The organism is Streptomyces sp. CB02261 (assembly GCF_001905665.1).
GTDB lineage: Bacteria > Actinomycetota > Actinomycetes > Streptomycetales > Streptomycetaceae > Streptomyces.
On record NZ_LIVX01000003.1, the window covers coordinates 225,536 to 337,919 of the forward strand.

Sequence of the window (112,384 nt, forward strand, 5' to 3'; positions counted from 1 at the left end):
CCCGCGGCACCGGCCGACTTCTGGCTGCTTGCGTCCCCGGCCGGGGCCGTCGGGACCTCCTCGTCGGAGGTCTCGACGGCCTCGGCGGCGTCGTCAGGGGTGGCGCCGGAGGGGACGTCGGGCTTCTCCTCGAAGCCCGGGGTCTCCTCGGTCACGCCTGACCACCCTTCTTGGGCTCGTCGTCGATGATCTCGGCGTCGACGACGTCGTCGTCGGCCTGCGCCTGCTGGCCGGCGCCGTCGCCGCCCGCGGCCTGCGCGCCCTGGGCGTCGGCGTACAGCGCCTGGCCGAGCTTCTGGGAGACGGCCGCGACCTTCTCGGTGGCCGTACGGATCTCCGCGGTGTCCTCGCCCTTGAGCTTCTCCTTCAGCTCGGCGAGCGCCGCCTCGACCTCGGTCTTGACGTCACCGGGGACCTTGTCCTCGTTGTCCTTGAGGAACTTCTCCGTCTGGTAGACGAGCTGCTCGCCCTGGTTGCGGGACTCGGCGGCCTCGCGGCGACGGTGGTCCTCGTCCGCGTACTGCTCGGCCTCCTGGCGCATGCGGTCGACCTCGTCCTTCGGCAGCGAGGAGCCGCCGGTGACGGTCATCTTCTGCTCCTTGCCCGTGCCCAGGTCCTTCGCGGTCACGTGCATGATGCCGTTGGCGTCGATGTCGAAGGCGACCTCGATCTGCGGGACGCCACGCGGGGCGGGCGGCAGACCGGTCAGCTCGAACATGCCGAGCTTCTTGTTGTACGCCGCGATCTCGCGCTCGCCCTGGTAGACCTGGATCTGCACGGACGGCTGGTTGTCCTCGGCCGTCGTGAAGATCTCGGACCGCTTGGTCGGGATCGTGGTGTTGCGCTCGATGAGCTTGGTCATGATGCCGCCCTTGGTCTCGATGCCGAGGGACAGCGGGGTCACGTCGAGGAGCAGGACGTCCTTGACCTCACCCTTGAGGACACCGGCCTGGAGCGCGGCGCCGATGGCGACGACCTCGTCCGGGTTGACGCCCTTGTTGGCGTCCTGACCGCCGGTCAGCTCCTTGACGAGCTCGGCGACGGCCGGCATACGGGTCGAGCCACCGACGAGGACGACGTGGTCGATCTCGGAGAGCTGGATGCCCGCGTCCTTGATGACGTTGTGGAACGGCACCTTGCAGCGGTCGAGCAGGTCCGAGGTCAGCTGCTGGAACTGGGCGCGCGTGAGCTTCTCGTCCAGGTGCAGCGGGCCCTCGGCCGACGCCGTGATGTAGGGCAGGTTGATCGAGGTCTCGGTCGAGGACGACAGCTCGATCTTCGCCTTCTCCGCGGCCTCGCGGAGACGCTGGAGAGCCATCTTGTCCTTGGCCAGGTCCACGCCGTGACCGTTCTGGAACTGCGTCACCAGGTAGTCGACGACGCGCTGGTCCCAGTCGTCACCACCGAGGTGGTTGTCACCGTTGGTGGCCTTCACCTCGACGACGCCGTCGCCGATCTCCAGGAGGGACACGTCGAAGGTGCCGCCACCGAGGTCGAAGACGAGGATCGTCTGGTCGTCCTTGTCCAGGCCGTACGCGAGGGCCGCGGCGGTCGGCTCGTTGACGATGCGCAGGACGTTGAGGCCCGCGATCTCACCGGCCTCCTTGGTCGCCTGACGCTCGGAGTCGTTGAAGTACGCCGGGACGGTGATGACCGCGTCGACGACCTTCTCGCCCAGGTACGCCTCGGCGTCGCGCTTCAGCTTCTGCAGGATGAAGGCGCTCATCTGCTGCGGGTTGAAGTTCTTGCCGTCGATCTCGATCTTCCAGTCGGTGCCCATGTGGCGCTTGACCGACCGGATGGTCCTGTCGACGTTGGTGACGGCCTGACGCTTGGCCACCTCGCCGACGAGCACCTCGCCGTTCTTCGCGAAGGCGACGACGGACGGCGTGGTCCTGGCGCCCTCGGCGTTGGTGATGACGGTGGGCTCGCCGCCTTCCAGAACGCTGACGACGGAGTTAGTCGTGCCCAGGTCGATGCCGACCGCACGTGCCATTTCGATTCCTCCAGCTGACGTACTTGAGTGGATCTGACTCAAGGATGCATGACGACCCCGACCGCGTCAACAGACCTGAGTGGAGTCGACTCAACTTGTCGCCCGCTGACGCGCTCATGCCGAGGCGTTCAGGCCGATCAGGCCGATCGGGCCGTTCAGGTCGCCGGAACCACTCCGGGCGTCACCGACCGGGCGCGCGCGTCGATCCGGGACCGGGCGGGGTGCGGCATGAGAGAGTCCGGATGCTCCTTGCCGGGCAAAGCAGGCATATCCCACGAATATCCCATGATTCTCGGTTACCCATGGTTCTCGGTCGACGCTCGGAAGGGTGTGGGGAATGACGGCCAAGCGCACGTTCGACGTCCTGGGCGGGCTCGCCCTCCTCGTGCTGCTGTCCCCGCTGCTCGCCGCCGTCGCCGCCTCGGTCGCCCTCGCCGCGACACCCCCGGGCCACGGCGTGCTCCGCCGCCGCACGGTGGCGGGCCTCGACGGGCGCCCCTTCACGATGCTGACCTTCCGCACCCGGAGCCCGCTGGCGGCGCTGCCCCTGCTGCTGCACGTCGTCGCCGGCCGGATGTCACTGGTGGGGCCGTGCCCGCTGACCCCCTCCCACCGCGAGTGCGCGGGCGAGGGACGCCGCCGACTCTCCGTACGCCCCGGCCTCACCGGCCCGTGGCAGATCAGCGGACGTTCGGACCTGCCGTGGGAGGAGCGCGAGCTGCTCGACCTCCACTATGTGGACCACCACTGGCTGGGGATGGATCTGAGCATCCTGGCGCGTACGCTTCCAGCTGTACGCAGGCGTCGCGCGGCAAGGTTTGCCTGAGCGACACATATCACCGCGAGCGCCGCTACAGCGCGGGGCCGCGACGGGGTAATCTCAGCAGGAACTCAATAAGTTACCGCTTAGTAGGCCCGCCCGAGGAGCCCTTCATGCAACTCGCAGCGATCATCGTGTCGATCGCCATCACGGTGGTGGCCGTCGCGCTGTTCGGCCGCGCCACCGCGCAGATCTACCGCTTCGTGCGGCTCGGTCAGCCGGTGCCCGCCGGCACGCGTACCGGTGACCCCACACAGCGCACCATCACGCTGGTCAAGGAGTTCCTCGGCCACACACGGATGAACCGCTGGGGCATCGTCGGCTTCGCGCACTGGTTCGTCGCGGTGGGCTTCTTCTCGCTGCTCCTGACGATCGTCAACGCCTTCGGCCAGCTCTTCCAGGCCGACTGGCTGATCCCGGTCATCGGCGACTGGCTGCCGTACGAGATCTTCACCGAGTTCCTCGGCCTGATGACGGTCCTCGGCATCGTGACCCTCATCGTGATCCGCCAGCTCAGCAGCCCGAACCGGGCGGGGCGCAAGTCCCGCTTCACCGGCTCCAAGACGGGCCAGGCCTACTTCGTCGAGGCCGTCATCCTGATCGTCGGCGTCTGCATCATGACGCTGCGCGCCCTCGAAGGCGTGCAGCACCACGTGACGAGCTGGGAGCCCGGCTTCTTCGCCTCGTACCCGCTGATCGCGCTCCTCGACGGCCTCAGCCTGAGCACGATCCAGTACCTCACGTACTTCTTCGCGGCGCTCAAGATCGTCACGTCCTTCACCTGGATGATCACGGTCTCGCTCAACACCAACATGGGCGTCGCCTGGCACCGCTTCCTCGGCTTCCCGAACATCTGGTTCAAGCGCAACGCCGACGGCTCCACCGCCCTCGGCGCGCTCCAGCCGATGACCACGGCCGGCAAGGAGATCGACTGGGAGGACCCGGCCGAGGACGCCGTCTTCGGCGTCTCCCAGGTCGAGCAGTTCTCCTGGAAGGGCATCCTCGACTTCTCCACCTGCACCGAGTGCGGCCGCTGCCAGTCGCAGTGCCCCGCCTGGAACACCGGCAAGCCCCTCTCCCCCAAGCTCCTCATCATGTCGCTGCGCGACCACGCGCACGCCAAGGCGCCGTACCTGCTCGCGGGCGGCGGCAAGGACATGGAGGGCAACGAGAAGGCCACCGAGGAGCAGCTCAAGGACGTCCCCGCCTCCGCGATCGCCGAGGCCGAGCGCCCCCTCATCGGCACCGCCGAGGAGAACGGCGTCATCGACCCCGACGTCCTGTGGTCCTGCACCACCTGCGGCGCCTGCGTCGAGCAGTGCCCGGTCGACATCGAGCACATCGACCACATCGTCGACATGCGCCGCTACCAGGTGATGATCGAGAGCGCGTTCCCGTCCGAGGCGGGCACGATGCTCAAGAACCTGGAGAAGAAGGGCAACCCCTGGGGCCTGGCGAAGAAGCAGCGCGTCGAGTGGACCAAGGAGGTCGACTTCGAGGTCCCGATCATCGGCAAGGACGCCGAGGACCTCTCCGAGTTCGACTACCTGTACTGGGTCGGCTGCGCGGGCGCCCTGGAGGACCGGGCCAAGAAGACCACCAAGGCCTTCGCCGAGCTGCTGAACATCGCGGGCGTCAAGTTCGCGATCATGGGCGGCGACGAGAAGTGCACCGGTGACTCCCCCCGCCGCCTCGGCAACGAGCCGCTGTTCCAGCAGCTCGCCCAGGAGAACGTCGCGATGCTGAACATGGCGTTCGGCGAGGACGACGAGGACGAGTCGACGAAGAAGCCGAAGTCGGCGAAGAAGATCGTCTCGACCTGCCCGCACTGCTTCAACACCATCGCCAACGAGTACCCGCAGCTCGGCGGCGAGTACGAGGTCATCCACCACACCCAGCTGCTCCAGCACCTCATCGACGAGGGCAAGCTGGTCCCGGTGACCCCGGTCGAGGGCCTGATCACCTACCACGACCCGTGCTACCTGGGCCGTCACAACAAGGTCTACACGCCGCCGCGCGAGATCATGTCCGCCGTCCCCGGCCTGCGCCAGCAGGAGATGCACCGCCACAAGGAGCGCGGCTTCTGCTGCGGCGCCGGTGGTGCCCGGATGTGGATGGAGGAGCGCATCGGCAAGCGCATCAACAACGAGCGCGTCGACGAGGCCCTGTCCCTCAACCCGGACATCGTCTCCACCGCCTGCCCGTTCTGCCTGGTCATGCTGACCGACTCGGTCAACGGCAAGAAGAACGACGGCAAGGCCAAGGAGTCCGTCCAGGTCGTGGACGTGGCCCAGCTGCTCCTCGACTCGGTGAAGACCCCGGTCGAGCCCGAGCCGGCGGAGGAGTCGGAGCCGGAGCCGGAACCGGCTTCCTGACCTCCCGTACGTGAGAGAGGGCCGCCCCGCGACGACCGCGGGGCGGCCCTCTCCGTCGTGGGGGCCCTCCGTCGTGCGGGGCCCAGGGCCGACGCCACAAACCACCCCATCCCCCCCAAGTCCCCCCGGGTCACCCCTTAGGGGATGTCACAGCTCAGTGGCAAGCGGCCGCCCGAGGAGCGCCCACACAGCCGGAGCGGGTACGTTCGACGACGTGGCTGGATTCAGGAACGGACGCGGCCGGGACAACCGCCCCCCGCAACAACAACCGCAGCAGGCGCCGAACGGGTACAACGCGGCCCCGCCGCCGTACCCGCAGCAGCAGTGGCCCCCGCAGGGCCAGGGCCCCGCTCCGTACGGACAGCAGGGGCAACAGCAGCAGCCGTACGGGGAGCCGGAGTACTTCGGAGATCCGTACGGCCGGCCGCAGCACCCCCACGCGGCCGCGGCGAACAACCCGGGCCACACGCAGATGTTCAGCGTCGACGACCCGTACGGCGACGCGGGGGCCCACCACGCCGCCGCGCCCGTGCCGACGGGCCCCCGCCTCCCCTGGAAGGCCCTCCTGAGCGGCATCGTGCTGCGCCCGGCGGACACCTTCCTGCGGATGCGGGACCACGCCGTCTGGGGCCCGGCCCTGGTCGTGACCTTCCTCTACGGGCTCCTCGCGATCTTCGGCTTCGACAAGGCGCGCGAAGAGGCGATCAACGCGACCCTGTCGACGGCGATCCCGTACGTCCTGATGACCGCCCTCGGGTTCGTCGTCGGCGGACTCATCCTGGGCGCGGTCACGCACACCCTGGCCCGCCAGCTGGGCGGCGACGGGGCGTGGCAGCCCACCGTGGGCCTCTCCATGCTGATCATGTCGATCACGGACGCGCCCCGGCTGGTCTTCGCGCTGTTCCTCGGCGGCGAGAACGGCCTCGTGCAGGTCATCGGCTGGCTGACCTGGCTGGCGGCGGGCGCGCTCTTCACGCTGATGGTGAGCCGCTCGCACGACCTGCCGTGGCCGAAGGCCCTGGGCGCGTCGGCGATCCAGCTGGTGGCGCTGCTGAGCCTGATCAAGCTCGGCACGCTGTAGGCCGCGACACGGACACGAGGAAGGCCCCCACCGCATCCGGTGGGGGCCTTCGTCGTCCGCGTACGGCTCAGGCGTCGAGGACCTGGCCCTCACGCTTGACGACGGGCGGTTCGACCGACCAGGGGAAGTTGATCCACTCGTCGGTCTTCTTCCACACGTACTCGCACTTCACGAGGGAGTGCGACTTCTCGTAGATGACGGCCGAGCGGACCTCGGCGACGTGGTCGACGCAGAAGTCGTGGACGAGCTTGAGGGTCTTGCCGGTGTCGGCGACGTCGTCGGCGATGAGCACCTTCTTGTCGCTGAAGTCGATCGCGTTCGGCACCGGCGCGAGCATGACCGGCATCTCCAGCGTGGTCCCGACCCCCGTGTAGAACTCCACGTTGACCAGGTGGATGTTCTTGCAGTCGAGGGCGTAGGCCAGACCGCCGGCGACGAAGACACCGCCACGGGCGATGGACAGGACGACGTCCGGCTCGTACCCGTCGTCGGCGATGGTCTGCGCCAGCTCGCGCACCGCGCGCCCGAAACCCTCGTACGTCAGGTTCTCGCGTACCTCACTCATGACCGCTACCGCCTCACACCTGGGTCCGATGGAAGTTCAGGAAGGAACGGGAGGCCGTCGGCCCCCGCTGCCCCTGGTACCGGGAGCCGTACCGCTCGCTCCCGTACGGGAACTCGGCGGGCGAGCTGAGCCGGAACATGCAGAGCTGCCCGATCTTCATGCCCGGCCAGAGCTTGATCGGCAGGGTGGCGAGGTTCGACAGCTCCAGGGTGACGTGCCCGGAGAACCCGGGGTCGATGAAGCCGGCGGTCGAATGCGTGACCAGCCCGAGCCGCCCGAGAGAACTCTTCCCCTCCAGGCGTGACGCGATGTCGTCCGGGAGGGTGATGACCTCGTAGGTCGAGGCGAGCACGAACTCGCCGGGGTGGAGGATGAACGCCTCGTCGCCCTCGGGCTCGACCTCGCGGGTCAGGTCGAGCTGCTCGACCGCGGGGTCGATGTGGGGGTAGCGGTGGTTCTCGAACACCCGGAAGAAGCGGTCAAGCCTCACGTCGATGCTCGAGGGCTGCACCATGGATTCGTCGTACGGGTCGATGCGCACCCGTCCGGCATCGATCTCGGCCCGGATGTCCTTGTCTGAGAGAAGCACGCCCCCACGATACGCAGAGGGCGCGGACCTGCCCCAATCGGCAGGCACCCGCGCCCCGACACCAGGTCAGCGCCGCCCGGCCTCCACCGGTACCGCGTGCCGCAGCCGCGCACACCGCGGACACCGGACGAGCCGCCCGGGCCCGATCCGCCCGGCCCCGAGCTGCTGCAGCGGGAACGAGGCGGTACTGAACACATGCCCTTCGGCACAACGGACGACGGTGCGCTCCATCGGACCCATCAAGTCCCTTCCCCTACACATGTGCTGGACGAGCAGTCACAATAGGGGATCAACGGGACGCCCTCGCGGCGGCACTCCGCACCCCGAAAAGGGAGCAGCTTCGCCTCAAGTGGCGCATGGGGTACAGTGTGCAACGATGCGGCACGGATCACCCGGCCGCTGTGCGGATGTAGTTTAATGGTAGAACATGAGCTTCCCAAGCTTATAGCGCGGGTTCGATTCCCGTCATCCGCTCTTCTACGAAGCCCCAGGTCAGTGGCCTGGGGCTTCGTCGTTGTCCAGGGCTCTGAGGGTGCCTGCCGTGCGCTGTGCGTCGACGAGGCGCGCGAGTTCCACCCGTGACGAGATGCCGAGGCGGGCGTAGATGCCGCGGAGGTGGTGGTCGATCGTGCGGGGACTGAGGACCATCCGGATCGCGATCTCGCGATTCGTCGCTCCCTCCGCCACCATGCTTGCGATCAGGGTCTGCTGCGCGGTGAGCGCGCCGAGGGCCGCCGCCGCCGGGAGGCGGGCGCACCGGGCCGTGTCGCCGAGTGCGCGCAGTTCCGCCTCCGCGTGCCGCGCGCTGGGCAGGGCCCCGAACTGCTCGAACGCCTGGAGCGCCGCACGCAGCCGGTCCCGCGCCTCCGTGGTCCGCCGCATCCGTCGGAGGGCGATGCCGTACAGCAACTCGGTCCGCGCGCGTTCGAGGTGACGGCCGTCCGCGTCGTGCAGGTCCAGGGCGTCCCGGTAGTGGGCGAGGGCTTCCCCGCCGGAGGTGAGCAGCGCCCGGCAGCGGGCCGCGAGGGCCAGATGACCCGGGCTGGCGACGGTGCCCGCCCAGCGTGTGTAGCCGACGGCCGCCGCGGCCGCGGCGGCGGGTTCGCCGGCGCGGACGGCGGCCTCCACGTAGTGCGGGGTGGAGAGCAGCCGAATAGCCGGATGCCCGTGCCCGGGGCCGAGGCGGGCCAGGGTGCGCAGCTGGGAGGCGGCCTCGGCGGGCCGGCCCTGCGTGAGGTCGAGGTAGGCGAGCGCCCAGAGGCTGAGCGCCGTGGCGAGCCCGATGCCGTGCTCCGCCGCGTACGTCCGTGCCTGCCGGGCGCGGTCCCGGCACGCGGTGGTGTCGCCCTGGACCGCGGCAAGCAGGGCGAGGCCGGCCAGGATGTGGCAGGCGACGTTGTCCTGGCCGGTTTCGCGGGCGAGGCGGTGCGCGTCGACCGCGGTGGCCGTCGCGGTGCCGAGGCGCCCGTTCCACGCCTCGGCGTACGCGCGGAACTCCAGCGGCCGGGGTAGGACGGCGTGTTCGCCCTGGGCTCGGGCGGCGGACTCGGCCTGGTGCGCCATGGCCAGGGCGAGGTCGTCGTCGCCGAGGTAGAGCGCGGCCAGCGCCGCGTGCACCAGCACGGTGGGGTCGTCGCCGTGCCGGGCGAGGGACACGGCTTCACGGAGCCGGACGGCGGCCTCGGCGTAGCGGCCGCACACGGCGGAGGCGATCCCGGTGAGTCCGGCGAGCAGGGCGCGGGCTGCGGGAGCGGACGGTGGCGGGCTCTTCCGGGCGAGGACCGCGGCCTGGTGGCAGCGGTGCAGGTCGCCGGTGTAGTGGCCGACTTCGGCGGCGTACGCGAGGGCGTACGCGGCGGTCGCGGGGGCGTCGAAGGCGTACCCGGCAGGCGTACCGCCGGTCGCCGAACGCCCCGCGCCGGCCACGGCGCACGCCCCCCGCGCGCCGGCGAAAGCGGAGGTCGCCGCCCCGGCCAGGTCGTCGTAGGCATCGGGGGCGTGCCCGGAGCGCAAGGTGACCAGGCCGCGGAGCAGCCGCACGCGGGGATCTGTGCCGGGAGGCGTGCGTTCCGCGGCGGCGAGGAGACAGCGTGCGCGGTCGGACCGGCCGCCGTGCCAGGCGTGGAGGGCGGCACGGGCGAGGGCGGCGTGACGGACGGCGGTGTCGGAGCTGAGGAGCGCGGAGCGTTCCGCGTGGTGGGCGGCGGTCGCCGGGTCGGGGGCGGGTGCGCCGGCCAGGGCGCGGGCGAGACGGCTGCTCGGGCCGAGGGAGGCGCAGGCGCGATGCCAGTTCCACGGGCCGGGCTCGGTCCTCGGGTCGAGGACGAGCGCCAGCGACCGGTGGGCGAGGCGCCGCTCCTCGGGTCCGGCGCTGTCGTACACCACGTCCCGTACCAGCGGGTCGGCGAAGACGAGACCGGCGGCGGTGGAGCGGATGAGGCCGGCCTCCTCGGCGGGTTCGAGGTCCGTGGGCTCGTGTCCGGCGGCGACCACCGCGCGGTCGAACGCCCGGCTCTCCACCGGGTGCTGGTCGGCGGCGGCGAGCAGCAGCAGTCGGCGCGTGGCGGCCGGCAGCCGGGCGAGGCGGGTGCGGTGCTGTTCCGTGGCCAGCAGTCGGCGGGTCAGCGGATCGGGCAGCGGGTCGAGGCCGGCGCGTTCACGCGCGGTGAGTGCGGCGGTGAACTCGGCCGCCGCGCGCGCGTCGCCGTGCACCGCGAGCCAGACGCGCACGCTGACGCCGTCCTGCGAGAGGCCGGGGGCGCAGGCACCCGGCTGTTGTCCCGGCGCGCCCGCGCTGCGTGGCCCAACTGGCATGTCTCGTAACGCTAGAGCTAAGTTACCGGGGTGTAAAGACTGGTGAAACAGCCGATGGCTGTGGCGTCGCGCCGCCCTCACTCTGGGGCTCCCCCAACGAGTGCGAGGATCCCCGATGCGACGATTCACCCGTGCGCTCTCCGCCGTCGCGGCCTGTGCCGCGGCGGCGGCCGTCCTGCTGCCGGCGGCCCCGGCCCAGGCGGCGGTGCCCGATCCGGTTCTGTTCGTCCACGGATACAAGGGCGGCGCGTGGAACTTCAACGAGATGGTCTCCGACTTCAAGGCGTCAGGCTGGCCGGCCGACCGGCTGTACGCGATGTCGTACAACCCGTTCCAGTCGAACGAGACGACCGCCGCGCAGATCCGCGATCAGGTCGACGCGCTGCGCGCCCGCACCGGCGCGGCGAAGGTGGACGTCGTCACCCACTCGATGGGCGGGCTGGGCTCGCGCTGGTACCTGAAGTTCCTCGGCGGCACCTCGTACGTCGACGACTGGGTGTCCCTGGGCGGCCCGAACCACGGCACGAACGCGGCGCAGGTCTGCGACTGGGCGCTCGCGTCGTGCAAGGAGATGGCGACGGGCAGCACCTTCCTGACCGCCCTCAACAGCGGCGACGAGACGCCCGGGGCCGTCAACTACGGGACCTTCTGGTCCACGTGCGACGAGTTGATCAACCCGGACTCGAGCACGGTCCTGTCCGGCGCGACCAACACCAGCGTGGGGTGTGTGGAGCACGCGTGGCTGCTGGTCAGCGAGAACGTCTCGCAGCTGACGCGGAACTTCGTCAGATGACGCGAGCCGTCACCGACTGAACCCCGGAGGCGGAGGGCGGTCACCCCGAGGCCGTCCTCCACCGCACACTGCGGACGGGAGAGGTCGTAGCGGATACGGGTGGGCGCATACTGGCAGCAATGACAAAGCCAAGTGCACCGAAGCGCTTTTTGCCCACCAGCCCCTTCAAGCCCCCGGTCACGCCGCCTCCCAAGCATTTCGCCGTGGGCGACCAGGTCACACACGACGTGTACGGCCTCGGCCGGGTCATCGGCATAGAGGAGGGGATCGCGGCGGTCGTGGATTTCAGCTCCGCGCAAGCGCGGATCCTGAGTCCGTACGCCAAGATGAGCAAGCTGTAGGACCGCCGTGCCCGGTCACGGCACACCAGATCAGTTCATGGACCCGCACGGAAGAGGACCCCTCTCATCGACCTGACCTCGCCGTTCTCCGCTCCGGAAGGGGCGCCCCCCTGTGCCGCTGCGGCATCACCGCACCCCACCACGAATCCCTTCCAAGCGCCCGACTTCGGGGAGATCGAAGCCTTCCTCCTCGACGAGGATGCGCAGGCGCCCGCCTCCGGCACGGGTGCGGCTCGACGCGGGGCGGGCTAGCTCCCACTCGTGACGATGGTTTTTTCGGCATCGGGCCACGAGGCGTGTCCGTTGCCGTCTTCATCCACGGCGCCAGAGCCCCAGGTCAGCGGCCTGGGGCTCTGTCGTTGTCGCCCCTCGTGGAGGGGCTGCGCGGGGCGCTGGGCGAAGGCGGGAAGAGCCGGTCCGAGGGTGCCCCAGCCGAGGAGGGCCGTGAGGGCCGCCGAAACGGCTGACCGGAACAGCCGCTTGCAGACGTACGCGTCCGGGCTCCTGCACACGACCGCGCGGGCGGGGTAGCCCCAGCCCCGCGGGCCGCGCCACAGCGGCCTGAACCCTCCTCGGGAGTTCCCGTGCCGCAGGGGATGCTCGCGGTACTCGACCGGAAAGGATCGTCGTGCGCGGGGCCCTCGGAGCCGGTCGCTACCGTGTCGCGGGAGTGGAGGCCCACCAGGTCGAGGGGGCCGCGACGGTGTATCCCAGGGACTCGTACAGCGGCCTGCCCAGCTTCGAGGCGGTGAGCGTGGCCGGCAGGTCCGCCAGGTGGGCGAGGGCTCCGAGCATGACGGCCCGCCCCACGCCACGTGACCGGAACGCCGACGACGTACCGACCCAGTAGTGGCTGCCGACGCCGTCGTCGACGACGCTGACGCAGGCTCCCGCCACCACGCCGTCGTGCAGGGCGACGAACACGTCCACGCCCGGCTGCTCGATCAGCGTCGGGGGGAACAGTTCGCCGGGGCGGTAGGGCTCGAATCCGGTCAGCTCGAAGCTTTCGATCACGATCCGCTCGGCCGCCTGGAGGTCTTCGGGCCGCCGTACCCGGACCACGTCCAGCGCCGGTTCGCCGACGGGCCCCGGCGGGCGGAGCATGACCGGCATCTGCCAGTCGCGCATGCCCAGGTGGCTCAGGTCGGTCGAGCCGAACGGATCCTCGACGGTCGCCGGGCCCGCCGCCCGCCGAACCAGCCCGCTCAGCTCGGCGACCTCGTCCGGACCGAGGTCGGGCTCCTGGACCAGCACCCGCAGGCCGGCCCGCTCGTCGCCGTCGACCGCGACGAACCCGCGGCGTCGGACGACCTCGTGCCCCCGGGAGCGGCCGGTCGCGATCCAGTGGGCGGCGGAGTTGCGGGCCTGACGCGTCGGGGCCTCGGCAAGGGCCACGGAGGTGGGCCGGTCAGCCGACGTGGATCTTGTTGTCATGGCGCCTACGGTAGTGAGCGACCGGCCCTGCCCACAGGCGAATTCACCCGCCGCCCCTGCGGTGCGTCGGGTCGGGTGCGCACAGCCAGCCGTTGACCGCGAAGCGGCTGTCCTCGTGCTGCCTTCCGGGGCACACGACCGGTCGCACCTCGTGCCAGGCGGTGGGAAGGAAGAACACGATGTTGTCGTGCTCGGGCTCCCAGTCCCGCCAGGTACGTTCCTCCCACTCTCCGGTCGTCTCGGTGTGCAGCGGCAGGGCGGCGTCGAAGACGCGCAGCTCGCCGCCGCCGAACGGCCGGGGCGTGCGGTGCAGGTAGTACACGAACGTGAGCAGACGGCGGGGGGCGTACGCGGCGCTGGTGTCCTGGTGCGGCCCGTAGAAGTCGCCGTCGTTGTGCACGTTGAGACCGTAACTGGGCACGGTGTGGCGGCAGTCGACTCCCAGCGTGTGCTCGACCGCCTCCCGGACGTCCTCGATGGCCGCCAGTAGCTCAGGCGCCCGGAAGTCGGGGCACGACCGGGACCGGCGCAGCTCGGGGGCCAGCTCCCGGTCCCGGACCAGGGAGGGCCTGAGCCGGTCGCCCGTGGAGGCGACGGCACGCTCCAGCAGGAGGCCGGCTGTCCGCTCGCCCAGGAACCCGGTGATGCGGCAGACCGTGACCGGAAGCCGCCAGATCGCGTCCGTGGACACCGGCGACAGGCCGTGCGCCGTCATCGCCCCGCCTCGGACGGAGTCGTGGCCACGGCCTCGCGCAGCCTGGCGACCTCGGACCTGAGCTCCTCCACGTGGCGCTGGAGCGCCTGGATGCAGACCAGGGCCACGCCGAGACCGTCGACGACGGGGATCCTGGTGTCGTCCCGGGTGAAGCCGAAGGCGGCGTGCCAGTCCTGGGCCATCGGCCCGAGGTGACGGACGTCCTCGGGCTCCCAGACGTAGCGCCAGGTGCTGATCGGCAGCGTGGCCACGGTGTCCAGGACGGCGAAGCCGTTGACCGCGCCGACCGGGGCCACGGCGCCGCTGTCCCGTGGACCCGCCGCGGCAGGGTCCGGAGCGGCGGCGCCGGCCGCCCGGGCCCACCTGCTGAGGATCCGCATCGTCACCGGCTCCAGTCGACCGGGGCCACGTCCTGCTTGAGCCCGCGGTCACTGCAGAGCGAGCAGGGAGCGCCCGGCACCCCGGGCCCCTGGTCGGTGCCGACGGTGATCGCTCCGTGGGCCCCGACGGGGGCGTGCACGCCGTCGCCGACGAACGCCGCTTCGTAGCCGCCGAGCAGTTCCTGAAGGGTTCCGGGGCCCAGGTTCTCCGGGGCGGTGATCGAGGCCACGCCGTCGTAGTCGGTGAAGGCGGCCCCCAGCGTCCGGCCGCCGACGGTGGCGAACACGATCTTCGCTCCTCGGATGGGCTCCCCGGTGAGGGCGTCGGAGGCCATCGCGTGGATGTTCTCCAGTTGCATCTGGGTGACGTTCAAGGTGGCCTGGCTGGTCGTGAGCCTGATCGGCTTCAGGCTGGGGCATTCCGCGCCGCTGCACGGCGCGGGCGTCGAGGGGGTCGCGGTCGCGGCGACACCGCTTCCCACCCCCAGCGACGCCAGAGCGGTTGCCATCACCGCGACGGTCCTACGACCGACAGAACTCATGTCCACTCCCTGGGAGCCGCTCGGGCGCGCTCCGCGCCGGCGCGGAAGGCCGGGGCGGTCCTGGCGCATGCGGCACTCGACCGAACGCCGCCCTCGTGGGACGACGCGGACGACCGTAGCCACACCCGGCAGGGGTGCGGGTCCGATGAACACGAGTACGCACCATCTGATGAATCGCCGACGGCACTGTGACGAACGCCGACGATTCATACCGGCCAGCACGTGGCCGCGCCGAGCATCCGGTCCCGTGTCCGTGGCCGCCGGGCACGGCCCAGACCTCGCAGCGCGTACGGTCGGCGAGTCGACCGGGCGTACCGTCACCGCCCCTCTACGAGGCCCCAGGTCAGCGCCCTGCCTCGTCGGTGGCGAGGGAGGACAGGAACCGGCGCTGGTCGGACAGGAAGCCCTCGGCGAAGAGGGTTCGTGGTGCGCACAGGGCGGTCAGGGTCAGGCGGACGCGGGAGCGTTCCACGTCGTGTCTGACCAGGCCGTGGGTGGCGGTGGGGTAGTGGGCGACGCGCAGGGGCGGGGCGGGGAGCAGCCGGCGGTAGGCGGCCTCGGTGTCGGTGGTGTCCACGTTCACGTCGTGGCCCGCGAGGACCAGCAGGACGGGGACCCCGCGCAGGGCCGGCAGGTCGGCGGTGGCGTCGGCGGTGTGGTTCCTGGAGACGAACCGCCAGCGGGCGGCGGTCATGCCCTGGGGGTCGCCGACGGCCCGTACGTACTCCTCGTACGGGGCGCCCCGTCCGAGCAGCTCCAGTCCGGTCTCGCGACGGCGCAGGGCGGCGGCGACCTCCGCGTCGGAGGCGCCGTCGCGGCGCAGCTCGGCGAGGAGGTTGTAGCGGCCCTGCCGGTGCCAGTTGACGGCGGGTGAGACGGCGATGGCGAACCGGATCCGGCCGTCCTGGGCGGCGATCTTCGGGAGCACCCAGCCCGCCTGGCTGGCGCCCCACAGGCCGATCCGGCGGCCGTCGACGTCCGGTCGCCGCCGGGCCCAGGCGATCGCGGCGGCGGCCTCCCGCGCGCGGTCCTCCATGGTCTGGTCGAGCCAGTCGCCCGGCGCGCCGCCCACGCCCGGCTTGTTCCAGGACAGCGAGGCGTACCCGGCCCGGGCGAAGGACTCCCACATCGGGCGGTAGAAGCCGTCGTGCGTGGCGTCCACCGGGCCGTCCCCGTGGACGAAGACCACCAGGGGGAAGGGCCCCTCCCCCCGTTCGGGCAGGGCCAGCACGGCGTGCAGGGTCCGGCCGCCGTACCGCACGGTCACCGTCTCCTCCCGCAGGGCGTAGGTGTTCTGCCGGACCACGAGCCCCGCCAGGCCGGCCGCCACGACCACCAGAGCGGCCAGAGCCGCGAGCGCGGCTCGCACCACCCGGCGCCGGCGTGTCGGTCCTCCGCGTCGCCGTTCCATCGCGATCCCCCCTCAGAACTATCAGAACAGAAACGTTCGTTTCCTTTACGACCGTACTTGCTTCGTGCGTAGAATACGAGGGAGAACCCTACGGAGGAGTCATGGACACAGCACCAGCCATCCGGCGCGGCGTGCCCAGCGGTGCCGAGGAGCGGGTCGCCTCGCTGTACTGGGAGGCCTTCGGCCGCAAGCTCGGGGCCGCCCTGGGGCCGGCCGAGGACGGCCGCGCCTTCATCGCCCGCCACCTCCACCACGACCGCGCCGCCGTCGCGCTCGCCCCCGGCGGCGGGCGTGTCGTGGGCGTGGCCGGCTACCGGCTCGGCGGACGCGGCCTGGTCGGCGGCGGGGTGCGCGACGTGCTCTCCCGATACGGGCTCGTCCGCGGCCTGCCGCGGCTCGCCGTGCTGGCGCTCCTCGAACGCACCCCGGAGCCGGGGGAACTCGTCATGGACGGCATCGCCGTCGACCCCGCCCACCGCGGCGCCGGCATCGGCGGGCTGCTGCTGACGGAGATCGCCGCCATCGCCGCCGCACACGGCAGCTCCCGGATCCGCCTGGACGTCATCGACGTCAACCCGCGCGCCCGCGCCCTGTACGAGCGGCACGGCTTCGCCGCCGTACGCACCGAACGCACCCCGTACCTCCGGGGCCTGATGGGCTTCGGCGCCGTGACTACGATGCATCGCGCCGTCCCGGACCACCCGGGCGGCGGCTCACCCGGCGACACCTTGGAGCGGCAGCGATGACCAGCAGGCCCGCGGGGGAGCCCGTCACGCCCGAGATCGGCACCCGGACCCTGGTGTTCGCCCTCGTGCGCGAGGACGGCACCGTCGACGCGGGCGAGCTGTACGCCGTCGCCGGTGCCCTCGGCATGAGCGACCAGCAGGTCCGGCTCTGCCTCAAACGGCTCGTCGCCGAGGGCCGGTTCCGTCAGGAGGGGCGCGGGCGCAAGGCCGTCCTGCGCCTCACCGCCGACGCGACCGGCGCCGTCGCGCCGGACGTGGAGTACGTCCGCCACGCCTACCGGCAGGACCAGGGGCTCGCCCCCTGGGACGGCACCTGGCACCTGTTCGCCTTCGCCATCCCCGAGACCTCGCGGCAGGCCCGCGACACCCTGCGCGACGCCCTCCTCCACCTCGGCGCGGCCCCCCTCCAGGGCGGGCTCTACGTCAGCGCCAACGACATCGGCGAGATCGTCGAGGCCCACGCCCGCCACCTCGGCGTCCTGCCCTCCCTGACCCGTCTCACCAGCCGCGATCTACGGGTCGGGGACGAGACCGACCCGGCCCGGCTGGCCGCACTCCTCTGGCCGCTCCAGCGGATCGCGGAACGCCACGAGGCGCTCGCCGCCCTCGCCACCGCCCGCCTGGCCCGGCTGTCGTCCGCGGACCGGCCCACGGACACCGAACGCCTGACGTACGCGATCGAGCTGGCGGCGTCCTTCACCACCGCCATGGAACCCGACCCCCTGCTGCCCCCGGAACTGCTCCCCCAGCCCTGGCCCGGCGCCCACGCCCGCGCCCTGGCCGCGCGGTGCTGGGAAGCCCTCGCCGCCGGAACCGGCCAGGATCCCGGCCGCCTGCGCCTGTTCCGCCTCTACGACGGCTTCCTCCTCACCCCGACACCCCCCACCGCCCCTCCGCCGCCGCGTCCTTGAAGGCCGCGGACCCGGAGCCCGCTGTGCGGGGCCGCCCCCGCACCGGGTGCGCAGCCGTCCGAGGTCGCGCCGATCGGCCTGGCAGGCCACCTCAGCGGGTTGCGCCTACTCTGGAATCGGGGGAACGACAGCCGGAGGTCGCCATGATCATTCTCGGGGTCATCCTGCTTGTCATCGGATTCGTGGCAGGCATTTCCATCCTGTGGACGATCGGGATCGTCCTGGTCGTGATCGGGGCCGTCCTGTGGATCCTCGGGGCGACCGGTCGCGAGGTCGGCGGACGCCGCCATTACTGGTAGGCGGGTCGGACTTCCGGCTGCACGGTCGGCCTCTTCTACGAACGTCGCTCCCACGTGGTGCGGGTGAGTTCGTACTCGACTTCGCCGTGTTCGGAGCCTTCGATCGGCTCCGGCCAGTCCCCTGTGAAGGTGCGGAGGAACGACAGGCCCGACTTCTCCATCACACGACGGGATCCCGTGTTGACCGTCATGGTGTTCGCGGTCACTCGCTCCACGCCGAGATCCGTGAACCCATGTGGATCAGGGCCCGGGATCCCTCGGTCGCGTAACCGCTGCCCCAGGCGGCCTTGTTCAGCCGGTAGCCGAGTTCCACCACGGCGGGACTGTGCTCGGCCGGCGGGCGGAACTCGAACCAGCCCAGGAACGCTCCGGTGTCCTTCTCCTGCGCGGCCCAGTAGCCGCGGGTCCCGAAGCACGGGTGCGCTGTTCACGGGGTCCGGCACAGGGAGGTGCCCGAGATGGAGCGCAGGCAGGACGGTCCGGCTCGGCCCAAGTCACAGGGGCGGCGTGTGGCCGACAGCCGTGCGGTGGAGGTCGCGTCCAGGGTCGGGCTCTGTGCCCGCGGTGTGATCTACGTGCTGGTGGGGATTCTGGCCGTGCGGATCGGCCTCGGCAGCGACAGCGGCAAGGAGGCCGACCGGTCCGGCGCCGTGGGGACCCTCGCCGAGCAGCCGTTCGGCCGGGCTCTGCTGTGGGCGCTGGTGGTGGGGCTGGCGGCGATGGCGCTGTGGCGGCTGGCCGAGGCGGCGTTCGGACAGACGGTGGAGGGCGGCGACAAGTGGAGCCGGCGCCTGGGCTCGCTGGGCATGGCGGTGTTCTACGCGGTGATCTGCGTCGGCGTGGTGCAGACGGCGCTGGTCGGCGGTTCCTCCGGGGGCCGCCCCAGTGACGAGACGTCGAAGGAGTACACCGCCCGGGTGCTGGACTGGCCGGGCGGCCGGGTGATCGTCGGCGTGTTCGGTGCCGTGCTGATCGCCGTGGGCGTGGTGATCCTGGTGCGCAGCCTGATGCGGAAGTTCGAGAAGGATCTCCGCACGGACGAGATGCGCCCGGCGACGCGGCGGGTCGTCGCGTTCCTGGGCGTCGTCGGCGGTGCGTCGTGCGGAGTGGTCGCGGCCGGGGCCGGCCTGTCCATCCTGCTGACAGCGGTGCGGTACGACCCCAGCCAGGCCAAGGGTCTGGACGAGACGTTGCGTTCGTTCGCCGCGACCCCCGCGGGGCCCGCCCTGCTGATCGCCGCCGCCGTGGGCCTCCTGCTGTTCGGCCTGTACTCGTTCTGCGAAGCCCGCTGGCGCAAGGCCGCCGAGCACAGGTCTCCGGAGGAACAGCCCGCCGGGGCCACGGGCCCGGGGACGCGGCCCGGTGCGCCCTGACAAGGGGGACTCGCCCCGGTGCGCCCCGACAAGGGGACTCGTCCCACGGCGCCGGCGCTCGGACGGGCGCCCGGAGGCGGATCTCCCAGGTCGGGTGATCCGGGGGTGGTGTCGTCGGCCCCCGTCAGGGCGTGACGATCGGGAAGGCCGTGTCGGGTTCGGTGACGTACGAAAAGAGGCGGGTGAGGAGGTCCGGGTCGCCGTCGACGACGACGCCGTCGAGGCCCTGGCCCGCGAGGACGCCGAGGAGTCGGGGCCTGGTCAGGGTCAGGGTGAGGCCCGGCCGTGTCCTCGGCTGTTCGGCGGCCGGGGTGGAGCGGTGGGTGAGGGCGCCGTTGTGGAGGGTGAGGCGGTGGCGGCGCTCCTCGTCGGTGAGGACGAGGTCGACGGTCAGGTCGTCGTCCCACGCGCGGGGACCGTCGATGCGGATGGCGACGGTGTCCAGGAGCATCTCGGTGGTCAGGGCCGCCGCCATCTCGGGGTTGGTGCTGTCGAGGACGATCTTTAGGGGGCCCTGGCGCAGTTCCATGGCGGAGGTCAGGAAGAAGTTGCGCCAGGGGCCGTTCTCGGCTCCGTGGCCGAGCCGGTCGTAGACACCGGCGAGGGTCTGCCGGGCGGTGGTGTCGTCGGGGTCGGCGAAGACGAGGTGGTTGAGGAGGGTCGCGGCGAAGCGCAGGTCTCCGTCCTCGGCGTAGGCGCGTGCCTTCGCCAGGGTCTGTTCCGGGCCGCCCATGGAGTCGACGTACCGCTGGGCGAGTGCGACGGGCGGGTGCTCCCACAGGTGGGCCGCGTTGCCGTCGAACCAGCCGAGGTAGCGCTGGTAGACCGCCTTGACGTTGTGGGAGAGCGAGCCGTAGTAGCCGCGGGCGTGCCAGGACCTCTCCAGGGCGGGCGGGAGCTGGATCTCCTCGGCGATCTCCGGGCCGGTCAGGCCGGAGTTCAGCATGCGCAGCGTCTGGTCGTGCAGGTAGGCGTAGAGGTCGCGCTGGGCGGTGAGGAAGGCGACGACGTTCTCGCGGCCCCAGGTGGGCCAGTGGTGGGAGGCGAAGGCCACGTCGTAGCGGTCGCCGAAGTACTCGACGGCCTCGTCGAGGTAGCGGGCCCAGACGCGGGCGTCGCGGACGACCGCGCCGCGCAGGGTCAGGATGTTGTGCATGTTGTGCGTGGCGTTCTCGGCCAGGCACAGGGCGCGGTGGTCGGGGAGGAGGAAGTTCATCTCGGCCGGGGCCTCGGTGCCGGGCGTCAGCTGGAAGACGATCCGCACGCCGTCGACGGTCTCCTCCTGGCCGGTCCGGGTGATGTCGACGGTCGGCGGGACAAGGGTGATGGTGCCGTTGGAGGTCGTCATGCCCAGGCCGGCGCTGATCTGGCCCTCGGGGGACTTCGGCAGGCGGTCGCCGTACATGAAGATGGCGCGGCGGGTCATGGCGTTTCCCGCGTACACGTTCTCGCTGACGGCGTGCTCCAGGAAGCCGGCCGGGGCGAGGATCGGCACCCCCGTCCCGGTGCCATGGGGCAGGACGCCTCGGGAGCCGCCGAAGTGGTCGCCGTGCGAGTGGGTGTAGATCATGCCGGTGACCGGGCGGTCGCCACGGTGCTCGCGGTAGAGGGCGAGGCCGGCGGCGGCGGTCTCCGCGCTCAGCAGGGGGTCGATGACGACCACGCCGCGTCCGCCCTCGACGAGCGTCATGTTCGACAGGTCGAGGCCGCGGATCTGGTAGATGCCCTCGGTCACCTCGTACAGGCCCTGGCGGGAGCAGAGCTGGGCCTGGCGCCACAGGCTCGGGTGCGCCGTGGCGGGGCAGTCCGCCTTCAGGAACGCGTAGGCGTCGTTGTCGTAGACGAGGCTGCCGTCCGCGCCGGTGACGACGGCCGGGGAGAGGGCGGCGACGAAGCCCCGGTCGGCGTTCTCGAAGTCCGTGGTGTCCTCGAAGGGGAGGGCGGTCATCTCTCGCTCCGATCTGCGGGGTGCGACGCCCGCGGCCGCCGGTGTCCGGCACCGGCCGGGCCTCGGGCATGGCCCCATCTCAACATCCCACCCACCTGGGTGCATTTCGGAATGAAGTGGGCCATCCGCCGCGCCTCCGGCGGGTGACGCGACGGGCCCGCGATCCGCGCCGGGCGATCCACGCGACCGCGGCCTTTCGGCCAGCCGGAACCCGGGGGGCGAGGCCCCATAGGGGACATACCGTGAAACTCTCCTCGACGACCGATTCATTTCAGGCCGAATTCCCTCTCGGAATGAACCATTTCCCTGCGGATGATCTTGTGTCGTGGATCACTTTCGAGGTCTCCGAATTCTTGTTGCGTGAGCCACGGACCGTGGTTAGCTTCGTTACATCCCAGCAAACGTGCTGGTTTACAGAAGGGGATTCGCGATGAAGCTCGTCAAGGCTGCTCCGAAGGCCAAGAAGGTCGTCTTCTCCGTCATGTACAACAGCGCCACCTGATCCACTCAGGGCGCCAGTTGATTCCTGCGGGGGCGCTTCTGCGCCCCCGCAGGCGTAATGATCGAAGCGTGCGGGGGAGAGATCGATGCGGAAATTCGTGACAGCGGCTGATCGGCACACCGTCGGTTTCGGCCCCGTCAAAGCCCTAATCGGCCGGGTCGACAAGAGTGCGTGGCCGCGTGAAGCACTCATCGGATTGAAGCTCATCGCCCCGGATTCCCCCGAGTGCGCGTCCGTGCAGAGCGAGAGCAGCCTCACCGACGCCGCGCAGGGGCACGACCGCATCCGCTTCTTCCTCAAGGAACGCCTTCTCCGCAACTTCCGCGACGTGGCCCAGGCCTTCCTGGCCGAGACCGGCCCGTGCGTCGTCGACGTGACCTCGGCGGAGGACCTCGACGAGGGAAGCCGCGCCTTCTTCGAGGCTCTCGCGGGCGTCCCCCAGGGCGACGTCATGGTACGGATGACCATGGGGCCGGCCGACGGGGAGGCGCTGTCGCACGCGCCCTCCGCGACCGAGATGCGGATCGACGATGTCCTCCGACAGGTCGCCCCGTCCGGCGACGACCTGGACTTCCTGTACGAAGAGGCCATCCGCTACCTCAGCATCGGCGACAGCTGGACCGCCACCCGCGTCCTCACCGCGCTCCTCCCCCACCGCGGCACGCCCGCCGTCTGGGGGCGCCTCGGGCTGGGCTACGCCATGCTCGGCCGCACCTTCGAGGCAGAGTTCTGCTACCTGCGCTGGCGCGAGGACAGCGATCCGGTGAGCTCCGCCGGAGCGAGCTACGCGCTCTCCATGCTGTACGCCCGGCACCACCCCAGGCACCTGCGCTCGCTCGACCGGACGGCGCAGTTCCTGGAGGAAGGCCACGCCGTCCTGGAGAAGGCGGACGACAGCACCGAGGACCTCGAATTCCACAAGGTGTTCAACCGGAACGGATACGCCCTGGTCGAGTTCCGGCGCGGCCGCGTGGACGCGGCGGTGGCCCACCTCACCGACGGCATAGGCAAGCTGCGCAACGGTTCGGCGAAGAACCACATGCACCAGACGGTACTCATCTACAACCTGGCGCAGTGCTACCGGCAGACCGGCGAGAACGAGAAGGCGATAGCGACGTACGAACAGCTGCTCGACGTCGACGGAAAGATGCCCGAATACCATATGGAACTCGCGCATTGCCATATGGACGCCGGCAGCATCGACAAGGCCCTGCACTGCCTCCTCGCGGCCCGGGAACTGGGCCCGTCCATCCCAGAAGTGCATTCGCTACTGGGATACGCGTATTTGCAGAAGGACGACAAGCGGAATGCGGAAATCTCGTATCGCACGGCCTATGAATGCGACGAGCGCGATTTCGACGCCGTCTACGACTACGCCTACATCCTCGCCGAGACGGGCCGCGCGCAAGAAGCCCTGACCGTGGTCCTCGACCGCGGACTCGCGGATCTCGACGAGGAGCAGCAGGCCCGCCTGCTCACGCTCGCCGCCGAACAGCACGCCGGGCTCGGCGACCTCCCGGCCGCCCGCGACGCGCTGGAGCGGGTACTGCTCCTCACGCCGGACGACCCGGACGCCCGCGCCAACCTCGACCACGTCCTGGAGGCGTGCCGGTGACCGCTGCCGTGCCCGCCGCCGGCACTCCCGCCCGGGTCCCCGGCACCCGCCGCGTCGCCGGGTTCACCCTGCTGTTCTTCATCGGCATGTGGCTGTCGAAGACCGTCCACCCGCTGTACTTCGAACGCCACGGCCACCTCGTGGCGTTCGGGCTCTCCTACACCGCGATGGCGCTCGCCGGCACCCTCTCGGTCTTCGTGGGCCGCCTCGCCGACCGCTGGGGCCCACGACCGGTGATGGCCCTCGGCTCGGTCCTGTACGCGGCCGGCATGGCACTGCGCGTCTTCCACGACAGTCCGGTGCTCGCCGTCGTCTCCGGCGTGGTCGGGGGCATCGGCGCGTCGTCGGTCTTCATCGCCCTGCGCACCTGGACCCTCCACAACGCCGACGAGAGCCAGCGCCCCGGCGTCATCTCCCGCCGGGAGTTCATGAACCAGGCCGGCATGGCCGTCGGCACCGGAGCCGCAGGCGCCCTCGTCGCGGTGATCGGCTCCGGAGACCGCGGCTACGTCGGGGTGCTGCTGCTCGCGGCGGCCTTCGTCCTGGCGACGGTGGCGTTCATCCCGCCCAGCAAGCCGCACGTGCGGCCGGACGCGGGGAAGGATCCGGCGGACCGGCCCCGGCTGCGCGACGTCGTCACCCAGCACCGGGGCCTGGCCCTCGGCGTCGTCGGACTCGGCCTCCTCATGGGCTTCTACGTCAGCCTGCTCAGCCCCTACCTGCCGCTGCTCCTGGCGGACCGGGGCGTACCCCTGGCCTGGGTCGGCGTCGTCCTCGCCGTCGCGAGCGTCGTGCGCCTCACGGCGGCGGCCGTCGCGGGCCGGTATCTGCGCGCGCGCTCGCCCCTGGCCGTGTTCCTGCTCTCGGAGGCCTGCTGCGCGGCGACCACCCTGGTCCTGGCCGTGTCCGTCGGCCCGTGGATCGCCGCGGCGGCCCTGGCGCTGCGGGGTGCGTTCCTCCTCGGTGCGACGGTCTCCCAGGAGCTGCTCCAGCTGAACGCCTTCCCCGCCGCGCTCGCCGGTGTCTTCTTCGGTCTGACGCAGAGCGCGTTCCTGGCCGGCGACTCTCTCGGCGGCGCGCTGGGCGGCCTGCTCTACCACCAGCTCGGCAGCGCGACCACGGTGCTGATCGCGACCGGCCTCACCGCCGCCAACGCCGTCCTCGTCCCCCTCTTCTACCGGAGGCTCCGCGCGGCCTCGACTCCCGCGCCCCAGAAGGAGGTCGAGCGTGTCGCTTCCTGAACTGTTCTTCACGGAACGTCAGAAGCACCTTCTGAGCTGGGCGGAGGGGGGTCCCGTCCTCGCGCACATGGAGGACGCCGAGACGCTGCGGATCACCTCCCCGGCCCCACACGGCGAACCTCGCACGCCGCACGACATCGCGGTGACCGGCGATGCCCTGCTCTACGCGCAGGCGTCCGAGTCCTTCGTCTCCTTCGCCCTCGACGGCGACCGCCTCGACGTGACCCACCACGCGCTCGACGGCACGCGCCACGGCTGGAGTACGGCTCTGCCGACCGCGCCCCGCGGCCGGTGGGCGCTCCAGGACGTCATCGAGACCCGGTCCGCCACGGGCGGCACCGGCTTCGCGCTGACGGTCGTGGACGAGGACGAGGAGGAAGGCGAGGCGGAGGGGGACACCCTCCTCCTGGTCGCCGAAGGGGCCGGTACGGTCAGCCACCGGCCGCGCGCCATCGGGACCCTGGTCCACTGGGACGAGGGCGCCGCCGTCGTCGTCCTGCGGGAGGACCGCGGCCCGTTCCAGCCGCAGCTGCACGCGGAGCCGCTGGACGACCCGGCTCGGCCGGTGGTCACCACGGAGGGGCGCTGGCTCGACGGCCGGGACGGTGAGGCCCTGGTCCTCACCGACGCCCCGGGCGCCCCCCGGCTCGCCCTCTGGAACCTGCGCGACGGCAGCCTCAGGCACCCTGACGCCGAAGCCGGACCCGAGGCCGGACCCGGACCCGAGGCCGTCTCGGGACCCGACGGCAGCTCGGGACCCGGCGTCGGGCCCGGCTCCGGAGCCGCCTCCGGACCCGTCGACGACGCTCGTTTCATCGGTGCCGGTACGTCCTCCGCGCTGGTCGTCCGCACGTACGAGGGCACGGACCGGGCGTGGCTTCTCGACCTCGCCTCCGGTGCGGCGGAACCTCTGGACACGCCCGGCGCCGGACGGCTCCTCCTCAGGGTGGCGACGCCCCGGGGCGCGGGCCTCTACGGCCTCTCCACCACCGAGGGCACCTCGTACCGGTGGATCGGTCCCGACGGTGCCGTCGAGTGCGCGCCCGGCGCGGTGCCGCCCGACCCCGCGCTGACCCCGCCCGCGCACACGTACCTCGGCTCGACCCCCGCCCTGGTCTACGAGCCGCCGGGCGAGACCACCGCGGCGGTGATCGCCCTGCACGGAGGCCCCGAGTCCCAGGAGCGCGACGAACTGCGCTGGGACGGCCTCTACCGGGAGCTGCTCCACCGCGGCGTCCTCGTCGTCGGCCTCGACTACACCGGATCCAGCGGCTACGGCGACGCGTTCCTCCGCCGCCCGTGGAAGGACTGGGAGACCGCGTTCCGCCGCGACCTCGACGCGTGCCTCACCGCGCTGCGCGACCGGGGCGTCACCGCCGACCGCACGGCCCTCCTCGGCGGAAGCTTCGGCGGTTCCCTCGCGCTGCTCGGATGCGTGCTCGCCGAGGACCTCGCGGGGGCCGTCGCCGCCGCGCCGCTCACCGACATCCGCCGGCAGGCGGCCCGCGCCGCCGCCGACGACGCGCGGTACACCGCGTGGTTCTCCGAGCGGTACGACCTCGCGTCACCGCTGGCCCGGCAGCGCACCTTCGACCCCGAGCACCTCACCACGGCCGGCCCGAAGCAGCGCGTCGTGATCGTCCACGGGGAGAACGACCGGGTGACGAGCTTCGAGGACAGCTCCACCCTCGTGGCGCGGGCCCGGGAGCTCGGCCTGCCCTGGTCGCTGACGGCGGACGCGTCCGGGCACGTCCCCGACGACGCGGACGAGGCCCGCTTCCGCCACGACCAGGTGCGGGACGCGCTCGCCGCCGTCCTGGACCTGCCCTGATCACGGGCCCCAGACCTCAGGGGCCGCGACCGTCATCCGGAACGCCGCGGCCCGTGCGGGGCATCGCCGTGTCCCCCTGCGGGGCACGGGTCAGAGCCCGCCCGTCCGGAGGAGGGTCATCAGGGCGCGGGCGGCCGGGCTGGTGGTCTCCGGAGGCGGGAGCAGGGCCACCGTCTCGTAGACCGCCGCGCCCGTGTCCTTCAGCGGGATGGCGGTCAGCGGCTGGCGCTTGTGGCGGAAGTGGTGGGGGACGGCGGCCACGCCGAGGTTCTCGTCGACCAGGTCCAGGAGGCTGTGCACGTCGTTCACCTCCAGGGCGACCGTGCGGCGCACCCCCGCCGCGGCGAACGCCGCGTCCGTGGCCTGACGCGGCCCCCAGTCGGGGTGGAAGTCGACGAAGACCTCCCCGGCGACGTCCTCCGGCGAGAGGGCGGGGCCGGCCGTGGCGAGCGGGTGCTCGGGGTGGCACAGCAGGGTCATCGGCTCGGCGGCCAGCGACACCGAACGCAGCTGGTCGGTGTCCGCGCGCGTGCGGTACGCGAACGCCAGGTCGAGGCGCCCGGCCGCGACCTCCTCGGCCAGGTCGGGCGAACCCGACTGCCGCAGCCGGATCTCCACGTCCGGGTGCCGCCGCCGGAACGCGGCGAGCAGTCCCGGCGTACGCACCCCCGCGATGCACTGCTCGGTCCCGAGCGCCAGCGTGCCCCGCAGCACGCCCTGTACGGCGGCGACCGCCTCGTGCGCCGCCCTGACCTGCGCCAGGATCCGCTCCGCCTCGACCAGCAGCGCGCGCCCGGCCTCCGTCAGCGTCACCCGGCGGGTGGTCCGTACGAACAGCGGCGCCCGCAGCTCCCGCTCCAGGGCCCGGATCGACGCCGACAGGCCGGACTGGGACACCATGAGCCGCTCGGCGGCCCGGGTGAAGTGCCGGTCCTCGGCGACGGCGACGAAGTGCTGGAGATGTCGGAGTTCCACGATTCAGAAGCGTAGACGCTGAATTCCATCGGATTCTCCTGTTGGACCCATGGCCAGGGGTCGGGCGAGATTGGAGACACCTCCCCCTCGTCCCTGGAGTCGCGTTGTACACCGCACACCCCGACCGCTACACCGCCATGCCCTACCGGCGCACCGGGCGCAGCGGCCTGAAGCTCCCCGCCCTGTCGCTCGGTCTGTGGCACAACTTCGGCCCGGACCGCCCCGCCGAGACCCAGCGCGCGATCCTGCGCCGCGCCTTCGACCTCGGCATCACCCACTTCGACCTGGCCAACAACTACGGGCCGCCGCCCGGAGCCGCCGAGTCCGCCCTCGGTGACGCCCTGCGCGCGGACCTGGCGCCCTACCGCGACGAGCTGATCATCTCCACCAAGGCCGGCTACCTGATGTGGCCCGGCCCGTACGGCGAATGGGGCTCGCGCAAGTACCTCCTGGCCTCGCTCGACCAGAGCCTGACCCGGCTCGGGCTCGACCACGTCGACGTCTTCTACTCGCACCGCTTCGACCCGGAGACTCCGCTGGAGGAGACGATGGGCGCCCTGCACTCGGCCGTCCAGCAGGGCAAGGCCCTGTACGTCGGCGTCTCCAACTACTCCGCCGAGCAGACCCGCGAGGCCGCCCGCATCCTCGGCGAGCTCGGCACCCCGCTCCTGATCCACCAGCCCCGCTACTCGATGCTCGACCGGCGCCCCGAGGACGAGGGCCTGCTCGACGCCCTCGACGAGCTCCAGGTCGGCTCCATCGCCTACTCGCCGCTGGAGCAGGGCCTGCTCACCGGCCGCTACCTGGACGGCATCCCCGAGGACTCGCGGGCCGCGAGCGACAGCCCCTTCCTGAACCGGGACGCCGTCACCGAGGACCTGGTGGCCCGGCTGCGCACCCTCAACGACATCGCCGCCTCCCGCGGCCAGTCCCTGGCCCAGCTGGCCCTCGCCTGGGTGCTGCGCGGCGGCCGGGTCACCTCCGCCCTCGTCGGCGCGAGCAGCACCCGCCAGCTGGAGGACAGCGTGGCCGCGATCGGCAACCTCGACTTCGACGAGGAGGAGCTGAACCGCATCGACGCGGCGGTACGCCCCTGACGCGGGTGCCGTACGGCTGACTGGCGGGGCCGCCGGACGGCGGGCCCGTCAGCCCGTGCGCCCGCGCCCGTACCCCCGACGTCCGTACCCCCGTACCCCCGTACCCCCGTGGGAAAATGCCCCATGATCTACCACGTCGTACCCTCCGCCGAGTGGGACGCCCGGCCCGAGGCCCCGTACGCGCCCGCGTCCCTCGCGGAGGAGGGGTTCGTCCACTGCTCCCCCGACGTGGCGACGACCCTCGCCGTCGTGAACGCCTTCTACCGGAGCGCGCCGAGGCCGCTCCTCGCGCTGGTGCTCGCCGAGGACCGGCTCACCGCGAGGGTGGAGTTCGAGGCGGCGACTCCCACGCCGCCGCCCGGGGTCGGCGCGGACGTCCTGTTCCCCCACGTCTTCGGGCCGGTCGACCGCGACGCCGTCGCCCGGGTCCTGGAGGTCCGGTGGGACGAGGAGGGGCGCGCCACCGGCCTCGACGAACGCCGCTGAGCCGCTGCTGACCCGCCGCCGACCTCAGGGCGCGGGCGGCACGTCCCCCTCGCCCCGGTGGCCGCCGCCGTACGCGGGGGGCTCCTCCACCGGGCGTCTGACCGCGATGCACTCGACGTCGATCTGGTCGGCCAGGTCGCTCAGCTGCCGCGCAAGGGTCAGCGCGGTCGTGGGATCGAGGTCCGTGCCGCCCGCCTGGGTCGACCTCAGCCAGCCGGCGGCGACCCGCCGCAGGAGGCCGGTCACCTTCATGGCGGGGATCAGCAGCTCGCCGCGCGAGGCGTAGACCAGGGGAATCGACGCGTTCGACGGGTTCGACGCGTTCATGGTGTCCGACCTCCGCCGCGGAAAGGACATGGGTGCCGTGGTCCGGCCCTCGGGGGGCGGCTGCCCGGCTCCGGCGGCGCTACACACGGACCTGCGCGTCCGTCAGGAATCGAGAAGCGCACGGGGACGAGCGCCGTTAGCTTGTGGCCATGGACCTCACCATTCACACCACCGTCCTGCCGCACGACGACCCGGACGCCTCCGTCGCCTTCTACCGCGACGCCCTCGGCTTCGAGGTGCGCAGCGACGTCGGCCAGGGCAGGACCCGCTGGATCACCGTCGGACCCGTCGGCCAGCCCGGTACGTCGATCCTGCTCGCGCCGCCCGGTGCCGACCCGGGGATCACCGAGGCCGAGCGGCGCACCATCGCCGAGATGATGGCCAAGGGCACGTACGGCTGGATCCTGCTCGCCACCCACGACCTCGACGGCACCTTCGAGAAGATCCAGGCGACGGACGCCGAGGTCGTCCAGGAGCCGACCGAGCAGCCGTACGGCGTCCGCGACTGCGCCTTCCGCGACCCCGCGGGCAACCTCGTCCGCGTCCAGGAGCTCCGCTGAAAGGATTCTCCCCATGTGTCATCCTGCGTGGATGAGCGCACTGAACGAGGCGCACCGCCTGAGTGATCTCGCGCGGTTACGCCGCGTCCGCGACCGGATGGACCGGGAGTACGCGCAGCCGCTGGACGTCGAGGCGCTCGCGCGCGGCGTGAACATGTCGGCGGGGCACCTCAGCCGGCAGTTCCGGCAGGCCTACGGCGAGTCGCCGTACTCCTACCTCATGACGCGACGCATCGAGCGCGCCATGGCCCTACTGCACCGTGACGACCTCAGCGTCACCGACGTCTGCTTCGCGGTCGGCTGCTCCTCCCTCGGCACGTTCAGCACCCGGTTCACCGAGCTCGTCGGCGTGCCGCCCAGCGTCTACCGGCGCCAGGTCGCGGACGCCGAAGCCGGGCTGCCGTCGTGCGTCGCGAAGCAGGTCACGCGACCCGTCAGGAATCGAGAAGCACCGGCGGGCACCCCCCGCCTAGCGTGAATCCCATGAACGCCATCGCATCCGTCACCCTCGAGGTGGCCGACCTCCAGGCCGCCGACCGCTTCTACACCACCTCCGGTCTGGGCACCCACGTGCGCCTGCGGGCCTCGGACACGCCGACCACCGGCTTCCGTGGCTTCACGCTCTCGCTCACGGTGTCCCAGCCGGGCGACGTCCGGCTCCTCTTCGACGCCGCCCTCGACGCCGGGGCCACCGCCCTCAAGCCCGTCTCGAAGTCCTTCTGGGGCTTCGGCGGCGTCTTCCAGGCCCCGGACGGGACCATCTGGAAGATCGCCACCTCGGCGAAGAAGGACACCGCCCCGGCCACCGGCCGCGTCGACCAGTTCGTCCTGCTCCTCGGGGCGGCGGACGTGGCCGAGAGCAAGAAGTTCTACGTCGCCCACGGCCTCACCGTCGCGAAGAGCTTCGGCAAGAAGTACGTCGAGTTCGCCGCCGCGGACGGCAGTCCCGTGAAGCTCGCCCTGTACGGGCGCCGCGCCCTCGCCAAGGACGCCGGTGTCCCGGTCGACGGCGAGGGATCGCACCGGATCGTCCTCGGCGGCGACGGCACCGGCTCCTTCACCGACCCGGACGGGTTCGCGTGGGAGGCCGCCGCCGTGAGCGCCGCGTCCTGACCGGAGCGACCGAAGCCACCGAAGCGACCGGAGCCGTCGGCGCCGTCGGCGCCGTCGGAGCCGTCGGAGCGACCGAAGCCACCGAGCCACCGAGCCACGTGAACGACCGAGCCCCACCGTCCACCCCGCTGACCGCCCAGCGGCCCGCCCAGCAGGCCATCCCGGCTGACCACCCGGCCGGCCTTCCGAGAGGAACCCGTCATGCCGAACACCAGCCAGTCGTCCAGCGCGTCGTCCACGAAGAGCAGCACCGCCGGCAAGAGCGGCGAGAAGTACGACGGTTTCACCGAGGACGAGCGCGAGGCGATGAAGGAGCGCGCCAAGGAGCTCAAGGCGTCCGCCCGTCGCGACGCGCGTTCGGCCAAGGCCAGGGCCGAGGGGGACGCCGAGGTGCGCGCGAAGATCGCCGAGATGCCCGACGCCGACCGCGTCCTCGCCGAACGGATCCACGAGATCGTCGCCGCGAGCGCGCCGGACCTGGCGCCGAAGCTCTGGTACGGGATGCCCTCCTACGCCAGGGACGGCAAGGTCGTCTGCTTCTTCCAGAGCGCGGAGAAGTTCAAGACGCGGTACGCCACGCTCGGCTTCAGCGACCTGGCGCGGCTCGACGAGGGCTCCCTGTGGGCGACCAGCTTCGCCCTGACCGAACTCGACGCCGCCGCCGAGGCCCGGATCGCCGCGCTCGTCGAGAAGGCAGTGAGCTGACGCCTCCCAGGGGCGGACGGGCCCGCGGCGCCGTCAGCCGAGGCCGGTGGGGCGCAGGCGGGCCGTGGCGGCCGACAGCCAGCACAGGCCCACGGCCGCGCCGGCCGTGAAGGCCGTGACCGTGGCCGCGGAGGCGGCGAAGCCGGCGAGGACCGCGACCGGGGCGAGGCGGGAGCCGAGGGCCCAGGCGCGGTCGCCGCGCGCGGTGAAGACGCGGGCCAGGAGCAGGAACACCGCGCACAGGGCGAGGTAGCCGATCATGCCGCCGAGCATGTGGACGGCGCCGGACGTGCTGAGCGCGGGCGTCTCGGGCGCGCCGGCGGGGAACCCGGCCCCCGCGTCGGCCGGGAACACGGCGGCGGCCGCGAAGGAGGCGCCGAACACCCCGGCCGACACCGGGACCCAGGTGCCGCCGGGCGCTCCGTACAGCGCCCGGCGCAGACCGAGCGCTCCGGCGCCCAGCAGGACGGCGGCGAGCAGGAAGTTCACCGTCTGGATCCATCCCGCGTCGCCCAGGGCGAGCTGGCTGATCGCGTTGCGGGTGAAGGAGAAGCCGTCGCGCGTGAGCCCCTGGACGAGTCCCACGACCAGGAACAGCGGCCCTCCGACGACCCCGCCGAGCAGCAGGCGCCGCGCCGCGCGATCCGGCGGCCGGACACCGAGGGGCGAGAGCGAGGCCACGGGCCCGGCGGCGGCGACGGGCGTCCTGGTCGCGGCGGTGACGGGCGTCGCGGTCGCGGCGGTGACAGGCGTCGTGGTCATGGCGGAGGCGGGTGTCGTGGTCATGGCGGAGCTCGGGCCTTCCTCGTCGGGGCGGGCGCGCGGCGGGAGGGGGGAGCAGCCGCCTGCGTTCTCGTCCTGATGACCGGTCCCGAGGGAGCCGTTCATCGACCGCCCGACGTGACCTGCGTCACCCCTGCCGCGGGCCCCGATCCTTCGCTCCGCACAGGTAAATATCTGAGTTCGCCCCGTATGAATTCGCGGCGACGCGGGGGTGGAAATTTGTCATGTAAACACACGGGATGAGGACGGTCGCAATTCTTCACCCGGCACACCCCGCGCCACCGTGCTACTGTCGATATCAGTTGCAGTTGTGGGTCCCGAACGTACGAGTGCCCCTTCCGGTTCTACCGGCGCTGGGCACCCTTTTTCATTTCCGGGCTTTTTCCGGGCGGGGCGATCATCGCGGCGACACGGAGCACACAAGGTGTGGGCTCCGAGCACTGCCCCGAAGGAGAAATTGACATGGCTACTGGCACCGTGAAGTGGTTCAACTCGGAAAAGGGCTTCGGCTTCATCGAGCAGGACGGTGGCGGCCCCGACGTCTTCGCCCACTACTCGAACATCGCCGCCCAGGGCTTCCGTGAGCTGCAGGAAGGCCAGAAGGTGAGCTTCGACATCGCGCAGGGCCAGAAGGGCCCGACCGCCGAGAACATCGTCCCCGCCTGACGCCAGGCGCTGACGCGTAGCACGAGCTGACGAGCTGAGGCCCGCACCTCTGGGGTGCGGGCCTCAGCTCTTTGCACCTCTCGCCGGGCTGCGGGAATTTCCTGCCCGGCACCTTCAGTACTCTTTCTGGACCACTTCTCCGCAGGAGTCACCATGCGCTGTGTCATCGCACGCTTCCCCTTCGAGCTGACCAAAGCCGGCGTGCTCGAATCGATGAAGGGCGTCAAGCCCGAGCCCGCCGTCGGTGACGTCGTCGTCATCGGACGCCGTCAGTTCCCCGTGAAGCAGGTCGGCGAGGTAGTGACCCGCCAGGACCGCCGCGATTTCAGCGCCGGCGAGGTCGTACGCGCGATGACCAAGCTCGGCTTCACCTGCCTCACCGTCCCCGCCGAGCAGCCCGCCGCGCCGTCGGACACCTCGGACGCCTTCTGAGACGCCTTCTGACGTCCGCCGGGGCCGGAGCGGGCGCGCCGACCGCGTGAGGACGGCTCCTCGGCCGCCGCCCGCGGTCGCGCGCGTACGGGGGATCAGTGGTCGGAGTAGCGGAAGTCGCCCACCGTCCAGGCGCTGACGTCCGAGAGGGCGACCCGGTACATCCCGCCGGTCTCCGGGATGCCCACCGTTCCCTGGAGGATGCGGGCGAGGTGGAAGTGCAGGTGGGTGGGTGGGCCGTCCTCGCGTGGGGAGGGGCTGAAGACGCCGGAGAACTCGCCCAGTCGGGCCGAGTCCGTCAGGACCTCCGACACGCGCTGTCTCCAGAGCGCTTCGGGGGCCAGCCGACCGGTGAGGACCACACCCCCCACGACCACCGTCAGGGACATCTGATTGCTCTGCCCGGACTCCACCGTGGCGGCAATGTCAACGAGCAGCTCGTCAGGCTTCGACATGAAAGCCGATTCTAGGCGCCAGCCCCGGCCTCGGGGGAACGCCCGTGCCACCCGACCCCGCTAGCGGGGTGCCGTGCCGTCCGCCGGGAACGCCGGGCCATGGCCCGGGACGATCACGTCGGCCGTGGCGAGGACGCGGAGGCGCGAGTCCTTCAGGACGGTGTGGTCCGGGGCCACCGGGTCCTCCACCGGGCCGTCGGGCCGCCACCAGAGGTCGCCCACGAACGCGACGACGCCGGCGTCGGTGCCCGCGAGGAGGGTGATGTCCTCGGGGCTGTGGCCGGGCGTACGGATCAGCCGCAGCGACGGGGCGAGCTCGTGGCCCTCGGCGTCGCGGTCGGTCCACCGGTCGTTCTCGTAGATCGCCTTGTGGTCGTGGACCCGGGCCCGGCCGAAGAGGCCGACGTTCATGGTGTTGTCGGGGTGGTGGTGGCTGAGCACCACGTCGGTGATGTCGTCGGGGCCGAGGCCGAGCGCGGCGAGCGGGCCGAGGATCCGGTCGCGGCTCGCCACCATGCCGGGATCGACGATCACGTGCCGGTCGCCGTCCCGTACGTAGGAGACGGTGGCCGCGACCCCGGGGCCGGTGGAGAGCGTGTAGCCGGTGGTCAGGACCGTGTACGTGGCGGTGCGGCCGTGCGGCGCGTCGTCGTGGTGTGTCATGCCCCCAAGTCTTCTGCGGCGCGCGCCCCTTCACGAGTGGCCGCACTGCCATCGATCGCGGGAATCGTGCCACCGCCGCGAGGCCGGCCCGTGCGTCCTCGCGGGGGCCCTCCAGCGCCGTACGCGGCCCCGTACACGCCGTCCTGCCGGGTAGCCCCCTCCAGCGCCGTACGCGTGCGCGTACGGCCCGTACGTGCGTGCCAGACTCGCCCCCATGCCGCCGCCCTTCGTGACCGTCGCCGCCTACGCCCCGCACGGTGTCGGCATGCTCGGTGCCGGCATCGTCTCCGAGGTGTTCGACGCGCGCGGCGGTGACCTGCCCCGCTTCGACTTCGCGCTCTGCACCGACCGGCCGGGGACCGTCCGCACCGACGTGGGGCTGCCGCTGGTCGTCGAGCACGGCCTGGACCGCCTGACGACGGCCGACCTGGTGATCGCCCTGCCCTGGGCGGAGTTCCGCACGCCCCCGGCCCCCGCCGTGCTCGACGCGCTGAACGCCGCGCACGCGCGCGGGGCCCTCGTCGCCGCCCACTGCGTCGGCGCCTTCGCGCTCGCCTCGGCCGGGCTGCTCGACGGGCGGCGGGCCACCACGCACTGGCGGTTCGCCGGGCTCCTCGCCGCGCGCCACCCGGACGTCACCGTCGAACCCGACGCGCTCTACGTCGACCAGGGTCCGATCGTCACGGGCGCGGGCGCCGCCGCCGGCTTCGACCTGTGCCTGCACCTGCTGCGCCGGGAGTACGGGGCCACCACCGCCAACGCCATCGCCCGGGACCTGGTGCTCCCCTCCCACCGGGACGGCGGCCAGGCCCAGTACCTGGTCACGCCCGTCCCCGAGGACAGCCGGGACGAGCGGCTCACCGACGTCCTCGCCTGGGCCCGGGAGAACCTCCACGAACCGCTGCCCGTCGCCGAGTTGGCCCGCCGGGCCCTGATGAGCCGGCGCTCCTTCGCCCGAAGGTTCGCCGCCTCGACCGGCACCACCCCGCACGCGTGGCTGCTCTCGCTGCGCCTCGGCCGCGCCGAGGAACTCCTGGAGACCACGGACCTCCCCGTCGAGGAGGTCGCCCGCGCGGTCGGCTTCGGCAGCGCGGCGGTGCTGCGCGCGCAGTTCGTACGCCGCCGGGGGGTCCCGCCCCGCTCCTACCGGCGTTCCTTCACCCGCACGCCCCCTGCCTGACCCGGGGCGCCCCCGGGGGGCTCCCCCGGCCCGTGCCGGGCGCCGGGGTCTGCGCGATCATGCCGTCATGAAGCTGCGCTGCGCCGTACTCGACGACTACCAGGGCGTCGCCCTGGCCTCCGCCGACTGGAGTCCGCTCGCCGACCGCGTCGACGTGCGCGTCCTGCGGGAGCACCTCACCGACAGGGACGCGCTCGTCGCCGCCGTCGAGGACTGCGAGATCCTCGTCGTGATGCGGGAACGGACCCCCGTCGACGCCCCGCTCCTGGCCCGGCTCCCACGGCTCCGGCTCCTGATCACCTCCGGCATGCGCAACGCCTCCGTCGACGTCGCCGCCGCACGCGCGCGCGGGATCACCGTCTGCGGCACGGCCAGCAGCTCCGAGCCGCCCACCGAACTCACCTGGGCGCTCCTCCTCGGCCTCGCCCGGCACGTCCCGGCCGAGGCGCGGGCGCTGCGGGAGGGCGGCCCCTGGCAGTCCACCGTCGGCGCCGACCTGGCAGGCCGGACCCTCGGGCTCGTCGGCCTCGGCAAGATCGGCGGCCGGGTGGCGGCGATCGGCCGCGCCTTCGGCATGGACGTGCGCGCGTGGAGCCCGAACCTGACGGAGGAGCGGGCGGCCGAGCACGGCGCGCGGCTCGCGAAGGACAAGCGGGAACTGCTCGCGGACAGCGACTTCGTGTCGCTGCACATGGTGCTCTCCGACCGTACCCGTGGCCTGATCGGGGAGCCCGAGCTACGGGCGATGCGCCCGCACGCGTACCTCGTCAACACCTCACGGGCGGGCCTCGTCGACGGCGGCGCGCTGCTGCGGGCGCTGCGCGAGGGGTGGATCGCGGGGGCGGGCCTCGACGTCTTCGAGACCGAGCCGCTGCCCCTGGACGACCCCCTGCGGTCGCTGCCCAACGTGCTCGCGCTGCCACACCTCGGCTATGTGACGGAGGGGAACTACGGGCGCTACTTCGGGCAGGCCGTCGAGGACATCGAGGCCTTCCTGAAGGGCACGCCCGTACGGGAGCTGACCTGACCGGTCCGCCTCGACGGCACGCCCGTACGGGCGCCGGCCCCGGCCCGTCCGCCTCGACGCACCTCGTACGGGAGCCGCCCCGCCCCGTCCGGCTCGACGGCACCCCCGTGCGGGACCCGCCCCGACCCGTCCGGCTCGACAGCACCCCCGTACGGGAGCCGACCCGGCCCGTCCGTGCCCCCGCGCCCGCTACCCCAGGCTCGTACGGGCCAGCTCCACGAACTCCTCGTCCGTGAGGCCCAGTCCGCGTGCCTCCTCCGCCGCCTCGCGCAGCCGGGAGACCAGGCGGGCGCGGTCCGGGGCGGTGGCGCCGGGGACGATGACGGCTCCCCGGCCCCGGCGGAGTTCGATCAGGCCCTCCTCGCGGAGCCGCTGGTAGCCGCGGAGGACGGTGTGGACGTTGACGCCGAGGGAGTCGGCGAGTTCCCTGGCGGCCGGGAGGCGCTCGCCGGGCGCGGCGGAGCCGTCGGCGAGGGCGCCCCGGACACAGGCGGCGATCTGGTCGCCTAGGGGCGCGGCGGAGGCCGGGTCGACACGGAAGAGCACGGTCAGACCCTCCCACGCCGGTCGGTGAGCGTGTTGAGGAGGGCGGCGGCGGTGCCCGCGTCGGGCACGGTGACCGCGAACTCGCGCCCGCCGGCCCGCCGTACGACGAGGGCCTCGCCGGTGTGGAGCACCACGCCGGTCCGGTGGGACCTGACCCGGTAGCCCCAGCCGCCGAAGTCGCCGAGCACGGCGGCGGTGTCCAGCTTCCTGACGCTCGCGCCCACGACGTCGTCGAGCGGGACCCTGACCCGGGGCCGGGGGACGAGCGAGGGCCGGACGGTGACGCCGCGCCGGTCGACGGTGACGCGGACCCGGGCGAGGGTGAGGCCCGGCACGCCGACGAGCAGGCCGAGGAGCGCGAGCAGGGCGGCGGGCCAGGGGGCGAGGAGCAGGCCGGCCGGGACGGCGGCGAGGGCGAGCACCGCGAGAACGGTCAGCGGCGTCGAGCCGGTGGCGCGGGACCATCCCGCCACCTCGCTCGCGCCGAGGGCGAGCCGGGGGCCGTCGGCCGTGCCGGGGCCCTCGGCGGGCTCGTCGGCGGGGACGAGCGAGGTCAGCGCCCAACCGGCGAGGGCGCACACCGCGGCGGCGGCCGCGCCCGGCAGGAAGTCGGTGAGGGGGGAGACGGCCTGGGCGGGGTCGGTGACGTCGAGGTTGTTCCGTACGACGACGACGAGCATGGCTCCGGTGAGCCCGGCCGTCGCCCACGCGCCCCAGAGGACGGTCCGGCGGACGAGGACCGTCCAGCCGGTGCCGAGGCCGAGGAGCAGGCCGAGGCCGATGACGGCGAAGGCGGTGCGGCCGGTGAAGCCGTCGGCGCGGCCGCCGTCCTCGGCGGTGAAGTGGGTGGCGAGGGTGTCGGGGAGCCGGTCGTGCCAGAGGGCGAGGAGCAGCAGGCAGGCGGCGAGGGTGAGGGCGAAGGGCAGTGCGGCGAGTGCGCGCAGCCGAGGCGTGGCACGGTGCATGGAAACCTCCCGTTGTTCGCACCAGGATAGAACAAGTTGTTCGTACTTCGCTAGAACAACTCGGCTTTATACCCTGATGCGAACCCGGAGGCGCCTGGGCGCGGATCGCACGCCGACCGCGCGCCGACCGCATGCCGATCGCGCGCCGCCGCCGTCAGCCGCGGCCTTCGTCCAGGACCGCGCGCAGTGCCTCCGCGAACTCCGTGGGGGCACCCTGCTGGCCGAACTCGCCACCCAGGAAGCCGCCGTGGTGGCTCGGGAAGACGGCGAGCGGGGTGCCGAGCCCCTCGGCGACGGCGGCCGCCGCGCGGGCGGCGAGCTCCCCCTCGGACTCCTTGCCCGCCGCGACGACGATCCGCGTCGGAGCGGCGCGCAGGGCGGCGAGGTCGGGGCGGTACGAGGTGCAGCCGCGGATGTTCTGCCCGAGCAGCGGGTCGTCACGGGAGCCGTCGTCCTCGGTCGGCAGGCCGAACGCGGCCGGGGAGGGGGCGGGCTCCTCGGCCCAGTTCGCCGGGAACGGCCCCTTCCGGCCCGTCAGGGCGAGGAACTTGGCCATCGCGGGCCCCCAGCCCTCCCGCAGATAGGTCGCGTGGACGTCCGCGCAGGCCCCGAGCACCGCCTCCCGGTCCGGGACGAGCTGCGCGGTCGGCGGCTCGTGCGCGACGAGGGTGTGGACGAGTTCCCCGCGCCGGGCGACCAGGGCGAGGGCGTTGACGGCGCCGCCGCTGCTCGCGAAGACGTCCACGGGGCCGGAGCCGAGCGCCTCGATCAGCAGGGCCAGGTCGTCGGCGTGCTCGTCGGGGAGGGTCTCCGCCGCGCCGTCGGTGCGCTCGCTGCGGCCCACCCCGCGCGGGTCGTACGTGACGACGGTCCGGTCGGCGAAGTGGGAGGCGAGCGTGGTGAAGCCGGTCGCGTCCATGGGGGAGCCGATGAGCAGCAGGGGACGGTCGTCGGTGCCGGTGCCGGGGCGCACGTCGTAGCGCAGGGTCGCTCCGGCGGCGTCCAGGGTCCGGGTGTCGGTCTCGGCCATGGCTCTCTCCTCGGTGGTGGGACGGTCATGAGGTAGACCGCCACCCTCACCGGAACTCATCGGTCGCGCGGCCGACGAGGGGAACCGCCTTCTACTCGGCGCCGCAGTCGTGCTCGCCGGCGTCCACCACGACCCGGTCGAGCAGGCCGCGCAGCACCGTCTGCTCCGCCGCCGTCAGGTCGCCGAAGAGCTCGCGCTCGGCCGCGCTCACCGCCGCGTCGATCCGTTCGAGGGCCGCCGTGCCGGCCTCCGTGATCTCCACGATGTGGCGGCGCCGGTCGGCCGGGTCGCGGCGCCGCTCGGCGAGTCCCGCCGTCTCCAACTCGTTCAGGATCGAAACCAGTTGACTGGGGTCGACCTCCATCGCGGCGGCCAGGTCCCGCTGCCCCATGGCACCGGGCGCGAGCTGCATCAGCGTCATCGCGTTCCTCGGGTGGAGCCCCTCGACGCCCAGGGCGGCGCGGATGCGCGCGCCGGTGAGCTCCCCCCGGAAGGAGAGGAGGAAGCCGAGGCGGTCGGTCGGGAGAGCTGCCATGGCACCCACCGTAACAGCGGCCCTATTGTGGAGCCAGGCCAATCGTTGATACAGTTCAACGATTATTGGGACTGAATCATTGGAGCACACCCATGTTCATCGGCTACGCCGTCGTCGCCGCGCTTCTCGCCTTCGCGCTCTCCGCCTCCGCCTTCCTGACCTTCACCCGCAATCCGCAGATCGTCGGCAGCATGACCAAGCTGGACGTACCGGACTCCTGGCTGCCACGACTGGCGACCCTGAAGGCGGCGGGCGCGATCGGCCTGCTCGCGGGACTCGCCGTACCCCCGCTGGGCGGAGCGGCGGCGATCGGCGTGGCCCTCTACTTCGTCGGGGCCCTGGTCACGCACCTGCGGGCGAAGGACTACGAGCTGGCGCCGGTCGTGATCCTGACCCTGCTCGCGGTGGCCGCCCTGGCGCTGCGCATAGCCTCCGCGTGAGCAGGAAGGCCCCACCTCCGAGGGCCCCGACGCCGGCCGGACACCAAACGAGACGGAGCGTCTTGCCAGGCGCCACATCATCCCGTACTGTCGTCGCAACGAGACGGAGCGTCTCGTTTGTGACGCCAGAGGAGGCCTGCCCGTGTTCCGTGTCCAACTCGCCGACGTCGGCAAGCGCTACGACGCCCCCGCCCTTCCCGGCCGCCACGGCGTCCACCACCGCACCGTCCTCGACCGGGCCTCCCTCACCGTCCGCCCCGGCGAACGCCTCGGCGTCGTCGGCGACAACGGCTCCGGGAAGTCCACCCTCCTCCGGCTCCTCGCCGGCCTGGAGACCCCCGACAACGGCACCGTGACCGTCGAAGCCCCCGGCGGCCTCGGCCACCTCGCCCAGACACTGGACCTCCCCCCGACCGCCACCGTCGGGGACGCCGTCGACCACGCCCTCGCGGACGTACGGGAACGGGAGCGGGCGATCCGCGCCGCCGAGGACGCCCTCGCCGTGACCGGCGACCTCACCGGATACGCGGAACTGCTCGCCGCCCACGAGGCCCGGGGCGGCGACGGCGCCGACCGGCGGGTCGAGACCACCCTCCGGCGGCTCGGGGAACCCGGACCGCTCGACCGCGCCCGTACCCTCGGCAGCCTCTCCGGCGGGCAGCGCTCCCGGCTCGCCCTGGCCGCCGTGCTCGCCGCCGAACCCGAACTGCTGCTGCTCGACGAGCCGACCAACGACCTCGACGACGAGGCCGTGACCTGGCTGGAGGAGCGGCTCCTCGCCCACCGGGGCACGGTCGTCGCCGTCTCCCACGACCGGGCCTTCCTCGACCGGGTCACCACCGCCGTCCTGGAGGTCGACGATGACCGCCACACCCTGCGCCGCTACGGCAACGGCTACACCGGGTACCTCGCCGGCCGCGCCGCCGAACGGGCCCGCAGGCAGCGGGAGTACGAGGAGTGGAAGGAGGAACTCGCCCGCTACCGGACCCTCGCGGACACGAACATCGACCGCTTCTCCGCCATCCCCCGCAAGGCCCCGGCGGCGTTCAGCGGGGCCGGCGCCTTCCGGGCCCGGTCACGGGCGCACGGCGCCATGAGCCGCATCCGGGCCGCCCGCGAGAAGCACGCCCGGCTCACCGCCGACCCCGTGCCCGCGCCCCCGAAGCCCCTCCGCTTCCGGGCGGACCTCACGGGCGAGGGCGTGCCCGTCGACGTCGCCGGCCTCCGGGTCGACGGCCGGCTCCGGCTCGACGCCCTCCACCTCGACGCGGGCGAACGGCTCCTGGTCACCGGGCCGAACGGCGCCGGGAAGACCACGCTCCTGAAGGTCCTCGCGGGTGAACTCGCGCCGGACGCCGGCACGGTGAGCGTCCCGGGCCGGGTCGGACTGCTGCGTCAGGAGACGGCCCCGCCCACCGACCCCCGTCCGGTGGGCGAGGCCTTCGGAGCGGACCGCGCGGACGAACTGCTCGCCCTCGGTCTCTTCTCCGCCGGGGACCTGACCACCCCGGTCCGGTACCTGTCGACAGGACAGCGCCGGAAACTGGAACTGGCACGGCTCGTCACCGAACCCGCCGATCTGCTCCTTCTCGACGAGCCGACCAACCATCTGGCCCCGGCGCTCGTGGAGGAGATCGAGGCCGCGCTCGCGCTGTACCGGGGCACGCTGGTCGTGGTCAGCCACGACCGGCGGCTCAGGCGGGGATTCCGGGGCCGCCGTCTCGAACTGGCCCCGGAGTCCCTGGTCATGAGCTGAGACGCACGACCTACTCGTCGTCGCCTTCGAGGTCGCCCTCGGTCTCCAGGAACACCTGGCGCAGCGCGGCCAGCGTCTCCGGGTCCGGCTTCTCCCACATGCCGCGCGACTCGGCCTCAAGGAGCCGCTCCGCGATGCCGTGCAGCGCCCACGGGTTGGCCTCCTTCAGGAAGGCCTGGTTCTCCGGGTCGAGGACGTACTCCTGCGTCAGCTTGTCGTACATCCAGTCGGCGACCACACCCGTCGTCGCGTCGTACCCGAAGAGGTAGTCGACCGTCGCCGCCAGCTCGAACGCGCCCTTGTAGCCGTGGCGGCGCATCGCCTCGATCCAGCGCGGGTTGACCACGCGCGCGCGGAAGACCCGGGAGGTCTCCTCGACGAGCGTCCGGGTGCGGACGGTCTCCGGCCGCGTCGAGTCACCGATGTACGCCTCGGGCGCCGTGCCCTTCAGCGCGCGGACGGTCGCCACCATGCCGCCGTGGTACTGGAAGTAGTCGTCCGAGTCCGCGATGTCGTGCTCACGGGTGTCCGTGTTCTTCGCGGCGACCGCGATCCGCTTGTACGCCGTCTCCATCTCGGCCCGCGCCGGCCGCCCTTCGAGCCCGCGCCCGTACGCGTACCCGCCCCACACCGTGTACACCTCGGCGAGGTCCGCGTCCGTGCGCCAGTCGCGCGAGTCGATCAGCTGCAGGATGCCCGCGCCGTACGTGCCGGGCCGGGAGCCGAAGATGCGGGTGGTCGCGCGCCGCTCGTCGCCGTGCTCGGCGAGATCGGCCTGCGCGTGCGCCCGTACGTAGTTCTCCGACGCGGGCTCGTCCAGGCCGGCCACCAGGCGGACGGCGTCGTCGAGGAGCCCGATGACGTGCGGGAACGCGTCCCGGAAGAAGCCCGAGATGCGCAGCGTGACATCGACGCGCGGACGGCCGAGCTCCGCGAGCGGGATCGGCTCCAGGCCGTTCACCCGGCGCGAGGCCTCGTCCCACAGCGGGCGGACGCCGAGCAGCGCCAGCGCCTCGGCCACGTCGTCGCCCGCCGTGCGCATCGCGCTCGTCCCCCACAGGGAGAGGCCCACGGACGTCGGCCAGTCGCCGTTGTCGGTGCGGTAGCGCTCCAGGAGGGAGTCCGCGAGCGCCTGCCCGGTCTCCCAGGCCAGCCGCGACGGCACGGCCTTCGGGTCGACCGAGTAGAAGTTCCGGCCCGTCGGCAGGACGTTGACCAGGCCCCGCAGCGGCGAACCGGACGGGCCCGCCGGGACGAAGCCGCCGTTGAGGGCGTGCACGGCGTGGCCGAGTTCGTCGGTGGTGGCGGCCAGGCGCGGCACGACCTGCTCGCAGGCGAAGCGGAGCACGGCGTGCACCTCGGAGCCGTACGCGGCGGCGACCGCCGGGACCGCGTCGACGTCCCAGTCCGCCGCCTCCATCGCCTCGACCAGCTCACGGGCCTTGGCCTCCGCCTCGTCGGCGGTGGTGCGGGTCGCGGCCGACTCGTCGAGACCCAGGGCCTCGCGCAGGCCCGGCAGCGCCTGCGTACCGCCCCAGATCTGGCGGGCGCGCAGGATGGAGAGGACCAGGTTGACGCGGGCCTCGCCCTCCGGGGCGCCGCCGAGGACGTGCAGACCGTCGCGGATCTGGGCGTCCTTGACCTCGCACAGCCAGCCGTCGACGTGCAGCAGGAAGTCGTCGAAGCCGTCGTCCTCCGGGCGCTCCTGGAGACCGAGGTCGTGGTCGAGCTTCGCGGCCTGGATCAGCGTCCAGATCTGGGCGCGGATCGCGGGCAGCTTCGCCGGGTCCATGGAGGAGATCTGCGCGTACTCGTCGAGCAGCTGCTCCAGGCGCGCGATGTCGCCGTACGAGTCGGCGCGGGCCATCGGCGGCACCAGGTGGTCGACGAGGGTCGCGTGGACGCGCCGCTTGGCCTGGGTGCCCTCGCCCGGGTCGTTGACGAGGAACGGGTAGATCAGCGGGATGTCGCCGAGGGCCGCGTCGGGGCCGCAGGCGGCGGACAGGCCGGCGTTCTTGCCGGGCAGCCACTCCAGGTTGCCGTGCTTGCCCAGGTGGACCATGGCGTCGGCGCCGAAGCCGCCGTCCTCGGCGCGGGCGGCGATCCAGCGGTAGGCGGCCAGGTAGTGGTGGGACGGCGGGAGATCGGGGTCGTGGTAGATCGCGATCGGGTTCTCGCCGAAGCCGCGCGGCGGCTGGATGAGGATCAGCAGGTTCCCGCGCCGCAGGGCGGCCAGGACGATGTCGCCCTCCGGGTTGCGGGACCGGTCGAGGAACATCTCGCCGGGCGCCGGGCCCCAGTGCTCCTCGACGTGGGTCCGCAGCTCCTCGGGCAGGGTCGCGTACCAGCGCTTGTAGTCGGCGGCCGGGATGCGGACCGGGTTGCGGGCGAGCTGCTCCTCCGTCAGCCAGTCCTGGTCGTGGCCGCCTGCCTCGATGAGCGCGTAGATCAGCTCGTCGCCGTCACCGGAGACCAGGCCGGGAAGCTCCTCGGCGGGCCCGAAGTCGTACCCCTCCGCGATCAGACGGCGCAGGAGCGAGACGGCGGAGGCGGGGGTGTCCAGGCCGACGGCGTTGCCGATGCGGGAGTGCTTCGTCGGGTACGCGGAGAGGACGAGCGCCAGCTTCTTCTCGGCGTTCGGGATGTGCCGGAGCCGGGCGTGCCGGACGGCGATCCCGGCGACGCGGGCGGCCCGCTCGGTGTCCGCGACGTACGCGGGCAGACCGTCCTCGTCGATCTCCTTGAACGAGAACGGGACCGTGATCAGGCGTCCGTCGAACTCGGGCACGGCGACCTGGCTGGCCGCGTCCAGCGGCGAGAGGCCCTCGTCGTTCTCCTCCCACGCGGCCCGCGAACCGGTCAGGCACAGCGCCTGGAGGATCGGCACGTCGAGCGCGGCCAGCGCGCCCGCGTCCCAGGCCTCCTCGTCACCGCCGGCCTGCGCCTCGGCGGGCTTGGTGCCGCCCGCCGCGAGGACGGTGGTGACGATGGCGTCGGCGGTACGGAGGCGGTCGAGCAGCTCCGGCTCGGGGGCGCGCAGGGACGCCACGTACAGCGGGAGGGCCCGGGCGCCGGCGTCCTCGATCGCGTCGCAGAGGGTGCCGACGAAGCCGGTGTTCCCGCTCATGTGGTGGGCGCGGTAGTAGAGCACGGCGACCGTGGGGCCCTCGGTGCTCCTCGGGGTGCGCTCCAGGGGGCCCCAGGTGGGGGCGGCGGCCGGGGCGTCGAAGCCGTGGCCGGTGAGCAGGACCGTGTCCGAGAGGAAGCGGGCCAGCTGCTCCAGGTTCCCGGGGCCGCCGTGCGCGAGGTAGGCGTGGGCCTCGGTGGCGACGCCGACGGGGACGGTGGACGCCTCCATCAGCTGCGCGTCGGGGGCCTGTTCGCCGCTGAGGACGACCACCGGCTTCCCGGCGGCGCGGACCGCGTCCAGGCCCTCGTCCCAGGAGCGCAGGCCGCCGAGGAGCCGGACGACGACGAGGTCGGCGCCGTCCAGGAGGCCGGGCAGGTCGGCGAGGGGGAGACGGGCGGGGTTGGCGAAGCGGTACTCCACCGGGCCGCCGGCCGCGCGGGCGCTGAGCAGGTCGGTGTCGGAGTGCGACAGCAGCAGAAGCATGGCGAGCGCAGGCCTTCCTCGGGGTTGTCCGCGCCCCGGGTGGTCGTATGGATGGCGGGAGTTCCTGACTCACCCGCTCCGTCGTGCGCGGAGCGGGCTCACAGTGGCGGGACCGCGCCGGATTCTCACCGGGCTTCCTCCCCGGGGTCCTGGGACCCCATGCCGATCTGCATCCTAGATCGTGCCGCCCACGGGCCGGGGCGGGCCGCCGAGTCGGCCTGATCACACCCGGTGGGCGCCCGGTTCCCCGTGGGTATGCTCGCCGCCATGCCGCCCACCCGACCCACGACGCCCGAACCGGGCGAAGCTCGCATACGGGACCGTGGCGACGCCTGCCCCGGGGCGCTGCGCCTGCACCCCGCCGAGGACGGCCGCCTGGCCCGACTGCGCCTGCCCGCAGGTCGATTGACGGCCCATCAGGTCGAGGTGCTCGCGCACGCGGCGGAGACCCTGGGCGACGGGCGGATCAGCATCACCTCCCGCGGCAACGCGGAGCTGCGAGGCCTCGCGGACGACTGCGGGGCGCGGCTCGCGGCGCTCCTCACGGACGCGGGCCTGCTGCCCTCCCCCACCCACGAGCGCGTCCGCAACATCGTCGCCTCGCCCACCGCGGGACTCGACGGACTCGGCTCCGCGGACGTGCAGTTGTGGGCGCGCGAGCTGGACGCCGCGCTGTGCGCCGCTCCCCGGGCCGCGGCCCTCTCGGGACGGTTCCTGTTCGTCCTGGACGACGGGCGCGGGGACGTGGCGGCGCTCGGCGGGGATGTGAGCTTGGTCGCAGGGGGCGACGGGTCCGTCCTGCTGCGGCTCGGCCCCCGGGCCTTCCGGCTCGCCGCCGCCGACGCCGTCCGGGCCGCCCTCGCCGCCGCCCTCGCGTTCCTCGACGCCGCCGACGCGGCCGGGAACGGGGCCTGGCGGCCCCAGGAACTGCCCGCCGGCCACGAGCCGGACTGGGCGGGCGCCCTGGCGGCGGCGGGGATCGCCGCCGAGCCCGTCCCCGTACCGCCGCCGCCGACGTCCCGCCCGCCGGCGCCCGGCGTCCTCCGGGACGGCGCCCTGTACGTCCTCGCCCCGCTCGGCCGGCTGACCGCCGCCCAACTCCGGGCCCTGCTGCCGGCCGACGAGGTCCGGCTCACGCCGTGGCGCGGCGCGGTGGTCGTCGGCCCACGGACGCCCCAGGGCCCCGCCCCGGACGTGCGGCCGACCGGCCCGCAGGCCCCCGGCCTGACAGCCACCGGTCCGCAGGCCCACGGCCCCGCCCGAGCCGACCGGCTCCCGGCCCAGGACGCCACCCCCGCCAACCGGCTCCCGGCCCAGGGCGAGACCCCCACCGACCGGCTCGCGGCCCGGAGCGAGACCCCCGCCGACCCGCTCCCGGCCCAGGACGCCACCTCCGCCGGCCCCCTCGCGGCCCAGGGCGAGACCCCCGCCGAGCGACCCCCGGCCCAGGCCCCCACCCCCGCCGACCGGCTCGCCCTCCTGGAGGCGGCCGGGCTCGTCACGCGGGCCGACGCGGCCCTCGCCGGGGTCACCGTCTGCACCGGGCGGCACGGGTGCGCCAAGTCCCTCGCCGACGTGCGGGCGGACGCCCTCGCCGCGCCCGCGGGGCCGCTGCCCGTGCACTTCTCCGGATGCGCGCGCGGCTGCGGGCACCCGTACGGCGACTGGATCGAGGTCCTCGCCACCGGCGACGACACCTACCGGGTGGACGGCGTCCCCACCCCCCGCGCCTCCCTGTCCGCAGCGGTCGCGGCGGCTCGCACCGCGTCGACCCACCCGCCCCACACGAGATGAGCGAGAGCGACACCATGTTCGACTACGAGAAGGACGGGGCGGAGATCTACCGCCGGTCCTTTGCCACGATCCGCGCCGAGGCGGATCTCGCGGGCCTGCCCGCCGACGTCGCCCAGGTGGCGGTCCGGATGATCCACGCCTGCGGCATGACCGACCTCGTGCGGGACATCGCGTACTCCCCCGGCGTGGTCGCGAGCGCCCGCGCCGCCCTCCGGGCCGGCGCGCCCATCCTCTGCGACGCGCAGATGGTCGCCAGCGGCGTCACCCGCAAGCGGCTGCCCGCCGACAACGAGGTGATCTGCACGCTCTCCGACCCGTCCGTGCCGGACCTCGCCGCCGAACTCGGCACCACCCGCTCCGCCGCCGCCCTCGAACTGTGGCGGGACCGCCTCGAAGGCTCCGTCGTCGCCATCGGCAACGCACCCACCGCCCTCTTCCACCTCCTGGAGATGATCGGCAAGGGCGCGGGGAGGCCCGCGGCCGTCCTCGGCATACCGGTCGGCTTCATCGGCGCCGCCGAGTCCAAGGACGCCCTCGCCGCCCAGGACCTCGGCCTCGAACACCTCGTCGTCCGGGGCCGCCGCGGCGGCAGCGCGATGACGGCCGCCGCGATCAACGCGATCGCCCACGAAGCGGAGATCCAGCAGTGAGCGCGACCGGAGAAGCGACCGTGCCCGGAAAGCTGTACGGCGTCGGCCTCGGCCCCGGCGACCCGGACCTGATGACGGTGGCGGCCGTGAAGGCCATCGCCGCCGCGGACGTGATCGCCTACCACTCGGCCCGCCACGGCCGCTCCATCGCCCGCTCGATCGCCGCGGAGCACCTGCGCGAGGACCACATCGAGGAGCGGCTGATGTACCCGCTCACGGTGGAGACCACGGACCACCCCGGCGGCTACCGGGGCGCCCTGAACGACTTCTACGAGGAGGCCTCGGCCCGCCTCGCCGCCCACCTCGACGCGGGGCGCACGGTCGCCGTCCTCGCCGAGGGCGACCCGCTGTTCTACGGCTCGTACCAGCACATGCACAAGCGGCTCGCGGACCGCTACGACACGACCGTCATCCCCGGCGTCACCTCCGTCAGCGCCGCCGCCGCCCGGCTCGGCGAGCCGCTGTGCGAGGCCGAGGAAGTCCTCACGATCATCCCCGGCACCCTGCCGGAGGACGAGCTGACGGCCCGGCTCGCGGGCACCGACTCGGCGGTCGTGATGAAGCTCGGCCGCACCTTCCCCACCGTGCGGCGGGCCCTGGAGCGGGCCGGCCGGCTCGACGACGCCCGGTACGTGGAGCGGGCGTTCATGGCGGGCGAGCGGACCGGCGACCTCGCCGGCGTCGACCCGGACTCCGTCCCCTACTTCTCCGTCGCCGTCCTGCCCTCCCGTATCGACCAGGAGCCCCCCGTACGGGAGCGGGGCGAGGTCGTCGTCGTCGGCACCGGACCGGCCGGAGCGCCCTGGCTCACCCCCGAGTCGCGCGGCGCGCTCGTGAACGCCGACGTCCTCGTCGGCTACACCACCTACCTGGACCGGGTGCCGGTGCTGCGCCCCGGGCAGATCCGGCACGGCTCCGACAACAAGGTGGAGTCCGAGCGGGCCGAGTTCGCCCTCGACCTGGCCCGGCGCGGCCACCGGGTCGCGGTCGTCTCCGGCGGCGACCCGGGCGTCTTCGCGATGGCGACGGCGGTCCTCGAAGTGGCCGCCGAACCGGCGTACGCCGACGTGCCCGTACGGGTCCTCCCCGGGGTGACCGCCGCCAACGCGGCCGCCGCCGCCGCGGGCGCCCCGCTCGGCCACGACTACGCGACGATCTCGCTGTCCGACCGGCTCAAGCCCTGGGACGTCATCGAGACCCGGCTGCGCGCCGCCGCCTCGGCCGACCTGGTCCTCGCCCTCTACAACCCGGGGTCGAAGTCCCGCACCCACCAGGTGGCCGCCGCCCGCGACCTCCTGCTCGAACTCCGCTCCCCCGAGACCCCGGTGGTCGTCGCCCGCGACGTCGGCGGCCCCGAGCAGTCGGTCCGGGTGGTCACCCTGAAGACCCTGGAGCCGTCCGAGGTCGACATGCGGACCCTCCTCCTCATCGGCTCCTCGCAGACCCGTGCGGTGGAACGCCCCGACGGCCGGACGATCACCTGGACACCGCGCCGGTACGGGTGACCGTGGCCGTCCCCGGCTCACGGCCCGCGGTCAGCTCCGGGTGAAGGTGCCCAGACCCTCCTGGTCCAGGTACTCGACGCGGACGGTCTTCCCGTCCGGGGAGAACGTGACGCCGGTGAGGCCGACGGCGTTCTCGCCGCGGGTCGGGAAGCTGAACGTGTCGCCGTCGTAGTGGGTGAGCCGGTACGTCTGGGGCTCCGGCCCCAGACGGAGGACCAGACCGCCGCCCTCCTCGGCCACCGTCAGCCTGCCGAAGTAGTCGTTGGTGTACGTGCCGGTGTAGGCGTCGGCGGCCTTGGCGGGGGTGGCGTCGGCGGGCGGCTTCGCGTAGTCGGTCTCGGATCGGGCGGCGTCCTCCTGCTGCTGGTAGATGCCGTCGACGAGCGGCACCCAGTCGCGGCTCGGCCTGCCGTCCTGCGCGGTGTCGAAGAAGTCGAGGGCGACGGCGTCCGCGACGCCGACGGGCGCGCCGTTGGTGAGGACGACGATCCCGAGCTGTTCGCCCGGCAGCATCGTGACGTTGGTGTGCGCGCCGAGCGCGAACGCCCCGGTGTGCGAGAGCCGCAGCCGGCCCTCGTCGTCGTACGACACGTTCCAGCCGAGGCCGTAGAAGCCGGTCCGGCCCGCCGGCGCGTGCGGGGGCGAGGCGACGCTCTCGGGGTGGTGGGTGAGGTCCAGCGCCTCGGCGTCGACGATCTTCTTCCCGTCCAGCGTGCCGTTCCCGAGCTGGAGCCGCAGCCAGGTCGCCATGTCACGGGCCGAGGAGCTGACGCCGCCCGCCGGAGCCTGGGCGTCCGGGTCGCGTACGGACGCCTTCCAGGTCCCGTCGGCCTCCTTCACGTGGCCGACGGCCCGGTCGGCGTTCGAGGCGAAGTCCTGGAAGCGGGAACTGGTGTCGTTCATGCCGGCGGGCTTGTAGAGGACGTCCTCGGAGAGCTTCGTCCACGGCACGCCCTTCTCCGCCGCGACGGCCTCGGCCGCCGCCGTCAGACCGAAGTTGGTGTACGCGTAGCTCGCGCGGAACGGTGCCAGGGGCTCGTACCGCAGGTGGGACAGGATGTACTCCTGGTCGTAGCCGATGTCCTCCAGGAGGTCGCCCGCGTGGTCGGGCAGGCCGCTGCGGTGCGAGAACAGGTCGGCGACCGTCACATGGGAGGTCACCCACGGGTCCTTCAGGCGGAACCCGGGCAGCTCGGGGGCGACCGGCCGCTGCCAGCCCTCGACGCCGACGGCCCCCGCGACGACGGTGGAGGCGATCGGCTTCGACACGGACGCCAGCTGGAAGACGGTGTCGGCGTCGACACGGGCGTCCTTGCCGACCTCACGGACCCCGTACCCCTTGAGGTGGACGACCTTGTCCTGGTACACGACGGCGACGGACACCCCGGGGAGCCCGGTGCGTTTCATCATCGCCGCGACATCGGCGTCGATCCGGCCGACGGCCCGGTCCACGTCCGCCCGGTCGAGCACGGGCGGCGGCTGCGCCGGGGGCGGTTCGGGCGTCGGGGAGGGGGAGGGGCTCGGAGCGGCACCGATGAGCGCCACCAGCCCCGCCGTGGCAAGCCACCGGACGGTTCCCATCACTCCATTGAACGCCGGGTGGAATCGGCTGTCGCGCCGGGAGCGGGACCCCGGTACGTACGCACCGCCGGCACGGACGGTGTGCTCCTGGAGTGGGACGCCAGCACGGAGCCCGACCTCGAACGGTACGACCTGTACAAGGGCGAGTTTCCGGGCGGATGAGGAGGAGCCGGGCGGCGGCGTGTGGGTCTTCCGCCACGTCGACTACATCCCGGCGGCGGCCACCTCGCACCTCCTCGCGTCCCCGCAGGACGGCGACCGGTACCGCTTCGCCGTCGCCGCCGTCGACAAGTGGGGCAACACGCTCGCCAGGGACATCAACGACGTGTCCTGGGTCGAGGTCGAGGAACTCCCCGCCGGCTGACCCTCACCGCTCCCGCACCCACGCCGCCGCCTCCTCCGGTCCCGTCGCCACCGGTACGCCCTCCGGGACCGGGGGGCGGCGGACCACGACGACCGGGAGGCCGGCCTCGCGGGCCGCGCGGAGTTTGGGGGCGGTCGCCGCGCCGCCGCTGTCCTTCGTCACCAGGACGTCGATCCGGTGGCGGCGCAGCAGCTCCCGCTCCCCGTCGAGGGCGAACGGCCCCCGGTCGAGCAGGATCTCGACGCGGGCCGGCATCGGGGCCTCCGGGGCGTCGACCGAGCGGACCAGGAACCATTCGGGGCGGTCCGCGAAGGCCGCAAGGCCCATGCGGCCGGTCGTCAGGAACACCCGGTCGCCGAGACCGGTCAGGGCGCGGGCCGCTTCCTCCAGGGAGGGCACCTCGCGCCAGTCGTCGCCCTCCACCGGGACCCAGCCGGGGCGGCGCAGCGCGAGCAGGGGAACATGGGCGGTGGCGGCCGCCCGGGCCGCGTTGAAGCTGATCCGCTCGGCGAAGGGATGCGTGGCGTCGATGACCGCGTCCACCGCGTGCCCGCCGATCCACTCCACGAGCCCGTCGACCCCGCCGAACCCCCCGATCCGCACCTCGCCGGCCGGCAGCCGGGGCGCGGCCACCCGCCCGGCGAGCGAGCTGGTCACCCTCACGTCGGTGTGCAGCAGGTCCGCGAGGGCGCGGGCCTCGGCGGTCCCCCCGAGAATGAGTATGTGCACAGGAGCCTCTTCGTGACTTCAGGCGGCGGGCGTGAGGCCCAACTCAAGCACACCGGCCTCCGACCGGGCTGGACGACGGGCGCCTGCGCGACGGCGGCGACGACGGCCGCGTACACGGCGCTCCTGACCGGCGACTTCCCGGACCCGGTGACGATCACGCTGCCCAAGGGCCAGACGCCGTCGTTCGCGCTGACGGCGGAGTCCCTCCGGCCGGGCTCGGCCATGGCGGCCGTGGTCAAGGACGCGGGCGACGACCCGGACGTCACGCACGGCGCGGTGATCCGGGCGACGGTACGGCTGCTTCCGCCGGGCTCGGGCGTCGTGTTCCGGGCGGGCGAGGGCGTCGGTACGGTCACCCTGCCCGGCCTGCCGCTGGAGGTGGGCGAGCCGGCGATCAACCCGGTGCCCCGGCAGCTGATGCGGGAGCACGTCGCGGAGGTCGCGGCCCGGCACGGCGGCGGCGGGGACGTCGAGATCACCGTGTCCGTCGACAACGGCGCCGAGATCGCCCGCTCCACCTGGAACCCCCGCATCGGCATCCTCGGCGGCCTGTCGATCCTCGGCACGACGGGCGTCGTGGTCCCGTACTCGTGCTCGGCGTGGATCGACTCCATCCGCCGGGGCGTGGACGTGGCCCGCGCGGGCGGGCTCACCCACGTGGCGGGCTGTACGGGCTCCACCTCCGAGCGCACGGTCGCCGGGCTCTACGAGCTGCCGGAGATCGCCCTCCTCGACATGGGCGACTTCGCGGGCGCGGTCCTCAAGTACATCCGCCGCCATCCGGTCGACCGCCTCACGATCTGCGGCGGCTTCGCGAAGCTGTCCAAGCTGGCGGCCGGCCATCTCGACCTCCACTCGGCCCGCTCCCAGGTCGACCGGGCCTTCCTCGCGGACCTGGCCCGCACGGGGGGCGCCTCGGAGGCGCTGGCGGCGGAGATCACCGAGGCGAACACGGGCCTGGCCGCCCTGCGTCTCTGCGAGGCCGCCGGCGTCCCCCTCGGCGACCTGGTCGCCGCCCGCGCCCGCGACGAGTCCCTGGCGGTCCTGCGCGGCGCCCCGGTCGCGGTCGACGTCGTCTGCATCGACCGGGCGGGGACGGTGGTGGGCCGGTCGTCGGTGGCGGGCCCGGATGCGTCCCGTGGCGGGCGACCCTAGGCTGTCGAGGGCACACCCCCCGAGCGAGAGGGAGTCCGATGGCGAAGCGCGGCAACAAGAAGCGGGCCCGCAAGAAGAAGAAGGCGAACCACGGCAAGCGGCCGAACGCCTAGACCGTGACACGCGGCGGGGCTCCGGGATCGGACTCCCGGGGCCCCGCCGCGTTCGGCTCACGGCGCCGTGCGACCCGGGCCGCACGGCGCACGGCCGACGCCACGGCGCGCGCGATGCACGACATGTGGCCCGCGGCTGGCGGCTGGCGGGCCCACGTCCGCACGGCGCACAGCCGACGCCTTACCGCGCGCGATGCACGACATGTGGCCCGCGGCTCGCGGCTCCCGGGCCCACGTCCGCACGGCGCACGGCCGACGCCTCGGCGCGCGCCGTGCACGGCTCGCGACTCGCGCCTTGCCGGCCCACGGCCGCACGGCACACAGCCCGCAGCCGTCGGCCCGCAGCCACAGCCCCGCAGGTCAGCAGCTGTGCCGGTCCCTCGCCGGGTCGTACAGGTGGCTGTCGCGGAATTCCGAGGCCGCCAGGGTGCGGCCGACGAGGATGACGGCCGTCTTCGTGATGCCGGCCGCCTTCGTCTGGGCGGCGATGTCGTCGAGGGTGCCCCGCAGGACGAGTTCGTCGGGGCGGCTGGCCATCGCGACGACGGCGGCCGGGCAGTCGGCGCCGTAGTGCGGGACGAGTTCGGCGACGACCCGGTCGACGTAGCGGGCGGCCAGGTGGAGGACGAGCAGGGCGCCGCTGCGGCCGAGGGTGGCCAGGTCCTCCCCCTCGGGCATGGGCGTGGCCTGCTGCGCGATCCGGGTGAGGATGACGGTCTGGCCGACCGTGGGGACGGTCAGCTCCCGCTTCAGCGCGGCCGCGGCCGCGGCGAACGCCGGGACGCCCGGCACGACCTCGTACGGGATGCCCAGCGCGTCGAGACGCCGCATCTGCTCCGCCATCGCGCTGAAGACGGACGGGTCGCCGGAGTGGAGGCGGGCCACGTCCTGGCCCGCCTCGTGGGCGGCGGCGATCTCGGTGACGATCCGGTCCAGGTCGAGGTCGGCCGTGTCGACCAGGCGCGTGTCGGGGCCGCACTCGGCGAGCAGTTCGGTGGGGACGAGCGAACCGGCGTACAGGCAGACCCCGCAGGCCGCGAGGGTCCGCGCGCCGCGCAGGGTGATCAGGTCGGCCGCGCCCGGGCCCGCGCCGATGAAGTAGACGGTCATGCTCGTTCTCCTGGTTTGGTGACGGACCACTGCGTGACCGGCATCGCCTGGCGCCAGCCGGTGAAGCCGCCGACGGGGACGGCGGAGGCGACGGCGAGCCGGATCAGCTCGCCGCCGTGGCGGCGGTAGCGGTCGGCGAGCAGCGCTTCGGACTCCAGCGTCACGGTGTTGGCGACGAGCCGGCCGCCGGCGGGCAGCGCGTCCCAGCAGGCGTCGAGGAGGCCGGGGGCGGTGAGGCCGCCGCCGATGAAGACCGCGTCGGGCGTGGGCAGGCCGGTGAGGGCGGCGGGGGCCGGGCCGGTGACGACGCGCAGGCCGGGGACGCCGAGGGCGTCGGCGTTGCGCCCGATGCGCGCCGCACGCTCGGGGGACTTCTCGACGGTGATCGCCCGGCAGGAGCGGTGGGTCCGCATCCATTCGACGCCGATGGAGCCGGAGCCGCCGCCGATGTCCCAGAGGAGTTCGCCGGGGGCGGGGGCGAGTGCGGCGAGCGTGGCGGCGCGTACGTACCGCTTGGTGAGCTGTCCGTCGTGCTCGTACGCCTCGTCGGGCAGTCCGGGCACGGCGCCGAGCCGGAGGGTGCCCGGGTCGCGTACGCAGTCGAGCGCGAGGACGTGGAGGGCGTCGGTCCGCTCGTGGGGCCAGTCGGCGGCGGTCGCGTCGAGGAGCCGCTCGTGCTCTCCGCCGAGCTGTTCCAGGACGCGGATCCGGGTGCCGCCCCAGCCGGTGTCGCGGAGGAGCGCCGCGACCTGGGCGGGCGTGCCGGGGCCTTCCCCGAGGACGAGGAGCCGGCGTCCGGGGTGGAGGGCGGCGGAGAGGGCGGCGAGGGGCCGGGCGACGAGGGAGAGGGTCTCGGTGCTCTCCAGGGGCCAGCCGAGGCGGGCGCAGGCGTACGAGACGGAGGAGGGGTGGGGGTGGACGCGGAGGCGGTCGGCGCCGACGGTCTCGGCGAGGGTGCGGCCGATGCCGTAGAAGGACGGGTCGCCGCTGGCGAGGACGGCGATCGTCCGGCCCTGGTGGGCGGCGAGCAGGCCGGGGACGGCGGGCCGGAGCGGGGAGGGCCAGGTGATGCGCTCGCCGGGGCAGGCCTCGCCGGGGAGCAGGTCGAGCTGGCGGGGGGCGCCGATCAGGACCTCGGCGGCGCCGAGGACCCGGCGGGAGGTCTCGGGGAGTCCGTCCCAGCCGTCCGCGCCGATTCCGACGACCGCTATCGCACCGTTCACGTCGGGGACTCTACGTGAGGCCTGGTGGGGGCTCGGAACAGAGGAGGGGGTCTCGGAATAGAGGAGGGGGTCGCACCGTTGGACGAGATGGTTTAAGGTTCAACCAACACCAGCGAGACGCAGGAACGCGAGAGGTGAGCACGATGCAGTTCGGGATCTTCACCGTCGGTGACGTGACGACCGACCCCACCACCGGCCGCACCCCCACCGAGCACGAGCGGATCAAGAACACCGTCGCCATCGCGCTCAAGGCCGAGGAGGTCGGGCTCGACGTCTTCGCGACCGGCGAACACCACAACCCGCCGTTCGTGCCGTCCTCCCCCACCACCCTCCTCGGGCACATCGCCGCCCGCACGGAGAACCTGATCCTGTCCACGTCCACGACCCTCATCACCACCAACGACCCGGTGAAGATCGCCGAGGACTACGCGACGCTCCAGCACCTCGCCGACGGCCGCGTGGACCTGATGATGGGCCGCGGCAACACCGGCCCGGTCTACCCGTGGTTCGGACAGGACATCCGCCAGGGCATCCCGCTCGCCATCGAGCACTACGCGCTCCTCCACAGGCTGTGGAGGGAGGACGTGGTCGACTGGGAGGGCAAGTTCCGCTCCGCGCTCCAGGGCTTCACCTCCACCCCGCGCCCGCTCGACGGCGTCCCGCCGTTCGTCTGGCACGGCTCCATCCGTTCCCCTGAGATCGCCGAGCAGGCCGCGTACTACGGCGACGGCTTCTTCGCCAACCACATCTTCTGGCCCAAGCAGCACACCGAGAAGATGGTCCGCCTCTACCGGCAGCGGTACGCCCACTACGGCCACGGCACCCCCGAACAGGCCATCGTCGGCCTCGGCGGCCAGGTGTTCATGCGCAAGAACTCCCAGGACGCGGTACGGGACTTCCGCCCCTACTTCGACAACGCGCCCGTCTACGGCCACGGCCCGTCCCTGGAGGAGTTCTCCCGCGAGACGCCGCTGACCGTCGGCTCGCCGCAGGAGGTCATCGAGCGCACCCTGTCCTTCCGCGACTACGTGGGCGACTACCAGCGCCAGCTGTTCCTCGTCGACCACGCCGGACTGCCCCTCAAGACGGTCCTGGAGCAGCTCGACATCCTCGGCGAGGAGGTCGTCCCGGTCCTGCGCAAGGAGTTCGAGAGCCTGCGCCCCGCCGGCGTCCCCACCACCGCCCCGCTCCACCCCGCCGTCCTCACCCGGGAGGTCTGACGCCATGCAGACGCTGAAGCTGGTCGCGGTCTCCGCCGGACTCAGCTCCCCCTCCTCCACCCGGCTGCTCACCGACCGGCTCCTCCGGGCCGCCCGGTACCGGCTCGCCGAGCAGGAGTACGCGGTCGACGTCCAGGTCGTCGAACTGCGCGACCTGGCCGTCGACATCGCGAAGAACTTCGTGACCGGCTTCCCCTCCGGGCAGCTGCGGGAAGCGATCGACGCGGTGACCGGCGCCGACGGGGTCGTCGCCGTGACCCCCGTGTTCACCGCCTCGTACAGCGGCCTGTTCAAGTCGTTCTTCGACCTGATCGACCCGGCGGCGCTCGCCGGCACGCCGGTCCTCCTCGGGGCGACCGGCGGCACCGCCCGCCACTCCCTCGTCCTCGACCACGCCCTGCGGCCGCTCTTCGCCTATCTGCGGGCCCTCGTCGCACCGACCGCCGTCTACGCGGCCTCGGAGGACTGGGGTTCGGGCGCCGACCAGGCCGCCCCCGCGGGCCACGGGGACGGTCTGTCGTCCCGGATCGACCGGGCCGGGCGCGAGTTCGCGGACATGGTCGCCGCCCGGCCGGGCAGGCGGGACGACGAGGACGAGATCGTCCCCTTCGAACGCCAACTCGCCGACCTGCGCCTCGACTGACGGCAAGCCGGGCGGGCGCCCCCTTCGGCGCCCCGCCCGTCCCGGCACCACTGTCCGTCGGCGGCTGGCGCCCCCGCCCGTCCCGGGGCCAGCGCCCGTCGGCGGGTGACGCCCCCGTCCGGGGCCCCGCCCGTCCCGGCGCCCGCTACCCGTCGGCGGGCACGACGTCGGCCACCACGCAGGCCACGTTGTCCGGGCCGCCCAGCTCCCGCGCCAGCGCCACCAGGGCCTCGGCCGCGTCGTCCGGGGTGCCGCCCGCGGCGAGCGCCCGCCGGATCTCCTCGGCCGGCGCCACCGCCGAAAGCCCGTCCGTGCAGAGCAGATACCGGTCCCCGGGCCGCGCCTCGTGCACCCCGAGCTCCGGCTCGGGCGGCACCTCCCCGCCGTCCAGGGCCTTGAGCAGCACCGCGCGGTCGGGGCGCTCGGCCGCCTCGGCCGGGTCCAGTTCGCCGGCGTCGACCAGCGCCTGGACCACGGTGTGGTCGCGGGTGAGCCGGACCAGTACACCGTCCCGCAGCAGGTACGCCCGCGAGTCCCCCAGGTGGGCGAGCACCAGCCGGCCGCCCGTCCACAGGGCGGCGGTCAGGGTCGTGCCCGAGTCCGCCAGACCGGTCACCGCCCCGTCGGCCGCCCGCACCGCGTCCTCCAGGGCGTTGAGCACGTCCCCGGTCCGCGCGGGGGGCTCCGGCGCCGGTACGGATCCCAGCGCGCCGACCACCGCCCGCGCGGCCGCCTCCCCTTCCGGTCCGTACCCGTCGGCGACGGCGAGCAGGCGCGGCCCCGCCAGGGCCGCGTCCTGCTGGGAGGGGCGTACCAGACCACGATCGAGGCGCACGGCGGTCCACAACGCGAGGGCGGGCGGGGCGAGCCCCCTCCCGGAGTCCGTTTCCGAGGACGTCCCGAAGGCCGTCCCGAAGCCCTGCCCAGAGGAAGTCCCGGAGTCCGTCCCCGAGGCCGCCCCGGAGGCCTCCCCCGAAGTCGTCCTGGATGCCGCTCCCGAGGCCGTCCCCGATGTCGTCTCGAAGCTCATGTCGGCGGGTCCCTTCAGCCGGTCCACCAGGGAGACCGCCAGGCCCCGGCGCGCCGCCGTCTCCGACTCGACCCGCGCCCAGTACGCGCGGATCGCCCGGGCCGCGCCCGCCGGATCCGTCCCGTACAGGTCGCAGACCCGCCCGACCTCGGCGAGCGGCATGCCGATCCGCCGCAGCCAGGCCACCAACCGGGCCCGTTCGACCTGCTCATCGGTGTAGTACCGGTAGCCGGTGAACGGGTCCACGCGGGCGGGCGGCAGCAGACCGAGCTCGTCGTAGCGGCGCAGCGCCTTGGCGGAGAGCCGGGTGGCGCGGGCGAAGTCCCCGATCGTCAGCATCGGCGTCGGCATGGACCCGGTGTCGCGCACGGCTCTCTCCTCCCCGTGCCGGGCTCCCTGCCCGGCACGCCGATGGTGGGCCTTCCCCACGAGGGAAGGTCAACGCGGAGGGCGTACACGGCACATCCGGCGCTACTTGCGGTTGTACAGCCTCATCGTCACCGCGCCGAAGACCACCACCAGGACGGCCGACCATCCCAGCGTCCAGGCGATGTCCGCCGCCGGCCAGTTCCCGGCCATCAACTCGCGGACGGCCGTGGCCAGATGGGTCACCGGGCTGTTGTTGACGAAGGCCTGGAGCCAGCCCGGCATCGTCCTCGGGTCGACGAAGACGTTGGACAGGAACGTCAGCGGGAAGATCACCATCATGCTGACGCCCATGACGGACTTCTCGCTGCGCAGCATCAGCCCGAACATGGTCCAGATCCACGAGAACGCGAACGAGAAGACGATCAGCAGCGCCACCCCGAGCAGCACGCCGACCAGCCCGCCGTCCGGCCGGTAGCCGATGAGCACACCGACCGTCAGCATCACGGCCGAGGCGATCAGATAGCGCACGACGTCGCCGAGGAGATAGCCGACCATCGGCGCGGGACGCCAGATCGGCAGCGTGCGGAAGCGGTCGAAGACGCCCTTCTCGATGTCGGTGTTGACGGAGATCCCGGTGTACATCGTGATCATCACGACGCTCATCACGAGGATGCCCGGCAGCAGGAACTGGATGTACTCCGAGACCGAGCCGGCCAGCGCGCCCCCGAAGAGGTACGTGTACATCAGCACCATCATGATCGGGAACGCCGTCACGTCGAACAGCTGCTCCGGCACGTGCTTGATCTTGAGCATGGCCCGCCAGCCGAAGGTCAGCGACGCGGACAGCGCGCTGGGACGCGGGGGCCGTGACTGCCCGACGAGCAGCGCCGCCAGTTCGTCCGCCTTCGGGGCGACGAACTCGAGGGCGTCGGTCGACTGCGTGTCCTTGCCGGTGGTGACGGTGGTCATGCCGTCGGTCCCTTCCGGTCGGTGGGGGTGCCCTCGCCCAAGCCGTCCGTGGGCCCGTCCGCGAGCGTCTCCGCGGGGCGGTCCGTCAGCGCCAGGAACACCTCGTCGAGGCTGGGCTGGCCGAGGGCGAAGTTGTCGACGGTGATCCCGGCCCGCGCCAGCTCCGCCAGGGCCCGCGCGGCCTGTTCGGCGGCGCCGAGGTCCGTCCCGTGGCCGTTGACGGTGGCGGTGAGCGCGACCGGGTCGGGTTCGAGCGTGACGGCCGCCTTCAGCGCGCCCTGGAGGACCCGCTCGGCGTCCGGCCGCTGCTCGGGGTCCCGGAGCCGTACGTGCACGGAACCCGAGCCGACGGAGGCCTTCAGCTCGCCCTTCGTGCCCTCCGCGATCACCTTGCCGTGGTCGATCACGGCGATGCGGGAGGCCAGCTGGTCCGCCTCGTCCAGGTACTGGGTGGTCAGCAGGACGGTGGTGCCCTGGGCGACGACGGCGCGGACGATGTCCCAGACCTGGTTGCGGCTGCGCGGGTCGAGGCCGGTCGTGGGCTCGTCGAGGAACAGCAGGTCGGGGGTGTTGAGGATGGACGCGGCGATGTCGATACGGCGCCGCATGCCGCCCGAGTAGTTCTTGATCTGCCGGTCGGCGGCGTCCGCGAGCCCGAACGCGGCGAGCAGCTGCGCGGACCGGTCGCGGGCGGCGGCCCGCGTGTGGCCGAGCAGCCGGCCGAGCAGGACCAGGTTCTCGGTGCCGGTCAGGTCCTCGTCGACGGAGGCGTACTGGCCGGTGAGGCTCACCCGGCCGCGTACGGTGTCGGCGTCCCCGACGACGTCCTTCCCGAAGACGCGGGCCCGGCCGCCGTCGGGGCGGAGCAGGGTGGCGAGCATCTTCACCGCGGTGGTCTTCCCGGCGCCGTTGGGCCCGAGGACGCCGTAGACGGTCCCGGCGGGGACGCGCAGGTCGATGCCGTCGACGGCGCGGTTCGTGCCGAAGACCTTGACCAGGCCCTCGGTCTCGATGGCGAGGTCGGTCATACCGTTTCCCCTCGGGGTCCGGGACAGTACCTGCCTGCCAGTCTCCGTCACCCGTGCGCGGATCGCCAGAGCGGCGGACCCGGCCTCCCCCGCCCGGTGGAGGCGGACCGCCCGCCGGGGCGACGCCCCGGGGCGGGGGCCGGCGGGACGCTGGGCGCATGATGAGAACCAAGGCGCTTCCCGACGTGTCCCGCTGGGCCGTCCTCGCCGCTCACGCGGTCCCCCTGATCACCCTTCCGTCCGGCCTGTGGCGCCTCGCGCTCGTCGCCGGTCTCCCCGTCACGCAGGACGCCGAACTCGGCGCGCTCGGCGTGGGCGAGACCGTGTACGTCGTGTCCCTCAGCGTGGTCTCCGAGCTGCTCGCCCTCCTCACCCTGGGGCTCGTCCGGTCCTGGGGCGAGGTCTTCCCGCTGTGGCTGCCGTTCCTCGGCGGGCGGCGGGTGAACCCGGCGGCCGCGACGGGCGCGGCCCTCGCCGGCGCGGCGGGGCTGTGCGCCATCGCGGCCTGGGGCGTGTACGCCTCGTACGCGGATCTGGGCCCCGGCATCCCGGCCACCGCGGCCCAGAACGCCCTGCTGATCGCCTGCTACGCGCCGCTTGGCGCCTGGCCTGTGCTGCTCGTCGCCGTGGCGGTCGCCTACCACCGGCGGCGCCGCCACGGCGAGGGGCGCGGAGGCCGGGCGGGTCAGTACGGCGTGGGTCGTCCGACGGCGTCCTCGTGGGTGTAGAAGCTGTAGAAGGCACCCACCGTGTTGAGCCCGGCGACGACCAGGCCGAGACCGCTCGACGACAGGATGCTGGCGCCGGACAGGCTGAAGAGGAAGCCGACCGCGATGCCCGAGAGCGCCCCCCAGGCGGCCGCCCGCAGCTCGCGGCGCAGGGCGCGGCCGTGGCGGTGGAGGGTGTGGATGCTGACGGCGAGGACGGCGGCCGAGATGAGGCCGAGCCACAGCTGCCCCAGGGTGACGGGGCCGCCCTGACGGGCCACGGTGGGCGCCCAGAGGCCGTAGAGGACACCGATGGTGACCGGGAGTCCCCAGCCGTGCGTGCTGATCCGGCGCCGGGCAGGTACCGCTGCGTGTGCGGCCATGGCAGGAGCTCCTTCGGGTCTCGCCCCCCTGGTTCCCGCACCCTCCAGGGCACACCCCGGCCCGGCGCCCCGCAAGTGGATCAGGCGACGGGCCGGGCGGCGACGGCGTCGATCTCGAAGAGCATCCCGGGCAGGGCGAGCGCCGCGACCCCGCTGAGGGTCTGGGCGGGCAGCCGCTCGCCGAAGTGGGCGTGCAGGGCCTTGCCGAGCACCTCCAGCTTGGCCAGGTCGTGCTCGACGACGTACGAGCCGAGACGCACGACGTGCTCCAGGCCGAGGCCGACGCCCTCCAGGGCGTGCCGCAGGTTCGTCAGGGACAGCTCGACCTGGGCGGCGAAATCGCCGGGGACGGGGGCGCCGGTGGCGTCGGAGGCGTACTGGCCGCCGATGAAGACGAGTTCGCCGGGCGCGGACACGGCGTGGCTGTAGCCGAAGGGGGTGGGGTCGTGGAGCGTGTCGGGGTTGGTGATGACCCGCTGGTCGGCGGAGTCCTGCGTGGCGGGAGTGGTGGGTGCGGTCATGGTCGATCGTTCCTTCCGGAGAGCGCGGCCACCGGGCAGGCGGCCGGGGTGAGTCCGGCGCCCGCGAGGAGCACCGAGGTGAGGGAGTACGCGTCGACCCACGCCAGGCCGCCGACGAGGTCCGCGAGGAGGCCGCCGAGCGCGACGGCGAGGACGGCGGGCCGCCCGACACCGGCGGCGCGGCTCCGACGCTCCCGGTCCCCGCCGTCAGCCGTGCCCGGTCAGCCGTCCGCGGTCAGGCCCCCTCCGCCGCGAGCCCCGCCAGCCGGGCGAGGGCCTCGTCGAGGACGGCGTGCGGCGGGGAGGCGAGACCGACCCGGATCGCGTCCGGAGCCGTACCCGACCCCACGGCGAAGGCACCGCCCGGGGTGACCGCCACGCCCGCGCGTGCGGCGGCCGCCGCCGTGAAGGTCTCCGCCCGCCAGGGCGCGGGCAGCTCCCACCAGCAGTAGTACGCGTACGGAGAGGCCCGCACGGTGTGCCCGTCGAGCCTCCGCAGGACCAGGGCGTGCCGGGCCGCCGCGTCGGCCCGCTTCGCCGTGACCGCCTCGGCGACCGTGCCGTCCCCGGCCCAGCGGGTGGCGGCGGCGAGCCCGAGACCGCCCGCCGTCCAGGCGCCGGAGCGCAGGGCCTCCGCGACCGCCGCGCGGAGCGGCCCCGGCACCACGAGGTAGCCGACGGTCAGGCCGGGGGCGAGCCGCTTGGAGAGGCTGTCGACGAGGAGGACCCGCTCGGGGGCGTGCGCGGCGAGCGGGGCGGGCGCGTCGGGCACGAGGAAGGCCCAGGTGGTGTCCTCGACGGCCGTGAGGTCCAGGCTCCGCAACAGCTCGGCCAGTTCGGTCCTGCGTGCGGGCCCGGCGGTCGAGGACAGCGGGTTGTGGAGGGTCGGCTGGAGGTAGACGGCGGCCAGCGGCGCCGCGCGGTGCGCCGCCGCGAGAGCCTCGGGCCGCACCCCCTCGGCGTCGAGGGCGAGCGGTACCAGCCGGATGCCGAGCCGCTCCGCCACCGCCTTCACCAGCGGGTACGTGAGCGCCTCGACGCCCAGGCGGCCGCCGGGCGGCACGAGCGTGGAGAGCGCGGCGGCGATGGCCTGGCGCCCGTTCCCGGCGAAGAGCACGCTCTCGGGGTCCGGTGCCCAGCCCGGCCGGGCGAGCACGGCCGCCGCCGCGGCGCGGGCCTCCGGGGTGCCGGTGGCGGCGGCGGGCCGGGAGACCGCTTCGGCCAGGACGTCGGGCCGGCCGAGGGCCGCGAGGGCGCGGGCCATCAGCTCCGACTGGCCTTCGAAGCCGGGGTAGTTGAGCTGGAGGTCGACGGGCGCGGCACCGGTGGCCTCGGCGAGCGCGGGTCCCGGCAGCGGCGGCGCGGCCCGGACGAAGGTGCCGCGGCCGACCTCCCCGACGACCAGGCCCCGGCGCGCGAGCTCCCCGTACACCCGGATCGCCGTCGAGTTCGCGATCCCGTGGCGCCGGGCGAAGACCCGCTGCGGCGGCAGCCGGTCGCCGGGCCGCAGCCGCCCGTCGCGCACGGCCGCTTCGACGCGGTCCGCGATCCTGCGGTACTCCTCCACGGCCGCCCCTCCCCTCTTGCACCGAGAGCAAAGATCTTATTGCACCGAGCAGTTGGCGCTGCCTAGCCTGCGGACATGCCCGTCTCCACGACCGTCCACACCGCGGCCCTCCCCACCGAGACCTTCTACGAGGACCGGGGCACCGGCCCCGCGCTCCTCCTCGTCCACGGCCACCCCTTCGACCACACCATGTGGCAGCCGCAGATCGACCGCTTCTCCCGCACGCACCGGGTCATCGCCCCGGACCTGCGCGGCTACGGCGCCACACCCCTCGGCACCCACCAGGCCCCCACGCGCCGCCCCGACGCCACCGCCCCCCGCTCCCTCGGTCTCGACGTCTTCGCGGAGGACCTCGTCGCGCTCCTCGACGCCCTGGAGATCGACGACTGCGTCCTCGCCGGCCTCTCCATGGGCGGCCAGATCGCCATGGAGCTGTACCGCCGCCACCCCGGACGCGTCCGGGGCCTCGTCCTCGCCGACACCTTCCCCGCCGCCGAGACCGAGGAGGGCAGGAAGGCCCGGAACGCCATGGCCGACCGGCTCCTGCGGGAGGGCATGCGCGGATACGCCGACGAGGTCCTGGACCGGATGGTCGCCCCGTACAACACCCACGCCGCACCCCACGTCCACCGCATGATGTGCGCCACCGACCCCGTCGCCGCGGCCGCCGCCCTGCGCGGCCGGGCCGAACGCGCCGACCACCGGCACACGCTCACCACCGTCGCCGTGCCCGCGCTCGTCGTCGTCGGCCGGGACGACTCGTACACCCCGGTCGCCGACGCGGAGGAGATGCACGCACTCCTGCCCCACGCCACCCTCGCCGTCATCGACCGGGCCGCGCATCTGCCCAACCTGGAGCGGCCCGAGGAGTTCGACGCCGTACTGGAGAGCTACCTCCGCTCACTCGTACGGACCAGTTGAAGGTTCATAACCGGGCGGATCCTCCGACGATGGGGTCATGAGCCAGAACACGGCACCACACCGCAAGCCCACGTCCTCCTCCGGCGCCTGGGCCGCCGGCGGCACCCTCTTCGCGGGTGTCCTCATGCTGATCACCGGCTTCATGGACATCCTCCAGGGGATCACCGGCATCGCGAAGGACGACGTCTACACCCGCGTCGGCGACTACGTCTTCAAGTTCAACCTCACCACCTGGGGCTGGATCCACCTCATCCTCGGCGTCATCCTCGTCATCGTCGGCGCCGGCATCCTCAAGGGCGCCGAATGGGGCCGGATCTCCGGCATCGCACTCGCCTCCCTCAACGTGCTCCTCCACTTCCTCTACCTGCCCTACCAGCCGTGGTGGGCGCTCTTCTCCATGGCCGTCTCGATCTTCGTGATCTGGGCGCTGGCCTCGGACGACGCCTACGGCCGCGACGAGAGAATCTGAGGATCGGCCGGCCATGAGACCCACCACGGCCACCGTCCTGGCGCTCGCCGCCACCGCGTCCCTCGCCCTCTCCGGCTGCGACACCGTCGCGGACAAGGCGGGCGAGGTCGTCGGGTCCGCCACCGCGGCCGTCGCCTCGGCGGCGCAGGACAGGATGAACGAGGTCAAGGACGGGGTGAACGCCACCGGCGACGTCACCGCAGGGCCGACCAGCACCGACGGCGACCGCACGGTCGCCGAGATCACCGCGACCAACCCGAAGGACCAGAACGCCGACTACACGGTCCTGGTCACCTTCCGCGACGGCGAAGGGAACTTCCTCGACTCGGTCGTCGTGAACATCGACGCCGTCCCGCCCGGCAAGCCCAAGACCGCTACGGCGCGCAGCAATCGGACGCTCTCGGGCGACCCCACGGCGGAGATCTCCCAGGCACTGCGACACTGAGGGACGTGGACCGAGCCCCCGCCACCGCGCCCGTGGAATCGCCGTCCGGGACGAGCCCCGCCCCGGCGGATCCCGAACCGCCGCCCCTGCGACCCAGGCACCCGCTCACCGCCTGGGCCGCCGGGCTGCTCCTGGTGGTGCCGGCCCTGCTCGTCGGCTGCCGCGTCCTCGACGAGGACGGACCCACCCCCGTACCGCAGCTGCTCTCCCTCCTGCCCTGGTTCGCCGTGCCCGCCGCACTGGGCGTGCTCCTCGCCGTCGCCGCCCGGCGCCGCGCCCTGGTCTTCACGGCCGTCGTCGTGCTCACCGCCACCGTCTGGGCCTCCCTGCCCCACCAGCCACAGCTCGTCACCTCCTACGGCCTGCCCCTCGCCCAGGTCCGGGTCCTCGCCTCCAACGTCGAGTTCGGGCAGGGCACCGCGGCGCTGACCGAGGCGATCCGGCGCGAGCGTCCCCAGCTGGTGTTCGTCTCGGAGTGCGACCGGGCCTGCGGGCGCGCCCTCAGCGCCGCCTTCGCGAGCGAACTGCCCCACCGGGCCTCCGTCGACGCCGACGGATCCGTCGGTTCCGTCCTGCTCAGCGCCTACCCGCTCCGGGACGAAGGGGTGATCCCGGCGGCCATGGGCATGCCGGGCGCCACCGCCGTGATCGCCGGGGTGCCGGTACGCCTGCAACTCGCCCACCCGCTGCCGCCGGTGCCGGGTCAGGTGGACTCGTGGCGGCGGGAGCTCGGCCGGATCGAGGACGCCGCCCGGGACCGCACCGGCCCGCTCCTGCTCGCCGGGGACTTCAACGCCTCCCAGGACCACGCCGCCTTCCGCTCGGTCCTGGAGGCCGGCCACCTCCAGGACGCCGCCCGCCTCGCCGACGCGAGCCGGACGCCCACCTGGCCCATGGAGGGCTCCCTGCCGCCGTTCGTCCAGATCGACCACGTCCTGGTCAGCGAGGACTTCACCGTCCGGGGCATCCGCTTCCTCGACGTCGCGGGCTCCGACCACCGGGCCGTCCTCACCGACCTCGACCTGCGCGGCGGGCGCTGATCGGCCACGCTGGAAGGCATGGACAACGAGGAGATCCTGGACGACATCGGTGCCCTCGTCGAAGAGGAACGCGCCCTGCGGCAGCGCACGGGCGGCCTCCTCCCCGAAGAGCGCACCCGCCTGGCCGAGGTCGAGGTGCGCCTGGACCAGTGCTGGGACCTGCTGCGGCAGCGGCGTGCGAAGGCCGAGTTCGGCGAGGACCCGGACACGGCGACCCTCCGCCCGGCCGCGGAGGTCGAGTCCTACCGCAACTGACGCGCCCGCGCCCACCGGCGCCGCGGGCCCGCCGGCGCCCCACGTGCGCCCACGCCCGCCATCGCCACCCGCTGGCGCCACACGTGCACCCCCGCCCGCCGTCGCCACCGGCGCGCCGGCGCCACGGGACCGTCCACGCCCACGGCCACCTGCCCGCCGTCGCCACCGGCGCGCCCCGACCGGGCCCCGCCGTGCTGTCCGCGACGACGCCAGCTCCGTACCCCTGGCCGCCTACCTCTCCCCGCCCGCCGTCGCCCCGCGCCCGCCCGCACCACACCAAACCCCACCCACACCACCGTGGCACACAAATGACTCCGTATGGCGCCATTAATGTGCCACACTGGTGCCACGGAAGCGCGCCCGGTGTCACACCGGCCCGGGCGCGCCTCGCCCGGGGTGGGCGGACGGAGGGGGCGGATCATGGAGACAGCACGGAGCCGGCAGCAAGGGGAGCCCGGTGCGGCCACCGCCTTCCTCCGCTACACGCTCTGCGGAGGCGGCGTGGGGCTCGCCGCCGGCTTCGCCGTGACGGCCCTCGCCTCCTGGATGCCCTGGGCCCTGGCCAAGGCCCTGGTCGCCCTGGTCTCCACGCTCCTCTCCACCGAGCTGCACGCACGCTTCACGTTCGGCGGCGGCGGACGGGCGACCTGGCGCCAGCACACGCAGTCGGCCGGCTCGGCCATCGCCGCGTACGCCGTGACCTGCGCGGCGATGCTCGCCCTTGAGCATGCGGTGGCGGAGCCCGGTGCGGCGCTCCAGCAGCTCGTCTACCTGGCCGCCTCAGCGCTCGCCGGTCTCGCGCGGTTCGTGGTGCTGCGCCTCGTCGTCTTCGCCCGCACCCGCGCGCAGACCGCCCCCGCCCTCCCCGTCACGGTCGCGCACCCCACCACCGCCATCCCCCTCACCCGGCACCGCGCGCCGGTCCGGCCCCCGCTCCTGGTCCCATGAGTCCTCGCGGGGGAACGCGGCGCGTGGGCCGTCGGCGGCTCGGTCCGCCGGAGGTCCGACGTTAGGTTGGGCCCATGGCTCGCCCCGCTGGATCCGTACGGCTCTCCCCGCCCGCCTGGCTCACCGCCGGCCTCAAGCCCGCACCCGCGCGCAGACCGCCCCCGCCCTCCCCGTCACGGTCGCGCACCCCACCACCGCCATCCCCCTCACCCGGCACCGCGCGCCGGTCCGGCCCCCGCTCCTGGTCCCATGAGTCCTCGCGGGGGAACGCGGCGCGTGGGCCGTCGGCGGCTCGGTCCGCCGGAGGTCCGACGTTAGGTTGGGCCCATGGCTCGCCCCGCTGGATCCGTACGGCTCTCCCCGCCCGCCTGGCTCACCGCCGGCCTCAAGCCCGCCCCCGCGCCGATCCCCTGGGCCGCCGCCCTCCGCGCCGCCGTCGCCCTGGCCGCGCCGCTCGCCGTGGGCCTGGCCGCAGGGCAGCCGGCGTACGGGGCGCTCGTGTCGATGGGCGCGCTGTCCGGAGTCATCGGCGACACCGCCGACGCCTACCGGATGCGGGTCTTCAACATCGCCGTGCCACAGCTCTTCGGCGCGGTCGGCGTCACCCTCGGCACCCTCGTCTTCGGACACGGCTGGCTCGCGGTCGCCGTGCTCACCCTCGTCGCGCTCGTCTCCGGGATGATCTCCTCGATCGGCGCCGTCGCCTCCGTGTCCGGGCTGCTCCTGCTCCTCAACTCCGTCGTCGGCGCCGGCCTGCCCATGCCCGACCCCTGGTGGAAGGCGCCGCTCCTCCTCACCCTCGGAGGGCTCTTCGTCCTCGTCCTCACCCTCCTCGGCTGGCCGCTGCGCCGCGCCGCCCCCGAACGCGCCGCCGTCGCCGCGACCTACCGGGCCGTCGCCGAGCTGTACGAGGCGACCGGCAGCTCCGCGTACGACGAGAAACGGCACGCCGTCACCGCGTCCCTCAACCACTCCTACGACCTGATCCTGGCCCGCCGCGCCCGCCAGCACGGCCGCGCGCCCTCCCTGGTCCGGCTGCTCGCCCAGTTGAACGTCGTCATCCCGCTGGCCGAGGCCGCGCCCGCCGCGCATCTGCGCGCCCAGCTGTACGGACCGCTGTCCGGCGCGATCCCGGCGACCGTGCGGCAGCTCGCCGACGCCGTGGAGGAGAGCCGTACGGGGACGCCCGTCCTCGACCTGCCGACGCCCGAACGGCCTGCGGAGAAGGCCGTCGACCACGCCCTGCGGCACGCGGCGGCCGTCGTCCACCAGGCGGAACCCGACCCCCACAACGTGGACGACCGGCTCGGGCGCCCCGCCGCGCTCCGGGTCCGCGCCCGCCGGACCACCCGCGCCGTGCTGTTCTCGGGGGCGTCCTGGCGGTACGGGCTGCGCCTCGCGCTCTGCATCGGTCTCGCCCAGGCGCTGGTGTCGCTGATCGCCGTGCCCCGTTCGTACTGGGTCGCGCTCACCGTCACCTTCGTCCTCAAGCCGGACTTCGGCTCGGTCTTCTCCCGGGCGGTGCTCCGCGCCCTCGGCACCGCGGCCGGTCTCCTCCTCGCCGCCCTCGTCCTCGCGGAGGTGCCGCGCGGCTGGTGGGACGTCCCCGTGATGTGCGTCCTGGCCGCCCTGATCCCCGTCTTCTCCGCGAAGGGGTACGCCTTCCAGACCGCGGCCATCACCCCGGTGATCCTGCTGCTCTCCGACACCCTCAACCAGCAGGGCTTCGGCCTGGTCATGCCCCGTCTGTACGACTCGCTGATCGGCTGCGGGATCGCGCTGGTCGCCGGCTACCTCCTGTGGCCCGAGTCCTGGCACACCCGGATCGGGGACCGGCTCGCGGACGCCGTCGCCGACACCGCCGACTACGTCGCCCTCGCCTTCGCGGAGGTCACCGCGGGGCAGGGCGACCAGGGCACCCGGCTGCGGGCCCGGCGGAAGCTCTACCGGGACCTGTCGACCGTCCGCTCCGAGTTCCAGCGCGCCCTGACCGAGCCACCGCCCACCGGGGCCCGCGCCGCCGCCTGGTGGCCGCTCGTCGTCGCCGTCGAGCGGATCGTGGACGCGACGACGGCCGCCCGGATCCGGGTCGACCACGGCGCCCCCGACCCCGACCCGGCGGAGGTCACGGCCGTGGAGCGGGAGCTGCGCGAACTCGCCGACGGGCTCCGGGACACCGACACCCTGGTGGCGGTCCGCACCGAACTGCCCGGGGACGAGACCGGAGTCCTGGAACCGCTCCGTCAGGAGGTCCGCGCGGCCCGCGCCATCGCCGGTCCCGACCTGCGGTAGCCCACCCCCGGGGGCGTACGGACGGACTTACCGGCGGTCACGGAACGGAACACTCCCCACCGCCGTTACCGGAATCCACCCGGGCGACTACGATGCGCTCGATCTCACCGTGATCCGCGCCCGCCGCCGTCGGCAACCGGCCCGGCGGGCGGGCCACTTCGCCCTGCCTCACCCCCCGCGCCCCGAGGACCCCGCCATGCGCACCACCACGAACAGAGGGCTCCAGCCCAATGTCCTCGGCACGTTCGACACGATCGTGATGGCCGTCGCCGGCAGCGCACCCGCCTACTCGCTGGCCGCGACCACCGCCGTCCTCTTCGGCGCCGTCGGCTTCGGGGGTCCGGCGGCCCTGCTGTACTGCGCGATACCCATGTTCGGCATCGTCCTCGCGTACGCCCGCCTCGGCCGGATCGACGTCAACGCCGGCGCCGGCTACTCCTGGGTGGGCCGCACCCTGCACCCCTTCCTCGGCTTCCTCTCCGGCTGGGCGCTGGTCTTCGCCGCGACCGTGTTCATGGTGGCGGGCTCACTGCCCGCGGGCTCCCTCACGCTGTCCCTGATCGACCCCGGCCTCGCCGACCACACCCCGCTCGCCGCCGCCGTCGGCGCCGGCTGGTTCCTGATCATGCTGCTCGTCGTCCTGGGCGGCGCCCGCCTCACCGTACGGGCCCAACTGATCATGTCCGGGGTCGAGATGCTGATCCTGGTCGGGTTCGTCCTCGCGGCCGTCGCACACCGGGGACGGGCGGCCGCCTTCGACTGGTCCTGGTTCGGGCTCGGCCAGTTCGAGGGCCCGCAGGGCTTCGCCGCGGGCGCCCTGATCGCCGCGTTCTACTACTGGGGCTGGGACGTCACCAGCAACCTCAGCGAGGAGACCCGGAACAGCCGCCGCACCGCGGGGCTCGCCGCGCTCGTCGGCGTCGGCTTCGTCTTCGTCCTCTTCGAGGCCTTCACCGTCGCCGTGAACGTCCTGCTGACCGCCGACGAGATCCGTACCGCGGGACCCAACGTCCTCGCCGTCCTCGGCCAGGAGATCTGGCCGGGCGTCGGCGGCAAACTCCTCGTCGTGGCCGTCGTCCTGTCGACCGTCGCCACCCTGGAGACCACGCTCCTCCAGGTCACCCGCTCGCTCTTCGCGATGGGCCGCGACCGGACCCTGCCGGCCGCGCTCGGCACCGTGCACCCGCGCTGGAACACCCCGTGGGTCGCCATCGCCGCCGTCGGAGGCGCCGCCCTGGTGATGTTCGCCGCCGCCGCGGCCGCCGGGTCCGTCCAGCAGATCCTCAGCGACGCGGTCTCCGCGATCGGCCTCCAGATCGCGTTCTACTACGGTCTCGCGGGCATCGCCGCGGTCGTCGCCTACAAGTCGGTCCTGTTCCGCTCCGCCCGGAACCTGGTCCTCGGCGGCCTCTGGCCGCTGCTCGGCTCCGCGTTCATGCTCTGGGCCTTCGTCGAATCGCTCGGTGAACTCTCCACGACCGCGCTGACGATCGGCCTCGGCGGACTGCTCCTCGGGGTGGTGCCGCTGCTCGTGTACTGGCGGAAGGGCAGCGACTACTACCGCCCGGCCCGCCTGGACGCGGCCCGCGCGATGGCCGCCACCGAGGACTACGGCCCGACCCCCCGCACACGGACCGGCACCCGGGACAAGAGCTACGCCACGGACTTCTGACCGCACCGAGACCCCCTCTCCACCCCTCACGACTTCTGACGGCAGCCGAACCCGAAGGAGGCCCCCGATGGCCGTACGCCGACGTTCCGCGCGCGCGGCGCGCGCCGAGCGCTTCGTGCCCGACTTCGACCCGGACTTCGGGGACCGCGCGCTGACCGAGGCGCGCCACGACATCGTCATCGGCCGCTGGCAGGGCGTACGGGACCTCCTCGCCGCCACCGGCTCCGACTGGGCGCGCCGCACCCACCGGCTGCGGCTCCTCTCGCACGCCGCCGCCGGAAGTTCCACCGTGGAGACCTGGCGGGCCGCCGAACCGGGCAACCCCGACGCGGCCGTGCTGCGGGCGGCGACCGAGGTGGTGCGGGTCTTCGACGCGGCCATCGCGGCGGGCCGGGGCGTCGCCGTCGAACGCGGCCGGATCGACGCCGCCGTCGACGCCTGCCGGGGCGCCGCCGAGGCGGCACCGGCCGACCCGATGCCGTGGGTGTCGCTGCTGTCGGTGGCGCGGCTGTACGAGGGCGGGGTGCCGCGCCGTGAACTGCGGTACTGGTTCGACGAGTTGAGGCGCCGCGATCCGTACAACACGGAGGGGCACATCCAGGTCCTGCGCTACTGGTCCGCGCGGTGGCACGGGACGCACGGCAGCATGTACGACTTCGCCCGCGACGCGGCGGGGGTGGCGCCGCCCGGCTCCTCGCTCCCGGTCCTGGTGCAGGTGGCGCGGGTCGAGGAGTACCGGTACATCGCGGACGGGGCGCTCGGGCGGGGCCCGGTGCGGGGCTTCGACCAGCACTGGAAGCACGAGCTCGCGGTGACGGAACTGCGGCGGACGCACGCGCGCTGGATCGGCGGCCGCGAGCCGGGGGCGCCGGTCGCGCCGGAGGAGGTCGGCGACCTGAACTTCCTGGCGCACGCGGCCTGCTACGCGGGCCAGGTGGAGATCGCCCGCGAGCTGCTCGGGATGCTGGGCACCCGGGCGGCGTGGGTGCCGTGGGCGTACACGGGCGAGCCGGAGGAGCAGTTCACCCGCTTCCGGGAGGGCCTGGGGGTGGAGTAGGACGCCCCCCACCCCCGGCCCTCCCGTACCGGATCAGACGCCGATGTCGCGGCCGTCCGTGCGCCAGACGGCGACGACCGACGGGCGGACGATCTTTCCGGGACCGTCGGGCCAGACCGAGGCGGGCTTCTCGACGGACGCGCCGTCGATCTCGCCCGGGTGCTGCACGGCCACCAGGACCCGGCGGTCCTGGATGATCGGGCCGCAGGTCTCGGCGCCCTTCGGCACGGTCAGGAACTGCTTGAGCTCACCGCGCCGCTCGCCGCGCGTCGCGACGCCGAACAGGCCGTCGTGCGAGCCCAGCTGGTTGCCGTCGGTGGAGATCCACAGGTTGCCGTGCGGGTCGAAGGCGACGTTGTCGGGGCAGGAGATCGGGGAGACCTTCTCCTTGGGGTAGCCGGCGTAGTAGGTGGCCGGGTCGTTCGGGTCGCCCGCGACGAGGAAGAGACGCCAGGCGAAGCCGTCGGCGGCGGGGTCGTCCCAGTGCTCGGCCAGTTCGAGGATCTGGCCGTGCTTGTTGAGGTTGCGCGGGTTGGCCTCGTCGGCGCCCGGGTTGGTGCCCTTGCCGCGGTTGGTGTTGTTGGTGAGGGCGACGTAGACGCGGCCGCTGCGCGGGGACGGCTCGACGTCCTCGGGGCGGTCCATCTTCGTCGCGCCGACCTTGTCGCCGGCGAGCCGGGTGAAGACGTACACCTCTTCGGCGGTCATGCCGGGGACGTGGGAGACGTCGCCGGTGGCGAGCGGGATCCACACGCCGGAGCCGTCGAACTCGCCGTCGTTCGGGAGCTTGCCGGTGCCGTCGATCTCGGCGGCCGGGGAGTCGCCGGTCAGCTTGGCGACGTACAGGGTGCCCTCGTCGAGCAGGGTGAGGTTGTGCTCACGGGCGGCCCGCGAGTTCCCCTTCTTCATCCGCTTGCTCGACACGAACTTGTAGAAGTAGTCGAAGCGCTCGTCGTCACCCATGTAGACGACCGGGCGGCCGTCGTCGGTGAGGCGGGGCTGCGCGGCCTCGTGCTTGAAGCGGCCGAGCGCGGTGCGCTTGCGGGGCGTCGAGTCGGGGTCGTACGGGTCGAGCTCGACGACCCAGCCCTGGCGGTGCACCTCGTTGGGCTCCTGGCGCAGGTCGAAGCGCTTGTCGAACCGCTCCCACTTGCGCTCGGACGCGCCGGTGCCGACGCCGTACCGCTTGTCGGTGGCGGAGGAGCCGTACGCGAAGTACTGGTTGAAGTTCTCCTCGCCGTGGAGGGTGGTGCCCCACGGGGTGGTGCCGCCGGCGCAGTTGTTGAGCGTGCCGAGGACGGTACGGCCCTCGGGGTCGGCCGACGTCTTCAGCAGGTCGCCGCCGGCGGCGGGGCCGGTCAGCTCGAACTCGCTGGTGGTGTGCAGGCGCCGGTTCAGGTGGTGGCGGGTGACCGGGGTGAGCTTGCCGGTGCGGTGCTCCTCCTGGACCACGACGACCGAGAGGCCGTGCGCGGCCCAGGCGATCTCGACCTGCTCGCGGGTCGGGTTCTCGGAGTCGTACCCCCGGAACATGAGCACCTCGTCGGTGTACTCGTGGTTGGCGACGAGGACCTGACGGTGGTGCTCCCCGCGCAGCGGCAGCAGGGAGAGGAAGTCGTTGTTGTAACCGAACTGGCCGGCCTGGGCCTTCGCCGACTGCTTCTCGGAGTCGAAGGCGGGGGCGCCGCGGAGGATCGGCTCGCCCCAGCGGATGACGACGTTCTGCGCGTAGCCGGCGGGCACGGTGACCTGGTCGGCGGTGTTGGGGGCGACCGGGGCGAAGCGGAGGCCCCTGGCACCGTCGGTGACCACCGGCGTCCCCGGCCTGCCGGGCTTGCCGGGCCGGGCGGTCGCCTCGGGGGCGGTGCCGAGGACGACGGCGCCGCCGGCGGCGGAGGCGACGGTCACGACGGCGGCGGCCCTGAGGGCGGAACGGCGCGAGAGCGCACCGGCTATGACGTCACCGACGTACTCGTTGTCGCTGGTGTTGGGCACCTCGTGGAAGCAGGCGTCACCGCAACGGAAGCGGCAGGTGAGAGCGGAACGGCCGCCTCCGTGGGGGTTCGTGCTCAGCAGCGGCAGCAGTTTGCGCACTTCGTCCTCCTCCGGCGCAACGCTGCGCCGACATGGTGTCGGGATTCCTTCGGCGGCGACGCTATGTGCGTAGATCTGCACGTGGACGGCTGCGGAGTGAACGCCGAATGAATGCACGACAACCGGGGGCGACCGGGTCGCAGAGGAGCAAGGGGGTGGCCGCTAACCTTACGTGTCCGCCCTGGCCAGGGATGAACGTCCCGAAACGCCCAGTACGGACATTCACACGCACCCCACTCATGCGAAAGGGTTCGCCCATGGGTATTCGGAGCATGCTGCGCAAGGTGTTCGGCCGGGACCGCGAGGAAACCCCGGCAACCTCCGTCCCGCCCCAGACGCGTGAGACCCCGACCCCCGACACCCCGGACGCCCCGGGCGCCCCCGACGACGCGGCCCGCCGCGCGGCGGACGACCTGGTGGCGGCGTCGTTCGACAACCCCCAGATCCCCAGAGCCCGGGCGAAGACGCCCTCGGCGGGAACGACGGGCACGGTCGCCGCGACGGGCACGGCGGACGCGGGAACGGATGCGTCTGCCGGGACGGCGGAGGAGTCTGCGGAGCCGGTGGCGGCGGAGGAGCCTGCCGCTACGGCGGAGGAGCCGGAGGCCGTGAAGGAGTCTGCCGCTACGGCGGAGGAGCCGGAGGAGTCCGTCGCTACGGCGGACGAGCCGGAGGCCGTGAAGGCGGAGGCGGCCGACGAAGCTGCGGCTTCCGACGCCGAGCCGTCCGAGGACGAGACGGACGCTCCCGCTGCCGAGACGGCCGCGGAGCAGGCGGAGGCGGAGGCCGAGGCGGACGAGCCGGCGGAGGCCGAGGCGCCGCAGGCCGAAGCCGACGAGCCGGCGGAGCCGGCGGCGGACGCCGCCGACGAACCGCAGGTCGAGGTCGCCGAGGCGCCGCAGGCCGAGGCCGACGAGGCGCCGCAGGCCGAGGCCGACGAGCCGGCGGAGCCGGAGGCGGGCACCGCCGACGAGCCGCAGGCCGAGGTCGCCGAAGCGGCGGAGCCGCAGGCTGAGGCCGCCGAGCCGGAGGCCGAGGCGGACGAGCCGGCGGAGCCGGCGGCGGACGCCGCCGACGAGCCGCAGGCTGAGGTCACCGAGGCGGCAGAGCCGCAGGCTGAGGCCGCCGAGCCGGAGGCGGAGACGGACGCCGAGGCGCCGGAGGCCGAGGCCGACGAGCCGGCGGAGCCGGAGGCGGACGCCACGGACGAGCCGCAGGCTGAGGTCACTGAGCCGGAGGCGGAGACAAACGCCAAAGCGCCGGAGGCCGAGGCCGACGAGCCGGCGGAGCCGGAGGCGGACGCCGCCACCGAGCCGCAGGTCGACGCTCTCGTGGCCGACGGGCCCGCTCTGGCTCTGGCCAAGGTCAAGGCCGCCGCCCCGCACCTCGCGGACGCGTACAAGGCCGCCGGGGCCCAGCTGAAGAAGCAGGGGCTCACGGGCGCGCGGGCCGCCGTCTACCTCGTGGTGGACCGGTCCGGTTCGATGCGCGGGTACTTCAAGGACGGTTCCGTGCAGCGCCTCGCCGAGCAGGTCACCGCGCTCGCGGCGCACCTCGACGAGGACGCCACCGTCACGACCGTGTTCTTCTCGACGGACATCGACGGCACCGTCGACCTGACGCCCGCCGACCTCACCCCCACCCGGGTGGAGGAGATCAACGGCACCCTCGGCCGCCTGGGCCGGACCAACTACCACCGCGCCGTGGAGGAGGTCCTCGCCCACCACGCGAAGGCGGACCCGGCCCGCCCGGCCCTGGTGGTGTTCCAGACCGACGGCGCCCCGGAGTCGAAGACCGCGGCGACGCAGGCCCTGGCCGAGGCCGCCGACCGCCCGCTGCACTGGCGGTTCGTGGCCTGGGGCGAGGAGGACAACAAGGCCTTCGACTTCCTCCGGAAGCTCGAAGGACCGGACGGCGCCCCCCGTACCGCCGTGTACTTCCCCGGCGCGACCCCGGTCGAGACCCCGCACCCCGCCTTCTACCGCGGGCTGCTGGCCGACCTGGAGTTCTAGGAGACAGGGCTGGTGACGGTGACCGGCAGGGTCACCGTCACCACCAGCCCGCCACCCTCTTCCGCGCCCCGCGCCACGGCCCGCACGCTCCCGCCGTGCGCCGCCGCGACCGACCGCACGATGGACAGCCCGAGCCCCGCGCCCGGCCCCGTACGGTCCCGCCCCTCACCGCGCCGGAAGGGTTCGAAGAGGCCGTCGACGTCGTCGGCGGGAACGACCGGCCCGGTGTTGGTGACCGTCAGGACGCCGCCCTCGACCCGCACGTCCACGACACCCCCCGGCACGTTGTACGCGACCGCGTTCGCGACGAGGTTCCGTACGAGCTGCGCGAGCAGGACCCGGCTGCCCCGTACGACCCCGCCGCCCGGAACCACGGTCGCCGCCCCGTACTCCTCCTGGACGACCTCGCCGAGCGGTACGTCCTCCCGTTCGGCGAGGCCCCGCTCGCCACGGGCGAGGAGCAGCAGCCCGTCGATGAGCCGTTCGCTGCGCCGGTTGGCGTCGAGCAGCACCTGCCGGACCCCGCAGTCGTCGTCGAGCCCGATCTGGATGGCGGCGCGCTGGGTGGCGAGCGGGGTGCGCAGTTCGTGGGAGGCGTTGGCGATGAACCGGCGCTGGCTGTCGAAGGCGGTCTCCAGGCGGCCGAGCAGCGCGTCGATCGTGTCGCCGAGTTCCTTGAGCTCGTCGTCGGGTCCGCTGACGGCGATCCGGTCGTGCAGGGTGCGTTCGGAGAGGCGCCGGGCGCGGGCCGTCATCTCGTGGACGGGCCGCAGGACGCGCCCGGCGGTCCACCAGCCGACGACCACCGCGCAGCAGGCGATGGCGATCAGTGCCATGGACGACCACATGAGCATCTGCTCGCCGGCCGCCCGGCTGATGTCGTCGCCGAGCCGGTACGCCTCGACGACGGCGATGTCGTCGGCGCGCGCCACGATCGCGTCGGCTTCACCGTCCGTACCGGCTCTGACCAGCAGGTTCACCACGAGGAGCAGCACCGCTCCGAGCACCAGGAAGACTCCTCCGTAGACGAGCGCGATCCGGGTCCTGATGGTGGACCCGGCGCCGAGGTACCCGTCGGGGGCCGGGCTCACAGGACGTACCCCACGCCCTGCACGGTCCGGATGAGCCCCGGTTCGCCGATCTTCGCGCGGAGCTTGCTCATGCAGACGCGTACGGCTCCGGTGAAGGGGTCGGCGTGGGCGTCCCAGGCGCGTTCGAGGAGCTCTTCGGCGGAGACGGCGGCGCCGTCGGCCTCCAGGAGGATCTGGAGGACGGTGAACTCCTTCGGGGAGAGGTCGAGGTCCCGCCCGTCGCGGCGGGCGGTCCGCCGGACGGTGTCCATGGCCAGGCCGTACCGCTCCAGGAGCGGCGGGAGCGCCGGCCGGGCGGAGCGCCGCCTGAGGGCCCGGACGCGGGAGACCAGCTCGGGGAACTCGAAGGGCTTGCCGAGGTAGTCGTCGGCGCCGAGGTCGAGGCCTTCGACGCGGTCGTCGACGGCGGTGGCGGCGGTCAGCATGAGGATGCGGGTGCGGGAACCGGCGGCGACGAGCCGCCGGGCCACGTCGTCCCCGTGGACGCGGGGCAGGTCGCGGTCGAGGACGAGCACGTCGTACACGAAGGGCCCGAGCGGCTCGGGGACGGCGGAGGAACCGCGCGGCGGCCCGGCGGGCGCAGGTGCGGCCCGTGGCCCCACGGGCTCCGCCGGCCCCACGGGCTCCGCCGGCCCCCCGTACAAGCCCATCAGCTCCAGCGCGCCCTCCCCGTCGTGGACGGTGTCGACGGCGAAGCCGGCCCGCCGCAGGCCGGTGGCGACGAGCGCGGCGAGGTCCCGCTCGTCCTCGGCTACGAGTACACGCATGGCCTCATCCTCCCCACCCCGCCCCGCCCACCGGCCCCCGGGGTTTATCGGTGTGAGTGCATCTTCGTGCGACCGTTAGGATTTCGACCATGGCGGCCACTGGATCCGAGAAGCAGGGGGCGAAGGCGTTCTACGTCACGACCCCCATTTACTACGTCAACGACGCTCCTCACCTGGGCCACGCCTACACGACCGTCGCAGGCGACGTGCTCACGCGCTGGCACCGTCAGCGCGGCGAGAAGGTGTGGTACCTCACCGGCACGGACGAGCACGGTCAGAAGATCATGCGCACGGCCGAGGCGAACGACGTCACGCCCCAGGCCTGGTGCGACAAGCTCGTCGAGGAGGCGTGGAAGCCCCTCTGGGAGCACCTGAACATCGCCAACGACGACTTCATCCGCACCACGCAGAAGCGTCACACGGACCGCGTCCAGGAGTTCGTGCAGGACCTGTACGACAAGGACGAGATCTACAAGGGTGGGTACGAAGGCCCGTACTGCGTGGGCTGTGAGGAGTACAAGCTCCCCGGCGACCTCATCGAGGCGGAGGACGGCACGAAGCTGTGCGCCGTCCACAAGAAGCCGGTGGAGATCCTCAAGGAGGAGAACTACTTCTTCAAACTGAGCGAGTACGGCCCGAAGCTCCTGGAGTTCTACGAGGCGAACCCGGGCTTCATCCAGCCCGAGTCGGCGCGCAACGAGGTCGTGAACTTCGTCAAGCAGGGCCTGGAGGACCTCTCCATCTCGCGCTCGACGTTCGACTGGGGCGTCCCGGTGCCGTGGGACGAGAAGCACGTGATCTACGTGTGGATCGACGCGCTGCTCAACTACGCGACGGCCGTCGGCTACAACGAGAACCCGGCGAAGTTCGACGAGACCTTCCCGGCGAACGTGCACCTCATCGGCAAGGACATCCTCCGCTTCCACGCGGTGATCTGGCCGGCGATGCTGATGGCGCAGGGCCTGCCGGTCCCGGGCCGCGTGGCCGCGAACGGCTGGCTGATGGTCGGCGGCGAGAAGATGTCGAAGTCGAACCTGACGGGCATCAAGCCGCAGGACCTGACCTCGCACTTCGGTGTGGACGCGTACCGCTGGTACTTCCTGCGGGCGATCGCGTTCGGGCAGGACGGCTCGTTCTCGTGGGAGGACTTCTCCGCCCGCTACACGAGCGAGCTGGCGAACGACTACGGCAACCTGGCGTCCCGCGTGGCGGCGATGGTCGGCAAGTACTTCGGCGGCGCGCTGCCGGCCTCGACGGCCGACGGCGAGGCCGAGAAGGCGATCCACGAGGGCCTGGCCAAGGCCGTCGCGGCGGCCGACGCGAAGATCGGCGAGGAGCTGGACTTCCAGGGCGGCATCCTGGCGATCTTCGACTTCGTGAAGCAGGTCAACGGCTACATCACGGAGCAGGAGCCGTGGAAGGTCGCGAAGGACCAGTCGGAGGAGGGCCGGGCCCGCCTGGCGACGATCCTCTACACGGCCGCCGAGTCGCTCCGCGCCGTCGCGGTCCTGCTGAACCCGATCATGCCGGAGACCTCGCAGGCCCTGTGGGAGTCCCTGGGTGCCGAGGCCTCCCTGGGCGCGCTGGCGGACCAGCCGGTGCAGTCCTCCGCCACGTGGGGGCAGCTCCCCGCCGGCGCGACGGTGACGAAGGGCGCGGTGCTGTTCCCGCGCCTGGAGGAGCCGAAGAAGGACTGACGCCCCGGCGTACGTACGGCGAAGGCCGCCGCCCCCGTGACCGACGGGGAACGGCGGCCTTCGCCGTGGTCAGGCGAATACGAGGACGGCGGCGGCGGGCGCCATGTAGACCAGGGGGAAGGCCACGTGCCCGTAGGCGCGGGCCCGCAGCACGGTGATCACCGCACCGGCGAAGTACAGGATCAGCCCAAGGGCGGCGAGGATCCCGATCACCGGCACGAAGAACCCGACGAGGAGCCCGACGGCGCCGGCGAGCTTGGCGGCCCCGAGCCCGTTCCACCACGCCCGGGGCACCCCGTACGCGGCGAGCGGCTCGACGACGAACGCGGCCCTGACGAAGACCGCGACCCCGGAGAACCCGGCCATGAACGCGGCGACGGCGGTGACGACGACAGCGGTGGTGGACGTCTCGGCGAACATCTCGGCTCCTTCGGCCTTCCGGGTGTCCGCCTCGACCGCCCGTTCGCCAAGACGGGCGAGTTCCTCGAACCCCTCCTGAGTCAGAACGCTCACGGCCAACTCCTCCTGGATCGGGGCGCCTTCCACGGTACGTGTTTCCCCCGGCCCACGACCGGGAGCTGGAGCGGCTGCGCCGGCCGCCAGCCGCGGTGCGAGCGCGGGCAGAGCCGTGATGCCCGTCCGACCGTCGACCGCGTTTCGTCACCCGGGCAGGCCCACCCCGTCGGTGCCGCCCTTCTCCCACGTGGACGCGACACGGCTACGACACCTCACCGCGAGCGGGAATCGGAGCGCCACGACCGGAGTTGGTGAGGGAACTTAGCCGTTTCAGGAGGGGTCATGCGAGCGATTCAGGTTTCCGAAGTGGGCGGTCCCGAGGTGCTGCGACCGGTCGACATCGATCCACCGGTGCCGGGCCCGGGCCAGGCGGTCGTGGAGGTCGGCGCGTCCGGCGTCAACTTCCTCGACGTGTACCACCGCCAGGGCCGGTACACCCTCCCGCTGCCCTTCACCCCGGGCACTGAGGGCGCGGGCACGGTCCTCGAGGTCGGACCCGGCGTCACCCACGTCGCCGTGGGAGACCGGGTCGGCTGGGTGGAGACCCCCGGCAGCTATGCCGAGCAGGCCGTCGTGGACGCCTCCCGGCTCGTGCCCCTGCCCGACGACGTCGACTTCGAGGCCGCCGCCGCCGTGCTGCTGCAGGGCATGACGGCGCACTACCTCGTCAAGGACGCCTACCCGGTCCAGCCAGGCGACACGGTGCTCGTGCACGCTGCTGCCGGCGGCATGGGGCTCGTGCTGACCCGGCTCATCACCCATCTCGGCGGCAGGGTGATCGGCACGACCTCGACACCGGAGAAGGCCGAGCTGGCGCGGCGCGCCGGAGCCGCCGAGGTGATCCTCTACTCTGCGGTGGACGATCTCGCGGCCGAGGTGAAGCGGCTCCATGGCGGCCAGGGCCTGCCTGTCGTCTTCGACGGCGTCGGCAGGGACACCTTCGATGCGAGCCTCGCCAGCCTGCGAACCCGCGGCCACCTGGTGCTCTTCGGCGCCGCGAGTGGTGCGGTGCCGCCCTTCGACCCCATCCGGCTCGCCCAGGGCGGTTCGCTGACCCTGATCCGGCCGAGCCTCGGGCACTTCATCGCCGATCGGTCCGAGCTGCTCCGGCGCGCCGCCGACGTGCTCGAATTGGTGCGCACCAAGGTGCTGGAAACCACCGTGACGGCCCGCTACCCGCTCGCCGAGGTCGCCCAGGCTCACCGCGATCTGGAGGCTCGGCGTACCACCGGCAAGCTGCTCGTCATCCCCTAGGGCGACCGGCGGAACTGACTGATCTGCAGGAACGTTGCCTCCGCCAGGCATCGATCCCGCGCAGCTGTGTCCGCGATCCCGGGTGATGACCGCTGACGGGAGCCGGCTGCGGTGCGAGCACGGGCAGAGCGTGATGACCGGCCGACCGTCGACCGCGTTTCGTCACCTGGGCAAGCCCGTTCCGTCGGTGGCACACCAAGGCCCGCACAGCGAACGAGGGCGTGCCCGCACCCCAGATCGCTTCCCTCATCGACTGGTTCGGTGAGCTTGCCCGAGATCAACCCGGACACGACCCGCAGCCTCCCCCCGCCCGACCCGCCCGGACAGTCCGCTGTCAAGCACAGTGGACCCGGGCGGCCTCGGGACGTCAGCGGCGGACGGCGTACGAGACAAACCCCGCCCAGGCGGCGGGCATCAACGCGAGCCAGGGGCCGCCACGCTCGGTGACATGAATCAGCAGAACGTCACTCAAGTCCAGTCACGCACACGCCACTTCGACGCGCTCCTCTCACCCACGCCACGAGGGGCCCGGCTCGCCCGGCTGCTCGCCGTCGCGTGGATGCGGGATCACGAGGTGCCGTACGGCGTGACGGAGGCGGCCACCCACGTCGTCGCCGAACTGGCCGCGAACGCGGCCACACACGGCCGGGTCGCCGGCCGCAGCTTCCGGCTCGAGCTCCTGAGCCGCGGGGGCGTCCTGCGGATCGAGGTGACGGACACCCGGGCCGAGGACCTCCCATGCGTCCAACCGACCCCGCCCGAGAGCGAGTCGGGGCGCGGGCTGGTCCTGGTCGAGGCGCTGGCCGACCGGTGGGGCGTGGGGCTCGGACCCGCGCCCCGGAAGACCGTATGGGCCGAGATCGATCTTCCGGCCTCCTGACCTGCGAAAACGACTCAGATGCCGGATCCCGGGAATGTGGTCTTCGGTGCGGCGGACACTCTCCCAAGAAACCAATGAGAGAGAAAGAAACCCACCAAGCCCCACCCCTCCCCCCGCTCAGGCAGGCACTCACTCACTCGGGTGAAAAACACCAACACAGCTGGCTTTGGGGTGGGTTGCCTGCCTTACGCTCTGCCCACCTGGCATATGACCGCCAGCCTCAGACATGCGTCGGCCCCCGCCGGGAGTTGCGTTCCCAAGGCGAGGGCCTGACCACAAGGAAGTAAGAGGCTTCCCTATGGGTACCAAGCAGACTAGCGCGCGCCCCCAGGCCACGTCCCGTAAGGCCGGGAAGAATCCTTCTCCGCGCACGCGTACGGCCACTCCCTGCGGTGGCGTCACGCACGACAACGTCCGCCACACCACCCGCTTCACGGTGATCGGCAACCACCTCGCCCAGCACGCCGAGCTGTCGCTGCTGGCCATCGGCCTGGCGGTACACATCCAGTCGCTCCCCAGCGGGGCATCCGTCGCCATCAAGAGCCTCGCCGCCCGCTTCCCGGAGGGGACGACCCGGATCGCCGCCGCGCTGCGCGAGCTGGAGGCCCACGGATACCTGCGCCGCACGCCCGAGCGCACCGAGGACGGACGCCTCGTCACCCGCACGGTGTCCTGCAACCGGCCGGGCCACACCGGCACCCCGGACGAGCCGAAGCCCCAGGCGCAGCCCGAGCGCCCCGCGCACCGCGAGGACAAGCCGCAGCCCAAGCGCCCCGCCCGCCGTGAGGACAAGCCGCAGCGTCGCGCCCTGCCGGCCGTGCCGCAGCCCATCTACCCCGCCCCCGAGATGCTCGCGACCGCCCTCGGGGTTCTCTCCGGCCTCCGCCGTACGGACCCCCGCCTCCTGATCTCCGCCACGGACGCCGAACACCTCGTCCCGGGCGTCGCGGCCTGGCTGGAGCGGGACCTCACCCCCGAGGCCGTCCACGGCGCCCTGACCACCGGCCTCCCCCAGGAACCCCTGCACCGCCCGGCCGCGCTCCTGGCCCACCGCCTCACGGCCCAGCTCCCGCCCCTGCCGCTCTTCCGCACCCCGGAGACCTCGGCCACCCGACACCCCCTCCAGAACTGCGACACCTGCGACCGCGCCTACCGAGCCCCGGAACCGGGCACCTGCGCCGGCTGCACCGGCTGACCGGCCCCCGGCTGCGACGACCGGAAGGCCGGGACGAGACGTCCCGACCGAGGTGACAGGCTCAGGCATATGTTCGTTGCTCGTGTGAACGACCGCGTGGCAGCATGCGTGGGTGACGGAGAACGGGGACGACATACCGGAGCCTCGGCGGGTTGCGAGGCTGGCGGATCTGGCGAGCGGGTCGGCTCAGGTGGCGATGCCGGAACCGGAGGCGGCTTCGGTGACCGCCGCCGAGCAGACCGTGCCGGGGCCGGGACGTGGATCTGAGGCCGACGACGAAGTGACGACGGCACGCCGCCGGTTTGCGCGTTTGCTGGGGGAGTTCCGGCGTACCGCCGTCCTCGTGCCGTTCGACGCGCAGGACAGTCTCTGGACCGCCGACTTCAACGGGGTCCGGTGGATCTGCGCGTTCTCGGACGAGGAGGCGCTCGCGCGGTTCGCGGTCGCGCGGGGCGAGGCCGGCCGGGAGTGGTCGTACCGGACGATCCTGGGCGCGCGGCTGCTCGACGTGATGGTGCCGATGCTGCCCGGCCCTGCCGGGGTCGCGCTGGACGCGGGCAGTACGGACGGGGCGCTGTTTCCGCCGGTGGCGGGGATCGTCCCGGACGAGGTGGCGGTGGACCTCGGAGGGGCCGGGACCGGGGCCGAGGCCGGGACCGGAGCTGGGACAGGGACGGGGGCGGGGGCACGATGAGTGGGAACGAGCCTGATTTCGCGGCGCCGGCGGCGGCGCTCGCGGAGATAGCGAAGGGCATCGACCTGGCGCACGCCGAGCTGAAGGAGCTCGGCATGACCGGTGAGGCGTCGGCGGGGCGGGGGTTCTCCGATCTGACCCTGTCGGGCGTGGAGTTGGGGCACGGCGGATTGACGGCGGAGTTCGACACGTTCTGCTCCCGGTGGGAGTGGGGCGTCCGCGCGCTGGCGATGCGGGGGAACGGCTTCGCGCAGGCGGTCGGCCTGTCGGCGGGCTCGTTCGCGGAGCAGGAGCGGTACATCAAGGACGCGTTCAAGATCGGCGTGAACTCCCTCAACGGGAACCCGCACCTGTCCGAGGACGACGTCAAGAAGATGAGCTGGGAGACCATCCGCGACCAGCACACCTGGGACGACGCGGACTTCAGCCCGGAGTCGTTCACCGATGCCCACCAGGACGTGAAGCAGACCTGGCAGAACACCGGCTACGACGTCATGGACGCGAAGCTGGACTCGATGGAGCGGTCCGGACTGATCGACCCGGCGATGCGGGCCCGGATGGACGAACAGCTCAAGGACGGCCTCGACCCTGATCAGGCGACCGTCGACCAGGCCGAGCAGCCGCGGTGGGGGGAGAGCCGCTGATGGTGGACTGGGGTGGGCTGGCCGACAAGATCGGTGACGGTGTCGACAAGGGCATCGACAAGATCGGTGAGGGCGTCGACAAGGCCAAGGAGGGCCTCGGCGAAGGCATCGACTATGTGACCGACAAGACCGGCCAGGGCCTGGACAAGATCGGCGCGCACGACATCGCGGACGCCGTCGAGGACTGGGGCGACGAGACCGCCTCCTCCCTCGGCGCGCAGGTCGGGGAGCAGCAGCTCGGGCAGACCGAGGAGGCGAACGAGCTCATCCACGGCAAGCCGGAGAAGATCGCTGAAACGGTGAAGAACCTGCGGGACTTCCAGCGGGCGTTCGACCTGGTCGGCAGCGGGATGAAGCAGCTGGACTCCGGCCACTGGAAGGGCGAGGCCGCCGACGCGTTCCGGGAGAGGTTCCAGACCCTGCCGACGGACTGGCTGCGCGCGGCGGACGCGATGGAGAGCGCGGCCAAGGCCCTGGAGACGTACTCCCAGGCGGTGATGAGCGCGCAGGGCAAGGCGCGTGAGGCGATCGCCCTGTACAAGGAGGGCGACAGTGACTCCAAGGCGGCCGTCGACTCGTACAACAAGAAGGTCGACGCCTACAACGCGGCCCGCACCGGCGACAGTCCGCTGCCGGACCCGGGACCCTTCTCCGACCCTGGCAAGGCCAAGCGGCAGCGCGCCCAGGAGATCCTGAACGACGCGCGCAAGGCACGCAACGAGTCCGGGGACACCGCGAAGGCAGCCGTCAGCGCCGCCCTCGCCCACGCACCGCAGGAGCCGACGGGCCGCGAGCGGCTCAAGCTGGAGCTGATGGACCACGGCATGGCCCAGGGCTTCGAGCTGGCCCACTTCGGCGGGGGCATCGTCAAGGGCTCAGCCGGCCTGATCAACTTCGTCCGGTCGGTGAACCCGACGGACCCGTACAACCTCACGCACCCGGCGGAGTACTACAAGGGCGTCAACATGACGCTCGCCGGTCTGGTGTCCACGGCGGCGAACCCGGACAGGGCGCTGAAGAACGCCTGGGACGCGGCGAAGGGCGACCCGTCGGAGTTCCTGGGGAGGCTGGTGCCGGAGCTGATCGGGACGAAGGGCGCGGGGCTCGCGCGCACCGGCGCACGGGTCGGGCTGAACGGCACGAAGCACGTGCCCGACGGCACGAAGCCGGGCGGGACCCGCGGGGATCAGGAGAAGGATCCGGCCACCGCCTGCAAGAAGGAGAGCGAGACGGCGTGCAAGAAGGACCCCGTCGACATCGCCGCAGGCCGGGTGCTGCTGCCGCAGACCGACATATCCCTGCCGGGCTCGCTTCCCCTCGTCTTCCGGCGCACCTTCGACTCCTCGCGCCGCTCAGGGCGGTGGTTCGGCCCGACGTGGTCGAGCACGGTGGACCAGAGGCTGGAGATCGACTCGGAAGGTGTCGTCTTCAGCTGTGACGAGGGCAGTCTCCTCGCCTATCCCCATCCCGCGCCCGGCGTCCCGGTCATGCCCACCCATGGCCGCCGGTGGCCGCTCGACCGGGTCGAGGACGGCTACACCCTCACCGATCCCGACACCGGAACGGTCCGGCACTTCGTCGAGCACGCCGACGGCCTCGCGCTCCTGGCGCAGATCGACGACCGCAACGGCCGCTGGATCACCTTCGAACACGACGGGACGGGCGCCCCGACGGCGATCGTCCACCACGGCGGCTACCACCTGAAGCTCACCACGAGCGAAGGGCGAATAACCGCCCTCCATCTGGCGGAGGCGGCGGCGGACGGCTCCGACCAGGAGATCCTGCGCTACGGCTACACCGACGGGCACCTGACGAAGGTCACGAACTCGTCGGGGCGGCCCGTCCGGTTCGGTTGCGATGCGTTCGGTCGCATCACGTCGTGGACGGATACCAACGGCCACCGTTTCGACTACGTCTACGACGACCAGGACCGCTGCACCTACCAGTCGGGCACGAACGGCCACCTCGAAACGACCTTCACCTGGGACGACGTCGACCCGGCCACCGGCCTGCGCATGACCACCCTCACCGACGGCCTGGGGCACACCCAGCGGCACCTGATCAACGATCGCGCCCAGGTCGTCGCCGAGATCGACGCGCTGGGCGCGGTCACCCGCTACGAGTACGACCGTCACCACCGCCTGTTGTCCCACACCGACCCGCTGGGCCACGTCAGTCGTGTCACCTACGACGAACACGGCCGGCCGACCCGGGTAGACCGCTCGGACGGACGCCAGGCGCGGGCCGAGTACGACGAGAAGGGGTTCCCCGTACGCGTCATCGGTGCGGACGGCAACGCCGTGCGCCAGACCTTCGACGCGCGTGGCAACCGCACGACGGTCACCGAACCGACCGGTGCGACGACGCACTACGCATACGACGCGTCGGGGCACATGTCTTCTATAACCGACGCCCTGGGCAACAGCTGGACCGTACGGTGTGACAAGGCGGGGCTGGTCGTCTCCTTCACCGACCCCCTCGGCGCGACCACGCGGTACGTGCGCGACGCGTTCGGCCGTCCGGTGACCGTGGTGGACGAGCTCGGAGCGACCACCAGCTTCGAGTGGACGGTCGAAGGGAAACTCGCACGGCGCGTCGACGCCGACCGCAGCGAACAGCGCTGGACGTACGACGGTGAGGGCAACCGCGTCAGCCACACGGACGCCCTGGGCGGAGTCACCGCATACGAGTACGCGGACTTCGATCTACTGGCGCGCCGGACCGATCCGGACGGAGCACGGTACGCGTTCGACTACGACTCGAACCTGCGCCTGACCGCGGTCACCGATCCGCGGGGACTGACGTGGACCTACGCGTACGATCCCGTCGGCCGGGCCGTGAGCGAGACCGACTTCGACGGTCGGACGCTCAGATACACGTACGATCCGGACGGCCGACTCACGTCCCGGACCAACGGTCTGGCACAGACGATCCGGTACGAACACAACCCTCTGGGCCAGGTCGTGCTCAAGGACGTCGTCGGCACCGTCACCACGTTCGAGTACGACATCTTCGACGAGCTGGCACAGGCGACCGGCGCCGACACCACGCTCACACGGATGAGGGATCGTTACGGACGTCTCGAGTCGGAGACCGTGAACGGCCGCACGGTCACCTTCGAGCACGACGTCCTGGGCCGCCGAACCGGGAGGACGACCCCCACCGGGGCGGTCAGTACGTGGACGTACGATCCGGCGGGGCGCAGAACCTCCCTCACGACCTCGGGGCGCACCGTCACGTTCGCTTACGACGCCGCGGGTCAGGAACTGGCCCGTCACGTCGGAGGGAACATCGCCCTCAGGCACACCTTCGACGACATGGGGCGTTGCAAGGACCAACAGGTCGTGGGCGGCGGCCACACCCTGCTGCGGCGCGCCTACGACTATCGGGAGGACGGCAGCCTCGCCGGCATCGACGACCTGCTCACCGGTTCCCGTCGCTTCGACCTCGACCCGATCGGGCGAGTGACGACGGTCCGCGCGGAGAACTGGACCGAGGAATACGTCTACGACGCGGCGGGAAACCTGAGCACGGCCTCCTGGCCCGAGTCCCACCCCGGTCAGGAAGCCACCGGGGCTCGTAGCTACACCGGGACACGGATCTCCCGTGCCGGCAGCGTCCGTTACGAGTACGACGCACAGGGGCGGACCGTCCTTCGCCAGAAGACCCGACTGTCACGCAAAGCCGATACGTGGCAGTACGCATGGGATGCGGAGGACCGCCTCGTATCGGTGACCACCCCCGAAGGAGCCCTGTGGCGGTACCGCTACGACGCGCTGGGCCGCCGCATCGCGAAGCAGCGTCTCTCGGGCGACGGACGCACCGTGCTGGAGGAGATCACATTCACCTGGGACGGCGTCACGTTGTGCGAGGAGACCAGCCAGGGCACCGACTCTGCGCACGCCGTCATCCTCACCTGGGATCATGACGAGTTCCGGCCACTGGCCCAGACGGAGCGCATCGCACGGCGGGACGCTCCGCAGGAGACGGTCGACGAGCGGTTCTTCGCCATCGTCACCGACCTTGTGGGCAGCCCGACCGAACTCGTCGAAGAGTCCGGAGCTCTTGCGTGGCGCAGCCGCCGCACGCTGTGGGGCACCACGACATGGGCGTCGGACAGCACCGCTTACACCCCGCTGCGCTTCCCCGGGCAGTATTTCGATCCCGAAAGTCTGCTGCACTACAACTACTTCCGCTACTACGACCCTGACGTCTCGCACTATGTGAGTCCGGATCCGATCGGCTTGGAGGGCGGCCCGAATAACCGCTGGTACGGCCCCAATCCGTACACGTGGATGGACCCCCTCGGGCTGGCGCTCTGCCGGGCGAAACCGAGGCTGGAGGACGGCAATGCCAAGCAGGGGTGGCGGCACATCGATGAACGGCACATCAGCGGTACGGCCAAGGGCGGGCACGGAGATCTCATGCCTCCCACCACGACGCGCGCGCAGGTAGAGGCAGCGGCGGAGAAAATGGTGGAGAAGGGCAACCGCATCTCCGATCCGAACAACCAGTACCAGACCTTCGAAAAGCGCATGACGGTCAATGGCATGCGGGCCAATTACCGTCTGGTCGTGGACTCCACCGACGGAAATCGTGTCGTCACCTTCTTCCCCATAGGAAAGAGCTACAGACCGTGATCAGGATGACCTTCACCGTGCGCCCCGATCAGGGCGAGGCCAGCGACTTCGACCTCGGTGATATCACGTGCGTGGGTGAGAGCGGCTCGGTGAGTTCGGCGGGCCAGGTCCCCGACCAGGGGATGATGATCTACCTGTCGGTTCCCCTCCTCCTCGACTCGCTCCGGCCGCTCCTCACCGGGGAGAGGAAGGCGGTTTCGTTCGTGGGTACGGACACGTCGTTCCGGCTCGACTTCCGGCGTGATCGCAAGGGAGTCGTCTCGGTCTCGGCGAAGAGGACGGCGCTGGGGACATGCACGCGGGAAGAGCTCGCGGACGCGGTTCTCCGGGCTGCTCGGGAGCTGGAGGAAGAGGGCCTTTCGGAACTTCCCGCCGGGGGCGGCGCGAGAGGTGATTTCGACTCCTCGATGGAGAGGTTCCGCGCGTCGGTGACGTGAGACGCAGGGGGCCGACCCAGTCGGTGCGGCCGCCACGCGAAGGGCCCGGAATCCGAGTGGATTCCGGGCCCTTCGAGTGAGCGCGTGTGCTTAGCGGGCCGCGTCCGGGTGGACCGCTTCCGTCACCGGGCGGTCGTCCGCCTGCTTCTCCGTGACCTTCTTCTCCACCGGCTTGCGCAGCTGGAGGTTCAGCTCGCGCAGGCGGGACTCGTCGAGTTCCGTCGGGGCGCCCATCAGGAGGTCCTGGGCGTTGCCGTTCAGCGGGAAGGCGATGGTCTCGCGGATGTTGGGCTCGTCGGCGAGGAGCATCACGATGCGGTCGACGCCCGGGGCGATGCCGCCGTGCGGCGGGGCGCCGTACTCGAAGGCGCGGAGCATGCCCGCGAACTCGTGCTCGACGGTCTCCTTCGAGTAGCCCGCGATCTCGAAGGCCTTGAACATGATCTCGGGCTCGTGGTTCCGGATGGCGCCGGAGGAGAGCTCGATGCCGTTGCAGACGATGTCGTACTGCCAGCCGAGGACGTCCAGCGGGTCCTGGGTCTCCAGGGCCTCAAGGCCGCCCTGCGGCATGGAGAACGGGTTGTGCGAGAAGTCGATCTTGCCGGTCTCCTCGTCCTTCTCGTACATCGGGAAGTCCACGATCCACGCGAAGCGGAAGACGTTCTCCTCGAACTGGCCGGCGCGCTTGGCAGCCTCGACGCGGACCGGGCCCATGATCTTCGAGACCTCGTCGAAGTCGCCGGCGCCGAAGAAGATCGCGTGGCCGGGCTCCAGACCGAGGCGCTCGGTCAGGACCTTGACGTTCTCCTCGGTGAGGAACTTGGCGATCGGGCCGGTCAGGGCGTTGCCCTCGCCGACGCGGACCCAGGCCAGGCCCTTCGCGCCGAGGGAGACCGCGAAGTCGCCGAGCTGGTCGAAGAACTTGCGCGGCTGGTCGCCCGTGTTCGGGACGGCGAGCGCGCGGACGTGCTTGCCGGCGAAGGCCTTGAACTCCGAGGCCTCGAAGACGTCGGAGATGTCGACGAGTTCGAGGGACGTGCGCAGGTCCGGCTTGTCGTTGCCGTACTTCAGCATCGACTCGCGGAACGGGATCCGCGGGAACGGGGAGGTGACGTGGCGCCCGCCGCCGAACTCCTCGAAGAGCTCCGTCATGAGCTTCTCGATCGGCTGGAAGACGTCCTCCTGCTCGACGAAGCTCATCTCGACGTCGAGCTGGTAGAACTCGCCCGGCGAGCGGTCCGCGCGGGCGTCCTCGTCGCGGAAGCAGGGCGCGATCTGGAAGTACCGGTCGAAGCCGGAGATCATCAGCAGCTGCTTGAACTGCTGCGGCGCCTGCGGCAGCGCGTAGAACTTGCCCGGGTTGAGACGGGACGGGACGACGAAGTCGCGGGCGCCCTCGGGGGAGGTCGCGGCGAGGATCGGGGTCGCCATCTCGTTGAAGCCGAGGGCCACCATCTTGGAGCGGATGGAGGCGATGACGGCGGACCGCAGCATGATGTTGCGGTGCATGCGCTCGCGGCGCAGGTCGAGGAAGCGGTACTCCAGGCGCCGCTCCTCGTTGACGCCGTCGTCGGCGTTGATGGTGAAGGGGATCTGCTTCGCGGCGCCCAGGACCTCGACCTCGGCGGCCTCGATCTCGATCTCGCCGGTGGCGAGCTCCGGGTTGACGTTCTCCGCGCCGCGGGAGACGACCTTGCCGTCCACGCGGACGACGGTCTCCTTCGTCAGCTTGTCGAGGACCTCCGCCGCGGCGGTGCCGGGGCGGGCGACGAGCTGCGTGATGCCGTAGTGGTCGCGCAGATCGATGAAGAGGATGCCGCCCAGGTCGCGCCGATTGTGCAGCCAGCCGCTCAGCCGGACGTCGGTGCCGACGTCAGAGGCGCGGAGCTCGCCGCAGGTGTGGGACCTGTACCGATGCATCGTCGTTCATCCAGTCTTCGGGATTCGTGGGTCGTGGGCCGCCGCCCTGCGCCCCTGTCACGGATGTCACAGGACACGCGGGCAGACCCACCCAGAGTACCGGCCGGGCCGACATCGCTTTTCGAATAGTCTCGGTGGCGACCTGCTGTCCGATATTCATAAAGTAGGGCAATGCGCACCGAGGACGTCCTGGCCGCGATCGCGACAGGCCTGTGGCGCTGGGACAACGCGTCCGGGATCGTCTCGCTCGATGCCGAGGCCTCCCGGCTGCTCGGGCTGCCCGCCGAGCCCCTGTGCCTCAGTGAGGCGGCCGTACGCTCCCGGTTTCACCCGGTCGACTGGAACGAGATCGACGGGGTCGTCAACCTCGCCGTCGCCGAGGGCACCCTCGCCGAGGCCCGGCTGCGGATCATGGACGAGCACGGCCGGGTGATCCGTACGGTACGGAGCAGGTCGAAGCCGTTCGTCCGGGGGAAGGACTACCACCTGGTCGGCACCCTCCAGGAGGTCGCCGAGCAGCTGCCGGGCACCGCCGCCCGCACCCCCGTCACCGGCGACTGGCGCCGCTCCCGCGAGGCGTTCCTGCTCGACGCGGGGCGGGCGCTCGCGGAGGCGCGGTCGACGGCCGAGGTGCTGCGGGTGGCCGCCTCGCTCTCGATGCCGGGGTTCTCGCCGGACGGGCTCGCCGTCTTCGGCGTGGCGGGCGACCGGCTGACGATCATCGGCCACCACGGGCACAGCGACGGCGACGAGGGCCCGTTCTCGTCGATGTCGCTCGACACCGACTATCCGGCGGCGGAGGTCGTACGGACCGGCCGGGCGATCTATCTGCCCTCGCCCGACGAGTACCTGCGCCGCTACCCCATGACCTGGCCGCTCGCGCAGCGCTTCGGCCGCCGCTCCTGGGCCTTCGTGCCGCTGGTCGTCGCCGGGCGCACGATGGGGGCCTGGATGGCGGCCTTCAAGCACCCGGTGGTGTTCACGCCCGACGAGCGGTCCGTTCTCACCACGGTGGCGCGGATGCTCGCGCAGGCCCTCGCACGCGCGGGCGTGGCCGAGTCCGAGCGGGAGCTGTCGCTCGGACTCCAGCGCACGATGATGCCGGTCCTCGGGCCGGGGATCCCCGGCATCCAGGTCGCGGCCCGGTACGTGCCGACCGGCGGCGGGCTCCAGGTCGGCGGCGACTGGTACGACATGATCCGGCTCCCCGGCGGCACCTCCCGCACCGGTGGGCGCGGCCCCGGGCGGATCGCCCTCGTCATCGGTGACGTCCAGGGCCACGACGTGCGGGCGGCGGGCCTGATGGGGCAGCTGCGGATCGCCCTGCGCGCGTACGCCTCCGAGGGCCACCGGCCGGACGCGGTCCTCTCCCGCGCCTCGCGCTTCCTGTACGGGATCACCGACGGCGACGACGGGGAGCAGGCGGGTGGCCCGCGCTTCGCGACCTGTCTGTACCTGGAGGTCGACCTGGAGTCCGGGACGGTCGACATCGCGCGGGCGGGACACCCGGACCCGGCGGTACGGATGAACGACGGAACGGTTCTGCTCAGGCCCACGGCCGGCGGGCTCCCGCTCGGCATCGACCCCGACACCGACTACCCCACCACCCGGCTCACCCTGGAGCCCGGCGAGACCCTGATGATCTGCACCGACGGCCTCCTGGAGACCGGCGGACACGACCTGGACTCCGGCTGGGAGCGGGTCAGGAAGCTGCTGGAGTCCCACGACGGCGAGGACCTGGAACAGCTCGCCGACACCCTCGTGGAGGCCGTCCACGGCCCCGGCTCCCATCACACGACCGGGCCGCTCGCCGACCGCCGCGAAGACGACATCGCGGTCCTGCTGCTCTCCCGCCGCCCGGCCGACGGGCGGCCGCAGGCCCCGCGCCGCACCCTCATGACGATCGCGCAGGCGGAACCGGAGCGGATCGCGGAGGCGCGGGAGCAGATACGGCAGCTGCTGCACGACTGGGCCGACGGGGACCAGCTCGACTCGGCGGTCCTGATGGTCTCCGAGATGGTCACCAACGTCCTCGTCCACACGGACGGCGACGCGCTCCTGGTCGCCGAGGTCGCGTGCGCGGAGAGGTCCCGGCGGCTGCGCGTCGAGGTCTCCGACACCAGCGACGAACTGCCGCACAAGCGCCACCCGGGCGAGATGGCGTCGAGCGGCCGCGGCCTGGTCCTGATGGAGATGCTGGCGGACGCGTGGGGCGTCGACCCGCGCGGCGAGGGCAAGGCGATCTGGTTCGAGCTGAACGAGTCGGCCACGGGGGAGGGGTGCTGCGCGTAGCGCTCACGGCGAGCGCCGGGTGCTGTGCGCGGCCGTGTCGCGGGTAGGGCGAACGGCCAGCGCCGGGTGCTGTGCGCGGCCCTGCTGCGCGTAGCGCTACGGCGAGCGCCGGGTGCTGTGCGCGGCCGTGTCGGGGGTAGGGCGAACGGCCAGCGCCGGGTGCTGTGCGCGGCCCTGCTGCGGGTAGGGCGAACGGCGAGCGCCGGGTGCTGTGCGCGGCGCGGACGGGCCGGAAAGGCCTGGTCCTCACGCGTCGCCGTCCCCTCGTCCCGCCGCGCGCCGCCCCCGCCCGCGGCGCAGACTGGTGTCGTACGGCCGCCGGGGGGACCACGGAGCTTGCCATGGACATCCACAAGGTCGGAAGCGACACCACCGTCCTGGCCGACAGCCTCGAAGTGCCCGGGATCGGGCACATCCCCGCCAACGCCTTCGTCCTCACCGCCGCCGAACCCGTCGTCGTCGACACGGGCCTCTCGGTGGCCGACCGGAACTTCGTCAACACGCTCGGCTCGGTCGTCGACCCCGCCGACGTCCTCTGGATCTGGCTCACCCACCCCGACCGCGACCACACGGGCGGCATCTTCGACCTGCTGGTGGCCGCGCCCCGGGCGAAGGTCGTCACGACGTTCATCGGCGCCGGGATCATGACCACCGAGCGTCCGCTGCCGACGGACCGCGTGTTCTTCCTCAACCCCGGCCAGTCCCTCGACGTCGGCGACCGCATGCTCCGCGCGTTCAGGCCGCCGCTCTTCGACAACCCGGCCACGGTCGGCTTCTACGACGAGAAGACCCGGATCTGCTTCAGTTCCGACTGCTTCGGCGGGCCGATGCCGACGCAGGAGCTCGCGGAGAGCGGTCACGCGAACGACCTCAAGCCCGAGGAACTGCGCCAGGCGCAGCTGCTGTGGGCGTCCGTGGACAGCCCGTGGGTGCACATCGTGGACCCGGCCAAGTACCGGGCGACGATCGACCCGATCCGGGACATGGCGCCGGAGATCGTGCTGTCCACGCATCTGCCGCCGGCCGTACGGATGACGGCGTCGATGCTCGACACGATCACGACGGCACCGGACGTGGACCCGTTCGTCGGTCCCGACCAGGCGGCCCTGGAGCAGATGCTGGCGAGCTTCGAGCCGGGCGGCCAGCCGGCGGCGACCTGATCGACAAGGCCCCCTAGGGGGTGTCTGCCCCGTACCGCGTCCGCAGTTCGCCGAGGACGCCCGTCGCCGCGGCCGTCAGCGGTACGGCGAGCAGCATGCCCAGGATGCCCGCGACGGACGCCCCGGCCGTGATCGCCAGCATCACCGCGGCCGGGTGCATCTGCACGGTCCGGCTCTGCACCATCGGCTGGAGCACGTTCCCCTCGATGACCTGCACGGCGAGGACGATCCCGAGGACCCACAGGGCGATGACGAAGCCCCGGTCGGCGAGGGCGACGAGGACGGCGACGGCGCCGGAGAGGAAGGCGCCGAGGTACGGGATGTAGGCCGTGACGAAGACGAGCGCGGCCAGGCCCACCGCGCCGGGCACGTCGAGGACGAGGAGGCCGACGCCGATGAGGACGGCGTCGACGAGGGCGACGAGGGTCGTCCCGCGCATGAAGCCCTCGACGGCCTCGTACGCCCGGCGGGCCATGGCCTCGACGGTGTCGCCCGTGCCGGCCGGGACGAGGGAGCGCAGGGCGCCGGCGGCGCGGTCGGAGTCGCGCAGGAAGAAGAAGATGAGGAGGAGGGCGAGGACGGCGGTGGCGAGCACCTCGCCGACGACGCTGATGCCGCTGATGACCCCGGAGGCGGCGGTCCCGCCGAACTTCTCCAGGAGGGTTCTGGCGTTCTTGGCGAGGTCGTCGAGGGAGGTCCCGGCAGCGCCGAGGTGCCGGGCGATGTCGGTGGCGGCCTGTCGCAGCGAGGCGACGATCTGGTCGCCGGTCTCGACGAGGGCGGCGACGACGATGTACGTGGCGCCGCCGACGACCGTGAGGACGGCGACGACGGTCAGCCCTGCGGAGAGCGACTTCTGGACCTTCATCCGCAGCAGGCGCCGGTGGAGGGGCCTGAGGAGGGCGGTGCCGAGGATCGCGAGCAGGACGGGGGTGACGGCCGTCTTGAAGACGACGCACAGCCAGACGAAGACGGCGGCGACCCCGGCGACCAGCAGCAGGACGGCGCACCAGGCGGCGACGCGGCGGGCGGGTTCGGGGAGGAGCGCGGGCGTCGTCTGCACCCGTCCACCGGACCACGCCGGCCGGCGTGTCGTCGCGCGCTGACGGCCCGTACGGGTGACGGCCCGTCAGGCCGGGTCGCGGAGGGGTGCGGCGGGAGGGGCCGTACGGAAGGCGCGTCCGGTACCGCGACAGGGGCCGTACGGGGTGCGGGGCGCCACCGGCACCCCGCACCCCGTCCCCGTATCCCCGTACGCGTCCCTACTCCCCCATCCCGTGCACCGCCGGGATCGTGCCCAGTCGGCCCGCCTGGAAGTCCTCGAAGGCCTGGCGCAGTTCGGCCTGGGTGTTCATGACGAACGGGCCGTAGTGGGCCATGGGCTCGCGGATCGGCTGCCCGCCGAGGAGGACGACCTCCAGGTCCGGCGTGTTGCCGTCCTGCTTCTCGTCGGCGCGGACGGTGAGGGCGCCGCCCTTGCCGAAGACGGCGGTCTGGCCCGTGTGGACCGGTCGCCGGTCGGCGCCGACGGTGCCGCGTCCGGCGAGGACGTACGCGAGGCCGTTGAAGTCCTCGCGCCACGGCAGGGTGATCTCGGCGCCCGGGCGCAGGGTGGCGTGGATCATCGTGATCGGGGTGTGGGTGATGCCCGGCCCGTCGTGGCCGTCGAGCTCGCCGGCGATGACGCGGAGCAGCGCGCCGCCGTCGGGGGTGGTGAGGAGCTGGACCTGGCCGCCGCGGATGTCCTGGTAGCGGGGGGCCATCATCTTGTCGGCGGCGGGCAGGTTGACCCACAGCTGGAGGCCGTGGAAGAGGCCGCCGCTGACGACGAGGGCCTCCGGCGGCGCCTCGATGTGGAGGAGGCCGGAGCCGGCGGTCATCCACTGGGTGTCGCCGTTGGTGATGGTGCCGCCGCCACCGTTGGAGTCCTGGTGGTCGAAGATCCCGTCGATGATGTAGGTGACGGTCTCGAAGCCGCGGTGGGGGTGCCAGGGCGTGCCCTTGGGCTCTCCGGGCGCGTACTCCACCTCGCCCATCTGGTCCATCATGATGAACGGGTCGAGGTACTGGTAGTTGATCCCGGCGAACGCGCGGCGCACCGGGAAGCCCTCGCCCTCGAAGCCCGAGGGGGCCGTGGTCACGGCGAGCACGGGGCGGGAGACGGCGTCGGCGGGGGCGGTGACGCGCGGCAGGGTGAGCGGGTTCTCGACAGTCACGGCAGGCATGACGGACCTCCTAGGTGCGGCCTCGGCGGCCGTGTACGTCCACTTTAGTTGAACGCTGAACTTCTTGCCACCCGGAACACGGAACGCCCGGGAGGAATTCCTCCCGGGCGCCCCCGTGCGTTCAGGATCGGTCAGCCGTACATCCGGCGCATCGCGAAGTCGACCATCTGCTCCACGGCCTTCGCGTCGAAGACCATCCGGTGGTCGCCCTCCATGTCGAGGACGAAGCCGTAGCCCGTCGGCAGCAGGTCGATCACCTCGGCGCCGGTGATCACGAAGTACTTCGACTCCTTGCCCGCGTACCGCCGCAGCTCCTTGAGCGAGGTGAACATCGGGATGACCGGCTGCTGGGTGTTGTGCAGGGCCAGGAAACCCGGGTTGTCCCCGCGCGGGCAGTAGACCTTGGAGGTCGCGAAGATCTGCTGGAAGTCCTCGGGCGCGAGCGTGCCGGTCGTGAAGGCGCGCACGGCGTCCGCGAGGGAGGGCGGCGAGGGCTCGGGGTAGAGCGGGGCCTGCTGCTGCCCGTACCCGGCCTGCATGCCGCCCTGCATGTCGGCCTGCGGGGCGTACTGCTGCTGCGGAGGCGGCGGGTACTGCTGCTGGGCACCCGGATTCTGCTCGTAGCCGTACATGGGGCCAGCCTATCGACCCGTGGACGGTCCCAGCACTGCCCATGGGCGGTCGCGCGGCCCGGCCCACCGGCGGTCGCGCGGCACCGCCCATCGGCGGTCGCACCGCTGCCCGTGGGCGGTGACGGCGCAGTCGGCCCCACCCGCACCCGATCTTCGAACGCCCCTGCCCTCTTGCTAAGTTCGCGGAAGCAACTTTCGGTCACCACGGGGGTGGAACATGGCGTTGAACGCCACTTGGGAAGAGCTGTTCGGCGGAACAGGCGGATCAGGCGGGACGGCACCGCCGGGACAGCCCGCGACGATGACCCTCGCGGGGGTGCCCGCCCCCGATTCCGGTGGAGGCGGCGGCGACGCGGACCTGAAGGCCGACGAAGGCCCCTGGCACCAGGCCGGGAACACCGCCGGTGAGCTGCGCACCTCCACCACCGCCTCGCTCACCGACCTCGACACCGCGAACGAGGGCGTCAGCGGCGGCACCGCCGGCTTCGACTCCTCGGCCGGCCTCGCCGAGATCCTCGGCACCTGGAAGGCCCGCCTCGGCGCCGTACGCGACGAGTGCGGCCGCCTGGAGGGCGCGCTGAAGGGCGCGGGCCTGCAGTTCGGCGAGCGCGAGGCCGCGACGAAGCGGAAGATCGCCGCCGAGGCGCCGGCTCCCGCGCGGAAGGAAGGCTGAGCCCCGTGCCCACCTGGCAGCAACTGCGCGACGTGAGACTGAACGAGTACACCGACGCGGCCGACGGCTGGGGCAAGGTCTCCTCCCGCTCCAACGCCGACAAGGACCGTGTCGACAACGGCATGTTCGCCAGGATCCACGACACGCAGAAGGGCGAGACCGCCACCGAGGCGACCCACGCCGTCCGGCAGCTCAGCCGCAACTACCAGTACCTGCACACCGAGTGCGGACTGGTGCGCACCGCGCTCAACGGGCTCGCCTCGGAGCTCGCGGCCCCGCAGAAGAAGCTGAAGCAGGCCCTGGAGGACGCGGAGAACCTCAAGTTCACCGTGAAGCCCGACGGTTCGGTCGAGTACCCGACCGACTCCTTCGTCCTCTCGCCCGGCTCCCACACCGCCGAGCACGGCGCGCCCGTCCCGCTCGCCCCCGGCAAGGGCGAAGGGGTCGGCAGCGCCGACGCCAACAAGGGCAAGGCCGAGGACATCGCCCAGCGCATCGGCGACGCCGTCCGCGAGGCCGCCGAGATCGACGGCCGCTACGCCGCCGCCCTGCGCAGGCTCAAGGCCGGCCCCGGCCTGGACGTCAGCGACGCGGACCTGGTCGACGCCGCCGCCGACACCAAGGCCCTCCAGCAGGCCGCCGGGAAGTACGCCGACGACGACCGGATCCCGCACGGGAAGTCCGCCAAGGAGAACGCCGCGTGGTGGAACGGCCTCAGCCAGGAGCAGCGTGACGAGTACGCCACGCTCTACCCGGCCTCCGTCGGCGCCCTCGACGGCATCCCGTCCTCGGTCCGCGACGACGCCAACCGGACGGTCTTCGCCGAGAACCGGGCGCAGATCCTGACGGACCTGAACAAGCCCGCGCCGAACCAGTACATCCCCAACCCGAACGGCAGCTACCCGGCCGCGGTCCTCAGCCCCGAGTACAAGCAGTGGCAGAAGGACCAGGAGCGGCTGAAGGAGCAGCTCAAGGGCAGCGACTCGATCCAGGCCCGCTTCGACGCCACCGGCAAGGAGGGCCTGCCGGAGGCGTACCTCCTCGGCTACGACAAGGAGGGCATCGGGCGGGCGATCATCGCCAACGGCAACCCCGACACCGCCGACCACACCGCGGTCTACGTGCCGGGCACGACGACGAACCTGAAGGACTTCGACGGCAACATCAAGCGGATGACGGAGACGTGGCTGGAGACCTCCAAGTGGGCGCCGGGACAGAACGTCTCGACGATCACCTGGTTCGGCTACGAAGCTCCGCAGTCCATCGCTCCCGACGCCATGCAGAAGGAGTGGGCACACAACGGATCCCCCCAGCTGCTCCGGTTCATGGACGGTCTGGAGACCGTCCAGGGCGGCGCCGACAACAGCCACACCACGATCATCGGACACAGCTACGGCTCGACCGTCGTCGGTGACGCCTCGAACAAGGGCGACCTGGCGGCCGACGACATCGTCGCGGTCGGCAGCCCCGGGATGCTCACCGGGAAGGCCGAGGACCTGGACGTCGGCAAGGACCACGTCTGGTCCGAGGCGGCGTGGAACGATGTCGTGCCCGCGGGTGGCAAGGTTGCCGGACTCGGCGGTTATACGTGGGGCGTCGAGACCTGGAACGGCATCCCGTTCAACGCCGGGTACGTGCAGACCGTTCCCTCCGACGAACTGTTCGGCGCCCATCGGATGGACGTCGACACCAGCGGACACAGCGACTACTGGACCCGGGACTCCGAGAGCCTGAAGAACCAGGCGAAGGTCGTGGCAGGCCGGTACGACAAGGTGAACGAGGACTGATGAACGCCAGCGACCAGCGCACCCCCACGGGCACGACCACGACCTCGGCGCGCCGCCGCATCCGGCGCCCGGCCGCTGTCGGCGCCCTCCTTCTCTGTCTCACCACTCTCGTGACGGGATGCTCCATGAACGACGCGGACGACCTCGGCTACACCCCGACGACCCTCGAGGTCGAACAGGCACGGACGCGCACCAAGGAGGTCTCCAGCGAGATCTTCGACATGATCGGCCTGCCCCAGGGCAAGACGACCCCGGGCGGCGCGAGCGCCTCCACCTGCGCGGAGGACCCCGAGCACCTCTTCAGGATCCGCCATCCGTGGTCGGTGTACGACGTCTCCGAGGAGGAGCTGAAGCAGGGTTTCGAGCGGCTCCACCAGGCACTGCCCGCCAAGGGCTGGAAGGTCGTCTCGTACGGCCCGAACAACAGCGAGGCCAGGAGCCTGGAGCTCACGGCGGAGTCCGAGAAGGAGCACTTCGCCGTCAACGCCGAGCTGTGGGTCGGCAGCACCGACCCGAAGAAGAAGAACCTGATCGGCCTCACCGTCGTCTCCGGCTGCTTCCGGGCCCCCGAGGGGACGGACCTGAAGGGCCTGTACTGAGGCGCGGTCGTCGTGTGAGGGAGGCGCGGTCGTCGTGTGAGGGGGCCCGGGGCACATGCCCCGGGCCCTTTTTCTGCGGCTCGTGTCACAGATGACCGGATAGGGGTTGCTCTTATTACCGGTGGGTAGCATCATCGTAGAGAAGCGTGGGCTACTCACCGGTAGTACGAGCACGACCACGTCCGCGTACCAGGACATCCGCCTCCCCGAGCCTTAACGGAGCCGTCGCCATGGGGCACTACAAGTCGAATCTCCGCGACATCGAGTTCAACCTCTTCGAGGTCCTCGGCCGCGACAAGGTGTACGGCACCGGGCCGTTCGAGGAGATGGACGTCGAGACCGCCAAGAGCATCCTCGACGAGATCCGCCGCCTCGCCGAGAACGAGCTCGCGGAGTCCTTCGCCGACGCCGACCGCAACCCGCCGGTCTTCGACCCCGAGACCAACACCGCCCCCGTACCGGCCACCTTCAAGAAGTCGTACAACGCCTTCATGGAGTCCGAGTACTGGCGCCTCGGCATCCCCGAGGAGATCGGCGGCACCGTCTCCCCCCGCTCCCTGATCTGGGCCTACGCCGAGCTGCTCCTCGGCTCGAACCCGGCCATCTGGATGTACTCCTCCGGCCCGGCCTTCGCCGGCATCCTCTACACCGAGGGCAACGAGGCGCAGAAGAAGGCCGCCCAGATCGCCGTCGAGAAGCGCTGGGGCTCCACCATGGTCCTCACCGAGCCCGACGCAGGCTCGGACGTCGGCGCCGGCCGCACCAAGGCCACCCAGCAGGAGGACGGCTCCTGGCACATCGAGGGCGTCAAGCGCTTCATCACCTCCGGTGAGCACGACATGGAGGAGAACATCCTCCACTACGTCCTCGCCCGCCCCGAGGGCGCCGGCCCCGGCACCAAGGGCCTCTCCCTCTTCCTCGTCCCGAAGTACGAGTTCGACTGGGAGACCGGCGAGCTCGGCGCCCGCAACGGCGTCTACGCCACCAACGTCGAGCACAAGATGGGCCTCAAGGCCTCCAACACGTGCGAGATGACCTTCGGCGACAAGCACCCCGCCAAGGGCTGGCTCATCGGCGACAAGCACGACGGCATCCGCCAGATGTTCCTCATCATCGAGTTCGCCCGCATGATGGTCGGCACGAAGGCGATCTCCACCCTCTCCACGGGCTACCTCAACGCCCTGGAGTACGCCAAGGAGCGCGTCCAGGGCACCGACCTGGCCAACTTCATGGACAAGGCCGCGCCCAAGGTCACCATCACGCACCACCCCGACGTCCGCCGCTCGCTCATGACGCAGAAGGCGTACGCCGAGGGCATGCGCTCCCTCGTCCTCTACACCGCCACCGTGCAGGACGAGATCGCGATCAAGGAAGCGGCCGGCGAGGACGCCAAGGCACTCCACGGCCTCAACGACCTGCTGCTCCCGATCGTCAAGGGATACGGCTCCGAGAAGGGCTACGAGCAGCTCGCGCAGTCGCTCCAGACCTTCGGCGGCTCCGGCTTCCTCCAGGAGTACCCGATCGAGCAGTACATCCGGGACGCCAAGATCGACACCCTCTACGAGGGCACCACCGCCATCCAGGGCCAGGACTTCTTCTTCCGGAAGATCGTCCGCGACCAGGGCGCCTCCCTGAACGCGCTGTCCGAGGAGATCAAGAAGTTCCTCGCGGTCGGCACCGGCGGCGACGACCTGGCCGACGCCCGCGACGCGCTCGCCAAGGCCGCCGTCGACCTCGAAGGCATCGTCGGCACGATGATCACCGACCTCACCGCCACCGGCGAGGACGTCAAGAACATCTACAAGGTCGGCCTCAACACCACCCGCCTGCTGCTCGCCTCCGGCGACGTCGTCGTCGGCTACCTGCTGCTGCGCGGCGCGGCCGTCGCCGCCGAGAAGCTGGCCGCCGGCGCGACCGGCAAGGACGTCGCGTTCTACCAGGGCAAGATCGCGGCCGCGAAGTTCTTCGCCGCCAACGTCCTGCCCGGCGTCACCACCGAGCGCGCCCTCGCCGAGGCCGTCGACGGCTCGCTGATGGACCTGGACGAGGCCGCGTTCTAAGACGCGCCCCCGTCCTTGCAGGAACGGCCCGTCCCCGGGGAGGGGGGCGGGCCGTTCTGTTTTTTCGGGGGGGGGGGGGGGCTCGGCTCGCCGGTCCCGGGGGTGGACGCGACCGGGCCCATCGGGAGGCGGGGGCCAGGGGGGGCCGCGGGCGGCGGTCCCCTGCCGTTCCCACGGAGCCCCGCTGCGTAAGGTTGGGCCATGAGCAGCGCAGCTTCCCGTCCCGCCGCCGGTCCCTTCGACCGCGGACACACCGACGACCTCATGGCCTTCCTGGCGGCCTCGCCGTCGCCGTACCACGCGGTCGCGAGCGCCGCCGAACGGCTCGAGAAGGCCGGTTTCCGGCAGGTCGAGGAAACAGCGGCGTGGGACGGGACGCACGGCGGGAAGTACGTGATCCGCGGCGGTGCCCTCATCGCCTGGTACGTGCCGGAGGGCGCCGCCGCCCACACCCCGTACCGCATCGTCGGCGCCCACACCGACTCCCCGAACCTGCGCGTCAAGCCGCAGCCCGACATGGGCGCGCACGGCTGGCGGCAGGTCGCCGTCGAGATCTACGGCGGCGCGCTCCTCAACACCTGGCTGGACCGCGACCTCGGCCTCGCCGGACGCCTCACGCTCCGCGACGGCAGCCACCACCTGGTCAACGTCGACCGGCCCCTGCTGCGCGTCCCCCAGCTCGCCATCCACCTCGACCGGGGCGCCAACGACGGCCTCAAGCTGGAGCGCCAGCGGCACATGCAGCCCGTCTGGGGCACGGGTGACGTCCACGAGGGCGACCTGATCTCCTTCGTCGCCGGCGAGGCCGGGGTCGACGCCGAGGACGTCGCCGGCTGGGACCTGATGGTCCACTCCGTCGAGGCGCCCGCCTACCTCGGCCGTGACCGCGAGCTCCTGGCCGGGCCCCGCATGGACAACCTGCTCTCCGTCCACGCGGCCGTCGCCGCCCTCGCCTCCGTCGCGGGCCGCGACGACCTGCCGTACATCCCGGTCCTCGCCGCCTTCGACCACGAGGAGAACGGCTCCGAGGCCGACACCGGCGCCCAGGGCCCCCTCCTCGGCAACGTCCTGGAGCGCTCCGTCTACGCACGCGGCGGCGCCTACGAGGACCGGGCGCGGGCCTTCGCCGGCACGGTCTGCCTCTCCTCCGACACCGGCCACGCCGTCCACCCCAACTACGGGGAGCGCCACGACCCGACGCACCGCCCGCGCGTCAACGGCGGCCCGATCCTCAAGGTGAACGTCAACCAGCGGTACGCCACCGACGGCGGCGGCCGGGCCCTGTTCGCCGCCGCCTGCGAGAAGGCCGGGGTGCCCTGGCAGTCGTTCGTCTCCAACAACGACATGCCCTGCGGCACCACCATCGGCCCGATCACCGCCGCCCGCCACGGCATCACGACCGTCGACATCGGCGTCGCGATCCTCTCCATGCACAGCGCCCGCGAACTCTGCGGCGCCGAGGACCCGTTCCTCCTCGCGAACGCCCTCGTCGCCTTCCTGGAGGGCTGACCCCGGCCTTCGGCGAAACATCCGCGAAAGGGCCCGCCTGACACCGTCGCCCCATGCACCGTCATGAGGGCCCGCCCCGGAAGAAGTTCGTCCTGTCCCTGACCGCCGCCGCGCTGTTCGGCACGGCGCTGGCCTGGGGACTGATCGACCGATACGACGACCGGCCGCCGTGGGGCACGGACATCGCGTACGAGGGGGGTTACGTCCTGGCCTCCCGGATCCGCGGGTACGACGTGGACGGGACGCGGACGAGGGCGCTGCTCGACGGCGAGTGCGCGCTCATGGAACGGCAGGGCCTCGGCGGCGCCCGGTCCGTCCACGATCCGGCGGCCTGGGTGGCCGGGTGCCTGGACGGGGCCGCGGGGCGCCCGTCCAGGAACCAGGGGATCGTCAGATGATCAGGCGTCCAGGCCCGCGAGGATCAGGGGCAGGCGGGTCACGCCCGTCTCCGTGACCTTCACCGGAACGCCCCAGTCCTGCTGGTGGACGTGGCAGGCCGGGTACTCGTTCGACGGGTCGTCGTCGCAGGACGCGGCCATCGCCGAGACGTGCAGGACGCCCTCGGTGACCTCCGGGTTCAGGTCGAGCTCCCGGAAGAGGTCCGTGCCCGTGCCCTCGCCGCCGAGCAGCAGCTCCGGCGGGGTCGAGGAGACCAGGAGCCGGGTCGAGGGGCCGTAGCGGTCGTCGAGCTTCTGGCCCGTCGGGGCCTGGAAGACGACGTCCAGGCGGAGCCGGCCCGGGGCGACCTCGGTGGCCTCGCGCCGGGTGCGGTGCGCCACGGCGTCGACCTGGACGGCCTCCTCGGGGAGCCGCAGCCGGGTCAGCCGGTGCCGGGCGGACTCGACGACCACGATGTCGCCGTCGACGAGGACCGCGCCGCTGGGCTCACGCAGATCGGTGGCGAGGGTGGTGACCTCGCCGGTGGCCGGGTCGTAGCGGCGCAGGGCGTGGTTGTACGTGTCGCTGACGGCGACCGAGCCGTCGGGCAGGGCCGTGACGCCCAGCGGGTGCTGGAGCAGGGCCTGGCCGGCGTCCCCGTCGCGGTGACCGAAGTCGAAGAGGCCGGTGCCGACAGCGGTGTGGACGTGGCCGTCGCGGTCGATCCAGCGCAGGGCGCTGGTCTCGGCGTCGGCGATCCACAGCCGGTCCTCGGTGGCCGAGAGCCCCGACGGCTGCGCGAACCAGGCCTCGGCGGCGGGCCCGTCGACGAGCCCCTCGTTCGTCGTCCCGGCCGCGACCTCGACGGTCCCGCTCTCCGGGTCGTACGTCCACAGCTGGTGGACGCCCGCCATGGCGATCCACACCCTGCCCTGCCACCAGCCCACGTCCCACGGCGAGGACAGGTCGACCTCCAGGGCGGGCCCGGAGGTGGCGGACCCCTGCCACCACTGCCTACCGGTGCCGGCGACCCGTTCGATCGTCCCGGTCGCGGGGTCGAAGACGCGGAGGGAGTGGTTCACGGTGTCGGCGACGACGATCCTGCCGTCGGGCAGCGCCGCGAGACCCTGCGGCTCGCGGAAGACGCCTTCCCCGATGCGCCGTACGACGGTCTCGCCGTCGGCCGCCAGCTCCACGAGCTGGTGCCGGGTCGTGTCGGAGACGAGGAGGTTCCCCGAGGGCAGCAGGATCGCCTTGCCGGGGAACCGCAGGTCGGTGGCGACGGGCTCGGGCGCCACGTACGGCCCGTCGCCGCGCCGCAGCGTCCCCTTGGCGCCGTGCTCGGCCTCCAGCTCCTCGACGAGCGTCCGGATCGCGTTGGCGTGCCCCTCGCCGGCGTGCTGGGCGACGACGTACCCCTCGGGGTCGATCACGACGAGCGTCGGCCAGGCCCGCACGGCGTACTGCTTCCAGGTCGCGAGCTCGGGGTCGTCCAGTACGGGGTGGTGCACCTCGTACCGCTCGACGGCGTCGACGACGGCCTGGTGCTCGGCCTCGTGGACGAACTTCGGCGAGTGCACCCCGACGATCACGAGCGTGTCGCGGTGCTTCTCCTCCAGTTCGCGCAGCTCGTCGAGGACGTGCAGGCAGTTCACACAGCAGAAGGTCCAAAAATCAACGACAACGCACTTACCTCGCAGGTCGGCGAGGGTGAGTTCCTTGCCACCTGTGTTCAGCCAGCCGCCCTTGCCGATCAGCTCGGGGGCACGGACACGGGCAGGTCGCCGGGGGGCGGGCGCGGGGATGGGCGCCGGGGCAGCATCGTTCATCCTTCAAGCTTGCCACCCACCTGTGAAGGCGGGATCACGCCCACACGAAGCGCCTCCCCTGGGCATACGTTCCAGCACACGGCGCGCACCTACGGCTTCGGTGTAGCCGTAGGTCTGGATCAGGCCCGGCATCCAACTGACTCTCCCCTGCGGGGGACTCGTCGGTCGGAGTGTCGGGATGATGCCGAGGAAAAGAGGTAACCGGGTGAGAGCGTCACTTCGTCACCCCTGTCCGCTGCGCGCTCGCCTTGGTGCTCAGGCAGGAGTGTCGCTTGCCGCCAGCTGTGCCCAATGGATCTGGATGCGTTGCGCGGGGATGATGCGCTGCCCGCGCACTCCCTTGCTCACCTCCACGCGGTCTACGGCGAGCGACAGCCGTTCGCGCCGGTCCTCGTTCGTCGCGTCCGTCCATGCCTCGCGCAAGGTGACGCCATCGAGCATGGGAGACACGTCCACGGAGGGCAGGGGGAGCCTGTGGAGATCGCCGCGGAGGCCGTCGATACGTCCCCTCAGACGCCCTGAGAGCCGGTTGTAGCGTTCCACGGCTGTCGCGCCACTGAACTCGCCACGCACATAGCGTGCATCCTCCAGATCAGCCAGGCGTGCTTCCTCGTCCTGGATCTCCGCAGTGAGGGCATCACGTTTCGCGAAGGTCTCCGGGTCCACACGGTGCACCCAGCGATCTGCGATCGCGACAAGCAGCGGATCGTCCGGTTCGAGCGCCGGAAGCTTGGTGAGGAACTGTTCGGTCACATACTGATCCACCGCATCAGCCAGCGCTGACGCTCCGATGCACTGGTTGCCCGCGCGACGGGCCATGCACTGATAGCTGCCGCCCACACGGTGCATCCGGCGACCGCAGCCAGGAACCGCGCAATAGACAAGTCCTGTGAGCAGCGCCGTCCCCTCGGGCTTCGGGCGCCGCTTTCCCGCGTGCACGAACGTTCTGGATTCCAGTGTCCGGATGATCCGTTCACGCTCTTCGACCGTGATGATCCCCTCGCCGATCTCAACCGTGTCAAGGGTCTCGGGATCGCGGTACGGAAAGACCCTGCCCGTGTACTTCCGCTCGCCGTCGTCCGTCTCAACGGTCTCGGTCTCCGGCATCAGACCGGCGAAGGCCGGTGAACGCAGGAGCTGCATGATGCTGGCCGCATTCCACTGCCCGCCCCTGGGCGACAGGATCTCGTACTCGTTGAGGAGTCGGGCAATCTTGACCAACGAGGTCCCGGCGAGCGCTTCATCCGCGATCAGGCGGGCGTAGACGGCATGCGCCGGGTCGTGGACAAGCTTCTTGGTCTTCGGGTCGATGAGCAGCCCATAGGGAGACTGTCCGCCGATCCACTGGCCCTTGCTACGGAGGTAGCGCTTGGCGTGGCCGACGCGCGTACCGAGATTCTTCGATTCGGACCGGGCGAGCTCAGCGAGCATCGCGACGACCATGCGCTCTGAGTCGTTCGAGGTGTCGAGACCGTCCAGGACAGAGACGATACGGCCGCCGGCCTTCTCGATTTCGTCCAGCAGCTTGCCCACCTCGCCGATGCCCTTGCGGGAAAGACGGTCCAGTTTCCAGACGATCAACGTGCCGACGACGCCCGCTGTAACCGCCGCCAGCGCGGCATCGAAGCCCTTGCGCTCAACGGTCTTGTAGCCAGAGCGCCCTCTGTCCAGGTGGACCTTGCGGACGGTCAGTCCGTTGCGTTCGGCCCAGGCACGGCAGTCGGCTTCCTGCCGTTCGATTGCGGTCTTGCCGTCACGGTCGAGAGACAGGCGGAGGTATAGGTCACAGATCGTGGCTTGGTGCACACACTGAGTGTGACCAAAGGTTCGGTGCCCTGTTGTCTATTCGCAGAAATCGAGCAGAACGATCTTTCCTCGCAGGTCGGCGAGGGTCAGGTCGTTCCCTCCCGTGTTCAGCCAGCCACCCTTGCCGATCAGCTCGGGGGCGCGGACACGGGCACGGCGGGGTGCGGGTGCGGGCGCGGAGTCGTTCATGTGTCAAGGGTGCCGTACGGGTGGAAAGAGGGGGCCGGGTGGGGCGGGGGCGCGTGTCCGGGAGCGGGGTGGGGGCGGGCGCTGGTGAGCATGGCGGGCATGCCGGAACGCTTGATCGGATCATCACACTTTTCCCGCCATCGGGTGAGCGGGGGACTCCTGGTGGTGCTGCTCGTCCTGCCGGGCGTGGCACTGCCCGTGGCTCTCGCGCGGGCGGGTGGGACCGGCGACGGGGGTCTACGGCTCACCGTGACCGTGAACGGCCGGGGCGACACCGGGCGGCGGCCGCCCGACATCCGGGCTGGAGGACAGGTCGTGGTGCGCTACCGCCTCGTGAACCACGGGGAGGCGGACCTGCACGGGGTCCGGGTCGTCGACCCCCAGGTCCCCGCCGGGTCCGTGCGCTGCCCGGGGAAGCCGCTGCCCGCGGCCGAGGAGTTCGACTGCGTCGCCAGGTTCCGCGCGGCACCCGGCATGCACTGGGGCACCGTCCGCGCGGAGGGCGCCGTCCCGTCGCTCCGACGGCGGCTCACCGCGACCGCCCGCGCCGGGTACAGCGGGGTGGTCCCCGAAGGGGGCGGGGGGTCTGGAGCGGCCGCTGCGACGAGTGCCGGAGGGAGCTCCGGAGGGGTCTCCGCGGGATCGGGAGGAGGCGCCGGCGGGGCCTCCGCAGGGGGGACGGTGGCGGGTTCCGTCGGGGGTGCCGGAGGGGCCTCCGCAGGGGGGACAGGAGGGGGTTCCGGAGGGGGTTCCGGCGGAAATTCCGGCGGGGGTTCCGTCGGTGGGGCGGGTACGGGGACGGTGGGCGCGCTCGGCGTGCCGCCACCCGGGGTGCCGGGGGCTCCCGCAGCACCCGGACGCGCCGCCCCGGGGGCGGGGGCCGGGCAGCCCGGCGCGGCGCCGCCCGGAGAGGACGCGGCCGGGGCCGGGGCGCCCGGGACTGCCGCCCCCGGGGGCGGTACCGCGGTGGGCGGCGCGGCGAGGACCGGTGCCGGGACCCTGGCCGGCACGGCAGCGGCCGGGGCGCCGCCCACCACCGGCGCCGGGGCCGACACGGCAGCGGCGCCGGCGGCAGCAGGGGCCAGGGCGCCCGAGGCTGTCGTCCCGCCCGGGCTGCCCGCACCCCCCGGAGCCGCGTTCGCCGGAGTCGATCCCCCGGCCGCCCTGGCCACGGTCCTGCCCATCGGACCGCCCGGGACCGGCCCCGACCCCGCCACCACCGGAGGCACCGGCACCGGCATCAGTGCCGAGGTCGGCGGTGTCGACTCCGGTGTCCGTCCGCCCGTCGTCCGTCGCGCCGCCGCTCTCGACTCCGAGGGGTTCCTGGGGCGGCTGCGGCGGCGGGGGAGGGAGGCGGGTGAGTTCGGCGTCGTGACGATGCTGCTGCTGCTCCTGATCCCGGCGGCCCTCGCGGCCGCCCTCCTCGGCAACCGGAGAAGCTGACCGTGGCCCTGCTCGAAACGCTCGTCGTCGTCCTCGGCGTCGCACTCGTCGCCGCCCTCGCCGTCGTCGCCAAGACCAGGCTGTTCCCCCTCGGCGAGGAAGAGGAGCCGCGCGAGGACGTCGCCGAGTACATCGCCATGATGGTGTCGGTGCTCTACGCCGTCGTCCTCGGCCTCTGCCTCGTCTCCGTCTGGGACACCCGCTCCTCCGCCGCCGACCACGTCCAGGCCGAGGCGAGCGCCCTCCACCAGATGTACCTGCTCGCGGACGCGCTCCCCGCCGACCGGCGGCAGCCGCTGCGCGACGCGGCCCGGACGTACGCCGGCCATGTCGTCGACGTCGAGTGGCCGGTGATGGCGGAACGCGAACCGCTCGACGCGTCCGGCTGGCGGCTCCTCGAACAGCTGCGGCGGGCCGGTGAGGTGGAGGACTCCGCGAAGGTGCCGCAGCAGATCGCCGCCCAGGAGGTCCTCGCCCAGCTCGGCTACGTCGACGACGCGCGGCGCGGACGGGAGGCGGCGGCGC

General features: G+C 72.5%; 104 protein-coding genes, 1 tRNA gene, 1 pseudogene and 1 riboswitch (2 of these 107 cut by a window edge). Of the genes and pseudogenes, 63 read left to right on the forward strand and 43 right to left on the reverse strand.

Annotated elements, in window-relative coordinates; all coding sequences use genetic code 11:
- Both grpE and dnaK read right to left on the reverse strand, forming a co-directional pair.
- Positions 1-155 carry the 5' end (the start) of a nucleotide exchange factor GrpE gene (grpE, locus tag AMK29_RS11195; RefSeq protein WP_073811280.1) on the reverse strand. 508 nt of this gene lie to the left of the window's left edge, so only the first 155 of its 663 coding nucleotides appear in the window; its start codon is at positions 153-155; its stop codon lies off the left edge, out of view.
- On the reverse strand, positions 152-1,996 hold the full coding sequence (dnaK, locus tag AMK29_RS11200; RefSeq protein WP_073811283.1) for a molecular chaperone DnaK: 1,845 nt from the start codon (positions 1,994-1,996) through the stop codon (positions 152-154). The genes grpE and dnaK overlap by 4 nt, the downstream gene beginning before the upstream one ends.
- A 337-nt stretch (positions 1,997-2,333) precedes the next feature.
- On the opposite strand from dnaK, the gene AMK29_RS11205 reads away from it, so the two are divergent.
- From AMK29_RS11205 to AMK29_RS11215, 3 genes are all read left to right on the forward strand, one after another.
- Complete coding sequence (locus AMK29_RS11205; protein WP_073811285.1) at positions 2,334-2,822, forward strand: sugar transferase; 489 nt, start codon at positions 2,334-2,336, stop codon at positions 2,820-2,822.
- Between the two features lie 107 nt (positions 2,823-2,929).
- Positions 2,930-5,191, forward strand: a complete 2,262-nt coding sequence (locus AMK29_RS11210; protein WP_073811288.1) for a (Fe-S)-binding protein — start codon at positions 2,930-2,932, stop codon at positions 5,189-5,191.
- 214 nt (positions 5,192-5,405) lie between these two features.
- Complete coding sequence (locus AMK29_RS11215; RefSeq protein ID WP_073811290.1) at positions 5,406-6,272, forward strand: Yip1 family protein; 867 nt, start codon at positions 5,406-5,408, stop codon at positions 6,270-6,272.
- Positions 6,273-6,339: 67 nt separating this feature from the next.
- Here the strand turns inward: AMK29_RS11215 and AMK29_RS11220 are convergent, their stop codons facing one another.
- A complete protein-coding gene (locus AMK29_RS11220) occupies positions 6,340-6,837 on the reverse strand; it encodes a phosphoribosyltransferase (protein WP_073811296.1) in 498 nt (165 codons plus the stop codon).
- Between the two features lie 13 nt (positions 6,838-6,850).
- A complete protein-coding gene (gene dcd / locus AMK29_RS11225) occupies positions 6,851-7,426 on the reverse strand; it encodes a dCTP deaminase (RefSeq protein WP_073811299.1) in 576 nt (191 codons plus the stop codon).
- Positions 7,427-7,829: 403 nt separating this feature from the next.
- Between dcd and AMK29_RS11230 the strand changes: the two genes are divergently transcribed.
- Positions 7,830-7,900, forward strand: a tRNA-Gly gene (locus AMK29_RS11230).
- 18 nt (positions 7,901-7,918) lie between these two features.
- On the opposite strand, the gene AMK29_RS11235 is transcribed toward AMK29_RS11230, so the two are convergent.
- Positions 7,919-10,240 (reverse strand): helix-turn-helix transcriptional regulator, encoded by a 2,322-nt coding sequence (locus AMK29_RS11235; RefSeq protein WP_073811301.1) that lies wholly within the window; start codon positions 10,238-10,240, stop codon positions 7,919-7,921.
- 115 nt (positions 10,241-10,355) lie between these two features.
- Between AMK29_RS11235 and AMK29_RS11240 the strand changes: the two genes are divergently transcribed.
- Together AMK29_RS11240 and AMK29_RS11245 are read left to right on the forward strand one after the other, a co-directional pair.
- Positions 10,356-11,033, forward strand: coding sequence for an esterase/lipase family protein (locus AMK29_RS11240; RefSeq protein ID WP_073811303.1), 678 nt, complete (start codon positions 10,356-10,358; stop codon positions 11,031-11,033).
- Positions 11,034-11,152: 119 nt separating this feature from the next.
- Entirely contained in the window at positions 11,153-11,374 is a 222-nt protein-coding gene (locus tag AMK29_RS11245; RefSeq protein WP_073811305.1) for a hypothetical protein, read from the forward strand.
- Between the two features lie 654 nt (positions 11,375-12,028).
- Here the strand turns inward: AMK29_RS11245 and AMK29_RS11255 are convergent.
- From AMK29_RS11255 to AMK29_RS11275, 5 genes are all read right to left on the reverse strand, one after another.
- On the reverse strand, positions 12,029-12,808 hold the full coding sequence (locus AMK29_RS11255; RefSeq protein ID WP_073811307.1) for a GNAT family N-acetyltransferase: 780 nt from the start codon (positions 12,806-12,808) through the stop codon (positions 12,029-12,031).
- A gap of 43 nt (positions 12,809-12,851) precedes the next feature.
- On the reverse strand, positions 12,852-13,523 hold the full coding sequence (locus AMK29_RS11260; protein WP_079196836.1) for a 2OG-Fe(II) oxygenase: 672 nt from the start codon (positions 13,521-13,523) through the stop codon (positions 12,852-12,854).
- Complete coding sequence (locus AMK29_RS11265; RefSeq protein ID WP_073811309.1) at positions 13,520-13,903, reverse strand: tail fiber domain-containing protein; 384 nt, start codon at positions 13,901-13,903, stop codon at positions 13,520-13,522. The genes AMK29_RS11260 and AMK29_RS11265 overlap by 4 nt, the downstream gene beginning before the upstream one ends.
- A gap of 2 nt (positions 13,904-13,905) precedes the next feature.
- Complete coding sequence (locus AMK29_RS11270) at positions 13,906-14,412, reverse strand: hypothetical protein (RefSeq protein ID WP_241845284.1); 507 nt, start codon at positions 14,410-14,412, stop codon at positions 13,906-13,908.
- A 376-nt stretch (positions 14,413-14,788) separates the two neighbouring features.
- The gene (locus AMK29_RS11275; RefSeq protein ID WP_073811313.1) at positions 14,789-15,856 is read right to left on the reverse strand and encodes an alpha/beta hydrolase family protein; all 1,068 of its coding nucleotides are present in this window, start codon (positions 15,854-15,856) and stop codon (positions 14,789-14,791) included.
- A gap of 101 nt (positions 15,857-15,957) precedes the next feature.
- Between AMK29_RS11275 and AMK29_RS11280 the strand changes: the two genes are divergently transcribed.
- The 3 genes from AMK29_RS11280 to AMK29_RS36660 all read left to right on the forward strand — a co-directional run bounded on the left by AMK29_RS11280 (position 15,958) and on the right by AMK29_RS36660 (position 17,812).
- Entirely contained in the window at positions 15,958-16,602 is a 645-nt protein-coding gene (locus AMK29_RS11280; protein WP_073811315.1) for a GNAT family N-acetyltransferase, read from the forward strand.
- A complete protein-coding gene (locus AMK29_RS11285) occupies positions 16,599-17,513 on the forward strand; it encodes a PaaX family transcriptional regulator C-terminal domain-containing protein (RefSeq protein WP_073811317.1) in 915 nt (304 codons plus the stop codon). The genes AMK29_RS11280 and AMK29_RS11285 overlap by 4 nt, the downstream gene beginning before the upstream one ends.
- 143 nt (positions 17,514-17,656) lie before the next feature.
- A complete protein-coding gene (locus tag AMK29_RS36660; RefSeq protein ID WP_198942222.1) occupies positions 17,657-17,812 on the forward strand; it encodes a DUF6131 family protein in 156 nt (51 codons plus the stop codon).
- 35 nt (positions 17,813-17,847) lie between these two features.
- On the opposite strand, the pseudogene AMK29_RS11290 reads toward AMK29_RS36660, so the two are convergent.
- A pseudogene (locus AMK29_RS11290) lies at positions 17,848-18,233 on the reverse strand (GNAT family N-acetyltransferase); the annotation flags it as partial.
- Between the two features lie 88 nt (positions 18,234-18,321).
- On the opposite strand from AMK29_RS11290, the gene AMK29_RS11295 reads away from it, so the two are divergent.
- Positions 18,322-19,185, forward strand: coding sequence for a DUF1206 domain-containing protein (locus AMK29_RS11295; RefSeq protein ID WP_241845286.1), 864 nt, complete (start codon positions 18,322-18,324; stop codon positions 19,183-19,185).
- Positions 19,186-19,309: 124 nt separating this feature from the next.
- On the opposite strand, the gene AMK29_RS11300 is transcribed toward AMK29_RS11295, so the two are convergent.
- Entirely contained in the window at positions 19,310-21,133 is a 1,824-nt protein-coding gene (locus tag AMK29_RS11300) for an alkyl/aryl-sulfatase (protein ID WP_073811321.1), read from the reverse strand.
- Between the two features lie 698 nt (positions 21,134-21,831).
- Here AMK29_RS11300 and AMK29_RS11305 point away from each other — a divergent pair.
- The 3 genes from AMK29_RS11305 to AMK29_RS11315 are packed head-to-tail and all read left to right on the forward strand — an operon-like array spanning position 21,832 to position 26,322.
- On the forward strand, positions 21,832-23,250 hold the full coding sequence (locus tag AMK29_RS11305; protein ID WP_073811323.1) for a tetratricopeptide repeat protein: 1,419 nt from the start codon (positions 21,832-21,834) through the stop codon (positions 23,248-23,250).
- A complete protein-coding gene (locus tag AMK29_RS11310) occupies positions 23,247-24,491 on the forward strand; it encodes an MFS transporter (protein WP_158071307.1) in 1,245 nt (414 codons plus the stop codon). The genes AMK29_RS11305 and AMK29_RS11310 overlap by 4 nt, the downstream gene beginning before the upstream one ends.
- On the forward strand, positions 24,478-26,322 hold the full coding sequence (locus AMK29_RS11315) for an alpha/beta hydrolase family protein (protein WP_073811327.1): 1,845 nt from the start codon (positions 24,478-24,480) through the stop codon (positions 26,320-26,322). The genes AMK29_RS11310 and AMK29_RS11315 overlap by 14 nt, the downstream gene beginning before the upstream one ends.
- 90 nt (positions 26,323-26,412) lie before the next feature.
- Here the strand turns inward: AMK29_RS11315 and AMK29_RS11320 are convergent, their stop codons facing one another.
- On the reverse strand, positions 26,413-27,297 hold the full coding sequence (locus tag AMK29_RS11320; protein WP_073811329.1) for a LysR family transcriptional regulator: 885 nt from the start codon (positions 27,295-27,297) through the stop codon (positions 26,413-26,415).
- Between the two features lie 104 nt (positions 27,298-27,401).
- On the opposite strand from AMK29_RS11320, the gene mgrA reads away from it, so the two are divergent.
- The gene (gene mgrA / locus AMK29_RS11325; RefSeq protein ID WP_073811332.1) at positions 27,402-28,394 is read left to right on the forward strand and encodes an L-glyceraldehyde 3-phosphate reductase; all 993 of its coding nucleotides are present in this window, start codon (positions 27,402-27,404) and stop codon (positions 28,392-28,394) included.
- Between the two features lie 123 nt (positions 28,395-28,517).
- Positions 28,518-28,880, forward strand: a complete 363-nt coding sequence (locus tag AMK29_RS11330) for a DUF952 domain-containing protein (protein WP_073811334.1) — start codon at positions 28,518-28,520, stop codon at positions 28,878-28,880.
- 24 nt (positions 28,881-28,904) lie between these two features.
- Here AMK29_RS11330 and AMK29_RS11335 read toward each other — a convergent pair whose 3' ends face one another.
- Positions 28,905-29,207, reverse strand: a complete 303-nt coding sequence (locus AMK29_RS11335; RefSeq protein WP_073811336.1) for a DUF6213 family protein — start codon at positions 29,205-29,207, stop codon at positions 28,905-28,907.
- Between the two features lie 149 nt (positions 29,208-29,356).
- Between AMK29_RS11335 and AMK29_RS11340 the strand changes: the two genes are divergently transcribed.
- The 4 genes from AMK29_RS11340 to AMK29_RS11355 all read left to right on the forward strand — a co-directional run bounded on the left by AMK29_RS11340 (position 29,357) and on the right by AMK29_RS11355 (position 31,585).
- Positions 29,357-29,767 (forward strand): VOC family protein, encoded by a 411-nt coding sequence (locus AMK29_RS11340; RefSeq protein ID WP_073812147.1) that lies wholly within the window; start codon positions 29,357-29,359, stop codon positions 29,765-29,767.
- 31 nt (positions 29,768-29,798) lie between these two features.
- Positions 29,799-30,245 carry a helix-turn-helix transcriptional regulator gene (locus AMK29_RS11345; protein WP_073811338.1) on the forward strand — a complete coding sequence of 149 codons (447 nt, stop codon included), beginning with the start codon at positions 29,799-29,801 and terminating at the stop codon, positions 30,243-30,245.
- Positions 30,246-30,250: 5 nt separating this feature from the next.
- Positions 30,251-30,880 carry a glyoxalase gene (locus AMK29_RS11350; RefSeq protein WP_073812149.1) on the forward strand — a complete coding sequence of 210 codons (630 nt, stop codon included), beginning with the start codon at positions 30,251-30,253 and terminating at the stop codon, positions 30,878-30,880.
- Between the two features lie 201 nt (positions 30,881-31,081).
- On the forward strand, positions 31,082-31,585 hold the full coding sequence (locus AMK29_RS11355) for an iron chaperone (RefSeq protein ID WP_073811340.1): 504 nt from the start codon (positions 31,082-31,084) through the stop codon (positions 31,583-31,585).
- A 33-nt stretch (positions 31,586-31,618) separates the two neighbouring features.
- Here the strand turns inward: AMK29_RS11355 and AMK29_RS11360 are convergent, their stop codons facing one another.
- On the reverse strand, positions 31,619-32,371 hold the full coding sequence (locus AMK29_RS11360; protein ID WP_241845288.1) for a DUF998 domain-containing protein: 753 nt from the start codon (positions 32,369-32,371) through the stop codon (positions 31,619-31,621).
- 459 nt (positions 32,372-32,830) lie between these two features.
- Between AMK29_RS11360 and AMK29_RS11365 the strand changes: the two genes are divergently transcribed.
- Positions 32,831-33,034: a cold-shock protein gene (locus AMK29_RS11365; RefSeq protein WP_030210008.1), complete on the forward strand. Its 204-nt coding sequence runs from the start codon at positions 32,831-32,833 to the stop codon at positions 33,032-33,034.
- A gap of 153 nt (positions 33,035-33,187) precedes the next feature.
- Complete coding sequence (locus tag AMK29_RS11370) at positions 33,188-33,466, forward strand: SCO5918 family protein (protein ID WP_073811342.1); 279 nt, start codon at positions 33,188-33,190, stop codon at positions 33,464-33,466.
- 95 nt (positions 33,467-33,561) lie between these two features.
- On the opposite strand, the gene AMK29_RS11375 is transcribed toward AMK29_RS11370, so the two are convergent.
- Entirely contained in the window at positions 33,562-33,921 is a 360-nt protein-coding gene (locus AMK29_RS11375; RefSeq protein ID WP_073811344.1) for a hypothetical protein, read from the reverse strand.
- A 60-nt stretch (positions 33,922-33,981) separates the two neighbouring features.
- Positions 33,982-34,584 carry an MBL fold metallo-hydrolase gene (locus tag AMK29_RS11380; protein WP_073811346.1) on the reverse strand — a complete coding sequence of 201 codons (603 nt, stop codon included), beginning with the start codon at positions 34,582-34,584 and terminating at the stop codon, positions 33,982-33,984.
- Positions 34,585-34,798: 214 nt separating this feature from the next.
- Between AMK29_RS11380 and AMK29_RS11385 the strand changes: the two genes are divergently transcribed.
- Positions 34,799-35,764 (forward strand): GlxA family transcriptional regulator, encoded by a 966-nt coding sequence (locus AMK29_RS11385; protein WP_073811348.1) that lies wholly within the window; start codon positions 34,799-34,801, stop codon positions 35,762-35,764.
- 67 nt (positions 35,765-35,831) lie between these two features.
- A complete protein-coding gene (locus AMK29_RS11390; protein WP_073811350.1) occupies positions 35,832-36,791 on the forward strand; it encodes a D-2-hydroxyacid dehydrogenase family protein in 960 nt (319 codons plus the stop codon).
- A gap of 189 nt (positions 36,792-36,980) precedes the next feature.
- On the opposite strand, the gene AMK29_RS11395 is transcribed toward AMK29_RS11390, so the two are convergent.
- The 4 genes from AMK29_RS11395 to AMK29_RS11410 form a co-directional block, all read right to left on the reverse strand.
- Positions 36,981-37,337 (reverse strand): GntR family transcriptional regulator, encoded by a 357-nt coding sequence (locus AMK29_RS11395; RefSeq protein ID WP_073811353.1) that lies wholly within the window; start codon positions 37,335-37,337, stop codon positions 36,981-36,983.
- 2 nt (positions 37,338-37,339) lie between these two features.
- Complete coding sequence (locus AMK29_RS11400) at positions 37,340-38,302, reverse strand: hypothetical protein (protein WP_073811356.1); 963 nt, start codon at positions 38,300-38,302, stop codon at positions 37,340-37,342.
- A gap of 154 nt (positions 38,303-38,456) precedes the next feature.
- A complete protein-coding gene (locus AMK29_RS11405) occupies positions 38,457-39,332 on the reverse strand; it encodes an alpha/beta fold hydrolase (protein ID WP_073811358.1) in 876 nt (291 codons plus the stop codon).
- A gap of 91 nt (positions 39,333-39,423) precedes the next feature.
- A complete protein-coding gene (locus AMK29_RS11410) occupies positions 39,424-39,867 on the reverse strand; it encodes a MarR family winged helix-turn-helix transcriptional regulator (protein ID WP_073811361.1) in 444 nt (147 codons plus the stop codon).
- Positions 39,868-39,959: 92 nt separating this feature from the next.
- Here AMK29_RS11410 and AMK29_RS11415 point away from each other — a divergent pair, with 92 nt between their 5' ends.
- Complete coding sequence (locus AMK29_RS11415) at positions 39,960-40,307, forward strand: DoxX family protein (RefSeq protein WP_073811364.1); 348 nt, start codon at positions 39,960-39,962, stop codon at positions 40,305-40,307.
- Between the two features lie 136 nt (positions 40,308-40,443).
- Complete coding sequence (gene abc-f, locus AMK29_RS11420) at positions 40,444-42,063, forward strand: ribosomal protection-like ABC-F family protein (protein ID WP_073811367.1); 1,620 nt, start codon at positions 40,444-40,446, stop codon at positions 42,061-42,063.
- A 10-nt stretch (positions 42,064-42,073) separates the two neighbouring features.
- Here the strand turns inward: abc-f and cobN are convergent, their stop codons facing one another.
- Positions 42,074-45,676, reverse strand: coding sequence for a cobaltochelatase subunit CobN (gene cobN, locus AMK29_RS11425; protein WP_073811370.1), 3,603 nt, complete (start codon positions 45,674-45,676; stop codon positions 42,074-42,076).
- A 39-nt stretch (positions 45,677-45,715) separates the two neighbouring features.
- A riboswitch (cobalamin riboswitch) is annotated at positions 45,716-45,858 on the reverse strand.
- An 85-nt stretch (positions 45,859-45,943) separates the two neighbouring features.
- Between cobN and AMK29_RS11430 the strand changes: the two genes are divergently transcribed.
- The 3 genes from AMK29_RS11430 to cobJ all read left to right on the forward strand — a co-directional run bounded on the left by AMK29_RS11430 (position 45,944) and on the right by cobJ (position 49,625).
- A complete protein-coding gene (locus tag AMK29_RS11430; protein ID WP_241845290.1) occupies positions 45,944-47,470 on the forward strand; it encodes a cobalamin biosynthesis protein CobG in 1,527 nt (508 codons plus the stop codon).
- Positions 47,467-48,120, forward strand: coding sequence for a precorrin-8X methylmutase (locus AMK29_RS11435; RefSeq protein WP_073811372.1), 654 nt, complete (start codon positions 47,467-47,469; stop codon positions 48,118-48,120). Before AMK29_RS11430 ends, AMK29_RS11435 begins: the two co-directional genes overlap by 4 nt.
- A gap of 71 nt (positions 48,121-48,191) precedes the next feature.
- The gene (gene cobJ / locus AMK29_RS11440) at positions 48,192-49,625 is read left to right on the forward strand and encodes a precorrin-3B C(17)-methyltransferase (RefSeq protein WP_241845330.1); all 1,434 of its coding nucleotides are present in this window, start codon (positions 48,192-48,194) and stop codon (positions 49,623-49,625) included.
- A gap of 30 nt (positions 49,626-49,655) precedes the next feature.
- On the opposite strand, the gene AMK29_RS11445 is transcribed toward cobJ, so the two are convergent.
- Positions 49,656-51,206 carry a serine hydrolase gene (locus AMK29_RS11445; RefSeq protein WP_073811377.1) on the reverse strand — a complete coding sequence of 517 codons (1,551 nt, stop codon included), beginning with the start codon at positions 51,204-51,206 and terminating at the stop codon, positions 49,656-49,658.
- An 18-nt stretch (positions 51,207-51,224) separates the two neighbouring features.
- On the opposite strand from AMK29_RS11445, the gene AMK29_RS36350 reads away from it, so the two are divergent.
- Both AMK29_RS36350 and AMK29_RS11450 read left to right on the forward strand, forming a co-directional pair.
- Positions 51,225-51,368 (forward strand): hypothetical protein, encoded by a 144-nt coding sequence (locus AMK29_RS36350; protein ID WP_158071308.1) that lies wholly within the window; start codon positions 51,225-51,227, stop codon positions 51,366-51,368.
- A 19-nt stretch (positions 51,369-51,387) separates the two neighbouring features.
- Entirely contained in the window at positions 51,388-51,570 is a 183-nt protein-coding gene (locus AMK29_RS11450; protein WP_073811379.1) for a hypothetical protein, read from the forward strand.
- Between the two features lie 3 nt (positions 51,571-51,573).
- Here AMK29_RS11450 and AMK29_RS11455 read toward each other — a convergent pair whose 3' ends face one another.
- Positions 51,574-52,299, reverse strand: coding sequence for a cobalt-precorrin-6A reductase (locus tag AMK29_RS11455; RefSeq protein WP_073811382.1), 726 nt, complete (start codon positions 52,297-52,299; stop codon positions 51,574-51,576).
- Positions 52,300-52,311: 12 nt separating this feature from the next.
- On the opposite strand from AMK29_RS11455, the gene AMK29_RS11460 reads away from it, so the two are divergent.
- On the forward strand, positions 52,312-53,454 hold the full coding sequence (locus AMK29_RS11460) for a cobalt-precorrin-5B (C(1))-methyltransferase (RefSeq protein ID WP_073812153.1): 1,143 nt from the start codon (positions 52,312-52,314) through the stop codon (positions 53,452-53,454).
- 38 nt (positions 53,455-53,492) lie between these two features.
- Positions 53,493-53,567: a 50S ribosomal protein bL37 gene (locus AMK29_RS37895; protein ID WP_099895366.1), complete on the forward strand. Its 75-nt coding sequence runs from the start codon at positions 53,493-53,495 to the stop codon at positions 53,565-53,567.
- 360 nt (positions 53,568-53,927) lie between these two features.
- Here AMK29_RS37895 and cobM read toward each other — a convergent pair whose 3' ends face one another.
- Together cobM and cbiE are read right to left on the reverse strand one after the other, a co-directional pair.
- The gene (gene cobM, locus AMK29_RS11465) at positions 53,928-54,677 is read right to left on the reverse strand and encodes a precorrin-4 C(11)-methyltransferase (protein WP_073811384.1); all 750 of its coding nucleotides are present in this window, start codon (positions 54,675-54,677) and stop codon (positions 53,928-53,930) included.
- Positions 54,674-55,900, reverse strand: coding sequence for a precorrin-6y C5,15-methyltransferase (decarboxylating) subunit CbiE (cbiE, locus tag AMK29_RS11470; protein WP_073811386.1), 1,227 nt, complete (start codon positions 55,898-55,900; stop codon positions 54,674-54,676). The genes cobM and cbiE overlap by 4 nt, the downstream gene beginning before the upstream one ends.
- Before the next feature lie 143 nt (positions 55,901-56,043).
- Here cbiE and AMK29_RS11475 point away from each other — a divergent pair, with 143 nt between their 5' ends.
- Together AMK29_RS11475 and AMK29_RS11480 are read left to right on the forward strand one after the other, a co-directional pair.
- Positions 56,044-57,120, forward strand: coding sequence for an LLM class flavin-dependent oxidoreductase (locus tag AMK29_RS11475; protein WP_073812155.1), 1,077 nt, complete (start codon positions 56,044-56,046; stop codon positions 57,118-57,120).
- 4 nt (positions 57,121-57,124) lie between these two features.
- A complete protein-coding gene (locus AMK29_RS11480) occupies positions 57,125-57,763 on the forward strand; it encodes an FMN reductase (RefSeq protein WP_073811388.1) in 639 nt (212 codons plus the stop codon).
- A 145-nt stretch (positions 57,764-57,908) separates the two neighbouring features.
- Here the strand turns inward: AMK29_RS11480 and AMK29_RS11485 are convergent, their stop codons facing one another.
- The 3 genes from AMK29_RS11485 to AMK29_RS11495 form a co-directional block, all read right to left on the reverse strand.
- Positions 57,909-59,144 (reverse strand): MerR family transcriptional regulator, encoded by a 1,236-nt coding sequence (locus AMK29_RS11485; protein ID WP_241845332.1) that lies wholly within the window; start codon positions 59,142-59,144, stop codon positions 57,909-57,911.
- A 120-nt stretch (positions 59,145-59,264) separates the two neighbouring features.
- Positions 59,265-60,131: an ABC transporter permease gene (locus AMK29_RS11490; protein ID WP_073811390.1), complete on the reverse strand. Its 867-nt coding sequence runs from the start codon at positions 60,129-60,131 to the stop codon at positions 59,265-59,267.
- Positions 60,128-61,159 carry an ATP-binding cassette domain-containing protein gene (locus tag AMK29_RS11495; RefSeq protein ID WP_073811392.1) on the reverse strand — a complete coding sequence of 344 codons (1,032 nt, stop codon included), beginning with the start codon at positions 61,157-61,159 and terminating at the stop codon, positions 60,128-60,130. Before AMK29_RS11495 ends, AMK29_RS11490 begins: the two co-directional genes overlap by 4 nt.
- A gap of 158 nt (positions 61,160-61,317) precedes the next feature.
- Between AMK29_RS11495 and AMK29_RS11500 the strand changes: the two genes are divergently transcribed.
- Positions 61,318-61,887 carry a hypothetical protein gene (locus AMK29_RS11500; protein WP_073811394.1) on the forward strand — a complete coding sequence of 190 codons (570 nt, stop codon included), beginning with the start codon at positions 61,318-61,320 and terminating at the stop codon, positions 61,885-61,887.
- On the opposite strand, the gene AMK29_RS11505 is transcribed toward AMK29_RS11500, so the two are convergent.
- From AMK29_RS11505 to AMK29_RS11515, 3 genes are all read right to left on the reverse strand, one after another.
- On the reverse strand, positions 61,845-62,249 hold the full coding sequence (locus AMK29_RS11505; RefSeq protein WP_073811396.1) for a hypothetical protein: 405 nt from the start codon (positions 62,247-62,249) through the stop codon (positions 61,845-61,847). The genes AMK29_RS11500 and AMK29_RS11505 overlap by 43 nt on opposite strands.
- Positions 62,250-62,329: 80 nt before the next feature.
- Positions 62,330-62,770: a RidA family protein gene (locus tag AMK29_RS11510; protein WP_073811398.1), complete on the reverse strand. Its 441-nt coding sequence runs from the start codon at positions 62,768-62,770 to the stop codon at positions 62,330-62,332.
- A gap of 235 nt (positions 62,771-63,005) precedes the next feature.
- Positions 63,006-64,337 (reverse strand): aminotransferase-like domain-containing protein, encoded by a 1,332-nt coding sequence (locus AMK29_RS11515; RefSeq protein WP_073811400.1) that lies wholly within the window; start codon positions 64,335-64,337, stop codon positions 63,006-63,008.
- A 75-nt stretch (positions 64,338-64,412) separates the two neighbouring features.
- On the opposite strand from AMK29_RS11515, the gene AMK29_RS11520 reads away from it, so the two are divergent.
- The 9 genes from AMK29_RS11520 to AMK29_RS11560 all read left to right on the forward strand — a co-directional run bounded on the left by AMK29_RS11520 (position 64,413) and on the right by AMK29_RS11560 (position 73,436).
- Positions 64,413-65,258 (forward strand): alpha/beta fold hydrolase, encoded by an 846-nt coding sequence (locus tag AMK29_RS11520; protein ID WP_073811401.1) that lies wholly within the window; start codon positions 64,413-64,415, stop codon positions 65,256-65,258.
- A 37-nt stretch (positions 65,259-65,295) separates the two neighbouring features.
- Entirely contained in the window at positions 65,296-65,727 is a 432-nt protein-coding gene (locus AMK29_RS11525) for a DUF7144 family membrane protein (RefSeq protein ID WP_073811403.1), read from the forward strand.
- Positions 65,728-65,740: 13 nt separating this feature from the next.
- Positions 65,741-66,172, forward strand: coding sequence for a hypothetical protein (locus AMK29_RS11530; protein WP_073811405.1), 432 nt, complete (start codon positions 65,741-65,743; stop codon positions 66,170-66,172).
- A 5-nt stretch (positions 66,173-66,177) separates the two neighbouring features.
- Positions 66,178-67,212 (forward strand): endonuclease/exonuclease/phosphatase family protein, encoded by a 1,035-nt coding sequence (locus AMK29_RS11535; protein WP_107422567.1) that lies wholly within the window; start codon positions 66,178-66,180, stop codon positions 67,210-67,212.
- 18 nt (positions 67,213-67,230) lie between these two features.
- Positions 67,231-67,467, forward strand: a complete 237-nt coding sequence (locus AMK29_RS11540; protein WP_073811409.1) for a DUF2630 family protein — start codon at positions 67,231-67,233, stop codon at positions 67,465-67,467.
- A gap of 420 nt (positions 67,468-67,887) precedes the next feature.
- Positions 67,888-68,415, forward strand: a complete 528-nt coding sequence (locus AMK29_RS11545) for a GtrA family protein (RefSeq protein WP_073811411.1) — start codon at positions 67,888-67,890, stop codon at positions 68,413-68,415.
- Positions 68,416-68,742: 327 nt separating this feature from the next.
- Positions 68,743-70,707 carry an FUSC family protein gene (locus AMK29_RS11550; protein ID WP_073811412.1) on the forward strand — a complete coding sequence of 655 codons (1,965 nt, stop codon included), beginning with the start codon at positions 68,743-68,745 and terminating at the stop codon, positions 70,705-70,707.
- 196 nt (positions 70,708-70,903) lie between these two features.
- Positions 70,904-72,379 carry an APC family permease gene (locus AMK29_RS11555; RefSeq protein WP_073811414.1) on the forward strand — a complete coding sequence of 492 codons (1,476 nt, stop codon included), beginning with the start codon at positions 70,904-70,906 and terminating at the stop codon, positions 72,377-72,379.
- A 67-nt stretch (positions 72,380-72,446) separates the two neighbouring features.
- Positions 72,447-73,436: a hypothetical protein gene (locus tag AMK29_RS11560; RefSeq protein WP_073811416.1), complete on the forward strand. Its 990-nt coding sequence runs from the start codon at positions 72,447-72,449 to the stop codon at positions 73,434-73,436.
- Between the two features lie 33 nt (positions 73,437-73,469).
- Here AMK29_RS11560 and AMK29_RS11565 read toward each other — a convergent pair whose 3' ends face one another.
- On the reverse strand, positions 73,470-75,530 hold the full coding sequence (locus AMK29_RS11565; RefSeq protein ID WP_073811418.1) for a PhoX family protein: 2,061 nt from the start codon (positions 75,528-75,530) through the stop codon (positions 73,470-73,472).
- A 257-nt stretch (positions 75,531-75,787) separates the two neighbouring features.
- Between AMK29_RS11565 and AMK29_RS37020 the strand changes: the two genes are divergently transcribed.
- Positions 75,788-77,542 carry a VWA domain-containing protein gene (locus AMK29_RS37020; protein ID WP_073811420.1) on the forward strand — a complete coding sequence of 585 codons (1,755 nt, stop codon included), beginning with the start codon at positions 75,788-75,790 and terminating at the stop codon, positions 77,540-77,542.
- Here the strand turns inward: AMK29_RS37020 and AMK29_RS11575 are convergent.
- Both AMK29_RS11575 and AMK29_RS11580 read right to left on the reverse strand, forming a co-directional pair.
- Positions 77,539-78,633: a sensor histidine kinase gene (locus AMK29_RS11575; RefSeq protein ID WP_073811422.1), complete on the reverse strand. Its 1,095-nt coding sequence runs from the start codon at positions 78,631-78,633 to the stop codon at positions 77,539-77,541. The two genes, AMK29_RS37020 and AMK29_RS11575, sit on opposite strands and share 4 nt — an antisense overlap.
- Positions 78,630-79,400: a response regulator transcription factor gene (locus tag AMK29_RS11580; protein ID WP_241845294.1), complete on the reverse strand. Its 771-nt coding sequence runs from the start codon at positions 79,398-79,400 to the stop codon at positions 78,630-78,632. The genes AMK29_RS11575 and AMK29_RS11580 overlap by 4 nt, the downstream gene beginning before the upstream one ends.
- Positions 79,401-79,489: 89 nt before the next feature.
- On the opposite strand from AMK29_RS11580, the gene metG reads away from it, so the two are divergent.
- Positions 79,490-81,097, forward strand: a complete 1,608-nt coding sequence (metG, locus tag AMK29_RS11585; protein ID WP_073811424.1) for a methionine--tRNA ligase — start codon at positions 79,490-79,492, stop codon at positions 81,095-81,097.
- Between the two features lie 69 nt (positions 81,098-81,166).
- On the opposite strand, the gene AMK29_RS11590 is transcribed toward metG, so the two are convergent.
- Entirely contained in the window at positions 81,167-81,610 is a 444-nt protein-coding gene (locus AMK29_RS11590) for a DoxX family protein (RefSeq protein ID WP_443334062.1), read from the reverse strand.
- A 285-nt stretch (positions 81,611-81,895) separates the two neighbouring features.
- On the opposite strand from AMK29_RS11590, the gene AMK29_RS11595 reads away from it, so the two are divergent.
- The 7 genes from AMK29_RS11595 to AMK29_RS11625 all read left to right on the forward strand — a co-directional run bounded on the left by AMK29_RS11595 (position 81,896) and on the right by AMK29_RS11625 (position 91,357).
- Positions 81,896-82,867, forward strand: a complete 972-nt coding sequence (locus AMK29_RS11595; RefSeq protein ID WP_073811426.1) for a quinone oxidoreductase family protein — start codon at positions 81,896-81,898, stop codon at positions 82,865-82,867.
- Between the two features lie 448 nt (positions 82,868-83,315).
- Positions 83,316-83,747 (forward strand): ATP-binding protein, encoded by a 432-nt coding sequence (locus AMK29_RS35590; RefSeq protein ID WP_073811428.1) that lies wholly within the window; start codon positions 83,316-83,318, stop codon positions 83,745-83,747.
- A 298-nt stretch (positions 83,748-84,045) separates the two neighbouring features.
- Complete coding sequence (locus AMK29_RS11605; protein ID WP_073811430.1) at positions 84,046-84,942, forward strand: helix-turn-helix domain-containing protein; 897 nt, start codon at positions 84,046-84,048, stop codon at positions 84,940-84,942.
- Between the two features lie 196 nt (positions 84,943-85,138).
- The gene (locus tag AMK29_RS11610) at positions 85,139-85,636 is read left to right on the forward strand and encodes an SseB family protein (RefSeq protein ID WP_443334063.1); all 498 of its coding nucleotides are present in this window, start codon (positions 85,139-85,141) and stop codon (positions 85,634-85,636) included.
- Positions 85,633-86,280 carry a hypothetical protein gene (locus AMK29_RS11615; protein ID WP_073811432.1) on the forward strand — a complete coding sequence of 216 codons (648 nt, stop codon included), beginning with the start codon at positions 85,633-85,635 and terminating at the stop codon, positions 86,278-86,280. The genes AMK29_RS11610 and AMK29_RS11615 overlap by 4 nt, the downstream gene beginning before the upstream one ends.
- Positions 86,280-90,920 (forward strand): putative T7SS-secreted protein, encoded by a 4,641-nt coding sequence (locus tag AMK29_RS11620; RefSeq protein WP_073811434.1) that lies wholly within the window; start codon positions 86,280-86,282, stop codon positions 90,918-90,920. The genes AMK29_RS11615 and AMK29_RS11620 overlap by 1 nt, the downstream gene beginning before the upstream one ends.
- Positions 90,921-90,925: 5 nt before the next feature.
- Entirely contained in the window at positions 90,926-91,357 is a 432-nt protein-coding gene (locus tag AMK29_RS11625) for a hypothetical protein (RefSeq protein WP_143202890.1), read from the forward strand.
- 90 nt (positions 91,358-91,447) lie between these two features.
- Here the strand turns inward: AMK29_RS11625 and aspS are convergent, their stop codons facing one another.
- Entirely contained in the window at positions 91,448-93,277 is a 1,830-nt protein-coding gene (aspS, locus tag AMK29_RS11630; RefSeq protein WP_073811439.1) for an aspartate--tRNA ligase, read from the reverse strand.
- 171 nt (positions 93,278-93,448) lie between these two features.
- On the opposite strand from aspS, the gene AMK29_RS11635 reads away from it, so the two are divergent.
- Together AMK29_RS11635 and AMK29_RS11640 are read left to right on the forward strand one after the other, a co-directional pair.
- Positions 93,449-95,569: a SpoIIE family protein phosphatase gene (locus tag AMK29_RS11635; RefSeq protein WP_073811441.1), complete on the forward strand. Its 2,121-nt coding sequence runs from the start codon at positions 93,449-93,451 to the stop codon at positions 95,567-95,569.
- A gap of 341 nt (positions 95,570-95,910) precedes the next feature.
- A complete protein-coding gene (locus AMK29_RS11640) occupies positions 95,911-96,729 on the forward strand; it encodes an MBL fold metallo-hydrolase (RefSeq protein WP_073811443.1) in 819 nt (272 codons plus the stop codon).
- A gap of 13 nt (positions 96,730-96,742) precedes the next feature.
- On the opposite strand, the gene AMK29_RS11645 is transcribed toward AMK29_RS11640, so the two are convergent.
- From AMK29_RS11645 to AMK29_RS11655, 3 genes are all read right to left on the reverse strand, one after another.
- Positions 96,743-97,792, reverse strand: coding sequence for an AI-2E family transporter (locus tag AMK29_RS11645; protein ID WP_073811446.1), 1,050 nt, complete (start codon positions 97,790-97,792; stop codon positions 96,743-96,745).
- Between the two features lie 199 nt (positions 97,793-97,991).
- Positions 97,992-98,954: a pirin family protein gene (locus AMK29_RS11650; RefSeq protein WP_073811449.1), complete on the reverse strand. Its 963-nt coding sequence runs from the start codon at positions 98,952-98,954 to the stop codon at positions 97,992-97,994.
- Positions 98,955-99,085: 131 nt separating this feature from the next.
- Positions 99,086-99,586 (reverse strand): SseB family protein, encoded by a 501-nt coding sequence (locus AMK29_RS11655; protein ID WP_073811451.1) that lies wholly within the window; start codon positions 99,584-99,586, stop codon positions 99,086-99,088.
- 316 nt (positions 99,587-99,902) lie between these two features.
- Between AMK29_RS11655 and AMK29_RS11660 the strand changes: the two genes are divergently transcribed.
- From AMK29_RS11660 to AMK29_RS11685, 6 genes are all read left to right on the forward strand, one after another.
- A complete protein-coding gene (locus tag AMK29_RS11660) occupies positions 99,903-100,259 on the forward strand; it encodes a hypothetical protein (protein WP_143202891.1) in 357 nt (118 codons plus the stop codon).
- Positions 100,260-100,264: 5 nt separating this feature from the next.
- Complete coding sequence (locus tag AMK29_RS11665; RefSeq protein WP_073811456.1) at positions 100,265-102,046, forward strand: alpha/beta hydrolase; 1,782 nt, start codon at positions 100,265-100,267, stop codon at positions 102,044-102,046.
- Positions 102,046-102,645, forward strand: a complete 600-nt coding sequence (locus tag AMK29_RS35020; RefSeq protein WP_079196839.1) for a hypothetical protein — start codon at positions 102,046-102,048, stop codon at positions 102,643-102,645. Before AMK29_RS11665 ends, AMK29_RS35020 begins: the two co-directional genes overlap by 1 nt.
- Before the next feature lie 230 nt (positions 102,646-102,875).
- Positions 102,876-104,705, forward strand: coding sequence for an acyl-CoA dehydrogenase (locus AMK29_RS11675; RefSeq protein WP_073811459.1), 1,830 nt, complete (start codon positions 102,876-102,878; stop codon positions 104,703-104,705).
- A 201-nt stretch (positions 104,706-104,906) separates the two neighbouring features.
- Positions 104,907-106,214 (forward strand): M18 family aminopeptidase, encoded by a 1,308-nt coding sequence (locus AMK29_RS11680; protein ID WP_073811462.1) that lies wholly within the window; start codon positions 104,907-104,909, stop codon positions 106,212-106,214.
- A 53-nt stretch (positions 106,215-106,267) separates the two neighbouring features.
- Positions 106,268-106,612 carry a hypothetical protein gene (locus AMK29_RS11685; RefSeq protein WP_073811464.1) on the forward strand — a complete coding sequence of 115 codons (345 nt, stop codon included), beginning with the start codon at positions 106,268-106,270 and terminating at the stop codon, positions 106,610-106,612.
- On the opposite strand, the gene AMK29_RS11690 is transcribed toward AMK29_RS11685, so the two are convergent.
- From AMK29_RS11690 to AMK29_RS36355, 3 genes are all read right to left on the reverse strand, one after another.
- Positions 106,613-108,421, reverse strand: coding sequence for an NHL domain-containing thioredoxin family protein (locus tag AMK29_RS11690; protein WP_073811467.1), 1,809 nt, complete (start codon positions 108,419-108,421; stop codon positions 106,613-106,615).
- Positions 108,422-108,676: 255 nt separating this feature from the next.
- Positions 108,677-110,227 carry a recombinase family protein gene (locus AMK29_RS11695; protein ID WP_073811469.1) on the reverse strand — a complete coding sequence of 517 codons (1,551 nt, stop codon included), beginning with the start codon at positions 110,225-110,227 and terminating at the stop codon, positions 108,677-108,679.
- 36 nt (positions 110,228-110,263) lie between these two features.
- Positions 110,264-110,416 (reverse strand): hypothetical protein, encoded by a 153-nt coding sequence (locus AMK29_RS36355; protein WP_158071309.1) that lies wholly within the window; start codon positions 110,414-110,416, stop codon positions 110,264-110,266.
- A 966-nt stretch (positions 110,417-111,382) separates the two neighbouring features.
- Here AMK29_RS36355 and AMK29_RS36145 point away from each other — a divergent pair.
- Together AMK29_RS36145 and AMK29_RS11705 are read left to right on the forward strand one after the other, a co-directional pair.
- Positions 111,383-111,859 carry a hypothetical protein gene (locus tag AMK29_RS36145; RefSeq protein WP_073811471.1) on the forward strand — a complete coding sequence of 159 codons (477 nt, stop codon included), beginning with the start codon at positions 111,383-111,385 and terminating at the stop codon, positions 111,857-111,859.
- Between the two features lie 2 nt (positions 111,860-111,861).
- A protein-coding gene (locus AMK29_RS11705) for a bestrophin-like domain (protein WP_073811473.1) crosses the window boundary here: on the forward strand, positions 111,862-112,384 show its 5' portion. The gene runs 227 nt beyond the window's last position; 523 of the gene's 750 nt are visible here — the first part of the coding sequence; it begins with the start codon at positions 111,862-111,864; its stop codon lies off the right edge, out of view.

Coding starts and splice junctions, on each gene's coding strand:
- dnaK (WP_073811283.1), bottom strand. CDS start 1,996: ATGGCACGTGCGGTCGGCATCGACCTGGGCACGACTAACTCCGTCGTC.
- AMK29_RS11205 (WP_073811285.1), top strand. CDS start 2,334: ATGACGGCCAAGCGCACGTTCGACGTCCTGGGCGGGCTCGCCCTCCTC.
- AMK29_RS11210 (WP_073811288.1), top strand. CDS start 2,930: ATGCAACTCGCAGCGATCATCGTGTCGATCGCCATCACGGTGGTGGCC.
- AMK29_RS11220 (WP_073811296.1), bottom strand. CDS start 6,837: ATGAGTGAGGTACGCGAGAACCTGACGTACGAGGGTTTCGGGCGCGCG.
- AMK29_RS11235 (WP_073811301.1), bottom strand. CDS start 10,240: ATGCCAGTTGGGCCACGCAGCGCGGGCGCGCCGGGACAACAGCCGGGT.
- AMK29_RS11240 (WP_073811303.1), top strand. CDS start 10,356: ATGCGACGATTCACCCGTGCGCTCTCCGCCGTCGCGGCCTGTGCCGCG.
- AMK29_RS11245 (WP_073811305.1), top strand. CDS start 11,153: ATGACAAAGCCAAGTGCACCGAAGCGCTTTTTGCCCACCAGCCCCTTC.
- AMK29_RS11255 (WP_073811307.1), bottom strand. CDS start 12,808: ATGACAACAAGATCCACGTCGGCTGACCGGCCCACCTCCGTGGCCCTT.
- AMK29_RS11260 (WP_079196836.1), bottom strand. CDS start 13,523: ATGACGGCGCACGGCCTGTCGCCGGTGTCCACGGACGCGATCTGGCGG.
- AMK29_RS11265 (WP_073811309.1), bottom strand. CDS start 13,903: ATGCGGATCCTCAGCAGGTGGGCCCGGGCGGCCGGCGCCGCCGCTCCG.
- AMK29_RS11270 (WP_241845284.1), bottom strand. CDS start 14,412: ATGGCAACCGCTCTGGCGTCGCTGGGGGTGGGAAGCGGTGTCGCCGCG.
- AMK29_RS11275 (WP_073811313.1), bottom strand. CDS start 15,856: ATGGAACGGCGACGCGGAGGACCGACACGCCGGCGCCGGGTGGTGCGA.
- AMK29_RS11280 (WP_073811315.1), top strand. CDS start 15,958: ATGGACACAGCACCAGCCATCCGGCGCGGCGTGCCCAGCGGTGCCGAG.
- AMK29_RS11285 (WP_073811317.1), top strand. CDS start 16,599: ATGACCAGCAGGCCCGCGGGGGAGCCCGTCACGCCCGAGATCGGCACC.
- AMK29_RS36660 (WP_198942222.1), top strand. CDS start 17,657: ATGATCATTCTCGGGGTCATCCTGCTTGTCATCGGATTCGTGGCAGGC.
- AMK29_RS11300 (WP_073811321.1), bottom strand. CDS start 21,133: ATGACCGCCCTCCCCTTCGAGGACACCACGGACTTCGAGAACGCCGAC.
- AMK29_RS11330 (WP_073811334.1), top strand. CDS start 28,518: ATGATCTACCACGTCGTACCCTCCGCCGAGTGGGACGCCCGGCCCGAG.
- AMK29_RS11335 (WP_073811336.1), bottom strand. CDS start 29,207: ATGAACGCGTCGAACCCGTCGAACGCGTCGATTCCCCTGGTCTACGCC.
- AMK29_RS11340 (WP_073812147.1), top strand. CDS start 29,357: ATGGACCTCACCATTCACACCACCGTCCTGCCGCACGACGACCCGGAC.
- AMK29_RS11345 (WP_073811338.1), top strand. CDS start 29,799: ATGAGCGCACTGAACGAGGCGCACCGCCTGAGTGATCTCGCGCGGTTA.
- AMK29_RS11350 (WP_073812149.1), top strand. CDS start 30,251: ATGAACGCCATCGCATCCGTCACCCTCGAGGTGGCCGACCTCCAGGCC.
- AMK29_RS11355 (WP_073811340.1), top strand. CDS start 31,082: ATGCCGAACACCAGCCAGTCGTCCAGCGCGTCGTCCACGAAGAGCAGC.
- AMK29_RS11360 (WP_241845288.1), bottom strand. CDS start 32,371: ATGACCACGACACCCGCCTCCGCCATGACCACGACGCCTGTCACCGCC.
- AMK29_RS11365 (WP_030210008.1), top strand. CDS start 32,831: ATGGCTACTGGCACCGTGAAGTGGTTCAACTCGGAAAAGGGCTTCGGC.
- AMK29_RS11370 (WP_073811342.1), top strand. CDS start 33,188: ATGCGCTGTGTCATCGCACGCTTCCCCTTCGAGCTGACCAAAGCCGGC.
- AMK29_RS11375 (WP_073811344.1), bottom strand. CDS start 33,921: ATGTCGAAGCCTGACGAGCTGCTCGTTGACATTGCCGCCACGGTGGAG.
- AMK29_RS11380 (WP_073811346.1), bottom strand. CDS start 34,584: ATGACACACCACGACGACGCGCCGCACGGCCGCACCGCCACGTACACG.
- AMK29_RS11385 (WP_073811348.1), top strand. CDS start 34,799: ATGCCGCCGCCCTTCGTGACCGTCGCCGCCTACGCCCCGCACGGTGTC.
- AMK29_RS11390 (WP_073811350.1), top strand. CDS start 35,832: ATGAAGCTGCGCTGCGCCGTACTCGACGACTACCAGGGCGTCGCCCTG.
- AMK29_RS11400 (WP_073811356.1), bottom strand. CDS start 38,302: ATGCACCGTGCCACGCCTCGGCTGCGCGCACTCGCCGCACTGCCCTTC.
- AMK29_RS11405 (WP_073811358.1), bottom strand. CDS start 39,332: ATGGCCGAGACCGACACCCGGACCCTGGACGCCGCCGGAGCGACCCTG.
- AMK29_RS11410 (WP_073811361.1), bottom strand. CDS start 39,867: ATGGCAGCTCTCCCGACCGACCGCCTCGGCTTCCTCCTCTCCTTCCGG.
- AMK29_RS11415 (WP_073811364.1), top strand. CDS start 39,960: ATGTTCATCGGCTACGCCGTCGTCGCCGCGCTTCTCGCCTTCGCGCTC.
- cobN (WP_073811370.1), bottom strand. CDS start 45,676: ATGCTTCTGCTGCTGTCGCACTCCGACACCGACCTGCTCAGCGCCCGC.
- AMK29_RS11430 (WP_241845290.1), top strand. CDS start 45,944: ATGCCGCCCACCCGACCCACGACGCCCGAACCGGGCGAAGCTCGCATA.
- AMK29_RS11435 (WP_073811372.1), top strand. CDS start 47,467: ATGAGCGAGAGCGACACCATGTTCGACTACGAGAAGGACGGGGCGGAG.
- cobJ (WP_241845330.1), top strand. CDS start 48,192: ATGACGGTGGCGGCCGTGAAGGCCATCGCCGCCGCGGACGTGATCGCC.
- AMK29_RS11445 (WP_073811377.1), bottom strand. CDS start 51,206: ATGGGAACCGTCCGGTGGCTTGCCACGGCGGGGCTGGTGGCGCTCATC.
- cobM (WP_073811384.1), bottom strand. CDS start 54,677: ATGACCGTCTACTTCATCGGCGCGGGCCCGGGCGCGGCCGACCTGATC.
- AMK29_RS11475 (WP_073812155.1), top strand. CDS start 56,044: ATGCAGTTCGGGATCTTCACCGTCGGTGACGTGACGACCGACCCCACC.
- AMK29_RS11480 (WP_073811388.1), top strand. CDS start 57,125: ATGCAGACGCTGAAGCTGGTCGCGGTCTCCGCCGGACTCAGCTCCCCC.
- AMK29_RS11485 (WP_241845332.1), bottom strand. CDS start 59,144: ATGCCGACGCCGATGCTGACGATCGGGGACTTCGCCCGCGCCACCCGG.
- AMK29_RS11490 (WP_073811390.1), bottom strand. CDS start 60,131: ATGACCACCGTCACCACCGGCAAGGACACGCAGTCGACCGACGCCCTC.
- AMK29_RS11495 (WP_073811392.1), bottom strand. CDS start 61,159: ATGACCGACCTCGCCATCGAGACCGAGGGCCTGGTCAAGGTCTTCGGC.
- AMK29_RS11500 (WP_073811394.1), top strand. CDS start 61,318: ATGATGAGAACCAAGGCGCTTCCCGACGTGTCCCGCTGGGCCGTCCTC.
- AMK29_RS11505 (WP_073811396.1), bottom strand. CDS start 62,249: ATGGCCGCACACGCAGCGGTACCTGCCCGGCGCCGGATCAGCACGCAC.
- AMK29_RS11510 (WP_073811398.1), bottom strand. CDS start 62,770: ATGACCGCACCCACCACTCCCGCCACGCAGGACTCCGCCGACCAGCGG.
- AMK29_RS11520 (WP_073811401.1), top strand. CDS start 64,413: ATGCCCGTCTCCACGACCGTCCACACCGCGGCCCTCCCCACCGAGACC.
- AMK29_RS11525 (WP_073811403.1), top strand. CDS start 65,296: ATGAGCCAGAACACGGCACCACACCGCAAGCCCACGTCCTCCTCCGGC.
- AMK29_RS11530 (WP_073811405.1), top strand. CDS start 65,741: ATGAGACCCACCACGGCCACCGTCCTGGCGCTCGCCGCCACCGCGTCC.
- AMK29_RS11540 (WP_073811409.1), top strand. CDS start 67,231: ATGGACAACGAGGAGATCCTGGACGACATCGGTGCCCTCGTCGAAGAG.
- AMK29_RS11545 (WP_073811411.1), top strand. CDS start 67,888: ATGGAGACAGCACGGAGCCGGCAGCAAGGGGAGCCCGGTGCGGCCACC.
- AMK29_RS11550 (WP_073811412.1), top strand. CDS start 68,743: ATGGCTCGCCCCGCTGGATCCGTACGGCTCTCCCCGCCCGCCTGGCTC.
- AMK29_RS11555 (WP_073811414.1), top strand. CDS start 70,904: ATGCGCACCACCACGAACAGAGGGCTCCAGCCCAATGTCCTCGGCACG.
- AMK29_RS11560 (WP_073811416.1), top strand. CDS start 72,447: ATGGCCGTACGCCGACGTTCCGCGCGCGCGGCGCGCGCCGAGCGCTTC.
- AMK29_RS37020 (WP_073811420.1), top strand. CDS start 75,788: ATGGGTATTCGGAGCATGCTGCGCAAGGTGTTCGGCCGGGACCGCGAG.
- AMK29_RS11580 (WP_241845294.1), bottom strand. CDS start 79,400: ATGCGTGTACTCGTAGCCGAGGACGAGCGGGACCTCGCCGCGCTCGTC.
- metG (WP_073811424.1), top strand. CDS start 79,490: ATGGCGGCCACTGGATCCGAGAAGCAGGGGGCGAAGGCGTTCTACGTC.
- AMK29_RS11595 (WP_073811426.1), top strand. CDS start 81,896: ATGCGAGCGATTCAGGTTTCCGAAGTGGGCGGTCCCGAGGTGCTGCGA.
- AMK29_RS35590 (WP_073811428.1), top strand. CDS start 83,316: ATGAATCAGCAGAACGTCACTCAAGTCCAGTCACGCACACGCCACTTC.
- AMK29_RS11605 (WP_073811430.1), top strand. CDS start 84,046: ATGGGTACCAAGCAGACTAGCGCGCGCCCCCAGGCCACGTCCCGTAAG.
- AMK29_RS11610 (WP_443334063.1), top strand. CDS start 85,139: ATGCCGGAACCGGAGGCGGCTTCGGTGACCGCCGCCGAGCAGACCGTG.
- AMK29_RS11615 (WP_073811432.1), top strand. CDS start 85,633: ATGAGTGGGAACGAGCCTGATTTCGCGGCGCCGGCGGCGGCGCTCGCG.
- AMK29_RS11620 (WP_073811434.1), top strand. CDS start 86,280: ATGGTGGACTGGGGTGGGCTGGCCGACAAGATCGGTGACGGTGTCGAC.
- AMK29_RS11625 (WP_143202890.1), top strand. CDS start 90,926: ATGACCTTCACCGTGCGCCCCGATCAGGGCGAGGCCAGCGACTTCGAC.
- aspS (WP_073811439.1), bottom strand. CDS start 93,277: ATGCATCGGTACAGGTCCCACACCTGCGGCGAGCTCCGCGCCTCTGAC.
- AMK29_RS11635 (WP_073811441.1), top strand. CDS start 93,449: ATGCGCACCGAGGACGTCCTGGCCGCGATCGCGACAGGCCTGTGGCGC.
- AMK29_RS11640 (WP_073811443.1), top strand. CDS start 95,911: ATGGACATCCACAAGGTCGGAAGCGACACCACCGTCCTGGCCGACAGC.
- AMK29_RS11650 (WP_073811449.1), bottom strand. CDS start 98,954: ATGCCTGCCGTGACTGTCGAGAACCCGCTCACCCTGCCGCGCGTCACC.
- AMK29_RS11655 (WP_073811451.1), bottom strand. CDS start 99,586: ATGTACGGCTACGAGCAGAATCCGGGTGCCCAGCAGCAGTACCCGCCG.
- AMK29_RS35020 (WP_079196839.1), top strand. CDS start 102,046: ATGAACGCCAGCGACCAGCGCACCCCCACGGGCACGACCACGACCTCG.
- AMK29_RS11675 (WP_073811459.1), top strand. CDS start 102,876: ATGGGGCACTACAAGTCGAATCTCCGCGACATCGAGTTCAACCTCTTC.
- AMK29_RS11680 (WP_073811462.1), top strand. CDS start 104,907: ATGAGCAGCGCAGCTTCCCGTCCCGCCGCCGGTCCCTTCGACCGCGGA.
- AMK29_RS11685 (WP_073811464.1), top strand. CDS start 106,268: ATGCACCGTCATGAGGGCCCGCCCCGGAAGAAGTTCGTCCTGTCCCTG.
- AMK29_RS11690 (WP_073811467.1), bottom strand. CDS start 108,421: ATGAACGATGCTGCCCCGGCGCCCATCCCCGCGCCCGCCCCCCGGCGA.
- AMK29_RS36355 (WP_158071309.1), bottom strand. CDS start 110,416: ATGAACGACTCCGCGCCCGCACCCGCACCCCGCCGTGCCCGTGTCCGC.